This window comes from Sphingobium fluminis (genome assembly GCF_037723805.1).
Lineage (GTDB): Bacteria > Pseudomonadota > Alphaproteobacteria > Sphingomonadales > Sphingomonadaceae > Sphingobium.
Genome location: NZ_JBBJUK010000008.1, coordinates 1 through 115,343, shown reverse-complemented (window position 1 = coordinate 115,343; position 115,343 = coordinate 1). Strand labels below are relative to the sequence as shown.

The window sequence follows — 115,343 nt, the reverse complement described above, 5'->3', positions numbered from 1 at the left end:
CATGTCGATGATCGTGTTCTCAGTAAAGAGAGCCTCGAAGCGCGCCCAGTCTTTCGTATCCAACGCATACCAGTAGGTCGCCTTGACTTTGCGAATAGATTCGACTGCGACAAGTTTCGATAGATCGTCCATTTCACACTCCTCAAACAATAACAAATTATGTTAGCCGCGTTAAAAGCGGAGGATAGAGTCCTAGCGAATCCTTGCCTGCGCTTGATTGGGTCCTCGACCGGCTTGTTCGTCAATGCTTATATTTTCCGAAAGTGACACTTCCGGCTTTAGTACATCGTCTCTGATTTGAGCTCTCGGAAGAGCCATGGGGTTGCATTCCGAGCATCAGATCCGACCTGCAATGCTACTATTGCTGATCCAGTGCGCATCCGCCAGCCAACGGGTTGCCTGTTCTTGCACTGGTTCGAGCGTCCGGCTGCACTCGACGCAGCCGGGAAGAAGCTGATCGGAAACTGCGGTAAGTCATTCATTCTGCTTTGGTATCACAAAGTCCAGTGTGCCACGCTCCTCAAGTTCGGCCAAACTGAGCGGAGGGCGACGTTCCCGGTTTGCGATTCCCAGCGTGCGCTGATCGATCTTCGACGGCGCCCTGGCTCTGGAAACAAATGCGAAGGCTGCGACTAGCGGGCAGGGGCGTCGTTGTTGCGTTTGCGATGATGCGGCATGATCGCCTGCATTTCTTTGGCCAGCAACAGTGCCGCATCCAGATGCTTGCTTTCGACATTGGCAGGCTGGTTCACCTGCCGCATCTTGTCGAACTGACGATAGGGCAGGACATCGCCCTAATGCTCGATCTCCAATCGACCGTCGGGATATTCACAGACCGTCACCCGCTTGCGCGCCAGATTCAGGCGGACATCGCTCGGCTCCAGGATGAACATCGCCTTGTTGTAATGCAGTGTCAGCGCCGCCGTCACCGTCCGCTGTTCACGCCAGACCATGATCGAGCGCAGATCGTCGTGCGGCGCGAGGGGGCGGTGCAGATTGCGGGCATCGAAGGGGGGCGGGCGAACCTCGCATTGTGCCTGGCCATATAACTGGCGAGGAAGGCGTTGGCCTCCGCGATGGAACAGATACCTTCCAGCCGCAGCGCCTTGACCAGCCGGTCCTGCAAGGTGCCGTTGGCGCGCTCGACCCGGCCCTTGGCCTGCGGCGAGTTGGCGCAGATGATCTCGATGTTGAGCGCATCCAATGCCCGCCCGAAATGGGTCATGCCATCGCCACGCGCCGCGCTGGCACGGGAGTTGCGGAAGACGCTGTGCTGATCGGAGTAGAAGGCCACCGGCTTGCCATGCCGCTCGATATACTCGCGTGTCGTGTCCATATAGGCGAAGGTGCTCTCGCCCTCGACCATCTTGAGGTGCATCAGTTCGCTGGTCGCATCGTCGATATAGACGAGCATGGTGCATTGCGGACCACGGTCCTCGAACCACCAATGCTTCGACCCGTCGATCTGGATCAGCTCGCCCCGGCAATCCCGCCGATAGCGCGGCTGATAAGGGCGAGGGCGGCGGGCCACGCGATCCCGCCAGATGCCAGCCTCGATCATCAACTTGCGCAGTGTCTCTCGGGAAACACGGATATCGTGCCGCTCGGCCAGATACTCGGCGGCCAGCGTCAGACCAAAGTCGTGATAATGCTCCCGGACAAGCGCGACGATCCGGAGCCGGATCGCATCGTCCATGCGCCGGTTACTGGGCCGACCACGGCGGCGCGAGATGAGGCCGGAAGAACCATCGCCCATGAACCGGATCAGCAGACGATGCGCGTGGCGTCGTGTGATACCCATGATCCGGGTAGCTTCCGTGACCGTTAGTCGGCCAGAAGCCACCTGAACCAGTGTCTCAACTCGTGAAAGCTCGCCATGGCTAATGCCAATCACCGTCATAAGCGCACCTCCTGAATCAGGAGGTGACCATGCCACCGATGACCCACGCACCGACGTCGAGAGTGACATCTCTATCTAGCGGAGGGGTGTCATTTCTATTTAGCGCTTACATGCACTCCGTTCGATAATAATGGTTATGTTAAATTTGGCCAATTCTGGGGCGGTCAGAACGCCAGTTCTGCCTGTCTCGGAACGGCCCTTGGCTGTTCTTGTCGGCCGCGAATCAAGCCGCGCGCGCACCCTGCCAAAACATAGACGGCTTGGCGCTGCGCACCGCGATTGTGATGATCGACACAATAGCCCTGATAGTGCCGCTTGAGCAAGCCAGCGCGTACGAGTTCGGATACCGCCCGGCTCACATTCGTTTTACCCGACGCCCGCACTTGCTCACGGATGGCGTCGTCCACGATCACCGTGGCCTGATCGGCTTCTGCCGGCAATGCGCCTGATATTTCCAGATCGCTGCGTATCCGCTCTTCCAGGGCAACACGGCGGGGGTCACGCTGGCCCATTGGGGTCAGCGCATCGCAAAGCCAGTCACGCAACGGAATGAGGCCGCCGCCTTTGGCTACCAACGGCCCGGCGCTGCCGTCGGAACGGGAAACCTGTGCTATCAGGTTGAGCACCATGAAGGCGTAGCGCGGCCGAGACGAGGACCGCGCAAGCATCTCCAGCAAGGACGGCATATCCAGCTGCGGGCGGCCGTCGCCGATGATCGGAGCGTGCAACATAACAGGATTGAATCAAGCACATATAGGGGGTGAAGTGAATCCCCTTTGCCGTAGATTTTATCATTTTGTCGGCTGTGACACTTTGCCCGACGGTAAAGTGTCACGCGCGCCCTTTTATTATGCCACCGGAAACTCCCACCAAAGACGGCCTGTGTATTTCCTGCCGGGAGTCGCGCGTCGGATGCAGCCGGTCTTGTTTTTCAATGGCTTTGCCGAACGGTGACTGGACGAATCCGCCATCGAAATGCGAGTCGTTCGCACTATGGGTAGTCTCGAAGATGCCGGTCGCCTCGGTGACATCACTGCGTTTGAAGCTGAATGCCGGCAGGCGACGACACTCGAACAACTCAAATCCTTGCTCGATGCGATTGTGCACCAGTTCGGATTCCGCTGGTTCGCATTGGTTCACAATGTTGACCTGAAACGGACCACCCGCAAAGCGCTGCTGATAACCACCTATCCAGTGCGCTGGGTTGAGGAGGTAATAGACGCGCGCCTCCATCTTGAGGATCCGGTCCATGCCGCCTGCGCAAAGACCGTCTCCGGGCTCACCTGGGATCAGATCGGGGACTACATCGCGCCCAATGCTCGCCAGCGTTCGATCCTTGAACGGGGTCGCGCACATGGACTGGCATCCGGGTTCACCATGCCGATCAGGATGCGCGACGAGCCCGACGCGATGTTCACCATAGCGCGTCAAAGCGATGACAAGATTTCGAGCCCGGACCTTCTCTCTGCCCGATTGATTGGCACGGTCGCGTTCGACCAGGCTCGAACCCTTCTCGGTCCCGATGAACTGGCACACGTGCCGATAGCGCTCAGCCCACGCCAGATCGACTGCATTGATCTGGTGGCACAGGGCAAAAGCGACTGGGAAATCGGACAGATTCTTGGTCTGAGCCGCGACACTGTGCATGAATATGTCGAAGGCGCGCGCCGTCGTTATGGCGTCCGCCGTCGGACCCAACTCGTGCTTCGCGCTGTCCGCGACGGACATCTCAATATTGAGGCTCTCGTGTAGCAAGTAGATCGGCGGCTTATGATCACCCTTGCCGAAGTGCAGGCATTCTGCACTGTGGCCCGCGCCGCTTCGAGCTCTCACGCCCTCCTGCAGGCTGTCGAAGAAATCACGGCGGCGATGGGTTTTAGCTATTTCGCGCTCGTGCATCACATCGACCTGCTGAACCCGGGGAGCACAGCCGTCCGCCTTATCAACTATCCAAGAAATTGGGTTGATATGTTCGAGGAGGGCCGACTGTACGCTGCTGACCCGATCCATCGTGCAAGCCATACGACGACCATAGGTTTCGCCTGGTCGAAGGTGGAAGCTATGATCTCACTCCACCCGCGGGACCACGCGGTATTGGCAGCGGCTCGCTCCGCGGGCCTTGGAGATGGATTCACGATCCCTGCGCACGTCCCCGGCGAGGTGAATGGTTCCTGTTCTTTTGCCATGCGCAATGGGGAGGAACTCGATGAAGAGCAACTGCCGCTCGTCCAGCTTGTCGGCAGCTTCGCGTTCGAAGCCGCCCGCAAGATAGCACGCGCCACGATCGACCCCATCGCGGCCGCGCCACAACTCACCGATCGTCAAATCGAATGCGTCGCGCTGGTCGCACGGGGTAAGACCGATTGGGAAATCGCTAAAATTCTCGGAGTCGGCGTCGAAACCGTAACACAGCATCTCAAGGATGCACGCGATCGCTACGGAGTAACCAAACGCACGATGCTCGCCATTCGCGCGCTCTTCGACGGCGCCATTAGCTTCACCGATATCCTGCGCTGACGATCCCTCCCCAGTTCTGGGGATAACGCAGATCATGACAAGCTGATCGAATGATCGCCTCACATATGGAGGTGATCATGGTTGTTACAGGAAATGGCATCGAACAGGCGCTGAGTGGCCGTGTATTCAGATCGATGTTTGAAGAGCGCAAGCGCGTGTTCGTCGATCTACTTGGCTGGGACATCCCCGTTCTGGCCCGTCGCTACGAAATAGATCAGTTCGATGATGATGAAGCTGTCTATATCGTCATCACCGATGAAACCGGCGAGCATGCCGGCTCCGCTCGTCTGCTCCAGACTGACCGGCCGCACATCCTTGATACCATCTTCCCCAATCTGTGCGATGGCGTACCGCCCACCGGCCCGACAGTTCGCGAAATAACCCGCTTCTGCCTCGCGCGCCGACTGAAGGCTCGCGAGCGGCTCGCCACGCGCAATCGCCTCGTCTCTGCCTTGGTCGAATACGCCCTCAGCAATGGCATCATGACCTATACCGGCGTGGCCGCATGGGCATGGTTCCAACAGATCCTCGCGTTCGGATGGGAATGTCTTCCGCTTGGATTGCCGGACAACAACGATCCCCGCGGCCTCTCGGCCATGCGGATCAATATTGCCCCGGATACCCCGCACCTGCTGCGTCAATCCGGCATCTTCGCGCAGATTCATCTGATGGATCTTGATCGCACCGCGGCATGAAATCCGGGAGACATCGCATGGCTACCAGACTGCTGCCTGCATCTGAGATCGAGGCCCACGGGTCAATTTACGAAACACTGATGCGCGAGGGCTTGTGCGTGCTTCAAGACATCATGCCCCCCACTATTGTCCAGCTGCTGGCGAGAGATCTGGCTCCGCACTTCGAGGCAACGCCATTTTGCGAAGGTGGGTTCTACGGCAGCCGCACCAAGAGATTCGGCGGTCTGCTCAAACGATCGAACCATGCGCCGGCGTTCATCCAGCATCCTCAGATCATGGCGATCGCGCAAGCCGTGCTCGGGCCTTGGTGCGACACCATTCAGCTCAATCTCGCTCAAGCTCTCGAACTGCATCCCGGCGCGCTGCCGCAATTTCCCCACCGCGATCAGGATATGTGGCGGGGCCAAACTGGCGAGGTCGAATATCTCCTCAACGTGATGTGGCCGTTCACCGGATCAACAAGCCGGAGGCCTCCTCTCCTCTCTTCAGTGAGCGTGTGTCTGGATCACGGTGCGAGGAACAGCGTTGCGGGCAAGCCGATCGCGAAGCGCGTCGTTCCAGTCGTCATGCTCGGATGGGAGCCACTCCTCGACCCTTCGCCCGTTGGCGCTGAGATGTTCCCCTGCCCTCTTCAGGCAGATCTTGGCCGCCTTGTTGCGCTGACCGAAAACTATGACGCGCTTCACATGGGACGGTATGCCGACATGGGCGTAGCGCTCGGCACCAAGCACGGCCCAAACCGGCAACTGGAACCAGTCGATGGCGGACAGGGCATCTTCGATCCCTTCGGCGATACCCAGAACGTCATCCGGCTCACCAAACCGCACGCTGCCCGAACCGAGCAGGCCCAGCGCCAGCTTGGGCTTGCGGAAGGGGCGCCGCAAAATGTCGGTGGGATCAAGAAAAGTCCGGTGGACCGCGACCAGACCCAGCTCATTTCTCACTGCGGCGATCATTGCCGGAAGGCTGCGCCGATCCGTCCCCTTCCCTATGATCGTTTGCGGATTGAAGCGAAGGTCAGGCGTCGGCGTGTAAAGACCCCGAGCATGAAGATAGGCTTCAGCCGGTGTGCCTGCGATGGGGATGCTGTGCTGCCATAATGACCTGGCCAAACCGCTCAGATCGCGTGACGGCGCGCGCGGTTCGACCTGGACCGGCTCCCGATCGTGCAAACCCTGACGATCCAGTGCCTTGAGGATATCGGTCGATGTGCATCCCGCAAAGCATTTGAACAGGATCGCCTTGGTGCCGAGGCGGACCGAAAGACTAGGCGAATGATCGTCATGCGCGGGGCAGCGGCACTCGCCGCGCGATCCAGACCAGCGTCCGCCCAGGCTCTCGACGATCTGCTTGGCGCGAACCGCTGCGTCGATGGTGGCTGGCATAAGCGAAACTCCTATCGAAAATTTAGGTTCGCTCCGCGCATGCCCCCTCCCCTCTTGCCCGATCGGCGCTGCCTCCTACGACCTATGCCGCCTTTGCCGCGAGCACACCGAACTCTTCGACGATCCGGTCGGTCGTGTAGTGGGTGGTGCCATCGCGCTCGTAGGAGGTGTCACGGAGCCGTCCGGCAATCCGCACGAGATCGCCAACCTGCGCCTTCTCATCGATATATTTCCGCTGGCCCTCGCTGAAAATCACGACGCGGTTCCAGTAGCTATCCTCGATCCACTGGTCGTCTTCTGCGCGGCGGCGATAGTTCGCGCATATCGAGATGTTCGTGACCTTGGACTTGGCGTCGATCTCACCGATCCGTCCGATAATTTCGAATTTGGCAAAATTGATCATACGACCTCTTCACTGCGTCTGCCCGGCGGCGACGAGCGGTGGTTCAGCTGCTGTCGGGTCGCCGAGGATCTCGTCGCTGGGCGCATCTGCCAAGGATCGAGACCGGGATGCTATCTTGGAACACCGGTCTGACGGTATCCCCCCAGTTAGGGGGAAATGGGTTATGCCGTCCGACCTGAAGGATCAGCGAATCGGGTGCTTGGTCTTTTAGAATCATTTTAAAACAACGCCGCTGCTCGCAGCGGAAGGATTCATGATTCTAAGTGATTCAGATTCAGTGCCGAAAAGGTATGCAATTTCAGTGGTTTGTCGCGTTTATCCTGACCGCACGGGGGACTTTGCCTGACCCGGCGGGGGCATCAACCTGACCGGTCGGGGGCAGATAGCTGACCTATTGGGGCTATCCTGACCGATTGGGGGCAATGGCCTTTGGCGCCCCCACGCTTTGGAATGGTGTCATTCTGCCCCGTTTATCGAGCGTGAGCGAGCCGAAAACGGGCAGAACGTGAATCGCATTGCGACTCGGCAGTATCTAAGGACTTTTGCGGAAATGCTACACGGTTCTAACCTGACCGTATGGGGGCGACAGAAAGTGTTTCAGCCTGCCCTGACTTGACGAGCGAGGACAGGTCAGGCAGCAATTAGGTGAATCTGACCAATATGCGTTCGGCCTATATGACATGGAACATGCGGACAATTTAAGCGCCGATGCAGCGCAAGAGGCCCAAGCCGATTCGGCGCCTGGCCGCGCTATGCGTGTCGCAGCGGCTCTGCAGGCGAAGGGAGGCGAAGAATTCGCCAAACCCGGCAGCATCGTTGAGATCAAATTCGTCAAAGGCCAGTCGCTCAGCCTGACGGCGTCGCGATTGCTCGCGTTGATGATCCTGACCGCAGGCGGCGATGCCTGGCAAGATCGGCCGCATCGCATGCGCAAGGCTGATATTCGTCGCGGTCATAAGGGTAATGAACGTATCTCCGACATGTTGGAGGAACTTCACCGGACCTTGTTTGCGATCGACGACCGGTCCTGGCGCGGCAAGAAAGCGACGCTGCGCTTTTCCCTGATCTCGTCGTCTCGCGAAGAGGCGGAAGATACCGACGGCGCGGATGCGGGTTGGATCGAATGGGAGTTTACGCCTGATGCGCGCAAGCTCATCCAGGAATCCGAGAGCTATGCTGTCCTGAATAGACAGGCGGTGCTGGGCTTCCGATCGAGCTATGCGCTCAAGCTCTATGAGATTGGATCGCTGCGGCTCCATCGTCGCCAGTCGACCTGGAAGGGCGACATGGCAGCGCTGCGCGCAGCGCTTGGCATATCGCCGGACGTTTATAAGGATTTCGCGCAACTCCGTCGCAAGGTGCTCGAGAAGGCGAAGGCCGAAATTGATCAGCTGGCTCACTTCCGCGTCGAGTGGAAGGAGATACGGCAAGGCCGAACGGTAACAGAAATAGAGTTCCGCTTCGAGCCAAAGGATGCGCCCGCGCAGATCGCAACCGTCGATGAGATTGAGAGGCATGCGACTGGACGAAAGGCGCGGCGCGAGGGCGCAGTGGAGACGGTCGCCGAGATGGTGGAGGTCGGATCATTCGTGAAAGCGGCGATCAGCGGGCTGATCGCACCTGAGAAGAGCTCTGAGATCGTCTTCCCCCAAGGAACGATCCGGTTCAATACAGAGACCCTGGCTGCGGTTGCCCGATCACATGGGGGCGGTTGGGATATCGATCTCATAGCTGACGCCTATCGCCAGCAGATGGGCGACCGTCTGGCAAAGCTCAAGGGCGCCAAATTACTCAGCTCGTGGACCGGATTTTGCGAGAGTTTCGTTGCTCGAAGGGGGCGGCCATAGAGGGAATTGCACCGGTGGAATTTTTACGCGCCCCCACCGAGTCAGGATAGGTCGCTTTTGAGGGCCGTTGATCGCCCCCAACGTCCCCGTCCGCCTCTGCCGCGAGGTGTCACTTTCGAAATAACGCTTATGTTTGACGAAAAAGCGCAAGTAGCGCTATTATACCCCTGGTTTCAAAAAGGGGCGCCCTGTGGCAGCATCACTAGACATCGACGACACTCACGATCTTCTGTCGGTGGCGACGCTTGCCCAGCGAACATCATCGGTGCTGGAGCGCCTACGCGATTCTGCGCGCAGCGCCCGAGCGGATGATCGTCGGGAGCCGACCTTTCCGATTGGCAAGGCCGCCGATTTGGTCGGGCGAACGCCAGCTGCAATCCGCGACGCAGAAAAAGATGGCCGTCTTCCGCCTCCCCCGCGAACCGAGAATAATCGTAGAGTGGGTTACACGCTTGCCCAACTCAATGATATGCGCGGCCTGTTTGGCACGCGACCCTGGAGGGCGCCCGAAGATCCCTGTTGTGTCGTGGCTGTCCAGAATTTCAAGGGAGGCGTAGGCAAATCAACCTTGTCGGTCCATCTTGCCCAATATCTCGCGATCCAGGGCTACCGCGTTGCCCTTATCGACTGCGACAGCCAAGCCTCCGCGACGACGCTGTTCGGCTATGTTCCGGATCTCGATCTGACTGAGGACGACACGCTTTATCCATTTCTTCGCCAAGAGGAGATGACGTCACTGGACTATGCGTTGCGCAAGACGCACTTTGATGGCCTCGAACTCATTCCTGCCAATTTGCGGTTGTTCCAGTCGGAATATGAGATCGCGGCCCGAATGGCACGAGGGCAGGGGGGGCTTATCGATCGTCTTTCCCAAGGCATTGCCAGCATTGCCGACCGGTTCGATGTCATCGTCCTCGATCCGCCGCCGGCCCTTGGTGCCATATCCTTGTCGGTTTTGCGCGCAGCGAATGCTCTCGTCGTGCCGGTGCCTCCCACCGTCATGGACTTTTCTTCGACCGCGGCGTTTCTGGCGATGCTTGATGAGACGATCGAGACGCTGGCCGAACGCGGCTTTGCGCCAACTCTAAAATTCCTGCGTTTTGTTGCCTCGAAGGTCGATGAGAACAAGTCGATGCAGAAGGAACTGCTCAATCTGATGCGGACGTTGTTCGGTCACGCGATGGTGCGCACGCCGCTCAAGGATTCTGCTGAGATCGACAATGCGACGGCTCGTCTTATGACGGTTTATGAACTCGACGGCCCCGTGACGAGCAGTGCGGTGCGCAATCGCTGTCTCACTTATCTCGATGGCGTCAACGCTGAACTGGAGTTGGATATTCGCGCCATGTGGCCCAGCCATTTAGGCCGTTTGCGCAAGGAAGGTCTGGCATGAGATGGAAAAATTGCACCGGTGCAATTCCGGGTAAAGGGGCGGCATTATGAGCAGAAAGAATGCGAGTTTCGCGGCTGACTTGGCGGCAGGGATAAATCTGCCCGAAGATGGCGCGCCCGCCCCGCGTCGCCCCGGCCTTGGTTCTAATGTACTGACCGGAAGAGAGAACCGCTTGGCCGAACTGGCAGCGGGATCGGTCGTCAGTCGCACGCATGAATTGGTGGATCCCGCTCGATGCCGAATGTGGGCGGGACACAACCGAGAATATGCGCTCCTTAACGAGGAACGATGCGCCGATCTCATCGAGAGTATAAAGGCGCAGGGACGCCAGGAAATGCCGGCAATTGTGCGGCGTGTGCGTGGCGAACCCGACCATGATTTTGAGGTGATCTGCGGCGCGCGGCGTCATTGGTCGATCAGCTGGTTGCGCGGCCACAATTACCCCGATTTCCGCTTCCTGATCGACATTCGCGAATTGTCGGACGAGGAAGCATTTCGCGTAGCGGACATCGAAAACAGAGCCCGCGAAGACCTGAGTGATCTGGAGCGCGCCCGTGATTATCTCCGCGCGCTCGAAGCCTATTACGAGGGCAGGCAAAAGATCATGGCGGAGCGGATCAACGTCACGGAAAGCTGGTTGAGCCGCTATCTTGATCTCGCGCGTCTCCCGGTGGAATTGATGGTCGCCTTTCCAAATCCTCAGGATTTGCGAATCAAGCACGTCACAACGATCAAGCCGTTGCTGAAGCCGGAGGATCGTCGCCAACGCGTATTTGCCGAAGCGGCCGCGCTCAGTGCTCGATCGGGAGGGGAGGGCGCTCCCATGGCTGTGCCGGAGATCGTCCGTGCATTGGCGCTGGCGGCCGATCCCCCCAAAAGGTCAGGATCCCCCAAGAAGTCAGGAATGGCGCAGATTGTATCGAGCGAGACCGGGAAAGCTGTGCTTCGCATCGAGGGCACCGATCGCAAGGGAATTCGCCTGACACTTCTCAATAGGGGTGGGGCCTCTCGGGAGGATGCCGAGAAGGCCATTCGCGAGGTGCTTGACGCGCACTGGGCCTGAAGTGGGTCGACGCAAGAACGGGAGGCGTGACATCGAGCGGTCACGCCTCGCTACAACTCAATCAGTGGTGGTGAGCCGAGACATCGATACCGAGGCCAGCTAGCATCGAATCGAGTTCGGCCATTTCACGATCAAACTCTGCGAGCGCGGGTACAAAATCTGGGAGCGCCTGGGGCGGGGCAGGGGGTCGCTCTACCGGACGGATACCAAACCCGAAGGCGATAGCCAGATCGCGCGTCATATAGGTCCGCCAGGCCTGACGACCGCTCACCTCCACTAGAAGGTCCAGATCTGCCGCGCGAGAAAGCAGCTTGCCGGCACCAGAGATCGTCACGTCTAATCGCCGGGCGAGCATCCGAGGACTGACGACGGGGACAAACTGAACAAGGCTGAGCAACTCCAGGAGCTTGCCAGGACGGTGCGCGCCATGGAGGGCTGCGGCGGCGCGTAAGCGGTCTTCCTCGATCGCCTGGAGCCTCACCAGCCCCTCTTCCGCCCGATCGGTGAGCAACCGGAGGTTACGCAGGACGATGGCCTGCGTGTCGCGCGGCGAGAGGCGAAGCGCCTTGTCGCCAATGGTCAGGCACGGCAGCGCGGCCTGGGTGATCTTCATCGATCGCAGGAGCCCGGGGACGGCAAGCCACGGCGTGATCGTGCTGTCTGCGCGGGAGCGCCGGGCCGTAATCTCAAGCGCGCGGAGGAGGGCTGGCCGCTGGCTCCAATCTTCTGGGACGTCCGTTGAGATCGCGAGCTCGTCTCGCCAATAACGGGATTCGCGCTGGGCCAATTGCCGCTGCCAAATCGGAAGCGCATCATGATCGTCCAGATTGGTCGGCATCGGCCGGCGACCGGGCAGATTGACGGCGCATTCCCGTCCGAAAATATCAATCTCGTCAATATCGGCGCCCTGCACCCGCAGCGCCGTGGTATAGCCGGTCCAGGTAGCGCGTCGCTGCCACGGCGCTGCGGCAGGACTGGCAGAAACACGGGCATCGAGGCGGCCTATCGCCGCTGCCGCCCGTTCCAGACGGGCGACGAGCCTAGAGGTCCAGATTGGCTCTGAGAGGTCTGGGATGGCAACAGGCATGGCATAAGAATATCCTCAAAGTAGCCATAGCGTCTACCATGCTGTCGCTCTTCAAAGGTTGACCTATGATAATTGCAGTTATCACGTGTCCATATTTGACCTTTCATAATTAGTGAGCTACATATCACGCTGATGGATCACCCCGCGCATCTTGATGACAAAGCCCTGATTGCGGGGGAAACGGCGCCAGCGCCCATGACGTCCGTCGACGATCTCTCCTGGGCCGTGGTGAAGATGCGCGCGGTCGAACGCATCGTCGTCAACGAGCCGCTGATCGCCGCGTACCAGGCGGCGTCTTCGCCGCACAGCGTCCGTGCGCTCAAGTCCGACTTGGAGGCGTTCGACCTCTGGTGCCGGCTTCACGACCGCACATCGCTGCCGGCATCCCCGGAAACTGTGGCGGACTATCTCGATGCGCGCGCGGAGAAGGGGAGCAAGCCAGCGTCGCTCGGCCGCTACAAGGCGTCAATCGCCAAGATTCACCTGCTGCTCGACCTCAAGGATCCGACGCCGGCCTCGCTGGTGAAGCTGCGCCTGCAGGCGATCCGTCGCCGTCTTGGCACGTCGCAGAAACAGGCGCGGCCATTGCGGTTCAAAGGGCTAGTGCGCAATGTCGAGCGCGACGAGCCCCGCGGCCTGAATGTGAGGGCGCTGCTCGAAAGCTGTTCGGAGGATCTGCCGGGCCTGCGCGATCGGGCGCTGCTCTCGGCTGGCTACGATACCGGCCTTCGTGCCTCGGAGCTGGTCGCGATCGAGGTCGAGCACATTATCGAGGCGATCGATCCCGATGCGCGGCTGCTTAGCATCCCGCGCAGCAAGGGTGATCAGGAGGGGGAGGGGGCCACCGCGTTTCTGAGCCCTCGCACCGTTCGGGCGATTGCCGCATGGATCGAGGCGGCCGATATTGCCGCTGGGCCGGTGTTCCGGCGGGTAAATGTGCGGCGCTACAAGGCGAAGGCGGCGGCGAAGGGGCGACGCATTGAGAGCATTTCCGGACGCGAGGCCTGGGACCTCCGCAAGACCCTCTCGAAGCCTGCGGTGCCGGCGCGGGTCGAGTATGACGTGGGGGAGGGGGCACTCCACCCTGCGTCCGTCGGCTCGATCTACCGATCGATGATCCAGCGGGCGTTTGAACGCGGCGCTCTTGCCGATCTCACGGCCGATGATCTGGCTCGGTTGCTCAAGGGAATCAGCGCGCATTCGACGCGGGTGGGCCTCAACCAGGACCTGTTCACAAGCGGCGAGGATTTAGCCGGCATCATGGATGCACTGCGCTGGAAAAGTCCCCGCATGCCGCTCGCCTACAACCGTAATTTGGCAGCCGAAGCCGGTGCCGTCGGTCGCCTCATGGGAAGGTTGGAATGACGTCACCAGGTATCGATAGCTGCTCGTTGGTCCCTCTCTACGTCGAGGCATTTTTCGGAGATCAGATCCTTGGGGGGAGCAACCGCGTTCTTATGGCTACGGTTCGACCGTCGGCTCTCGCTCGTGACGAACTGGCACGTCGTCTCCGGCCGCAACAACGAAACCAATCAACCCACGCACAAGCAGGGCGGGATCCCCGATCATCTTCGCATCTACGTCCCCCTCAGTGACCGCAGAGCGCCGCCCCTCATTGTGAAAGTGCCGACATCGACGCCGATTGCGGGCCTCTCTGGGTCGAGCATCCGGAGCATGGGCGCGCGGTCGACATCGCGTCGTTGAAAATTGAGCTGCCCCCGCCAGATGAAGCGACATTAACGCCTATGAACGCGATCCCAACGGTCACGCTCAAACAACGCATTGGGATTCCAGTGTTCATCCTGGGCTTCCCTTTCGGACGGCTTGGAGTCGGCATGCCGGTCTGGAAGCAGGGCGCGCTCGCAAGCGAGCCGTTCCTCGCGCCGCTCCTGGATCACCGATTGCTGATCGTTGATACCGCCTCGCGGCCGGGCATGTCCGGGTCTCCCGTCATCCAGAGGGTTCACGGGCAAGTCGAACTGGCAGGAGGATACGGTCGGAACGCGAGCGGTGACGGCGCGTGCAACTTCATCGGAATCTATTCGGGCCGCTTTCACACCAACGATGGGTCGGACGCCCAACTCGGGCGTGTGTGGCCTGCAATCTTGGTGGAAGAAGGCGCGGACCGAGCGTGGCCTATGAACGTCCATCTTCTCTATCGCACTGACATCCCTTCGGTTATCTTCGATCGTCTTCCGCTCCCATCCACATTCGATCGGACTGCGTTCGTTCTGCCCACGCGTTTGTCAGACGACGGCGAGACTGGCGGATTGCTTGGCTTCAGATTCGACTTACCTAAATTTGATCGGGGCAAGGGGAGTCTGCCAATTGCCCAGGTCATTTTTCCCCGAAGATATGTGGTCGATCGACGTATTATCGTGATTGCCGCATGCGTCCGCGCCGCTACCGACATATAGGAAGCTTTTATGGTTCTATGCGAATGGGCTAGAACTGTATAAACGGCCTAGAATGGATCCACGCCGTAACCCCTTCGCGCCTGGTGCAGGCAGCCGACCGCCCGAGCTTGCCGGCCGGGAAGACGTCCTCGAGACGGTCGCCGTCGCGCTCGATCGCATTCGAAACGGCCGTCATGCGCAAAGTATGATCCTGCTTGGTCTGCGGGGGGTGGGGAAAACCGTTCTGCTCAATGCGATGCGCAGGGCAGCAGAAGGCGAGGGTATCTTGAGTGTGCCGATCGAGGCTCCCGAGGGCCAGTCATTGCCCGCTATGTTAGTCCCGGCGCTTCGGACTGCCATGCTGAAGCTCGATCGCGGCCAGGCTGCGATGACGCTGGCGAAACGCGGCCTGGGAGCGCTTGCGCGGTTCGTGAAAGCGTTCAAGTTGAGCTATGGCGAGCTTGAGGCTTCGCTCGATCTTGGAGAAATAGGGGTGGCCGATAATGGCGACCTCGAAGCCGACCTGATCGATCTCATTGACTTGGCCGGAGCCGCAGCGGCTGAGCGTGGGACAGCGCTGGTGCTGTTCATCGACGAGCTGCAATATGTGCCAGAACGCGAGCTGGCGGCCCTGATCACGGCGCTCCACCGCGCTCGGCAAAACGATCGTCCGATCACGCTGGTGGCCGCCGGGCTCCCGCAGCTGGCCGGACAGATGGGCAAGGCCAAATCCTACGCCGAACGGTTGTTTCTGTTCACCAGCATCGGCCCGCTCGGCAGCGAGGCGGCGAGTGCAGCCATTGTCCATCCGATCGAGGCCGAGGATTGTGCGATCGAGGCTGATGCTGTCACACAGATTATCGCGGTGACCGAGGGCTATCCCTATTTCCTGCAGGAATGGGGTAAGCAATGCTGGGATGCGGCAGACGCCTGTCCGATTACGGCGGCCGACGTCGAACTCGCGCATCCGACAGCGATCGCCGCGCTCGACGACAGTTTCTTCCGCGTCCGCTTTGACCGGCTAACGCCCTCGGAAAAGCGCTATCTGCGCGGCATGGCGGATCTGGGGGAGGGGCCCTTTGCCTCGACTGTCATCGCCGACCATATCGGTCGGAAGCCTTCCAGCTTCGGGCCGGTCCGCGCATCGCTGATCGCAAAGGGCATGATCTTCACGCCGGGCTATGGGGAGACGGCATTCACCGTGCCGATGTTCGGCGCGTTCATGCGTAGGGCTATGCCGGTCAGCGATATGAGGGCGGGGCAGGATTAATCATGAAGCTCATCCACACCGCCGACTGGCAGCTCGGTAAACCCTATGGGCGTTTCGAGCCCGACGTGCGCGCCGCACCGTCCGAGACCCGCTTCGACGCGATCGATGCCATCGGCACGACCGCGAGTTTGCACGGCGCCGATCACGTGCTGGTCGCCGGCGACGTGTTCGATACCGAAGGCCCCGAAGACCGCACGATCATGCAGGCGATCTCGCGGATGGAGCGGCATCCGGGCCGCTGGTGGCTCCTTCCCGGCAACCATGATTTCGCGCGAAATGGCGGTCTCTGGGATCGGGTGCGTCTGCGCGCGGGCGAAAGCATCACGATCCTGTCGGAGCCGCAGCCGCACGAGATCGAGGAAGGTGTCTGGCTGTTGCCGGCGCCGCTGATGCATCGACACCATCTCGAGGACCCGACCGAATTGTTCGACGCCATGGAGACGTCCGGCGCGCGCCTGCGCATCGGTGTCGCCCATGGTTCGATCCGCGATTTCGGCTCGCAGGGAGAAACTAAAAACCAGATCGCCCCCGACCGGCGCGGCGATTGTCTCTCGACTATTTAGCGCTAGGAGACTGGTATGGCGCTTTGAAAGTTGATGCGCGTAGCTGGTACGCAGGCACGCCGGAAACCGATCGTTTCCAGCGCGACGAGCCTGGGCACGCCCTCCTGGTTGATGTGGATGAAGGGCGAGAACCGATCGTCACGCCGGTCCGCACCGGCCGATTCCAATGGATCAACGCAGCTGGACTGTGAACGATCAGGCTGGCTTCGTAATATCCCACGCGCATGATGGCGAGGTGACCCCCAAGAATATGCCGACCGCGTCGGGGCTCACCGCCAAACCGTCTATGGATGGCTTCGCCGCGGCCGGATCAAGGGACGACTGGCCAAGGTCGGTTCCCAACGCATCTGGCTCGTCAACGCCGCAAATACCTCAACAGGAATCTGAACTGCAGGGTCATCATGAACACACGATCGAAAATGCCTTCTCGAAGTTGAAGGCCATCCTCCGGAAGGCCGCTGCACGAACCATCCCCGAACTCTGGGATCCCATCCGCGACGCTCTGCCGCGCTTTCCACCGCAAGAGTGCGCCAATTACTTCACCGCCACCGGATATGAACCAGATTGATCCGGTTCTGCTCTAGGTGTATTTGTTGCCCCATCTTATATCATTTTTGTAAGCGCCGGATAGCGTCGTGACGGTGACGTCGATGACCCCGTTAATCCCTATCAGTTCCTCGTTCTTGATCCGTTTAATCGCGCCGAGGTCTGCGCCATGCATGATGCCTTTGATCGGCGCAGGCCCTGTCGTCACGAAAATCTGCGGCAGCCAGGGCCGCCCTCTCAGGCTGGCCACGACATCGACCAGGCAATTTGCCCTTGGCTCTATCTCCACCAGTGCAAAGACCTGGATGCCCAGCGCCTGCGGATCCATCACGGTGATGAAACGCATAAGGCCCCGGCTCTCCAGACTGCGGACGCGGTAGCGAATGGTGCTGGCGTTGATCTGATATTTGCGGGCGATCATATTGATCGACTGCCGGGCGTTGCCGAGCAATTCGGTAATGATCTGACAATCAAGTTCGTCGACCTGCCCGGCAAAGACCTCTGCTACCTCGCGCATCGTCGCCGCGAAATCGGCCTTGGGTTCCGGCGAAGAGTCGAACAATACATAGTGCGCCTGGAAGGAGGGGATATCGAGGACGGTCGAAACCGTGAAGCGATATATCCCTGCGATCGTGCAGATGCGTTTTGTCATGAGGGCATGCAGTGCATCGAGCGTGCCGAAGCGGATCATCAGCAGCAGATCGTGGTGGCCATCGACCAAAGTGCTGATCAGCATGACTTCGGCAATGGCTCCGATATCCGCTGCGACGGACTGAAGGGCGCGGCCTCTGATCTCGACCGACACGAAGCAGATCTGCTCTCCTGCAGCCGCGAGATCGAGCACTGCGAGAACATGGGACACCCCGCGGCGATCAAGGGCGCGCATGCGTCCCGTGACCTGTGCCGCCGGCGCGCCCAACGTTTCAGCGACAGCGCGGGCGCTAGCCAGGGGGTCGGCGGTAAGCGCGTTCAGGATAGCGCGATCCAGGTCCGTCAACACGAGATTTTGCACGCTTTTGCCGACCATTTTCTCTCCTTTGAAGGCTATCCGATAGCGCGTTGTAGGCCGCGTGCAAACAAAGCGCTCATTAGATACAACGAGCAACATATAGCAGCACATATTGCTACTTTCATATTATATTGGCCAGTTTTCTACCAAAAAGACAATTCATAAGTTGACGAAACTGATGGGTGAGGCTAATGAACAATGAAGACGGACTAATCCGTCGGAATGAGGATGGTCGGCCTAACATGGGTCGCATGGGCATAATGGAAAACAGTGTCATGAACCTGGACACGCGTCGCCTGATTGATGCTCTAGCAAAATCCCTCGATCGCATGGCGAGTCGTTTTGATATTCCGCTTTCGGATATGGATCATATGGCGGCCGCGACGATCACAGGCGAACTGCTTCGCCGCGAGGACCCGGTTAAGATTGCCCATTTCTACGCGACCGGCCACGTGCTGGCTCAGCGCCTTGCGGAAGTGGTCGATGCCGACGCGGACGAAGCGGGGCAACTGCGATGCTTGCCTTCCAGCGGGAAAGATTATGCTGCGGCCCAGGCTGGTCTAGTCGCGCTAAAAAAGAGCCTGTCCTCGCTCGTGGCCCGGTCTGGTTATCCGGCGGACCCGACCGGTGCGCTCCAGCCTGTCATCGCAGAACTTTGCGTATGGGAATGCGACCTGCTCAAGCTTCCGTCTCCGGCAGAAGCCCCGGCAAGCGGTGGCAGCGATTTCCGGCGGAGGCTGGAAGAGTCCGCCCAGGCGCAGGGCGGGGCTTTTGAGAATGCCGAGATCGTCGCATTCACCCCGCTCATCGGAGGCTTTTCAAACGAGACCACTCTGTTCACCCTCGCCGGCGCCAGCGGCGAGCGGTGGGACCTGGTCTCGCGCCTCAGCACTGGCTTGCCCCTCGGCATCGAGGGGCGCGATATCGACGGTGAATATTTCCTCCTGCGCTATCTGCATCGGCATGGCGCCGCCGTAGCCGAGCCACTCTGGCTTGAACGCGACGTTGAAAAATATGGCGCGCAGTTCCTCGTCACCCGCAAGCTGGAGGGCAGCAATTTCGGCACGGTCGTTTCGGCGGAGCGGCTCAGCCCGGCGCGGCTTCGCGCCTTGGCGATTCAGCTGGCCAGCATCCATTCCCTTCCGCTCGACGCAGCCGATGCCGATCTGCAGCAAAGCCTGATAGATGCCGATCTCGTCGGAGTTTCGACCCGCGATGCGGTGAGCGCTTATCTGGACCGCTGGATCAAGCTGTGGCGCTCCACCGGCCTCGCTTCGCCGACGGTCGAGGCGACCTTGCACTGGCTGCGCGCCAATCTGCCGCAAAATGATGAGCCACCCGTCCTCGTCCATGGCGATTATGCGCTGCACAATATCATGATGCAGGGTGACCAGATCAGCGGCGTGCTTGATTGGGAGCTTTCGCATCTGGGCGATCGTGCCGAAGATCTCATGGGGCTTCTCGCGTCGCTTTCAAGCGAGGAAGAAGCAGAGATATTCATGCGCCATTATATTGACGCCGGCGGGAAAGCGCCGACGCAATTCCAGCTCGAATACTGCAACGTCTTCCGATTTTTCATCATGTACACCGTCATGCAGGAGTCAGAATTTCGCTTCTACTCACTGCCTGGCGTCCATCCCGAATTGCTGGTGCTGGGTTCCTTCGTCCAGACCCCGGCCGCGCGCATGGCGCAGGCGATCGAAAAGGCGGAAGCCGCCCAGCTTCGGGCATAGCAGCATGACGGGCCGTCGCGCCTTCGGAAATAGTCTTGAAATAGGAAAAGATTTAGGATGGCACTGACGCAATGGGATGATTATTTCATCCACCAGACCGGCGACACACTCGATACCGTCGCCATCAAGAGCGAGAGCTTCATGGACCGCACCTGGTTCGGATGCCATGGGCAAGACGGTCGCACTTATATCGCCGCCGGCCTCGGCACCTATCCCAATGTCAGCGGCCGTGGTGTGATCGACGGCTCCTTCTGCGTGATCCGCGACGGGATGCAGTATAATTTCCGCGCGTCGAGGCATATCTCGCACGAGGGTGATGCCACGGATCGCAACAACAGCCATGTCGGCCCGCTCAAGATCGAGACGATCGAGCCGATGAAGCGGCACCGCTTTTCGCTGGGCGACAATCCCCACGGCATCACCGGCTCCATCGATGTCAGCGCCAGGGCGCAGCCATTTCTCTACAATAAGCTCGACGTACCCAGCAATCCAATGACCCATTTCACCCAGATGGCCTATTTCGACGGGGCGATCACGATCGAGGGCGAAACCATCGCTCTGGACAATTATGTCGGCGTGCGCGATCGCACCTGGGGCGTGCGCGGGAAGGGGCTGATGCGCCATGTCGAAGCCTATTTCTGGATCATGGGGCATTTCGACGATTGCAGCCTGAACTTCACCTTCTTCCACGTGCCGGTAGAGGGCAATAACTACCTGCTGGAAGACGGCGCGGTCATGCATGACGATGGCCGCGTGACACGGCTGGTCAAGGCGAGACATAATTTCCATTTCGACGAGGATACCACCGCGCTTGGCAGCACGCGCCTGTGGAGCCGCGCGGAATGGGAGTTCACCGACGAGCATGGCAAGATCTGGAGGCTGGAGGCCAAGGGCATCCAGCAGCCCTTCTACAATGCCGGCCAGGGTTATGACGACCGCCATGGCCTCGACCGCGGCCCGCTGCTGATCGAGGGCGAAACCTGGGACTTCAACAAAAATTCTACCCTGGCGTCGCTTCGCGCTGACCGCAGCGGCGACGATGATCGATGGCATTTCGACATTCAGGACCGCCTGGTGGAATTGACGTTGAATGGCGCACAGGGCGTGGGTCTGGTCAACAATGTCTGCGGCCCGCGTGAAGGATGGGTTTATAATCCGACACTGCAGGATTGATGATCACAGGAAGACAATATTTCGAAAATACTGTACTCCTGCTAGAATCCTAACCGTTGAACAAAGATCATGATGAAAAATATAGATCACCGCGCGATTAAGTCTGTTGTTTATGGCAATAATTGTTGATTCTAATGTAAAATAACATGGGCGAAAGCCTATATTATAAAACATTGATTAAAATTCATCTAAAATTATTTGTTCTTAAAACCGTTCTATTGACAGGCAGCGCCTGCGCAAAGAAGTCGATGATTGAAAACACGGATGACCGCGGCTGCGGCGTGATCGAGCACAGCATGCTCCCGCCCCGGCCGCGGTGGCGCATGCAGGTCGAAGGGAGAGAGACATGTCCACGGATACGCAGCAGCAAGTTTTCTGGGAACAGCAGAACCGATCGTTCAGCAAACCCACGCCCGCCTGCGACCTGCTGCACCCGGAGGCGCGCGAGGGCCAGACCGACCCGGCGCTCACGGAGACGCAATATTTCGGATTCAGCGTCCCCGAGGAGCATATTCACGGCCTGACATATCTCTGGCACCACCCGAACCTCGGCGTCGTCAGCGGTGGCGTCTTTGCATGGCGCGGCGTCAAGCGTGGACCCCTGGAGGCGGAGCTGTTCGACATGGTAACCTTCGCCTCCGACGACTGCCTGGCCGGAGACCTTTACGACTACAAGCTGCCCAACGGCTATCATGTCACGACGCAGGAGCCGATGCGCAGGCACCGGCTGCGCTACGCGGACCCCGGTCGGGGGAACGCGCTCGACATCTCCTTCGAGGCGGTGATGCCGGCAATGGTGCTCGCTAACGGCCACCACCTCGAGCAAGCGATGCGCACCACGGGCGAGCTAACGCTGGGAGGCGAGACCTACCCCGTCGAGGGGTTCAACGTCCGCGACCGCACCTGGTCAGAGCTGCGGCGAGACACGTTGCAGCCGGGGGGCATGCCGCCGATCGACTGGATGACGGGCGCCTTTGGCGACGACTTCAGCTTCGGCTGCACTGCGCAGGACAACCTGGACTCCGACCCGGACTGGAAGGGCGTTATCGAGGCGTCGCCCGGCGATCCGCTCAAGCTCGGCTGGGTGTGGCGCGACGGCGAGCTGACCCCGCTGGTCTCCTCACGCAAGCGCAGCCGGCGTACGGCGGGCACCCTCTTCCCCGAATTCGTCGAGATGGAGCTGACGGACGCCTGCGGGCGGACCTACGAGATGAAGGGCACGATCCTTGCGGCCTGTCCCTGGTACCCGTGGCCCACCCTTGAGGCGGTCATCTGCTCGGTGCGCTGGGAGTGCGAGGGCCGCACGGCCTATGGCGAACTGCAGCGCGGACTGCGCCCAGATTACATCCGCGCCTTCCGGGGCCGGGTGTGAATACCGTGATGATCCGAGGTCAACATCAGCGGATCATTCAAGTGTTTAGTCCCGGCATTTGATGGTGTAATATTCAGCCAACAATGCAAGGACGCACTATGGGACAGATTTTGCACGGGAGCGCACGCACGACAGCGGCAGTCCGTCGAGCAATACAACATAGTCAAGAGAGCCTGATCGTCCTGTCCAAGCGTTACGGGATCAACCCCAAGACGGTGGCTAAGTGGAAGCGACGCACGTCGGTCAGCGATCTTCCTGCTGGTCCTAAGGATGCGCATTCAACAGTGCTGAGCATCGAGCACGAGGCGATCATCGTCGCTTTCCGCAAGCACACGCTGCTTCCGCTGGACGACTGCCTCTACGCCTTGCAGGCCACACGATCCCGCACCTGACACGCTCGTCTGTCAACGGCGGTCGGATTCCAGGCCAGCGTGGCGGAGTAAAAGCAGGCCAGTGATGGTGTAACGCTACGATATGAAGAGGGCCCCGATCGGGGCCCTCTTCATATCTTCGGCATTTTTGTGATCAGGTAATCTCGTCGGTGTCCGGGTCGATGCTCTCGGTGGCCTGGTTTTGCTCCGCCCTGCCGGCGGAGCGGCGGCGGTGGGCGGATTGCTTGAGACGGTAGCTGTCGCCGTTCATCGTCAGGATGCTGACGTGATGGGTGAGCCGGTCGAGCAGCGCACCGGTGAGCCGCTCCGACCCCAGCACCTGCGTCCAGTCTTCGAATGGCAGGTTGGAAGTGACAATGGTGGAGCCGCGCTCGTACCGCTGGCAGAATACCTCGAACAGCAGCTCCGCCCCCGTCTGCGACAGCAGCACGTAGCCAAGTTCGTCGACGATGAGCAGCTTTACCGCCGCGAGGTCGCGCTGGAGCTTGAGCAGGCGGCGTTCGTCACGCGCTTCCATGAGCTGGTTGACCAGCGACGCAGCGGTAGTGAACGTAACCGTCAGCCCTTTCTGGCAGGCAGCCAGGCCGAGCGCGAGCGCGACATGGGTCTTGCCGGTTCCGCTGTTGCCGAGTGCGATGACGTTCTCGCGGCGCAGGGCGTACTCGCAGCGAGCAAGCTCCAGAACGAGCATCTTGTTGAGACCCGGAATAGCGGCGAAGTCGAACGTGTCGAAGCTCTTCACCGCCGGGAACCGCGCCGCCCGGATGCGCCGCTCGATCGTCCGGCGCTCGCGGTCGATCAGCCGCAGCAGATAACGGGGATGGTCGATGCCGTCGCGGGCGCACTCGCGTGCTACCTTGTCATACTCGCGCAGCACCGTCGGCAGCTTGAGCTGCTTGAGGTGATGGGCGACAGGACCTGCGGCGCAGTGCTCATGGTGCCCGTTGGCATCGTGTCGTCGGCGGTCCTGCTCATGCCGCCAGCACCGCATAATCGGCGGCCAACGTCGTCTTCACGTCCATCTTCGGCAGATGGGGATAGGCGTCGAGATCGAGCCGGGCGGGACGCCGTTCGATCCGCGCCAATGCGATCAGCTTGACCGCATCGAAGCCGGGCGCGCCGATGTGGATCGCCTGGGTCACCGCGGCGGTGACGATATCCAGCGGCAGCGCCTCCAGCAGCCGCAGGACCTGGATAAACTCGCGCTTGCCGCGGTTCCCCATCCGAGCCTCCAGCAGGTGGTGTAGATGCTGGAACACCTCGGGCAGGTTCCAGCCCTGTAGCGCGGCGGCCTGATCCAGAGCATTGGGCTTGGTCTCGATCAGTGCGAGGTAATGGAGCGGATCGGCGACGAACGCACCCTCGCCATAGCAGCGTGGATGCCGGGCGACCTCCTTGCCGCCGCACAGGATCAAGACTTCGTCGACGAAGCCCTTCACCACGACGTCCTGGAAGCCGTAGGCCGTCGGCACCGAGTAGTCGTTCGTCCGGTAGCGCACGAGTGCCATCGACGAGACTCGCGCCGCCCGCTTCTCGCACGGCTCCAGCGGTACCGCCGACAACTCCCGTAGCGCGGCGCTATCGGCCACCAGCCGTTCGCCGATGGTCTCGCTATGTCGGCCAGCACGCTCGGCCTCGCGAGCCCGGCAGCGGCCGGCGAGCATTGCGTTCAACTCGTCAAAGCTCGCTGCGACCGGGATCGGCACCATGAAGTTGGCACGCGAGAACTTCACCAGTCCCTCGACCTTCCCCTTGTCGTTACCCTTGCCAGGCCGACCGAAGCGGTCGCGGAACAGATAATGGCTGCACAGCTCGGTAAAAGCTCGGGTGCGCTCGCGCTTCCCGTCGCCGCAGATCTTCGCCACCGCGATCGTCGTATTGTCGTACAGGATCGATAGCGGTACGCCGCCGAAGAAGGCGAACGCCGATACATGGCCATCAAGGAACGCCTCGGTCGTCTCGCGCGGATATGCCTTCACGAAGCAGGCGTCCGACTGCGGCAGATCCATGCACAGGAAGTGGATCTTCTGGCGCACACCGCCGATCACCCCGACCGCCTCGCCAAAATCGACCTGCGCATGGCCCGGCGGATGCGACAGCGGCACGAACGTCTCGCGGCCCCGCGCCCGGCAGATCCGGACATAATCCTTCACCACCGTGTAGCCGCCGGCGAAGCCGTGCTCGTCGCGCAGCCGCTCGAAGATCCGCTTGGCGGCGTGCCGCTGCTTTGCCGGCGCCGTCCGATCCGCTTCCAGAATGGCATCGATGACCGGCAGCAGCGGACCCAGCTTCGGCTTCTCCGCCGGCTTGGTCCGCGTGTAACCCGGCGGCAGCGAAAAACGGCACATCTTGGCGACCGTCTCGCGGTTCAGCCCGAACACCCGTGCCGCTTCGCGACGACTGTGACCCTCAACGAACACGAAGCGCCGAACGGCGGCATAGCTCTCCACGGCAAACATCCCTGGCCGACCCCAAAGGAATCAGCCTACCCACTGGCCGGATTTTACTCCGCCACGCTCAGCACAACGCCGGCGTTCCTGTGGCTGGTTTTGTCACCGCCCTGCACAACCCCGTGCGCCTGAAAAACATGCTTGGCGATATCCAACCCGATTATGCTAACTTCCGACAGGGACGCCTCCCCCAAGTGGTGTTCAACACCTCCACTGTGGCACATCGATGCCGTCGGGGGGCGTCCACCCCATCACTAACAGACAAACCGGCCCGCGTGGTGGAAGCGGATCAGCGTGGCACAGAATTAGAACGAGTGCGATTCTCGTACCTCTCTACGCAGAATGACGCCTCCGAATTGCTTCATCCGCCAGGACCGATCTTAGCAGATGAAGGCTGCAAGCAGACATTACGCCGGGATGTGAGACAGGGGGATTTCCCACGTCTCAAGACCATTCCGCCAGAGACCGATCACGCGTAAACGAATAACAATTACTTGACAGATATCAATTAAAACTGCGATGCTCAGGAGCGCACGGACTGAGCATTCGGGCGCTTGCAGTCCGGTTGATGGTGACAAATGAGCGCATCAAATTGTTCTGCACGCAATTTGTAGCTTCGGCAGTAGTGCCCTCGGTTCTGCTCAGTCCGGAGGGCCGTCTTTTTTTTTCAATTCTGGCACCAGGCACCATATTTTTCTGCGGGGTGACCCGCGCGTTAAAGGACGAAATAATGTCTTTTGAAACCCTCGATCTCACGAAATTCAGCGACCCTGTGACTTCGGATCCCAGCATCCTGGATCCGGAGTTTCCTCCTGAACAATTCGTTACCCATTTTATCAGCCAAGGTTCGGTCGTCCACGCCACCGTGTGGATAGCGCGGGGTAGCGAGCTGAAAGGAACGGTGATCCTAAGCCCGCAATGGTTTGGTGGCGATCGGCTGGAAAGCGTAATCATTCCGCTCCAGGTCGCCGGGATCAATGTGATGACGTTCCACCCCCGTGGCATGTGGGACAACCAGCATATATACACACTGGCGACGGCCGCCGACGATCTGTTGGCGGCCGCAGCCTATGTGAGGTCAACGTCGACTGGCGATGCCAAAACAGGTCAGGGCAAGCTATGGCGCACTGATCCCCAGCGGATCGCCGTTATGGGCTTGAGCGGCGGCGGTGCCAATGTAAGCATATTTGCTTGTGCGACGGACCCGCTTATTCAGTCGGTCATCGCCGTTGCCGCGAACAGCATGGCTGTTGCCCAATCGCCTGAAAAGATTTCGGGCACGCCTTTTCATGACCGGGTGAAAGAGTTGACTGCGGGCCGAGTTGATGTGTTGAAGACCCTGGCGTCCATGAATCCAGCTGAACTGGATCGCGTGCGACCGATTGTCCAGGCACCGCGGCTCGTCGACAAGAACGTCCTTTTGATCGGAGCGCTGAACGACAGAGTCGCGACCATCGAAACCTGCCACAAGCCGATCGCTCAGGCGTTCCGCGATGCGGGAGTCCGGGTATTCGATGACGTGATCCTGGATACCGATCATAGCTTTCTCACCAAGCGCATCGCTCTGGCCCGGCTCATCATCGGGTGGTTGCGGCAAAGATGCGATTTTTAGTCAGACGGTCGTCGTGGCTTGAACATAGCCTATAGGCAAATGGGCCTCGGGTAAGGCCGACATCGCCCAGCTTTTTGGGGTTTATCGACTTGAGACCAAAGGCTTTGGCCGGCGAAGACATGCTTGACCCGAAAGCGCGCCGGCTGTCGGTCGTTCTACAGAACTTGCACGCTTTCGCGCGGCACCAGCTTTCGCCGCGCCAGCTTTGAGGAGCGGGTCGTCCGCGGGCGCGGACGAGCCAGACCATGGCGTCGTCAACGCCAGGCGGCTTGGTGCCAGGCCAGCTTTACTGCCATATCCATCAATAATGGTAGTGACGCCATGCGCCAGAAGGGTTTTTACGATCCCCAGCCTCGTTGTTTGATCTAGCTCAAAAATCTCACGCCGCCGCAGCCTTTGCCTCATTTTCAGCAAGCTGCGGATAGCGTCCGAGCGTCATTAAAAGAGGCCCGCCCAAGAGGAACAGCCCTGCGGTCATGGTAAAGCTTGCCTGATAACTTCCGGTGAATTCGCGGATCCAGGAAAATAATAGCGGGCCGACACCGCCACCGACCGAAATCATGGCACTCATGTAAGAAAATATGCGGGCGAAAGGCCTTAGCCCGAAATAGCGGGATATCAGCAAGGCCAGAAGGTCAAGTTCCGCTCCCGCTGCCATTCCGATCATCGCTGCCGCGCAAATGGCGGCAATCAATGAGGGGTCGGACATCAGGATAAGGCAGCCGATGGCCGGCGGCGTGAGGAAGATCGCGCCGACCGCAGGCGCCCAGAATCTGTCGACCAGCAGTCCGACCAGAAGGCGCCCCGCCAAAATCGCAGCCGCGAGGCTTCCTTGCGCGATAGCAGCATTCGCTGCGGAAAAACCGCCATCTGTAAGGGCAGGGATCAGATTGGAAAGGACCCCCGTGACCGCGAAATAGACGCAGACGACCGACATCAGCAGGACCCAGAACCGATAGGAGCGAAACAGCTCCTTGTTACTGAGGCTATTGGCAGCCAGTGCTTTGGCGCCGGCGCCGTGGCTACGCTCCGGCCAGAACAGAAAGAGGACCAACGGCAAGGATATCAGGGCAGGAAAGGCGGCGAGCGCGACATAGCCCGTCCGCCAGCCATATTCCGAAATCACCCAAACCAAAATCGATGGAAGCGCAATTCCGGATATTCCGGTGCCCGAGAGAGCTATCGCCAGGGCAAGGCCCCGATGCGTGTCGAAGGAGCCCGTGATCGCCCTCGACCAGGCAATGTTGCCAGCGCCAGCGCCTACGAAGGCAGCAATGACGTAAGCCAAATAGTAAAAAGGCAAAGACTTTGCCTGGGAGGCCAACAAGAGCCCGATCACTGTGCCGGTGAGCCCGGCAATAGCGATGCTTCGAAGCGGGAAACGACTGATCAATATGCCAGCGCAGATGACGCCCGTTGCCGCCGCGAGTTGAGATAACAGCAACGCGCTTTGGACTTGCGTTCGAGTCCAGTTCATATCCTCTGACAGCGGCTTGACAAAGGGTCCGATTGAATGTTGCGAAATCGCGCTCATGCAGAATCCGCAGCCTGCCGCGCAGGCTATAATCAGCTTCCAGTTGCGTTGGAACTCCCCGGGTGGGGGATTATGATTCGCCGATCCTTCAATTTCGCTGCTCATCCTCTTCCCTTTATTTTCTACCGCCGACTGGCTGATTTCGCCGACTGATCATGCCAGACTGGCTATTCAACTCATGTCGAGCGGACCGCTTTCGCTTGGGGGCTTTGGTCAGGATGAGTGGTCGCCCAACCTTGCACACCAACGTGACAACATTGGTCCAGAAGGTGGGCAATTTTCGTATAGGATGTCAAGCTTTATGCTTGATGACCTTCAAGTATTCTGCACCTCCAGAAGTTCGCAAAAAAGGCTGCCGCGCGGGCTGGGTGATGATGGCTCGGGGAGCTGATCGCGCAAAGCGGACTTGCGTCGTCATGATTGTCGGAAGCTCCCGGCGGGCCAAGCTGATGGTGAGAGGAGACCCTGAAATGCTGGTCGCTCAATCCAATCCCCTTGACGGTCATCAAGTTAATGTGCAGGAGAAAGCCTATTGGAGCAGGCAAAATGTCTTATAATACCGAACGTAGAGTCGGATCGGATGACCGATCGAGTCCCGTCGAGCGAGCGAGGATGCTGCAGCCCCTGCTTGCGGAACACAGGCAGGCAGCAGAGCGGGACGCTTGCATGGCGCCCGCTGTCGCGCAGGCGCTCAAGTTGACCGGACTCTATCGCATTACTTCGCCCAAACGCATGGCCGGCGAAGGGGAAACGGTGCGCGTGTTCGTCGATACGGTGTCCGAACTCGCGAAAACATGCCCCGGTTCGGCGTGGGCCTACGGCATTGTGACGGCAAGTACGGCCATGGCGGCTTCCTTGCCGCGTGCGAAGGCAGAACAATTATTCAAGCGGGGCGACGAACTAACCTGTTTCGTCGGCTCCAAGACGGGAACAGCAACGCCCTGCGATGGTGGCTTTCTGATATCTGGACAATGGCCCTATGCATCCGGATGTTTGCAAGTGGACTGGGCCTGGTGCGGCGTCGTCATTCATGACGTAAATGGCTCCCCTGTCGATATGGGAAATGCCTTCATCGACCTGTCTGCCGAAGGCGCAGAGATTGTCAGGGACTGGAAGGTTGCCGGTCTGTCTGCCTCAGGAAGTCATCGCGTGGTGGCGCAAGCCCACTTCGTTCCGTCCGAGCTTCTCATCCGCGACAGCGAGTTGGCGAACCGGGCTAATTTTGTGACGAAGGACGTCGCCGAACCGCGCGACGTGTGGCCGGCTGAACCCCAGTTCGCATTGACGGTGGTGCCGGCCATGCTCGGAGCGGCGGTGGGCATGCTCGAAGCCGTGCGCCACAAGATCAACGATCGGCCGATCATCGGCTGGCAATATGATCGTCAGGCAGATTCCCATCTATTGCTGGCGATGCTGGGAGAGGCTGCGATTAAGATCGATTCTGCCTTCCTGCACATCTATCGCGTCTGTGACATCATGGACCTGGTGTCACAGGATCGAACCGTTACGACGTTCGAAAAGGTGCAGTGCCAAACGGATTGCGGCTATGCGATGCGCTTGCTGCGGGAGGCTGCCGACACGTTATTGAACGTCGCTGGTCCCAATGCCTTTGCACTGACTAGCGATATTCAAAGCTACTGGCGTGATCTGAGCATCGGATCGCGCCACAATGCATTAAACTCAGGACTCTCCACCGAGTTGCTGGGTAGAGCGCTCACGAAGGGTAAGTCGAATATACGGAACATACCCGAGTTCTAAGACAGCATATGTCGGAATGGGCATTGTGTTTTGGTTTGGTAGAGCGCTACCACCGGTAGATCCCTGGATTTTTGACGTCATCCAGGGAGTTGATGATCAAATTATATAATCGCAGAATCTCAACGGGCGCATTTGCATTATGCCGGACGACGAGCGCAACTTCGCCTAAGGACATGCCCGGCCAGTTGATCTGGGGAATGGCCGGGTAGAAGAAGTTGGACGTCCGGCATGTCAGCGCCAGGCCGCTTTCTACCGCCGCACGCAGCACGGAAATGCCGGGCGTTTCCAGCACCATCCGGTAGTGCAGTCCGGCTCGCTCCAGCCCGCGGATCGCGGCGTCGCGAAATGGACAAGGTGCGTCCATCACGGCCAGTGGAATCTCCGGCAGCCTGCTCAAGCGTTCATCGCCGAGCCACTCAACGCTATATCTCCGGGCGACGTGCGGTTCATCCGGAGCGCCCAGGACCAAAATAATGTCGAGCAATCCCGCATCGAATTCGGCGTGCAAGTTGGGCGTGTTACCGACACGAATACGGATGTTGGCGTCCGGCCACATCTTCATGAACCGCGCAAAAACGCTCGATACCAGCGGCGCGGCCAGATCCTGAACGATCCCGATCCGGACCGACACCGGCTGGTTGCGCGCATTTATGTCGGCAACCGCCCGATCATTTATGTCCAGCATGGCGCGCGCATACAGCGCCAATTTCTCCCCTGCCGGAGTAAGAATGCTGGCATTGCCGCTGCGGGCGAACAGGGAATGTCCCAGTATCTCGGTCAGCCTTTTCATTTGCAGGCTCAGCGCGGATTGGGTGACGTTCAACTCTTTGGACGCGCGCGTCATCGATCCCGCTTCGACGATAGCGAGATAGCTGCGGAGATTTGAAATCGGCAGGTTTTCGAATTTGCTCATGGCACTTTACAGATAACGGGTGATCATCAGGCCTTTTATAGCAGGTTCTCGTTTGATGATATGAGAAAAGCTTATAGCCAGTCGTAAAGCTCGTTTGTCCTAATGCCAAACCGCGTCTTACACAAAGTCAGCAGATCGGCGGGTTCAGGCATGTTGCTTTAACCCCGGACCGGTGCCTGACGAGGTGTACCAAGCCATGCGTACTGAACAGATGATATTGGGCTGGCTCATGAATCCGAGCGGGTCGCACAGAGCGGGCTGGATGAAGTTTCTCGACAAGCCCGATCCCTTGACCGACATCTCGGTCTGGACGGAACTGGCCCGCGAAGCGGAACGCGCCAAGCTCGATTTCATTTTTCATGCGGACTGGCCCTCGGTCCGGCCGGGCGCGCATGCGATGATCGCCCGCAACACCAGCTACAACAATCACCTCGAACCGCTGACCGTCATGTCGGCGCTGTCCAGCGTCACATCCGGGATCGGCCTCGTCGCGACGGGTTCCACCAGCCACAATGAGCCTTATAATCTGGCGCGCCAGTTCGCGGCGCTGGATCATGTCAGCCATGGCCGCGCGGGCTGGAACATCGTCACCAGCCGATCGCCGATCGCCGCGCTCAATTATGGACATGAACGCGAGATACCGCATGCGGAACGCTATCGTCGCGGCGAAGAGTTCGTCGATGTGGTGATGAAGCTGTGGGACAGTTACGAAGACGACGCGTTCGTGCGCGATACCGAAAGCGGCTATTATTTCGATCCCAAGAAGTTGCATGTTCAAGACCATGTCGGGGAATATTATAGGGTAAGAGGGCCCTTGAATATTGCTCGTCCACCCCAGGGATATCCCGTCCGGTTCCAGGCGGGTGCATCGGATGTAGGACGGCAGCTGGGGGCAAGAGTAGCCGACGTGTTATTCTGCACCTATGGTGATCTCGACGTCATGCTCGACTATTATCGGGAAACAAAGAATTTGACCTCGACCTTCGGTCGCAGGCCGGGTGACGTGAAGGTGTGCTGCGGGTTCGAACCGATTGTCGCCCAGAGCGAAGCCGAAGCCGAGGACAAGCTGGAGGAACTTAATGCCCTGTTGCACCCCGACACAATCAGGGAGGTGGTGTCCAACGACATAGAGGCTGACATTTCGCATCTCCAACTCGATGATTATGTTACCGTCGCTGATCTGCCGAGGGATGCCAACTCCAGCAAGTCAGCCGACAAGCTCCTCCGTTCGTGGCTGAACGAGCGCTCGATGACTGTCCGGGAAATTTTCAGCAAGTTCAGTTCGGCGAGGTCCGCGCTGTCCGTCCACGGGACGCCACAGCAGATTGCGGACAAGATGGAGGAATGGTTCACGGCCGGCGCGGTCGACGGGTTCATGCTGATTTTCACCCTGCCCACGGGAATGCGCGATTTCGGACGACTCGTCGTGCCGGAGCTACAGCGGCGGGGGCTGTTCAAGACCGAATATGCGGGCAAGACTTTGCGCGAAAATCTGGGACTTCGCCGGCCCGCTTTTGGTGAGTTTGAACCACAGCGGGACTCAGTCACAGGGATTAAGGTCTAAAAGGCCTTCATCCGATACCGGGTCAGACATCCCGATCGCGGGTCAAAGGATCACGTCATTCACGCCTTTTAACCCCGGAAAATGCTACGATCCGGCTCTTCGCTAAACGGGTATGCCCGATCGTCCAGGGTTGCGACATTTTACTTGCTAAACCACAAGTATATAATTGACGAACGTCAAGGATAATGCGAATGTGACCCAACCCGTGACGGCGCTGCAGTAATCAGCGACCTGGATGCGGTCAGGAGAGGGAGGCTCATGAAATGCCTAATTTGACTAAGACGATCCTGCTCGCCGCTGCGAGCAGCCTGTCGCTCGCCATCGGGCCTGTCGTCGCGTTCGCACAGACTGCGCCGGCCGGAGTGGCAACAGATGATAACCGGGACTCAAGGATCCAGGATATCGTCGTCACCGCCCAGAAGCGGTCCGAAAATGTTCAGGATGTTCCGGCGACCGTCATCGCGCTTAACGAAGAAGCGCTGGACTTGCGCCAGATCGACAGCGCGGCAGATCTGCAGGGGCAGGTTCCTTCGCTCGTGATCGGATCGATCTTTGGCACCAACCTGGTCACGCTTCGCGGGATCAGCAGCGGGCTCAGTTCGGGGACGGATGACCCGTCGGTCGCAACGCACATCGATGGCGCCTACCAGCCCCGGTCACGCAGCATCGATATCGCGATGCTGGATCTGGAGCGGGTCGAAGTCCTGGCGGGGCCTCAAGGCACGCTCTATGGACGCAATGCCACCGGCGGTGCCATCAACTATGTGCTGCGCGGACCGAGCGAGAAATTTGAAGGCGAGGTTAGTGGCCGGGTTGGCAATTACGGGCGGTATGGCCTGAGTGGGAGTGTTTCAGGGCCGCTCAGCGATAAGGTCGGCATTCGCGTGTCGGGTTTGTACGATAATCAGTCGAAGGGCTATACGCGAGTGCTTAATGCCGACTCACCCAGGGATCGTCTCGACGATTACCGTGCGGTGGGCGGACGCGTCGTGGTGGATGTCAAACCCACCGATACGTTCAAGCTGTCGGTCGAAGCTATAGGCCTGAAGTCGTGGGGATCGACGTCATATTATGCGTTCGCTCCGTCGCTGAACGCGGCGATCAACGCAGCGAGTCAGCCCCAGACCTATCGTCCTTGGGAAACCTATACGGACGAAGACGCCAAGCTGAATAGCAAATATTTTCAGGCGGTTGCGACGGCGACGTGGGATCTGACCGACGACCTTTCGTTGAAATCCATTACCAGTTATCAAAAATACCGTCAGTACATGGTGATCGATTCCGATGCGAGTGCTACAGCGCCCTTTCGCGGACCGACGACGCAACGCACACGATCGCGGACGCTCACTCAAGAGTTTAACTTGAATGCCAATCTATTCGACGATAGACTGAAATCTATTCTCGGCTTCTTCTACTTCAACGACAATGTCGATCTTTCGACTGATCTGACCATTTTCGCGTCCGGCCGGAATGATTTTCACACATTCCAAAAAGCGCGATCTTATGCCGTGTTCACAGACCACACTTTTTCGATTACGGACAATATCCGCCTGATTGCCGGTCTGCGCTACAATCATGACGAGAAGGCCGTAAACCAATCCTTTTTCCTGACGCGCAACAATGGGACTGTTGCAAACATTCTACCGGAAACCAATGCCAAGGTTTCGTTCAATTCCTGGACGCCGCGCGTTGGCTTTCAGATCGACGTGACTTCTGACATCATGGTTTACGGAACCTATTCCAAGGGCTTTAAGTCTGGTGGGTTTGCATCGAATGTAACGGCAGTGAATTCCTATGATCCCGAAACGATTCAGGGAGGAGAGATTGGCATCAAGAGCGACCTCGCGGACGGCCGGATCAGGGTCAATCTCGCAGGATATTATTACGACTATAAAAACCTTCAGGTAACCAGCGCCGCGTTGGTGAACAACCTGTCGGTGTTCAGCGTGCGTAACGCAGCAAGTTCGAGGATATACGGCGTAGAAGCCCAGATTCAGGCTGTCCTTACCGATAACCTGAAGTTGGATATCGCTGGCATGGCCCAAAGCGCCAAATATAAGGACTTCTCTACCTGCAATAATACGGCGTTCCTTGGCGCTTGTGGATCGCCGGCCACGACAACCTTCGTCAATGTCAAAGGTAATTGGCTAAACCGTGCTCCCAATTACAGCGTCAATGTAGGTCTGGAGTATAGCGCCGATATAGCATCGGCCGGCAAGCTCACGGTGAGAGGCGAGACATTCTTCAGCGGAAGGGTATTTTATGATCAATTCGCTACGCCTTTGATCACCCAGAAGCCTTACGATATACAGAATCTCTTTGTCTCGTTTACCCCAAATAGTGACAGATTTACGCTTAAGGCATTCGTCAAGAATATTGGCAACACGGCCTATCATCTGTCGGGCTTTTTCCAGACATCTGCATTCCAGCAGGTCGGTAACTGGAGCCCGCCGCGCACGTATGGCGCGGACCTAACCGTCCGGTTCTAATACAGACCGTCGTTGTGATCCATGCTGCTCGATTGGCGGGAACGGGTACTGGTTGATTGCACCTGTTCCGGCAATGAACTGGGTCACGCGCTGGCGCGTGTGACCCAGTTCGATAGTAACTGGCGACGTTCGAAGGCAATTTTCAAGCCGCATAGCCTGCTTCGGCGGCGCAATAGCTGATGATCGGTCGAACAACGGATCGCGGCGGCCCCGTGTTCTGCCCCGCCGGCCCCCAATCCCGAGCCGCACACCCTTACCTTAAGATGCAGGATGGCGGTATGTCGCTTGGCAGCCGGCTTTACCGCCGTACATGTGCGCAACGCGACGGTCCGTCACTCGGCATCTGCGATGTCGAGGCTCGAAACATATCACGGCTAGACCCGACCCGTCACCGGAATATTTGCGCCCGTAATTGCCGAGGCGGCGTCGGACAGCAGGAAGGCGATAACCTGGGCGAGTTCGCAGGGCGCTACCCATTTGGCCGCATCGGTCTCCCCCATGTCCGCCCGATTGGCCGGCGTGTCGATGATCGAAGGAAGGACGGCGTTGACCCGCACCCCCTCGTCCTTGAGTTCCTCCGCCAGCGCCTCGGTAAGCCGTGCCACACCCGATTTGCTCGCCGTATAGGCGCCCATGCCCGAGCCAGCCTTCAGCGTCGCTGCCGCACCGACATTGACGATGGCGCCTTTGGCGAGGACGAGCGAGGCGAGGAGGGATCGGCTCATATGAAGGGCCGTCATCACATTAATCCTGTGCAGAAATTCCCAACTCTCCGGGCTGCCGTCCGCAATCGTTTCCCACCGGAAACCGCCCGCGATGTTGACCAGGCCATCGACCTGTCCGTTCGCAAGGATTTTCCGGGCGGCGCTCGCCGCGCCCTCAGCGGTGGTCAGATCAACCGAGCCGATGAAGGTCCCCGCAAAGTCGTTGGTCTGGCCTGCAAGATCGACACCGGTTACATCATGGCCTTGCTCGATCAGGAAATGTGCAACGGCGTTGCCGAGTACGCCGGCCGCGCCGGTCACTACGATATGGCTCACGAGATTTCTCCTATAATGATCGTGTCGTCCGCACGGACGAACTATCGGCCAGTTCGGCCTGACGCCATGCCAGCGCAAACAACTCGGGCAACACCGCGACGCGCTTCGTCGCCTGTGCGTTTGCCGCCGTTCCGCGCAAGACCCGGCCTTTTATGCCGTGGAAGATCGCTGCCAGCCGGAAGAAGTTGAAAGCCATGTAGAAGCCGTAGTTGGGCATGGCTTCGCGTCCGGTTCGCGCGCAATAGGCCGCGACATAATCCTGCTCGGTCGGAATGCCCAGGGCGGCGATGTCGGCACCACCCAGACCCGCCACGATGTGCGGCGGCATCCGGTACATCATGGCGTTATAGGCGAAGTCCGCGCCGGGATGCCCCAGCGTCGACAATTCCCAGTCCAGCACCGCCAGAACCTTTGGCTCTGCCGGGTGGAAGATCATATTGTCGATCCGAAAGTCACCGTGGATTACGCTGGTCTCGTCGTCATCGGCCGGCATATTCTCGCGAAGCCAGACGATGAGCCGATCCATGTTCGGATCGCGCCCCGCGTCGGTGTCTTCCTCATATTGCTTCGACCAGCGGCCGATCTGCCGATCAAAATAATTGCCGGCACGGCCATAATCGCCAAGGCCGACGGCATCATAATCGACCCGGTGCAACTGCGCCATGGCATCGTTCATCGCATCGAAGATCGCCGCCCGCTCGGCCTTGTCCACGCCGGGGATGGACGCATCCCAGAAAATGCGACCTTCCACCATGTCCATCACATAGAACCATGTGCCGATGATGCTGTCGTCGGTGCAGACCGCGTGGACATGCGCGACGGGGTAGGCGGCCTTGGCCAGGCCGATCAGAACTTTCGCCTCGCGCTCCACGGCATGGGCGCCCTTGAGCAATTGGCCGGGCGGCTTGCGACGCAGCACATAGGCGCGAGCAGGCGTAAGCAGCTTATAGGTCGGATTGGACTGGCCGCCGCGGAATTGCTCCACCCGCATCGGGCCGGCGAAGCCGGCGACGTTTGCCGCCATCCAACGCTCCAGCGCCGCTTCGTCGAACGCATAGCCTTCGCGAACGGCGGTCGTGCCGAGATTGTCGTCGCCAGTGCTCATGCGTCTTTCGCCTTGAGGAAGTCGCGCTTGATCTTTTTTGCGAGCGACCATTTATGCACTTCGGTCGGCCCGTCATAAATACGGAAGGCGCGGATTTCGCGAAAAACCTGCTCGACGATGGTGTCTCCGGACACGCCCGTGCCGCCCATCACCTGCACGCAGCGGTCGGCGACGCGCATCAGCGCCTCGGACACGGCGACTTTTGCCATCGAACTTTCCGCCGTGCCGAGCGAACCGCCGTCCAGCACGTCGGCGCACCAGTCGATCATCAGTTCGGCCTGCTGCAAGTCAATGAGGTTCTCCGCCAGCATGAAGCCGACGCCTTCATGATCCACGAGCAGCTTCCCGAATGCTTCACGCTTGCAGGCATAGGCGGTCGCGATTTCCTGCGCCCGCGTCGCCGCACCATGCCAGCGCATGCAGTGCGAGAGGCGCGCGGGGCTGAGGCGAACCTGCGCATATGCGAATCCTTCGCCACTGGCACCGAGCATCTGGTCTGCCGGCACCCGCAAATTGTCGATGGTGACGACGGCGTGGCCGCCGGGCATGGAACTGTCGATCGTGTCGAGCAGCCGCTCGATGCGAATAGCGGGGTCTGGCAGGTCAACCAAGAACAGGCAGGCGCCCTCTTGCGCCTTGGCCATGATGATGCCGACTTTCGCGCCCTGCGCGCCGGTGATAAACGCCTTGCGACCGTTGATGACCCAATGATCGCCATCGGGATGGCACAGGGTCTGCATCATCGACGGATCGGCCCCTGCGCCACCTTCGGCCGCCGGTTCGGTCATGAAGAAGGCTGACCGGGCCTCCCCCGACACCAGCGGGGCAAGGAAGCGGGTCTTCTGGTCCGGCGTTCCGACCTTGCCCAGCAGGTACATATTGCCCTCGTCGGGCGCCATCGTGTTGACCGCGACCGGTCCCAGTGGCGACAGGCCCGACCGCTTGAGAATGATTGCGGTTTCACGCTGGGTGAGATGGGAGCCATCGTCAAGAATGTGCGGGGTCATGACGCCCGCCGCCCGTGCCTCGGCCCGTAGTTCCGCGACCAGATCCTCGGGCGGTCCATGACCGTGGACTTCGATACGCGGGTCCTTTTCATAAGGAACCACGATGTTGCGGACGAACGCCTCTACGCGATCCGCTATGGCTATGGCGCGATCAGTCATCTCATTGTTCCCTGTTTTCAAAGCGTGCTGACCAGATGACCACCGTCCACCTCGATCACCGATCCGGTCATGTAAGCGGAGAGATCGGACGCGAGCAGCAGCAGCGGCCCTTCCAGGTCGTCGAGTTGCCCCAGGCGGCGCTGCGGGATGCGTTTGATCATCGCCTTGCCGGCATCGCTGCGCCAGAAATCGTCGTTGAGTTCAGTCGCCAGATAACCGGGCGCCAGCGCGTTCACGCGAATATTGTAGCGCGCCAGTTCGAGCGCCAGAGTCTTGGTCATCTGGATGGCACCCGATTTGGACACGGCATAGGGCAGGACTCCGCCTGCCTGGCGCAGACCCAGAATGGATGCGATGTTGATGATGGACCCGCCTGTGCGGCGTTCCCGCATCGCCCTGCCGACCGCCTGCGACATCAGGAACATGCCCTTGAGATTGGTGTCGATGACAGTGTCCCAGTCGCCCTCCGATTGATCGAGGGCACCGCCGTCTCGCACCAGTCCGGCATTGTTTACGAGAATATCCACCCGCTCCAGCAACGGCGCGATTGTGGCGATGGAGTCAGCGCGCGTGACGTCGAGGCTTACGGTTTCACAAACGCCCCCGATTGCCGTGATCTCGGCCGCCACGCTTGCAAGTGAGTCCTGCCGACGCGCCCCGATGATGACGGAGGCTCCCGTCGACGCCAGTATTTTTGCGAAATAGGCGCCAAGGCCGCCCGAAGCGCCCGTGACGAACGCCACTTTGCCGTCCAGTCGCCAGCGTCGCATTGACTTGTCCATCTCCATGTTCTGCCCGTTATGCAGGATAGAAGGGTTGATAGCGCGACGATCCTTTTTTCAGCGACTCCGCCACGGCGAAGAACGGGCCGAAGTGATCGCGATGCCGTTCGAGACCATCGATGATGCTGCCGATGCCAGTCTGTGTCGCCCACCAGAGCGGTCCACCTGTCCAGCGAGGCCAACCGAAGCCCAGCATCCAAACCGTATCGATGTCGGAAGCGCGCTGAGCGATGCCTTCCTCCAGAATGAGCGCCGCCTCGTTGATCATGATATAGACGGTGCGGACCATTATCTCGTCGTCCGATATGGCCCGTGGCACAATGCCCGCGTCAGCTCGGAACTGCTGCACGATCGCATCCACTTCCGGCGATGACACGGGTCTGCGCCGTTCGTCATAGTCATAATAGCCGCTGCCGCTCTTCTGGCCCAGCCGCCCCTTGGCGCACAGCGCATCGTTGAGATTGTCGATCCGCGTTGGGTCGCGATGCCAACCGATATCCACGCCGGCGAGATCGATCATCTGCAAAGGCCCGATGGGCAGGCCAAGGCGCGTGCTGACCGCATCGATCTGCGCAATGGTAGCGCCTTCGAGCAGCAACTGTCTCGCCTGGTCGAGCCTGGGCAGCAACATGCGGTTGCCGATGAATCCGTAGCATACGCCGGAGAGGACGGGGGCCTTGCCGATCCGCTTGGCCAGACCCATGCAGGTCGCCAGCACATCCTGGCCCGTTCGCGCGCCCTGAATAACTTCGACCAGCTTCATGATGTTCGCCGGGGAGAAGAAATGCAGGCCGACCACATCTTCGGGCCGCTTCGTAACGCCAGCCATCTCGTTGATGTCAAGGAACGACGTGTTGGACGCAAGGATCGCGCCAGGCTTTGCGATCCGGTCGAGGGTGCTGAAAATCTCTTTCTTGATGGTCATGTCCTCAAACACGGCCTCGATGATCAGGTCGGACCCGCTCAGGTCATCAAACGCAATTGTCGGCGCGAGCAGGCTATTGGCCCGTTGCTCCTGATCTGCCGTCATCTTGCCCTTCGCGACACCGGAGGCAAAAGTCCTGGCGATCGTATCGACACCGCGTTGCAGCGCGCTGGCTCCCTTTTCAACAAGCGTGACGGGCAAGCCCGCGAGCAGGAAATTCACGGCGATGCCGGTGCCCATGGTGCCCGCTCCGATCACGCCGATCTGCGCGATGGGGCGCTTGGCCGTGTCCCTGGGCAGGTCCGCGATCGTAGCCGCGCGGCGTTCGGCGAAGAACGCATGCTGCAATGCGCGCGCCTGGTCACTCTTGACGAGTTTCTCAAAGAGCGACTTTTCAAGGGCAAGACCCTGCGCAAAAAGCTGACAGGTCGCAGCCTTGACCGCTTCTATGCAGGCCTTGTGCGCTTCCAGCCCGCCAAATTTCCTGGCGTTGGCGGCGACATGCGCATCGACCTCGTCGGCCGTGGTCACCACGGGAAGATCGCGAGTCCGGCGTGGAGCGACGAGCGTTCGCGCATAGTCCAGCGCGGCTGCGGCAAATTCCGCATCATCGACCAGCCGGTCGATCAGTCCTGACGCTTGTGCCTCCTGCGCGGTAATCGCCGCGCCGGTCGCGATCATGTTAACGGCCGCAGCGGCCCCGACGAGGCGGGGCAGCCGCTGGGTGCCGCCAGCGCCGGGCAGCAGGCCCAGCGTGACTTCGGGCAAGGCGAGCCGCGTGCTGCTCGCCGCGATGCGGAAGTGACATCCCATCGCCACCTCCAGCCCGCCGCCCAGACATTGGCCGTGCAGAACGGCGACTACCGGCTTGGCGCAATCCTCGATACGATCCACCAAGGTTGAGAGGCCCGGTTCCTCCTCTGGCCGATCGAATTCGCTGATATCGGCGCCTGCCGAAAACAGCTTTCCCCCGCCACGGATCAGGAGGACCCGCACCAGGGCATCCTTTTCGGCCTGATCGATCGCGTCGAAAAGGGCGCGGCGCACGGATGCGCCGAGCGCGTTCACTGGCGGGTTTTCGATGACGATTTCGAGGATGTCCTCGATGCGGCTGTGGCGGAGCATCATGCTTCTCATTCTGTTTGGCTTGACTGTCGGGGGAGGCGGAAGGCGTTGACCTGCTGTGCGACCCTTTACAATACTTCGAACAGTCCGGCCGCGCCCATGCCGCCACCGATGCACATCGTCACCACGACATGCCTTGCGCCGCGCCGCTTTCCTTCTATCAGCGCATGGCCCACCATCCGCGCACCGCTCATGCCATAGGGATGGCCGATCGAGATCGCGCCGCCGTTGACGTTCAGCAGTTCGTCGGGAATGCCCAGCGTGTCGCGGCAATAGAGAAGCTGCACCGCGAACGCTTCATTCAGTTCCCACAGGCCGATGTCATTGATCGAGAGGCCGAAGCGCTCAAGCAGCTTAGGCACAGCAAATACGGGGCCAATGCCCATTTCGTCGGGCCGGGTACCAGCGACAGCCATCCCGACATAGCGACCAAGCGGGGCCAGGCCGCGGCGCTCGGCCAGCTTTTCTTCCATGAGCACGCACGCCGACGAACCGTCGGAGAGTTGGCTGGCATTGCCTGCGGTCACGATTCCGTCTGCGATGACTGGTTTCAGCGATTGGAGCGTGTCGAGCGTCGTTTCCGGGCGGTTGCCCTCGTCCTTGCTCAGCGTGACCTGGACTTCGGAAACTGCCTTAGTCGCCTTGTCGACCTGCTGCATGGTCGCTGTCACGGCTATGATTTCGTCGTCGAACTTGCCGGCTGCCTGAGCCGCGGCAGTACGTTGCTGGGATTGAAGCGCATAGTCGTCGCAGGCGTCGCGACCGACCCCATAGCGGGCACCGACCACTTCGGCCGTCTGGAGCATCGGCATATAGACGTCGGGATGGCGCGCTTCCAGTGCCGGGTCCACCGCCGCCCGCATTTCCGGAGTCTGGATCAGGCTGATCGACTCCAGCCCTCCACCGATCGTCACGTCCATCCTGTCTGTTATGATCTGCTTGGCGGCTGTGGCGATCGCCATCAGGCCGGACGCGCATTGCCGGTCCAGCGACACGCCGGACACGCCATCGGGCAATCCGGCGGCAAGCAGCGCCATTCGGGCGACGTTGAAAGCGGCGTGGCCCTGTTGCAGCGCGCAGCCCATAACGACATCATCCACTTCGCCGGGATCGATACCCGCACGCTCGACGGCGGCCCTGATAGCGTGCGATCCAAGGGTCGGCGCGGGCAGGGCGTTGAAAGCACCGCGATAGGCGCGGCCGATGGGGGTGCGGGCGGTGGAAACGATAACGGCGGAACGCATGGGCGGAACTCCAATGGGAATGCGGTGAACAGGCTGCCTTGTCAGGCCAGCAGGCCATTGTCGGGGACATCATAGAATAGTGCCGCGCCGGCTTGTGCGGCGGCGCGCAATCCGAGGGCTTCGGGAACGATGCAGTTGAGATAAAAGCGTGCCGCTGCCCGCTTGCCGGCGGCAAAATAAGATGCGACTGCATCGCCCTCGAGCAGTCGCATCTGACGCGCCATCAACCAGCCGCCGGTCAGAACCGCGACCATCGTCATGAACGGATAGCTACCCGCCAGCCGATCGTTGATCGGCGCTGCGATCATCCACTGTGCGACCTGTTCGACAGCGTCGGCCAGGGCGATGATCGTGGGAACATCGGCAGCGTCGCGCCGGACATCGGCTAGCAGACTCGCCAGCCCCGCGCCCCCGTCACCCACAAGCTTTCGCCCGACGAGATCGGCGGCCTGGATGCCGTTGGTCCCTTCGTAGATCGGCATGATGCGGGCGTCGCGATAATGTTGCGCCGCGCCTGTTTCCTCGATGAAACCCATCCCGCCATGGACCTGCACGCCCAGTGCTGCCACTTCGCAGCCTATGTCGGAACCATAGGATTTGACGAGCGGGGTCATCAGGTCAGCACGAACCTGGGCCTGTGCATCGCCAAGATGTGCACGGTCGAGTTGGCCTGAAGCATAATAGAGCATTGCGCGCGCCGCCTGGGTCAGGGCGTTCATCCGCAACACCATACGTCGCACATCGGGATGACCGATGATCGCCACCGGCTCCATCCCAGAGCTGCGATCCGCGCGGGGCGACTGGATGCGATCGCGGGCGTAGGCGACGGCGAGTTGGCGCGCACGCTCGGCGACCTGTATCCCCTGATTGCCGACGTTGATCCGGGCGTTGTTCATCATTGTGAACATCGCGCGAAGCCCGCCATTTTCCCCACCAAGCAGTTCGCCGAGGCAATCGGCATGGTCGCCATAGGTCATGACGCAGGTGGGCGAGGCGTGGAGGCCCAGCTTATGTTCGATCGAGGCACAATGCACATCATTGGCGCCGACTGGATTACCATCTGCATCCAGCCGCTGGCGCGGCACGATGAACAGGGAAAGGCCCTTAGATCCGGCCGGGGCATCAGGAAGCCGGGCGAGCACGAGATGGACGATGTTTTCGACCAGATCATGCTCGCCGAACGAAATGAAGATTTTCTGGCCCCGGATCCGATACAGGCCGTTCCCGTCCGGCTCCGCCACTGTCCGCAACGCGCCAAGGTCCGACCCTGCCTGCGGTTCGGTGAGGTTCATCGTGCCCGACCATTGGCCGGTTATGAGTTTCGGGAGCCAGCGCGCCTTCTGCTCGGCCGAACCATGCGCCTCGATCGCCTCGATCGCCCCTGCCGTTAGGGTCGGACAGGCGGCGAAACCCAGATTGGCGGCACTCAGATTTTCCAGCACCAATGTGGCGAGGCTGAACGGCAGCCCCTGACCGCCGAATTCCGACGGCGCCGCGATCGTGCCCCAACCGCTTTCCACGAACCTGGCATAAGCTTCACGAAACCCGACGGGCATCGTGACCCTGCCATCTGACCATCGGGGGCCGGGATCGTCCCCGGTCCGGAGCAGTGGGGCGAACTCGCCCTCCGCAAAGGCGGCGCTGCCATGGATGACGGCCACGATCACGTCGTCGTCAAGGGCGCCGAAAGGCTCGCGCCCGATCAAATCGTGCACCCCCGCTATATGCCGCAGGAGGAATCGTTGTTCGGCGACCGGACAGGCGAAAGTCATGACTGTCTGCTCCTGTCGGCGCTATTTGCGCGTGCCGAGCAGGCCGCGCGCGATCACCCACTTATGGACTTCGGTAGGCCCGTCATAAACGCGCATCGTCCGCAGCTTTGCCTGCATCAGCTGGAGCGGCACTTCCTTCGTCATGCCCATGCCGCCGAAGGCCTGCATGGCCTGATCCACCACAGTATAGGCCATTTCCGTGGCATACCATTTGATCATGCTGATTTCGGAGCGGACGTCGTGGCCATTGTCGAGCTTCCAGGCGCAATCATAAGCCATCAGCCGCGCGGCGTGGATCTTGGTTGCGGATTCGGCCACCCAGAACTGGATAGCCTGCCGTTCCGACAACGGTGCGCCGAACGTCTCCCGCTGCGGCGCATAGTCTACCAGCATGTCGAGCGCACGCTGCGCCATACCAATCGACCAGGCCGCCATCTGGATGCGCCGCGTAGCGAGCCGGGTTTGCATGGGGGCAAAGCCCTGTCCCTCGACGCCCAGCAGCTTCCAGCCTTCGACGCGGCAGTCCTCCAAAGCGATTTCATAGGTGGACTGACCGCCCAGCATCGGGATGCGGCGCAGGATGTTGAAGCCGGGCGTATGCCGGTCGACCAGAAACGCGCTCATCCCGCCGCGCGCACCCTTTTCAGGGTCCGTCACTGCCATCACGATGGTGAAGTCGGCCTCGTCGGCATAGGTAATCCAGATCTTGCGACCGTTGAGGATCCAGTCCTCGCCGTCGCGCACGGCGCGCGTCTTCATCATTGCGGGGTCCGACCCGGCGCCAGGCTCGGAAATGCCGATGGCCGATCTCGTCTTTCCGGCAGCCAGCGGGACCAGATAGGCCTCTCGCTGACGATCATCGACCGTGGCGATGAGCATGCGAAGATTAGGCGAATCCGGCGGCAGTACATAGGGCGTCACGGTGTAGCCGATCGCTTCCTCGACTCCGACCATGGCGACCATGGGCAGATCGGCACCGCCGACGTCCAGCGGCGCATCCAGGCCGAACAGCCCCAACTCGTTCGCCTTGGCGTCGAGAAAAGCCTGCTCCTCCTTGGTGACGTACATTTCCTTGCCTGCGGCTTCCCGCTCCATCACGGCGGATTCCAGGGGCATCATGAAGTCGCGGGCGAACTTCGTGACAAGCTCCTTGATCATCTGATGTTCTTCGCTCAGCTCGAAATGCACAGCCCATCCTTCCCGCGTCTTGTTTGAACTCCCGCTAATGCCTGTGCGGCGATTCGTGGCGTGGAGCTTTCCCGCCAAACAGCAATATATTTGATGATCGTCAAGTTAATGCTTGACAATTTTGCGTCGGATTACGCTTATTCCTTCTCGCAGGCGCGCGCCCGACAACGAAAAGCAGCGTGTTTTGGGTGTCGACACTGCCCAGAAGCAGGAGAGAATGTGCGAAGCGAGGATCGCCAATGTTGCCGGACGCCGCGCCGCGCATCGAGCCGGCAAGACTGTCATCAAGATTTTCAAGAGGTGGCTGATCGCAGTCGTGGCTTTGCCCGTCCAACAGGCGCGACGCATGCGGACGCTGCGCATTTGTCCGAGAATTTGGGAGAGGATCGATCGTGAGCAGCAGCAATCTGGACAAGACGGTGCACACCTTCTGCCGGGTGTGCGAACCGATGTGCGCATTGGTTGCCACTGTAAGGGACGGTCGCTTGACGTCCGTGATCGGCGACAAGAACAGTCCCTATTCGCACGGCCATTTCTGCAAGAAAGCCACGGGCGCCGTGGAGGTCATGTATGATGAGGATCGCGTTACGCAGCCGCTAAAGCGGATCGGTGGTCCGGGAGAATTTGCGCCGGTTTCCTGGTCGGAGGCGATGTCGGTTATCGCCGACAGGCTTAAGAAGATCAGGCATCGGCACGGAGCCAGCGCCTTTGCGACGTTCCTGGGCCAGCCGCCGACGAACGGTTTCGCTACGGCGGTCTGGTTTTCAGCCTTCAAGCGGGTTTTCGGGACGCGCTGGAATTATAGCGTCAATGCCGAGGATGCGGCGTCCCTTCTGATGGCGAGCGAGTTGCTTTTCGGGTCCGCGCTGCTGTATCCACGCCCTGATCTGTGGCGCACGGATTTTGCGATCATCATAGGCGCCAATCCCATGGTTTCGCATGGTTCGGTCTGCACCGAGCCGCTGATGCGCGACGCCTTGCATAGCGTGATCAAGCGCGGCGGGCGGGTCTTGGTCATTGACCCGCGCCGCAGCGAGACGGCTCAGTCTTTCGAACATGTGCAGGTCAATGCCGGGACCGATGCATGGCTCATGATGGCGATGCTCCATGAAATTATCGCCAACGACTGGATGGATGCCGACTTCGTCGATGAACATTGCAACGGGCTGGAAGAACTGGTGGAGCAGGTTCGACCATTCACGCCCGAACGCGCTGCTGCGGAATGTGGCGTGTCGGCTCAGCTCATTCGCGAACTGGCCCGCGATTTTGCCCAGGCCCGCTCGGCCACCATCTATGGGCGGACGGGGACATGCACCCAGCGCTTTGGCACCCTGAACAATGTTTTGCAGAGCCTTCTTTGCATTGTGACGGGCAATCTCGATCGACCGGGCGGGGCGCTTTTTACCTGGTCCAGTCTTACTAAGAACAGATTTCCGGCGACCCGGGAAACGACGGTGCGCAGTCGCGTGAGCGGCCTTCCCGCACTTGGTGGCATGTTGCCGTCACGATGCCTGGTCGAGGATGTCGAAACGCCAGGCGAAGGGCAGGTCCGCGCCTTGCTCATGCTCGGCGGCAACCCGGTTCATTCCAGCGGTGCGGGCGGCGAAGGCTTCGCTGCGGCGCTTGAAAAGCTGGAGCTTCACTTTTCCCTCGACATTTATATCAACGAAACCAACCGCCACGCCCATTATATTCTGCCAGTGGCGACGATGTTCGAACATGCTGATATCCCCTACAAATATCTATCGAACATGTTGAGGCCGGCGCTGTTCGCCACCGACGCCGTGGTCGAGCCGAGGGGCGAGGTTCGTGAGGAATGGGAGATACTGAACGAGCTTTGTCGTCGGTCAGGTCTGGGGGGCTGCTATGATAATCGCTGGCTTCGCAGACTGTCAGCCATGGGTTTCGCTTTGAGTCCGAAGCGGTTGATGGACTGGATGGTGCGGATGAGCGCAAGCGGGGACCGTTTCGGGCTGCGCCGCAACGGCTTGTCGCTGCGCAAGCTGCTTGGTCGGTTTCCCCATGGCAAAAGCCTGGACGCCGAGTTGCCCAGCGGCGTTCTGTCCGATGTGATTGCCACGCCAGACCGGAAAATTGCGCTCGCGTTTCCGGAGCTGAAGATTGAACTGCAACGATTGCGCGAATTTGAGCATTCCGCCGAATTTCCCTTCCGATTGACCGGCATGCGTGAAATGCTGTCGATGAATACCTGGCTCCACAATGTGCCGTCCTGCATGACGGCCAAGCGACGGCATCATTTGCACATCAGTCCAGTCGATGCGGAGCGTCTTGCCATTGCCGATGGCCAGGAGGTCACCGTCAGGTCCCGCGCAGGAACGCTTCGCGTACCGGCAAAAATCTCCGACAGGATGAAGGAAGGCAATGTCGCGCTGCCGCACGGCTGGGGGCATAATGGCGGATGGCAAAGGGCGAACGCGGTTCCCGGCGTCAATTCCAACATCCTTGCCGCAAAAAGCCCTGACGACATCGAATCCCTGGCGGGAATGTCGATCCTGAACGGTATTCCGGTCAGTCTTACCTAATGTTATCAAAGCGGTGCGCCGATGGAAGCCATTGTGTGAAGCATGTCGCCGCGCGATAAAGGCAATTTATGTTTGACGGTCATCAAGTTAATGCTTGACAGTTTCCACCCGTGATCCGCTAAATCCTTTAGCGATGGCTGCGTGTGTGTGGCCGCGAAACGACATGGCCTGCTTGCCAGTCAGGCCCAGGAGCAGGACATAATGCAGGAAGCATGGATCATTGACAGTTGCCGGACCCCGCGCGGTATCGGCAAGATCGGCAAGGGTGCGCTGACAGACATCCATCCGCAACAGGTCGGCGCGGCCGTGTTAAAGGCGCTGGCCGATCGCAACGGCATCGACACGGCGGATGTCGAGGACATCATCTGGGGCAACGGGCAACAGGCCGGCAAGCAGGGCAACGACCTTGGCCGCATGACCGCGCTGGACGCAGGATATGATCCGCGTGCGAGCGGCGTCACCATTCACCGCTTCTGCGGATCGAGCCTGACTGCCGTCAGCCTGGCCGCCGCCAAGATCATGGCGGGGATGGAGGACCTCAATGTCGCCGGCGGCGCTGAGCTGATGTCCTACCGCAAATTGCTGCCGCGCGATCCGGCGGTGCCCGCGCTTCCGGATGCTGGCAATCGACGGTTGCGGGCGCGCCATCCGCAGACCAGTCAGGGTCTTTGCGCCGACGCGATCGCTACCCTGGAAGGGATCGACCGCGAGGTGGTCGACGAACTGGCCTATGAGAGTCAGCGCCGCGCCGCACGGGCCATTGCCGAAGGCCGGTTCGACCGCTCGTTGATCCCCGTCTATCACGAGGATGGCAGACTTGCGCTTGATCATGACGAATTTCCCCGGCCGCAGACTACGCGCGAAGGGCTGGCGGCGCTGACGCCATCCTTCGTCGGAACCGCGGATACGGCTTTCGACGCCGACGGCACGACCTTCGGTGACCTCATTCGCCAGGTCTATCCTGACCTGAAATTCAATCATGTCCACCATGCCGGCAATTCGTCGGGCGTGGTCGACGGGGCGGGGGCCTTGCTGCTCGCCTCCCCCGACTATGCGCGCAAGCATGGCCTCGTGCCCCGCGCGCGTATGGTCGCGATGGCGGAACTGGGCGATAGCCCGACACTGATGCTCAACGCTCCCGTACCCGCGACGCGCAAGGTTCTCGCGAAGGCCGGACTGACACTGAACGACATCGATCTATGGGAGGTGAACGAGGCCTTCGCGGTCGTGCCCGAAAAATTCATTCGCGACCTTTCGCTCGACCGGGAAAAGGTCAACGTCAACGGCGGCGCGATCGCGCTCGGTCACCCGATCGGTGCGACCGGGGTCATGTTGGTCGGCACGTTGCTCGATGAACTTGAGCGGCAGGATCTCAAGCGGGGTTTGGTGACGATGTGCGCGGCGGGCGGAATGGCGCCGGCGGTGATCATAGAGCGGATGTGAAGCTAAAGGCCGTCCGGCATAGCAGGCGTTCCAGCCCGCTATGTCGGACGGTCGGCGTTACACAGCGGCTATCAAATCCGCAGGCCGTTCGAGCGCGCCCTCATCGACCAGTCTGGCAATGGACGCCTCGTCCAGGCCAAGCAGTTCGCGCGCCAACTCCACTGTATGCTCGCCCTGCATCGGTGCAGGCAGCTGCGGCGGACGGGGCAGGAACCGGGATTCCACCACCAGATTCTCGGCGAAAAATGGCTCCTCGATCCGGGGATGTGAAACGAGACGCAGAAATGCGCGCTCGCGATAATAGGGATGGGCAGGCAGGTCGGCCACGCGCAGCATCGCCGCAGCGGGGACACCCGCGGCCTGAAGCGCGCGTGCGGCTTCGTCCGGGTTCTTACCGGCAAGCCAGTCCGTCAGCGTGCGATCTATGCTTTCATGAGCCGAAAGTCGCCCGGCGGGGTCGGCGACAGCCTGAATATCCGCCATATCGTCCAGGCCGATGACGCGGCACAGCGCAACCAGGTCGGCATCGTCACGAACGGTCACGACGCACCAATCATCCTCTCCCGCGCAGGCGAACACGCCCCACGGTGCGCGCCAATGAGGCAACGCTTCCACTTCGTGGCCGCGTGCTTCGGCAGACATAAGCGCGATATCAGCCGCCATATGTCCCAGCATCACTTCGGCCTGCGCTATGCTCACTGTGCCGCCCCGGCCCGTGCGCAGCCGACGAAGCAGCAACGCGATGACCCCGGCTGCGCCGATGCGTCCGCAGACATGGTCAGGATAGACGGTGAGTGCGTCGCTGAAGCTCGTGATATCGTCCGGATAGCGCCATTGCAGGCTCAGGCCGGCGGCTGCGCGCACCAGCGGACCATAGCCCATGCGCCGGCTCTCAGGGCCGGTAGAGCCGAAAGCGGAACTGTCGACGATGATAAGCCGAGGATTGCTGGCAAGCAGTGAGTCGGGTGCCAGGCCGAGCGATTCCAGCGTGCCCGGCTTGAAGTTGGACAGGATAACATCGGCTTTGGCGGCAAGGCCGCGAAACAGCGTTTTGCCTTCCTCCGAGCGCAGGTTGAGGCCCAGACTGCGCTGATTGCGGTGGCCGACTGCAAAGCTGACGCTGATCGACTCGCCACGGGTCTGGCGACTGCCGTCAGGGAAGCTCGCATTCTCCACCTTGATTACATCTGCACCCAGATCCGCGAGCAGCCGTCCGGTTTCCGCGCCAACGACGATCACCCCCAGATCAAGAACGCGCAGTCCTTTGAGGGGAAGCGCGCCGGCCTCACCGGGCGGGACCGAGGCAGTGGCAACGCGATCCGGCCAGCCGGTCTTGAGCATATTCTGTCCGCTGCCCAGTCCGGGTGGTGGTCCGGCCTGCCCGGCCCGGACGCCATCGAACTCGACGATCCCGTTTGGTGCCGCGATAGCGATATCAGCGGCAAGTTGGACATCGGAAAAGGCGTTCCGGCTGGTAAATTGGGGCGACACCGGCGCCTGGTCCAGAGCGAGTACGGACGAAAGCGGCAGACCGCGCCGCTGCGCTTCGCTTTCCAGCTCGGCACTGCTTTTGTCTGCGAACAGCGCGGCGATACGCGGAATCAGGGTTTTCGACTTGTATCGCGCGCGCAGGGTGTTGAACGAGGAATCGGCAAACTCTTCAGGTCGCCCAAGCCAGTCGAACATCGCCTGCCACTGGCGCGGCGCCAACATGCAGATGCGGACATAGCCGTCGGCGCAGGCGATGATCGGATATTGAAAGCGGGCTTCCGGCCGGCCCCTGGGCAATTTGCTCGCAGGCACGCCCTGGGCGGCGCTGCCCGAACTGCCATAGCCCGGATCAAGCGCCGCGGTGGCGCCATCCAGCAGCGACATGTCGAGCCAGTCGCCACTGCCGCCCGTCACACTGGCATAACGCGCCGCTATAGCAGCCAGCAAGGCCTGGCCGGCAGCACAGTGGAGGGCAAGTTCGCCGGGCGGCAAAAGCGGCTCCCGTTCGGGCAGGCCAGACCGGGAGAGTTCGCCGCTCATGGCATGAAGTACCGGGTCCGTTGCTTGCCAGCTGCTAAAGCTCGTATTGGCGCCAAAGCCGCTGAGCGAGAGCACCACCAGTGCGGGATTGGCGCGGCGTAGCGCCGCGATGTCGATGGAGCCTGCGGCTCCCCGGCGCATCCGCGAATCTTCGATCACAATGTCGGAGGTGCTCGCCAGCGTGTCGAACGCGGCGCGGTCTGCGGCCAGATCGAGATCCAGGGCAATCGATGCCTTGCCGAAATTGGATATCGCAAAGCCCAGGGCGACGTTGCCGACCCTGGCTCCGGCCTGGCGATCCGCGCCGCCAGCACGTGGCTCCACCCGGACAACCGTCGCGCCCCATTCCGCAAGCGTCCGCCCGATCTCTCCCAATGTGCCTTCCACGAGTTCAAGAACACGAAGCCCCGCGAGCGGAAGCCCGTCATTGTTGTTCGTCATGACGTTGGACCCCATGTTAAAACGTCGCCGCTTCGAGCGGCTGCCAGCAGGCGTCGCCGTCGGCCAAATGCATGATGGTTCCGGCCAGGCCGACAGGCGTACTGTCCCAGGATTGCAGAAGAGCCATGGTCTTTTCATCGCGCGCAGGCACGCGGGCCATGGTTCGTTCGCCCGCAGGCGTGCGGAGCACGACTATTCCCTCAAGCGGTTGGCCGTCCCGAGCATAGCGCACGGTAAAGGCCTCCAGCGTCGCAGGCCCGTCATAATCTTCGCGGACGGGCGGCGCGGGGCCGCGCAACGCGTCGGCGGTGTCTTGCACAGACCAGTTGTCCGGCAGAGCCTCTTGCGGCGCATGGGTCCCAAGCAGCAGCGCATGATGCTTCGTGACATAGCCGCCCTGGCCATAGAGCAGGCCGCAAGCCTCTGTCCGCAAGCGGAGCGCACGGACCATCGCGCAAATCGCATGGCCCATATAATTGTGCAGTGGGCCGCCAAAGAAGGTGAGGCCGCCGGTTACGCTGGGCATCGTTACATCCGGATCGAGGCCCAGGAAACGAAGCGCCATTTTCGGCACGACCGGGAAGCAGCTGTAAAGCTCCATCAGCGAAAGCAAATCGACGCCGCCCGCCTGTCGAACGACCGCGCCCAGAACCGCCTCCTGCGCCGTGCTACGGTCATAGCGATCGCGGTGGAGGAAATCGGCTGGCTCATTGGCTGCCGCCCCACCCAAGACATAGACTAGCATCCCGGGGGCAATGCCGGACGCACGGGCTTCCGCCAGGGTGGTGACGATAAACGCGGATGCCTGGTTGACCGACGGGTTGGCGACCATGAGCTTGGGGTAAGGCCAGTTTATCAGGCGGTTGTCGGGACTGATCCTGGCTATGGTCCCGGCATCGGGAGCGCTGTCGATCCAGGCAAAGGGGTTGGTGCCTGCCGCCTTGGCATATCGCGCCCACAAGCGTGCCGACTCGTCATGTGCCTGCGCCGGACTCTGCCCCCACGCGGCTTGGCTGGCCGTTTCGTACAAGGGGTAGATGCTCGCCGGATCGAGCATGTTATAGCGTTCCGCCAACGGGCTGCGGACTGTCGAGAGGCCGGCGAAGTGCGCCGTTTCGTCGGGTGCCGCCAGCGGCGTCCACGGCAGCTTGAAGCCGGACGATCGAGCGCGCGCGCGCGCGCTGGTCGCTTCTCCGCCGACGATTGCGCAGGCTTTGTGTTCGCCACGGATGACCTTGAGCGCCGCCTCATGCAACAGGCGCACAGGGGTCTCTCCGCCGCGCCGGGTGTTCGCCGCATGAGCGGGGGTGATAGCGAGTCGGGCGCAAATGTCTCCGACCGGATCCTTGTAACGCCAGCTCGTGAGTGCCACCAGATCGATCGAATCGAGTTTTCCGAGCCAGCCGCCACCAGCATCGGCATCGGCCTTGGTAAGGGCCTGGGCAATTAACGCTGTCGGCTCGGCGACCATGGCGGGATCACGCGAGCGATCGACGACTTCGCCAATTCCAACCACCACCGCAATGCGCTCGGCAGGCACTTTCAACTTACATCCTCCACGCGGTACGCCGGCAAGGCCCAGCCTTCCGATATTTGACAAGATATTGAACCGATCGACCAGTGTGAATGGCTCTTGCTTATCCCGTCCCACGCTTGCATTTTAGTTGATGAGTGTCAAGTATATATGGCGCCTCGGGCGCAGGCATCAGAATCGGAAGGGGGGTGGCGCAAGGAAGCATTGGCGAGGCTCCGCGCGTGCTTTTTCCGATCCCAGACCGCCACTGCACCGGTAAAATCCGCCCGGATCCGCAGAAATCAGCTGCTCCAAGTTCTTTGATAACCATCAAGTATATGCTTGACGATAAGAGAATATGATGGCAGCTTCCGTTTCGCACCGCCGATCACGGCGGCCACATAATAGGTGACGCTGCGAAGTTGCAGACGGGCAATGTGGGGGAGGTGAAGAGGTGATAAGGGTGAACAGGAAATTTGGTTTCCTCGCTGCGGCCAGCAGCATGGCGGTCGTCGCGCTTCCTGCTGCTGCGCATGCGCAAGAGAATTCGGGTTCCGGTATCGAGGATATCGTAGTCACCGCGCAAAAGCGGGCAGAGAATGTGCAGGACGTGCCTGCATCTGTGACCGCGATTGGCCAGGAAGCGTTGGACCTCCGGCAGATCAGCAGCGTGTCCGATCTTCAATCACAGGTCCCCTCGCTGGTGGTCGGCAATCTGTTCGGCACCAATCTCATCACGTTGCGCGGGATCAGCACGGGTCTCACATCTGGCACCGATGACCCTTCCGTTGCGACGCATATCGATGGTGCCTATCAGCCGCGCTCACGCAGCATTGACGTCGCAATGGTGGACCTAGAACGCGTGGAGGTTCTGGCAGGCCCGCAAGGCACGCTCTATGGCCGCAACGCGACCGGCGGCGCCGTCAACTATGTTCTACGTGGCCCAAGCAAGGAATTTGAGGGCGAAGTGACCGGGCGCGTCGGCAATTACGACCGCTATGGCGTGTCCGGCAGCATCTCTGGACCAATCGGCGACAAGGTCGGCGTACGCGTGACGGGTCTTTACGATAATCAGTCCAAGGGTTTCACCAAGGTTCTGAATGCCAACGCCCCCCGGGACAGCCTTGAGCAAAATCGGGTGATCGGCGGCCGTGCGATCGTTGAGTTCAAGCCCACTGAGCGGCTCACCATCGCCGTGCAGGGTATCGGTCTTGATTCCAAGTCCTCGACGGCCTTTTTCCCGTTCGCCCCCTCGCTTGATGCAGGGATCAATGCTGCAAGCCGGCCGCAATCTTATAAAGCGCATGAAGTCTATACCGATGTCGATGCCAAGCTGAACAGTCGCTATTATCAGGGGATCGGCACGATCAATTTCGAGTTGACGGACAATGTTTCAGTCAAATCGATCAGCGCCTATCAGGATTATCATCAGCTGATGGTGATCGACTCGGATGGCAGCGCTACAGCGCCTTTCCGCGGCCCGACGACATCGATCACCAATTCCAAGACGTTCACACAGGAATTTAACCTCAATGCCAGCCTGTTTGACGACAGGTTGAAATCGATCCTCGGCTTCTTCTACTTCAACGATAAGGTTGACATAGACACTAGCCTGACGATTTTTTCGACTGGCAGGTTGCGTTTCGACACGTTGCAGAAGTCGAAGTCGTACGCGTTTTTTACCGATCATACATTTTCGGTGACACCGTCGGTTCGTTTGATGGCGGGCATTCGTTTCAATCACGACAAAAAATCGGCGCTGCAATCCTTTTTCATCGATCGTTTCAATGGCACGACGATAACCGGGCTGGCGCCGACCACGACCCAGGTATCCTTCAATTCCTGGACGCCGCGCGTCGGCATCCAAGTCGATCTGGCCGATAAGATCATGGCCTATGCGCAATATTCAAAAGGTTTCAAGTCGGGCGGATTTGCGTCGAATGTCACGGCGGTCAACACCTATGATCCCGAAAAGATCAAGGGCGGCGAAGTCGGCATCAAGAGCGATCTTGCCGACGGGCGTGTGCGCCTGAACGTCGCCGGATTTTACTATGATTATAGCGATCTTCAGGTCCAGAGCGCGGCGCTTGTCAGCGGCGTTTCGGTTTTTCGTGTTCGCAACGCTGCTGCTTCGCGAATTTACGGCGTTGAAGCGCAGCTGCAAGCCGTCCTGGCGGACGGCCTCAAGCTGGACATGTCCGGGGCCCTGCAGAGCGCGAAATATACAAGCTTCCTGACCTGCAACAATACGGCCTTCCTGGGCGCCTGCGGCAGCGCCGCGACATCGACCCTCGTCGATGTAAAAGGCAACTGGTTGAACCGGGCGCCAAATTACACGGCAAATGTCGGACTTGAGTATGAAACGGAAATCGGCTCGGCAGGGAAAATAACCCTGCGTGGCGAATCCTATTTCAGTGGAGGCGTCTATTATGACGAATTTGCAACGCCTCTTCTGAAGCAGGACCCGTACAGTCTGCAGAACATATTTGTCTCATTCACGCCTGCAAGCGATCGTTTCACCATTCGCGCATTCGTCAAAAACATCGCGAATGTTGATTACAAGTCTTCGGCCTTCTTCCAGACCTCCGCGTTTCAGCAAACCGGAACCTGGGGGCCGCCGCGTACCTTTGGCGCCGAAGTCACTGCGCGTTTCTGAAACAATCGGTGCAGTCCCATTCGGACGGAACTGAATAGAAAGTTACGGAACAATCCTATGATCGATCCCATCGTCCTTGAAGTCCTTCGGTGCAAATTTGAAGCGATCGCTGGTGACGGCGCCCGTACGATCATTCGCAACGCAATTAGCCCCGTTGTTGCGGAATCGAAGGACTGTTCCTGCGCTATCTACAGTGCGGAAGGCGAACTCATTGTCGGTGGCGGCAAGGTGCAGATCGCTTTCCACATTGGCGGCAATGGCATTCGCGCAATACGGGGACTGCACGGGGATACGATCGCCGATGGCGATGTGTTTCTCGTCAACGATCCCTATAATGGCGGCGGGCTGCACGCTCAGGATGTGATCGTTCATATCCCAGTGTTCGTCGATGGCCGGATTGTCGCCTGGGTCGGGGCGTCGGCGCATATGATGGACATGGGGGGGATGGTGCCCGGCTCCTTCTCCACGTCGGCGACCGAAGTCTATCAGGAAGCATTCCGCCTTCCTCCGGTTCACCTGTTCCGCGAGGGCGTGGAGCAGAAGGATATATGGGCGATTTTGCGTAACAATATTCGTCTCCCCGATGTCGTGGAGATGGATCTTCGTTCATTGATTGCAGGCGCGTCGGTCGTTTGTGGTCAGATTTTGCGCGTTGTCGCCGATTATGGTGACAATGTTTTCCAGGATGTCATCAAGACGCTCTCCGACCTTACCGAGGCGGAGGTGCGTCGTCGAATCGCGGAACTGGAACCGGGCGTTTACACCACCCGGAGCTGGACCGAATGGACGGATGAATTCTACCATATTCCATGCGAACTGCGGATCGAGCATAATCATCTCATCTTCGACTATCGCGGAGCATCGCCACAGACCAAACATTATTTCAACTCCAAGCCGGACGTTATCAAAAGCCTGCTGGGTGTCGGCATCGCCGCCTATATTGCCCGCGGCCTGCCCTTCAACGAAGGGCTGTTTCGCGCCTTCGATGTCGTTTGCGATCGAGGCTCCATTCTCGATGCGCAACCGCCCGCGCCGATCGGCGGGCCGCATCTGGAAGTGGGGCAGAACGCGATGGAGGTGGGCGTTCGCGCTCTTAATCTTGCGCTCGCAGCGTCTCCCGATGCGCGTGGGCGAACGCACCTGTCTGGCCCGCCCTCCAGCTCTGGTTCGGCATTGCATACGCTTTCGGGAATCGGCCTGGAGGGAGAATCCCAGGGCTGGATCATGCTTGAGGGCGCCTTGGGCGGCGCATCGGCGGCGCATAGTCGCGACGGAATAGAATTTTCGCGGGAACTGGTCGGCAACGGTCAGTTGATCGACCTGGTTGATGTCGAGATACTGGAATCCTGGTATCCCATCATGTTTGATTGGCGCAACCTGCGGTCTGGGACCGGCGGAGGCGGCGAATTTACGGCAGGGAGGCCGATTTCGCTCGCCTATTCCGTTGTAGGCACGAAGGCATTGAGCCTGACCATCATGGGTAATCGCGAGCGGTTGCCCATAGCGGGGACGGCCGGTGGCCTCCCGGGCAGCATCACGCACTTCAACGTCCGTAGAGCAGTCGATGCCAGGGTCGAGCCGCTGGCCTGTCATCAGGACGGCATTCCCCTGGCCGAGGGCGACATGCTGATGCTGGAGGTGAGCAACGGCGGCGGCTGGGGAGATCCCTTGCTGCGCGACGTCGATGTGGTCGAACGAGAGGTGGCACGCGGGCTGATATCGTCGGAGGAGGCCGCGCGGGTCTACGGCGTGATCCTTGGCGACCGCGATGCTACCGATGCCCATCGGGGCGAGATCCTCCGCCAGCGCCTGACGAAGGCCGAGCCGGCGCCTGCTCCGCTGGTGTGGAACCAGAATTTGCAGCGGGCGTCAGAGGGTGTTTCCGGGCCGCTGGCGGCTGGAATCGATCAGCGTGGTTCGGTTGCGGTGAGTGTGATGTCGGGCGCGCCGCTGGCGATCAGCCCAAACCATTGGACAGGTGGATGTCCGCGCATCCGGAATTTCATCGAGACTCACCCGGATGTGGAGATCAGCGCCTATCTCGACCCTGAAACCGGGCATCTGCTCCTGGTAGACGTGGTCCCTGCAGGGAATGAATGCAGTTGGACGTCGGTTCCGAAGCGATGGGCAGACGCTGAGCAAGGTTCCGAGGCGGCAGAGAAGGCGCAATATATAGGCTAGTCCCGGTGCCGCCTGCGATCGGGTGACAGTCTTGTCATCTGGCTTTCAAATGAGCGCAGGCCGGCGGGGTTTCAGACTTGTGTGGCAGGCCGATTGTTCGCGCTGCCGCGGTTCGTAAAGTGGGCGCAGGATGAAGTTGCGCCGGGATTTGGGAGTGATGCTTGTGAGCGAGAATGCCAACATAGTTGCGGGCAACCAAGCGCGAACTGAATCCGGCTACGTCATCGGCATCGATGTCGGCGGCACGTTCACCGATGCTGTGTGTAGCGATGGGCAGACCAGTTGGAGGGCTAAATCCCCCACCAATCCTGCGCGTTTCAGCGAGGGAGTGATAGGTGCGTGCGCGCTGCTCGCACAGGCGGCGGGCTTGACGCCGGCGGGCTTGATGGAACGCGTGACACGCTTTGGCCTTGGCACAACGGCCGTGACCAACGTGCTGGCGACGCGTCGCGGACGCACGGTCGGGCTTCTGACCACGAAAGGTTTTGAAAACCACTTGCACGCCATGCGCAATCATCGCGATGTCCGCGATGGATGGATCGAAAAATTCTGGATGCCGATCGAACCCGAGGCCGTCCGCGGCATCAACGAAAGGGTCGATCGCAACGGCGACATCATCCGGCCCCTGGTGGCCGCAGAAGTGATCGAGGCCGCGCGGGACATGATCGAGCGTAACGGCGTGAACGCCATTGCCGTGTCGTTCCTCTGGTCGTTCCGAAATCCAGCCCATGAACAGCAGGTTGTCGCCCTTCTCAAGGAAAATTTCCCTGACGTACCCGTCTATAGCGGCGTCGACCTGCATCCCATCATGCGCGAATATGAGCGCACCACATTAGCGGTGCTTAACGCGTTCGCCGCCGATGCGCTGGATGGCGTCGAAGAGCTGGAAGATTATCTCAGAGGACTAGGTCTTAAATGCCCGATGCTTCTGCTGCATTCGGGTGGGGGGGCAATCAGCGCTCAGGAAGCGCGGCAAACGCCGCTGGCACTCGCCTCGTCAGGACCTGCGGCCGGGTCGGTCGCTGCCGGCGAAGTGGCGATGACGGCCGGTTTGCCGGACGCCATATGTTGCGACATGGGCGGCACCAGCATCGACGTGGCGGTGGTGACCGATGGCATTCCCGAGCGCCGCCATACGGCAGATCTTGGCGGGATCGTGATCGGCCAGTCGGCGATCGATGTCGAATCGGTCGGTGCCGGCGGCGGATCGATCGCCTGGATCGATGATCGCGGACTCCTGCGCGTCGGACCGCAGTCCGCGCGCGCAACACCGGGACCTGTCTGTTACGGCCGGGGCGGCACCGAGCCCACAGTGACTGACGCGATGGTGTTGCTTGGCTATATTGACCCGGCCTCATTCAATCGCGGCGGGATGCAGCTCGATGTCGAGGCCGCGCGGGCCGCCTGCGCGCGGTTGGGCGAGCGGCTCGGCATGGATGCGATGGGCATCGCTTATGGCATTCGCGAGATTGCGCTTGCGGAAATGAGCAAGGCGATGCGCGCGCGTATCTCGTCGGGCGGGCTCGATACACGGCGCTACGGCGTGATCGCCTTTGGCGGCTCGGGGTCGCTGTTCGCGACGGCGATGGCGAAGGAACTGGATTTGCCATGGGTGCTTACGCCCGCGCTGGCGTCGGTGCTGTCGGCCTATGGGGCGGCGACCGCGGATATCCGGCGCGAACGATCGCGGGCAGTCGATCAATTCCTGCCCCTTGTGAATGGACATGCCGGGGAAAGTTTGCGCGAACTGATTGAGCGAGCCGAAGACGATCTTGCCGCGCAGGATGTCGAGCCGGCCAACCGCTCCGTTCACTGCGAAGCGGAAGTCCGTTTTCATCGGCAAAATGCTTCGCTGACCTTGACGATCGAGGATGAAATGCTGGATTCTACGCTGCTGCTGGAGACGTTCAGGGACAGCTATACCAGGCAATTTGGCGCCAGCAGCATCACGGCCAAAACGCCGATCGAACTGTCTACCCTGCGCGTGACCGGGATCGGCAAGACCATCCGTGCCGTCTTGCCTCAGTCGCAGGCCGAGGGCGCCAGCCAGCCGCTCGTGCCGATCAGCCAGCGGGATGTGTATCTGACAGCGCGCGCGCCAACGCCGGTGCCGGTGTTCGCTGCAGCCGATTTCCGGATCGGTCATAGCCTGCATGGACCCGCGCTCGTCGATGTCGGGGACACGACATTGTGGGCACCGGAAGGATCGGTGGTCGAACTGATCGCCGGCGGTACGCTCAAGACCACGATCGGCTGACCGATGGTGAGCGTATCAAGATGGGAGAAGGCGGGCATGGTGACCATTCCGCTGCGCGACATTCCCCGGCATAACGCTGCGCGACTGGGCAAGGATGCCACTGCCGTTCGGGTCGGAGAAAAGTCCCTAAATTGGGGCGAGCTTGAGGAAAGATCCACGCTCCGCGCGAAATCGCTGCAGGCGCGAGGGGTTCGGCCTGGCGACCTTGTGACGATAGCGCTCAACAATGATGTGCATTTTTTCGAATGGACGTTTGCAATCTGGAAGCTGGGTGCCGTTCCTCACGCCGCCTCGTGGCGCAGTTCGGCCAGCGAACTCGCCGCGATGCTCGAACTGGCTCGCCCGACTGCCGTGATAGCCAGCGAGCATGAGCGTCTGGTGAATGTTGGTGCGTTACCCGCTGATTGGGGACTGACCGGCGCAGACGCACGTCTGCCGGACGCGATCTCTCCCTATTGGAAGGCGATGTCTTCCGGCGGTTCCACCGGGCGACCGAAGATCATCGTCGATCACAAGCCTGCTTTGTACGACAGCGAAACAACCTACCTCGGCGTTGCCCAGGGCGAGGCGGTGCTCAATCCCGGGCCTCTCTATCACAACGCACCATTTTCCATGGCCCATAACGCCTTGTTCAAGGGCAATCCGCTTATAAATCTGGCAAAGTTCGATGCGGAGGAAACGCTCCGGCGCATCGATCTCCATAATGTCGCCAGCGTCAATTTCGTACCGACCATGATGCTGCGTATCTGGCGCCTGCCCGATGATGTGAAGGCCAAATACGACGTTTCTTCGCTGCGCAATGTCTGGCATATGGCCGCGCCCATGCCCCGCTGGCTGAAGCGGGCGTGGATCGACTGGATTGGCGCCGAGAAAATCAACGAGGCCTATGCGGGCACTGAATCGGTTGGCGCGACCACGATCAATGGCGTGGACTGGCTCGCGCACGAAGGGTCCGTGGGCAAGCCACGCAATTGTGAGGTCAGTGTCCGGGACGAGGACGGGGCCGAGGTGCCGATGGGCTCCATCGGCGAAGTCTGGCTCAGATCGATGGCACCGGAAAAGGCCTATCATTATATTGGCGCGGCTCAGCCAGCCAACGATAGCGGGTTTGAATCCTTGGGCGATCATGGTTGGGTCGATGCCGATGGATTTCTGTATCTGGCGGATCGTCGCACCGACCTTATCATTTCCGGCGGATCGAACATCTATCCTGCGGAAATCGAAAACGCCCTGATGGAGCACCCAGGCGTCGAGGTCGCTGTCGTAGTCGGTTTGCCGAGCGAGGATCTTGGTGCGTCCGCGCATGCTATCGTCAAGCTGAACGTCGAACATGGCGACGGTCTGACAGGTCCCGATCTGATCGAATTCCTCCGCGGTCGGCTCGTCAGTTATAAATTGCCGCGCAGTTTCGAGTTCACAGCGGCCGAGTTGCGCGACGATGCCGGCAAGGTGCGCCGGTCTCAGCTTCGCGAAGAGCGTATCGCGCTATTGGAAAGTGAACGGCCTGCGGCCCGGGGAACGGTATGAAATTAGGTTCGGACATTGCCGCCGTCATCACAGGCGGCGCCAGCGGGCTTGGAGAGGCGACGGCGCGGCGCCTGGCCGGGCACGGCGTCAAGGTCGCACTTTTCGACCTCAACGAAGAGCGCGGTGAATCTGTCGCGGCGGAACTTGGCGGTGTTTACTGTTCGGTGGACGTTGCCTCCGCGCTTTCGATCGAGGCAGGCTTTACCAAGGCGCGGACCGCGATCGGCCAGGAACGCATCCTGATCAATTGCGCCGGCGTGGGGAGCGGCAAGGCCCGCACGGCCTCGCGCGATCGGGAGAGCGGCGAGATATCCGAACATTCCCTGGAAAGCTTTGCGCGCATCATTCAGGTGAACCTGATCGGCACCTTTTGCTGCATCACGAAGAGCGCGGCGGGCATGTTGACGCTCGATCCGCTGGCTGACGGCGACCGCGGCGTCATCGTCAACACAGCGTCAGTGGCCGCCGAAGACGGGCAAATCGGGCAGGTGGGCTATTCTGCATCTAAGGCCGGTGTAGTCGGTATGACATTGCCGATAGCGCGCGATCTTGCGCGGGAAGCCATCCGAATCAACACCATTCTCCCTGGCCTGTTCAGCACCCCCATGTTCGCGCGCGCCAGTGAAGAATTTAAGGCCAAGTTGTGCGCCACCGTGCCCTTCCCTTCGCGATTGGGTATGGCCGATGAATTCGCCCAACTGGCCGAAACCATGATCACCTGCGGCTATTTCAACGGCGAGGATGTCAGGCTTGACGGCGCCATAAGGATGGCACCGCGCTGACCTGCCTGCCGCACTATCGATGGTTCGGCGTCTGTTGCTCGATCAGATGTGGAATATCTATCCAATCCCGGAGTTAGCGATGACGTTTGACGACAGCTTCACACTCACGATAGCGGGCGAAGCCGTGATTAGTTCCTCGCAAGTGGACGTGATCAATCCCGCCACAGGCAAAGTCTTTGCCACCGCCCCGGCGGCCGACGCGGCGCTGCTCGATCGCGCCGTTGCCGCTGCCCGGAATGTCTTTCCGCAGTGGCGCGACACGCCGCTGGAAGATCGCCGACAGGCGTTGCTGATGCTGGCCGATGCGATCGAGGGCAAGGCGGGCGAATTTGGCGCTTTGTTCACCCGCGAACAGGGTCGACCGCTTGCCCTTGCCACCCGCGAGATCATCGCTGGCGCCACCTGGCTTCGCGCGGTCGCGCGTCAGGATGTCGCTATCGATGTCGTCGAGGATAGCGCTGCCCGCCGCGTCGAGGTGCATCATGTGCCCCTCGGCGTCGTGGCGGCCATCGTTCCCTGGAACTTTCCGTTCCTCCTGACGATCTGGAAAATAGCGCCTGCGCTGCTGACCGGGAATACGGTCGTGCTCAAACCGTCTCCCTACACGCCGCTTTGCGCCCTGAAGCTCGGGGAACTGGCCAGCACGATCTTGCCTGGCGGCGTCCTGAACGTCCTTTCGGGCGACGATAGCCTGGGACCGTTGATGTCTTTGCATCCGGGTTTTGCGAAAATCTCCTTCACCGGGTCCACTGCCACGGGGAAGCGGGTGATGGAAGCGGCGGCGAAGGATCTTAAACGCATCACCCTGGAACTGGGGGGTAACGATGCAGCGATCGTGCTACCTGATGCCGACCCGGAGGCGGTGGCCGATGCGATGTTCGCAGGCGCATTCTTCAACAGCGCGCAGGTATGCATCGCGACGAAGCGGCTTTATGTCCATTCCGATATTTACGAAGCCGTGCGCGACAAGCTGCACGAACGTCTGCTGGCTGGGGTGGTCGGCGATGGCGCGATCGCTGGCGTCACCCACGGCCCGGTACAGAATCTGGCGCAGTATCACCGGGTGAACAAGCTTATCGACGATGCGCAAGCGGCTGGCTTGACCCTGTTGCGTGGCAGCGCTGTTCCCAAGGGGGAGGGCTATTTCATCCCACTTACCCTGGTCGACAATCCGCCCGAAGATGCCGCGGTCGTATGCGAGGAGGCATTCGGTCCGGTGCTGCCGATAATGCGGTTTACCGACATTGATGACGTGATCGTCCGGGCGAACGACAGCGAATATGGCTTGGCTGGTTCGATCTGGTCCAAGGATATCGATCAGGCAGTGGCCATTGCCAAGCGCCTCGACACCGGGTCGATCTGGATCAACCAGAACCGGCAGGTGGCGCCGCATGTGCCATTTTCGGGGTTTAAGCAGTCGGGCTTTGGCGTGGAGAATGGCCGGGAAGGCATGCTCGAATTTACCCAGACCAAGTCCATCTACATCCCGAAATAGAGGTTTATTGGCACCGCCGGCGAAGGCGAAGCCGCGGGCTGGATAGGACGACAATCCGGAAAATAGAGGAAGTTGAGATGGCCGACGACCAGACGTTGGAAACTTTGCTGGATAAGCAGGCGATCCAGGAAAATCTCATGCGATATTGCCGTGGCGTTGACCGCATGGATCTTGCGCTCATGAAGTCGACCTATTGGGCCGATGGTACGGACGATCATGGCCGCTTCGTTGGGAACGCCCATGATTGGTGTGATGAAGCCGTTAGGGCCAAGGGAAAGCTGATCAGCAGCAACCATCATGTTTCCAACGTCTATACCGAAGTGGACGGCGACTTCGCGAGACGTGAGAGCATGTTTCTGGTCGTTACGATATATAAGCAGCATGGATCGGCGATGTTTCTTGGCGGGCGATACCGCGACCTTTGCGAAAAACGGGATGGCAGTTGGAAAGTCCTGCATCGCGTATGCGTGTGGGACTGGAACCGGGAGATAAAGGCCGACGCCGGGTGGCACCTGATGAGTGCGCCCGAACTGTCCAACTGGGGGCAATTTTCCCCGAACGACCCCATCCACCAGGATTGGCACTCGAGTCCCCGGACAAATGCGGCTGCGTCAGGGCGCCTCGATTTATCCGTCGCCGGCGCGGATGCCCCATAACAATAGGAGTAGAATATGAGTGTTGAAGTTTGGGCGTCGCTCGTATCGGATGGCAGCAGTCAGGAGCCGAGGGGCATTGCCCGTCGTGCGCAGCGTCTTGAGGCGGACGGATGGGATGGCGGTGTTCTCGCTGACTCGCAGACTCTGGCTGCCGATGCCTATACGGTACTGACATGGTGTGCCGCCGCGACGAAGACGCTGAAACTGGGAACGGGGACGAGCAACCCGGCGACACGGCATCCATCCGTGCTTGCGAGCGCTGCGGCTTCCATCCAGGTGGCGTCCGAAGGCCGCATGACGCTCAGCATCGGTCGCGGCGATTCGTCCCTGGCCTATATCGGCGCCCCCCCGGTGCCGCTGGGGTATTTCGAACGCGCCCTTGCAACCGTCCAGGCCTATCTTCTGGGGGAAGAGGTTCCCAGGGAAGATGCCGCCAGTTTCCTTGGTGGCCTGGCTACCAGTTTCGACAATCTGGCCATCGGCTCCGCGCCTGAAACGAGCCGCCTCAAATGGCTGCCTGCGGATTTCATCAAGCCTGAACTGGAAGTGGTCGCCACCGGTCCCAAGGTGATCGCCATTGCCGCCCGGCATGCTGACCGTATCGCCCTTGCCGTCGGTGGCGATGTCGAGCGCCTTGCCTGGGGTATGGCGTCGGCAAGGGAGGAGATGGAGAAGGCGGGTCGCGACCCGGCTTCCGTGAAATTTGCCGCGATCGTTCCCTTCTACCCCCATACGGACGTCGATTTTGCCCGGCAATTGGCGCAGGGCATGGTGGCGTCGATGAGCCGATTTTCGATCATGAACAAGAAAGTGGTCGGCCCCGTATCGGAGAATGAGCGGGCCAATCTGGAGCGGGTTGCCAACTCATACGATATGAAAAACCATGGCGCGAACGTCAGCAAACAGACCCAGGCCCTCGATCCGGAATTCATCGACAAGTTCGGCCTGGTGGGCGACCCGCAGCGATGTGTCGAACGACTGCTGGAAATATCGGAACTCGGGATCGACAAACTGATCCTGTGGACAGCGGATTCCAATGGGCGGCCAAGGGAAAGCTATAAATTCGCGGTCGAGGATGTCCTTCCCAAAATCCGGTGATCCATAAACGACTGGGTGCGAGCGGGGTTGGCTATGAAAGGTCCGAATGAAAATGGTCGACACGCCGGACCACTCCAGGATACAGCCCGAGCTAGGCATGCGGGGGTGAGCCGCGGCAGCATCGCCACTTGCTGCATGTCAATTTTTCCTCGATACCGGCGTTGCAGGCCGCTCTGCTCATTTGCGTTCGATCTGCGCTCAAAGGATGGTAATGACATCAGTCTTTTGTCCAATGTCTCCGGGGATTCAACGGGCTATATGGAGCCGGCGTTCCTTGAAGGCAAAATCCGCAGTTTGAATTACAATGAGTGAAACTAAATAAATGACATTGAAACGGCCAAGGCGATCACAAGCCCAGCGACGGGAAGAATCGCGTGCGCGTATCCTAGATGCCGCCATGGAGCTTGTCATCGAGAATGGTTTTGACCGCTTCTCTCTGCAAGACATCGGCAAGAAGGCGAATTGTAGCCATGAGTTGGTAAACTTCTACTTTGTTAACAAAGATGGCCTGCTAAATGCTCTTGCTACACATATTATTGGCTCAATTTCGACCGAATTAGAGTCGCTTGATGGCAAATTCAGCGGCTTTGAGAATTTCGCGCGGCGAATTCGCTATATCGCTACCGTAGCCGATCGTGGCGGCGCGACCTTTACGGCCTATATGCGGATCGCGGGCGATGCCGCCTTTCGTGAACCAGTGGCACAATTATTTCGGGATCGCCGGAGTCAGACGGTAGGCATATTTCGCGCGTCTATTCTGGCGGGTCAGGCCAGCGGTGATATTAGACGCGGGGTGGATGCCGATCAAATCGCGGAGGTGGCCTATGACTTTGTAAGGGGTCATGTCGACCGGCAGGTCCTCGACCGGGATAATATATCTCGTACGGATTTCCGTTTCGTCGTCGAAGGCTTCATCGAGTTGCTTCGCGCCCAGCTTGCCGTTCGAAAGCGGGTCACCAAGCAGGTGGCGTCCCCCGAGCATAGTGAGTGATCCAGAGAGGGCGCTTCGGCTGAAGCTTATACTCTCAAAAGCAGAGCTGGTCGGCCCATTTGGCAGCGGCGTAAGGTGACCTAGCGGGCGGTGAAATCGCCAGGTCGTCGCTGGGCAACGGCACGTAGGCCTTCTTGATAATCGGCAGTCAGGAACAGCTTCTCCTGCTCCTTGGCTTCATGCGCCATGCGATCGGTAACTGAGGCGGCCAGTCCGGCCCGAAGCGTCGCCCGCGTCGCGATGACGGCGAGTGGAGCGTTTTCAGCAAGTTCTCTTGCCAGTGCGAGTGCACGATCGCGTAGTTCCTCCGGTCCGACCAGACTGTCGATCAGGCCGATGCGGAAAGCCTCCTCTGCCCCTATGCGTCGACCGGTGTATAGCAATATTGCGGCATGCTGTTTACCGACAACAAGCGGGAGCGTGTGCGTCAGGCCAAAGCCCGGATGGATACCAAGTTTGACAAAATTCGCCGAGAAGCGTGCGTCCGCAGTAGCGATACGAAAATCGGCAAGCAGCGCCAAACCGAGCCCCGCGCCAATCGCCGCGCCCTGAATCGCGGCAACGACTGGCTTGCGTCCGGCGAACAAACGTGATGCTGCGGCATAAAAGCGCCTTGCGGTGTCGCCGCTGCCTTCGTCGCGGGAAAAATCGGCGCCAGCGCAGAAGGACTTTCCCTGACTGGCCAATATGATGCAACGGACCTCGGGTTCGGCGTCCAGCCGCCCGATGCAATCGGCCAATTCCGTCAATATTGTCGCGTCGACGAAATTATGCGGGGGCCTGAACAACTCCACCACCGCAACGTGGCCGTCCAATGTGACTGAAATTTCCTGCGTCATGCTGGACATAGCTAAACTCTCCTACTTTCCGGCTCGATTGCGCCGGAATGCTCTCGACCGACGGCCAGCATATCGACGCGCACAGTGCAGCGATTCTCATTATATCAAAAGTCGTTGCCGCTTTCGAATTAAGCTGATAAAACTTGCTGAGTGTCAAGTTATTTTGAGTCGAGCGCGCGGATGAGCGGGCCGGTGATGAGAGGAGTTTTCATGTTTGATCTGCTTATTCGCAATGCGACGATCATCGACGGCACGGGCGCGCCGGGCTTCGGCGGAAATGTCGGGGTCAGGGATGGGAAAATCGCCTATATCGGGCCGCAAGAAGAGGAAGCGACGAGCGTCATCGACGCTGGCGGGCGGCTCCTCACGCCAGGCTTTATCGACACCCACACGCATTATGACGCGCAGATTACCTGGGACCCTTGGCTCCGGCCCCATACGCGTCACGGTGTTACCACCTTCATCTGCGGTAATTGCGGCTTCGCGCTCTCGCCCTTGTCGGAAGGATCGTTGGACTATCTTGTCCCGATGCTCGCCAAGGTGGAGGGCATTCCGCATGATACGCTGGTTCATGGTGCCAAGATCGACTGGTCCAGCACGGGCGAGATGCTCAAGGGTTTCGAGGGTCAGGTAGGCGTCAATGTCGGCTTTATGACCGGTCATTCGACCCTGCGCGTCAATGTAATGAAGGATCGCGCGCATGACGAGCAGGCGACGCGCGAAGATATCGAAGCGATGAAAAGCCAGTTGCGCCAGTCGCTCAGCGATGGCGCGATGGGCTTTTCGTCGAGCCACATCGAAACCCATGTCGACCATGAGGGCGAAGACGTGCCGTCGCTTCATTCACCGCATGAGGAACTGCTGGAACTCATGTCCGTCGTGAAGGACTATGAGGGCACAATGGTGGGCTATGTGCTGACCGGCTACAAACCAGACGAGACAGCGATGCGCAAGATGGCGGAGGTGAGCCTGGCGGCGAACCGGCCTTATGCATGGCCGCTGCTCGTGCCCGGCCTTCATGCGGAAGACATGATGGACGCCAAAATGGCGGCGACCGACGCCGCGCGCAACATGGGTGCCGAACTGCGCGTTCAGGCGCCTTCATGCCCTGTTGGTGTCTACATCAATTTTAAGAACGGCCTTGGCTTTGACATGTTTCCAGGCGTCTGGAAGGATGTCTACCGCAAGGATCATGCGGGCCGGGTCGCCGCCTTCGCAGATCCAAACATGCGCAAGCAACTGGAAGAGGACGCGGGCAAGCTGCCCCCGGGCGCGAATGGCCAGTATCGCGCGAAGTTCGAAAATTATGAGGTGCAGGGCGTCAGGTCCGCGCAATATCAGGCGTATGTCGGCCGCAGCATGGGCGATATTGCCAAGGAAGAAGGGCGCAGCGCCTTCCAGATAATCCTCGACATGGTCGTCGCCGATGACCTTGAAACGGTATTTGTGCCGCGCGATCCGGCGGTCGATGAACTGGCTATCTGGAAGGATATCGTGCGGTGCATGCGCGACAGTCGCACGCTGTGGGGTGGCGATGATGGCGGCGCGCATCTCGACGTCTTGGAGGCCTATTCGCACAGCACGCGCTTCATCGAGTCCGCCGTCAAGCAATATGGGCTGATGTCGATCGAGGAAGCGGTCCATAATTTCACCCAGGTGCCTGCGCTGTTCATAGGCCTTCGTGATCGCGGAACCATCGCCGTTGGCAACCATGCGGATCTGGTGCTGATGAATCTCGACAAGGTCCAGATCACCCCGGTTGAATTCCGCGCGGACTTCCCCGCCAATGGTGAGCGACTCTATACGGGCGCCGAGGGCATTGATTATGTCATCGTCAACGGCACGCCGATCATCGCCGAGGGCGAATATACCTGGGCCAAGCCGGGCCAGGTGCTGCGCGCAGGTAAGGACAGCTACACCGTCGATATTCGGCAGGGCGCCAAGATTACGCAAGCGCCCCTTCTCGCGGCGGCGGGCTGAGCGAACGGCAGTTTCTGCGCGACCACATGGAAAGACAATTGATGAAAGCTATTCGCGTCACCAAGCCGGGCCGGTATGAAGACCTGGAACTGATCGAGGAGCCGACGCCCGAGCTTGGGCGGCGCGATGTGTTGATCCGTGTCCGCGCGGCGTCCCTCAATTATCGCGATACGATCATCGCGAAGGGCAGCTACCCTGGGCCGCTCGCCCATCGCGTGGTGCCGGTTTCGGACGGTGCCGGCGATGTGGCCGCGGTGGGCGCCGACGTTACGCGCGTCAAGGTTGGGGACCGCGTCACCGCAAACTGCATCTGTGACTGGATCGGCGGTCCCAACATCGCCGAATATCGTGGCAATAGCATCGGCACCACGATTGACGGGATGCTTGCGGAATATGCCCGGGTGGAAGAGCGGGCCGTCATCCTCCTTCCTGATAGCCTGACGTATCAAGAGGCGGCCTCGCTGCCTTGCGCGGCTGTTTCGGCCTGGTCCGCTCTTCATATCGCCGCACCGCTTGCACCGGGGCAGACTGTCCTGATCCAGGGGACCGGCGGAGTCGCGCTGTTTGGCCTTCAGATCGCGCGCATGTTCAACGCGCGCGTGATCGCGCTGACCTCGTCTGAAGAAAAAGCGGAAAAGCTGAAGGCGATGGGTGCCGCTGCCGTCATCAACTATCGCGAGACGCCCGATTGGGAGCATCCCGTACTCGACCTCACCGACGGCAAGGGTGTCGACAAGGTCATCGAAATCGGCGGTTCGGGAACGATCAATCATTCGGTGGCTTGCACCCGCGCCGGCGGCGAGATTGGGCTGGTGGGCTATGTCACGGGCACAGAAGGCGGCGTGTCGCCGATTGCGATGCAGATACGATCGGTCAATATCAAGCCGGTGTCGATCGGTCCGCGTCTCTCGTTCGAAGCCTTGCTTGCCGCGATGCACGCGACTGGCACGCGCCCGGTGATCGATTCCGTTTTCCCCTTCCTCGAATTCCGGGATGCGCTTCGTCACCTTGAAAGCGGCGCGCAGGTCGGCAAGGTCGTTATCGACGTGTCGCAATCATAAGATAACCGGGAAAGTTATTTCCGGGCACGAAAGAGGATCACCCATATGACCATGACGGACGGGGCGACACTGCATCCGGGCTATACCGTGCCGGATGCTTATGGCTACCTCACGCCGCGCGCGGGGTTTGAAGTCGATCCTAATAGCCTCGGCGATTTGCCGGTTCCCGAACGCAATGCCATCGCGATCCTCTCATCCTATGAACCGGACGGACGGGGGAGGCTGGGCGCTTATGTAATGCCGATATTTTTCGACCCCGCTTATGGCCGCCTTACCCTCGCCGAGCGGGAATTCATCGGCGTCGTCGTTTCGGCGGTCAACCACTGCATCACCTGCCTGATCGTCCACACGCATCTGTTGGGCCGGTATATCGGCGATCACGGGCGCGCACGACGGATCGGCATCAATTACCGCCAGGTTACGCTGTCTGCGCGCGAGCGGGCAATCGCCGATTTCTGCGTAAAGTTAACCAGCCATCCCGGTCACCAGGAGCAGGCGGACATGCGACTGCTGCGTGATGCCGGGCTGGACGATGAGACGATCTATTATGTCGTCGAGCTTGCCGGACTGTTTAACCTGACGAACCGGACGACAGCTGCTTACGGGATGCGGCCTGACGATGATTTCGTGCGCGAAATCGCGCCGAGGCGCGAGTGATGGAAGAGCCGCAGACCCCGGTTCTCGTTGAACGACAGGAACATATTCTGATCGTTACGATCAATCGACCCGACGCCCGCAATGCGGTCAATGCGGCGGTGCACACGGGCCTCGGCAAGGCACTGGAACTTGCGGAAAATGATCCCGACATACGTGTCGTCGTGCTGACGGGCGCGGGGGACAAGGCGTTCTGCGCCGGTACGGATCTCAAGGCCATGGCGCGGGGCGAAAGCAACTGGCCGGAAGATCGCGAACAGAGAAGCTGGGGCTGGGCCGGCGTCGTCCGTCATCCGATAGGCAAGCCAATCATCGCGGCGGTCAACGGTTTCGCGCTGGGCGGCGGCACCGAACTGACACTGGCCTGTGACCTGGTGATCGCCGCAGACCATGCCGAGTTCGGCCTGCCCGAAGTCAAGCGCGGCATCTTCGCCGCCGCAGGCGGTGCATTCCGGTTGGTGCAGCAACTGCCGCCGAAGCTTGCTATGGAATTGCTCCTGACCGGCGACAGCTTTACGGCGGCGCGCGCGCTGGAACTGGGCTTCGCGAACCATGTCGTGCCGCTGGCAGACCTCATGCCCACCGCGTTGAAGATGGCGCGAAAGATTGCCGCCAATGCGCCGCTGGCGGTCCAGGCGAGCAAACGGATCGCCAAGGCTATCGTGGAGGGGAAGATCGCCTCCGACGCCGATTTCTGGGCCGCAAACAAGCGGGAAGGATCGATAGTCATGCGATCGGCCGACGCTCGCGAAGGCCCCCGGGCCTTCGCCGAAAAAAGGCGACCAAGCTGGCAAGGGCAGTAAACCGGGCAATCTATAGTAAAAGGGTGGATCGGGCGCGGCGGCTGAACGGATCGAGGCGGGGGTTCTCGTGACGGCGGTGCAAAAAGTGCCGCTAAGCAAGTTATCGAAACATAGCGATAAAAGCCGCGAGAAAATTACGACCCATTGATATCGTTGACCGGTGAGGTTTCTCGACCTTCAGCCAGCGGAGTGTAGGCTCGTTCCTGGGAGGGCCGAGTCGTGGATGCGCCCTTTCGACAATATCTTGGTTGCGAACGGTTTCCGGAGAATTAGCCGAACCCGAAGTCGCGCATTTCTTCTCGCTTTCCGATGACGACGGCGAGCCGTCCGCCGCCGACGACGACCGCTAAACCGGTTGGGTGTGGCGATACCGTTGCACGACGCCGTGCAACGGCGGAGTTGGCGCGACACCTGGCAGTGCGTTTGCGCTGCTACGATATCCTCGCCGACGAGCCCGCTGCGAGGTCGGGTACATTGCCGCTCTTCCCTGAAGCATGACGCACGCCACCTTCCGGGTTGAGCGCTGATGCTGGCTATATTTCTGCTTGCCGTCGCGGTCGTGCAGGGCGGCCAGTCCTTCGCCTGCACACCCGTCAGGGTCTGGGACGGCGATGGCCCGATCTGGTGTCGCGAGGGCCCACGGATCCGGCTCGCTGGGATAGCGGCGCGGGAGATTGATGGCTCGTGCCGCACGGGACACCCCTGCCCGCGGGATTGTCGCGCGCGACACGCTGGTGCGGTTGCTGGGTGGCGCGAATGGGCGGAGCGCCACAGGCCATATCCTTGTCAAAGGTCCGACACTCCAATGCCGATCGACTGGTAATGCGAAAGGGAATCGCACCGGTGCCTGGTGCGCCGCGCGAGCGATCGGCGATGTCAGCTGCGCCATGATTGCGAGCGGCACGGTGCTGCGATGGAGGCGCTACGCGGCGGACCACTGCCGCTGAGAGGACACGGAGGGCAATATCCTCGTTGAATGGCGCACAGGGCGCGGGTCTGCGGCGCATGGCCGGCTACGTGTCCGGCACGTTCCCATGTCAAATCTCGGGCGGCTCAGGCCATGCTCGAGGATGCGAAATGGCGACGGGTCAGCTGGCGGCGGGGAACGAAGGTAAGGCTGAGCGCCCGCTTCGTCGCCATGCGCGTGCGCGTGCGCATCGCCGATCGTCCGCTCCAGCGGATCGGCTCTGCAGGAGCCCAGCATATGCCCGGCGAAGACGCCTGGCTGGTGCGCGAGCATCGTTCGAACGGCGAGCGCAAATACTACCTCTCCAATCCGCCTCCAGAGACCGAGATCCGCGAGCTGGCAGGTGCGATCAAGGGCCGCTGGATTTACGAACAAGCCCACCAGCAACTCAAGAAAGAGCTTGGCCTCGATCATTTCGAGGGAAGGTCATGGACGGGGCTGCATCGACACGCGCCCCTGACGATGATGGCCTGCGCGTTCTTGCAAACAAGAAGGCCCGCTCAGGCGGGCCGGCAAAAAGAGTCTCCGCGCCGCCACCTCAACCCAGCCTGCCCAGCAGTCCGCCAAGCCATCCTTGATCGCCTGGCGCGCTCGCCGCCAAGCCATTGCCCTCACTGCAGAGGCCGTCTGCTGAACCAACCCAAACTTTACCAAAGTAGTGCTAGCAGTTCGCGCCGCACCTTACGCCGGAATAATCCGCCGTGAGCGCAAAGGGACACATTTGGGTCAGGGCCCATTTGCCAAGTAACACGCTAAAATGGGCCTTTCGTCATTGGGCCGGCGCCTAACTAAAAATCTTGGACCTTACGGCGGACGATCTCCGATTGAGCGAATTGCGGCGCCCACGAACGTTTGAATCGTGGACCATGCAGGTGCTTTAACAGCGGCCGCTCTTGATAAAGAGTGCCGCTTAGGCTTCGCACGCATCATCCGCTACCCCTCCATTTGCTATAAATCCACAACGTATTGTTTCGGGAAAATCATAGGAGGGGACCCCAATGCGGTCATTTCGCGTGCGATCGATCAGAATCGTTTTGTTAATCTCAGCGTTAACGCCGGGCACGACTTGGGCGCATCAAGCAACGCAGCCCGAGCCAGCCGCTGGTCCGGATGGCCAAGCCATGTCGCCCCAGACGGCGGTCGGGTCAATAGGTGACATTATAGTTACCGCCCAGCGCCGTTCTGAGCGATTGCAGGATGTTCCGATCGCGATCCAAGCGTTTGATTCTGCTGCACTCGAACAATCGGGGATCGCTCGGCCGGATGACCTTCCAATGATAGTTCCTGCCATGACCTTCAACCGCTCAGCCGGGGGCTCGGTGCCGTATATCCGCGGCATCGGCGGCAACGATGCGACCGCTGGCCAAGAAGCACCTGTATCCACTTACGTGGACGGTGTGTACATCCAAAGCCTTTATTCAAATAATCTCGCACTTAAAAACATTGCGCGAGTTGAGGTGCTCAAGGGGCCACAAGGAACACTATTTGGCCGGAATGCAACAGGCGGTTTGATCCACATCATCACCAAAGATCCATCATCGACTCCATCGGGTGAGTTCGAAGTCAGCGCTGGAGACCACCAAACATACACGACCAGCGGATATGCCACGAGCGGGATTACCGCTAATCTCGCTGCCGACGTTTCCTACTATGTGCGAAGGCAAGAAAAGGGTTATGGAATAAATTTAACCACAGGAACCGACACCAATTTCAACAACGAGTATCTAATCCGTTCGAAGTGGAAATATACAGGAGATTCGACGTCGCTAACGCTAATCGGCGATTATACTCGTATCGAGTCTGCGCAGGGTTTGAACAGAAATCTATTGCCAGGCGTAATCGGCGCGGCAGGAAACCGATCTTCAGGTAGATATTACGATACTAATAACAATTTGGACTTCGTACGCAACACAAAAGCTTATGGGGGATCACTACAGATCGACCACGATTTTGGCGATGCCAATCTAGTCTATATCGGGTCTATCCGCAGAGATCGATCGTCGATCGTAGCGGACACTGATGTTGGTCCTGCAGTCGTTGCCTATTTTAGAAGCAATTTCTTTACAAACACCATGAGCCATGAGGTAAGACTCAGTTCAGATACGAGTGGGCGCAGCAGCTGGATCGGCGGCCTGTATTATTTGAACTCAAAGGGTGGACCGCACCTCAGAGTATTCGCTGGTCCTGCGGCATTGCTTGTTAGCAACCTTGTTGGCCAAGTCAAAACCGATTCCTACTCGATATTTGGTGAATACGCTCTCAAGCTCTTTGGTCAAGGCCGTCTGACTATAGGTGGGCGCTACACAATCGACAAAAGAGAAGCGTCAGGATCATCCAACGGCGTGACCACAATGCGTCCAGATCTAGAAAAAACATTTAAGGAACCTACGTATAGAGTGGTTTACGATCACCATATTAATGACGATGTGATGGTGTTTGCCAGCTATAATCGTGGCTTCAAAAGTGGGAATTACAACCTTCAGCCAATATCCGCTCCTTTTGATCCAGAAACGCTCGATTCTTATGAAGTTGGTACTAAAACCAGCTTCATGAACGGTAAGTTAAGATTTAACGCCTCTGCCTTTCACTATAAGTATAAAAACCTGCAGGTTCGCATCACTCGGGGATTTACAACTTCGACTTTTAATGCTGCAGCTGCTGAGGTAAATGGGATGGAGGGCGACCTTTCTTTTAGTCCTTTCGCGGGGCTAACATTCAATGCCGCGGCGGCCTATGTCGATTCGAAATATGTATCGTTCCGAAGTGCGCAGTCATTTGTCCCTGTCAGCAGTATTCTTGCGCCAGGGCAACGTTGCCCTGGTGTCACGACCGGGGCTGCACCGACCGGCGGCAATTGCATCGTGCCCGCAGACGCCACTGGTAAGCCGCTTATCAGATCGCCAAAGTTCAGCGGTAATCTAGGCGTGACTTGGGAACAACCGCTCGCGAGTGGAAATCTCACGTCCACGGTGCGGATCTCCTATCGTGACGGATTCAATTGGGAGCCTGATGGGCGCGTTCCAGAGCATAACAACACGCTCATAAACGGTAGCATCGTTTGGAAGACCGCCGACGAAGGCTTGGGCATTGGCATTCGGGCCGAAAACCTTCTTGCCTCGAGATATCAGATCCTCGGTGGATCGGTAGAAGCAGGAGATTATTATTCTGCCGGAAGTCCGAGGACGTACAGCGTATTTGCCGAATTCAAGTTCTAGAGCCAATAAGGCCCTAGCCCGTTAAGTCGTATTATCATAACAATAATATTTAACTGTGACATGGCTGCGGTTGGTATATTAAATGCGCGGAAATAGTGAGCGGTTTTGCTATCCGGAGACGATTTGTCCGCCGATCGGGATCACTGGATATTGTGATTCTGCCGGCTTTCACTGGTAACTGGATAGTAAGCTCAGCTCGCAAGCGTGAATCGTTAGCGATCGATCAAAATGCCGCTTCGGGTGCTGTAAGATGACTGTGGTCGAGAGAAGCGAGGAAACAGACTTGGCAAACGGGTAATCTTAGCTTGGGAGTAACACGTAGTGATCGTTAACGGGAAATCTGTGAACCTCGATACAGATGCAGACGCTCCGCTCCTTTATGCTTTACGCAACGAACTGGGATTGCGGGGAAGCCGTTTCGGCTGTGGCGAAGGAAACTGTGGCGCCTGCGCCGTTCTCATCAACGGACTTGATGAGCAATCGTGCCAAGTAACCGTTCGCCAGGCAGCAAATCGCTGCATCACTACGATTGAAGGCTTGATCGACGACGCAGGAATTCCGGGCCGCGTACAGCAGGCTTTGATCCATCATCGTGCGGGACAATGTGGCTATTGCTTGTCTGGCATTGTCATGCGAATCGAAGCCGCCCTGATGGTGGGCGCAACTCGCGGGGGCATTGTTAAACGCCTGAACGGGAATCTTTGCCGCTGCGGTTCCCATGTGCGTATACTTCGCGCGGTCGACAGCCTGCTCGAAGAGCAAGTTTCATGACCAAATTAGGTCTAGTTACGCACCCGCTAATCGATAATTGGGTGTCTTTCAAGCTGCCTGGGCAAGTTCAGTTGCGCATCGGCAAGGTTGAGTTCGGCCAGGGCATCGGGACGGCTATCGCGCGGATCGCGGCGGAGGAGTTGGATGTCGATCCAGTCAGAATAGATATCATAGCCGGTGACACCCATCTGACCCCCAACGAGGGGTTCACTGCGGGAAGCATGTCGATCGAGCTATGCGGTGCCAGCATACGCGGGGCGGCGTCTGCCGCGCGCCGGCTGCTCGCTGGCGCGGCGACTGTGCCACCCGAAGCCATCGTAGATGGCTCCTTCATGATTGGCGGGACGTGCACCGGTGAAACATATTGGACGATTGCACCGAAGGTTGATTTGCGCCTCCCGATTGCCGATTGGGCAAGTCCGAAATCTGCAAACCATTATCGGCTGATCGGCGCGGATGGAGGTGGTATCGACTTGCGTGCCGCCCTTATGGGCGCGGCATATATTCATGACATGATGTGGCCAGGCCTGCTTCACGCCCGCGTGGTTCGAAACGCCGATTTCACTGCGCGCTTAGGAAAGATTGGGCACCTCGTGTTGCCGCCCGGCGTGCAGCTTGTTCATGATGGTGCATTCGTCGGCATCATAGCGCCTCGCGAGGATCAGGCGGTCCTTTTCGCTCAGCGAATTGCTGAAAGGATAGTGTGGTTGGTGGCTGATGATACGCGTCCAGATCCACTTCGCCAGATAGCCCAGGCAGCGGCGCTCCACCAGATGGACAATGTCGAGGAGGTTGGTGGCAGCGGGTGCCAACTGACGGTCGTCGCCAGCAGAGATTTTATTGCGCACGCGTCGATCAGCCCAAGCTGCTCGATCGCACTATGGGAGGATGACCATCTCACGGTATGGTCGCACAGTCAGGGCGTATTCTCCCTGCGAGGGGCACTGGCCGCACTGTTCGCAATCGAAGAGACCCGCATTCGAGTCATTCATGCGCGGTCCTCAGGCTGCTACGGCCATAATGGCGCCGACGATGCGGCTGCAGATGCCGCGATGTTGGCGCGCACAGTTCCGGGACAACCCGTTCGACTGTTATGGACGCGTGCCCAAGAACTGACCTGTCCGCCGCTCGGTCCGGCAATGCGGACTCGCATCGTAGCGCATCTTGATGATGCCGGAATGATGAAATCTATGCACGCACAGATCGTCAGCGGATCGCACGGGCGCCGCCCCGGCAGCGCAGGCATCAACTTGCTCGCGGGCTATCTGCGCGAAGATCGCGTCACCCAAGACATAGTCACCGATCCCCCGTCGGCGGTAGGCGGCGGCGCCGATCGCAACGCGCTCACAGGTTATGCAATCGAGAATATTTCCGCGGCGAAGGAGATTGTTACCGCGCCGCAGCTGCGGACATCTTCACTTCGTTCCCTGGGCGCGCATGTCAACATTACGGCAATTGAATCGATGATGGATGAAGCTGCGGCTGTGGCCGACATGGATCCAATCGCCTATCGGCTCTTGCATCTAACGGACCCCCGTTGTCGGGCGGTCATCGAGCGCGTGGCAAAGATGGCGTCGTGGCCGCGCGCGAATTGCGGCATCGGCTATGCGCAATATAAGAACAAGGCGGCCTATTGCGCGGTGATCGCCCAAATCGAACTGGCTGTGCAGGTTCAGGTAACGCAAGTTTGGTGCGCCGTCGATGCCGGGCTCGCGATTGATCCAGACGGCATAATTAACCAGATTGAAGGCGGCATTATCCAATCAATCAGCTGGACCTTGAAAGAATCAGCGCCGCTTGCAAATGGCGTGCCGGTGGCGGAGAATTGGGATGACTATCCCATACTTTGCTTCGATGAGATCCCGGAAGTGTCTGTAGAACTCATCGATTGCCCGGACGAGCCAAGTCTGGGTGTGGGGGAAGCGTCAGTCGGGCCTGCCGCGGCGGCCGTGACCAATGCGATCGCGGCGACTGTGGGGGTTCGTGTCGCATCAATGCCGATCACACGAGACAAAATTGTCGGGGCTCTCATCGGAGAAGGATAAAAGGTTGATAGACGTCCACACCCATGTTCTTCCCCGGCGATACATGGCCTTCCTGGCGAAACAAGGAATATCGAGGCCGCAAAGATTACCGCCACCCTCCGACGCACCGCCAGGAAATCGGATGACGCCATGGAGTGATTCTGCGGAAGACGTTGACATGCGGATCAATCTCATGGATCACGCGGGAGTTCGCCAGCATATACTTTCGCCGACATTCGCGCCCTATCTCGAAGACAAAGCAGCTGCTGCCACTGCGGCCCGCCTCGTCAATCGTGAGATTGCCGCCCTCGTCGTGAAAAAGCCGGATCGGTTCCGCAGTTTTGCGTCGCTGCCCTTGCCGCATATCGATGAAGCGCTCGCCGAGATCGATTACGCATTTGATGTGTTCGGCATGGATGGAGCTACGATACAATGTTTCGTGGGTAACCGCTCGGCCACCGATCCCCTTTTTGAGCCTGTGTATGCCGAGCTGAACCGCCGGGGGGCGGTGCTATTCCTGCATCCTTGCGTCAATGGTTTGTGCTCCAAATTCGTGAATGATCCAAGCCTAGAGCTGTCGCTCGGCCCACCGCTCGAGGACACTGTGATTGCGGTCCACTACATGATCTCCACGATTCCGAATCGCTATCGAAACTTGAAAATCATTATCCCACATCTTGCTGGCGGTCTGGCAATGCTGCTGCGCCGTCTCGACAATCAGCTTCCACTCGTAGCGTCACTAGCCGAGCCACCCAGCATTACCGCCAGGAGAATGTGGTATGATAGCTGCTGTCACGGCTCTTCGGCAGCAATGAATGCCGCAATTGAGGCTTTCGGTGCCGATAGGATTGTCCTGGGAAGCGATTATCCCTTTCTAACGCCGCACGAGACTTATGGCGAGACAATTGGGTTTCTTGCACGGCTCGGCCTTTCGGATTCAGCCCTCGAACTTGTTTTGCGCGGCAACGCGGAGGCGTTGTTGAGACAGGAGCGTCGGCCTAGTGCGGAACCGGCCTGCTTCAGAGCAGCACCGTAGCGCGGACAGATCGGGTCGCGTTGCTGATGAAAAACAGTTGAAGGTGACGGCATTCGTCAGAACATACCCTGACCGTCTCGGCGGAGACATAATGGCAGAGGTTCATCCGCAGCTTCGATTCCAGTCAAGCGTTGGATGAATGATAGCCCTTCGATCTAGCAGGATGGCATCACCGGTGGGCCAGCAAAGTGGTTTCGTTCGAGGAGACCGTCGGATTGGGTGTGGCCGATGATCGGCTCGATGGCGTTGCGGCGCCGCAGCTCGGGTGATCGTGGGCGACGTGATGCCGCGGGTGTGGGCGATGTAGACCTTTGCCTTGCCGCCGTGCTTGTGGCCAAGATAGTCGCAATCGACGTAGGCTCGTTCGACAGCGGTGCCGGTCAGGCGCTCGATCTAGTCGATCTGCCCTGCCAGGGTGTGACCATCTAGGGGCTGCTCGGTAGCGCTTGCATGCCGATGATGAACTGCCCGCCGGCCGTGCGCGCGTTGGTGACCGTAATCGAGATCTTCATCCCGAACTCGTAGCTGGCCTGGCCTTGCCCATGGCGATGCATTCCACCTGGGGGCGTGGAGGGTATAGAGTTTGGCGGAATCGTCGGGCTTCTGGACGAGGATGCTTGCGACCCGCTGGCGGGCGACCGCAAAGGCGGCTTCAAGCGCTTCGTCCCGCGATCTTGCGGCCAATGTCGCGGTCGAGCCGCCCCAGCCAGGTCCGCAGCTTCCGCAGCCAGCGCACCGCCTGTTTGTGGCCCCGGCCATTGATCAGCCGGGACACGTCGCGGCGCGCCCGCCGACCCACGCGCAGAAACCATTGGCGCAGCTTGATGCCGTGTTTCCTGGCAAGGCGATTACCCTCCAGCGTAAAAATGCCCTGTTCACAGGTCATGAACCGGCGAAATGAGAGATCGAGACGCCATCCATCCGGCGTGATCGAGGGCAGGGATAAGAGGGGCAGCGTTCCGCCTGTCAGCGCATCCCGGGCCAGCATTTGACTTGCCCTGTTTGGCAACCTGAATCGCGGCATCGCGGTCGAAAGGCTGATGGTCATGTTCGCAAGCGAGGCGGCGAGACGGTAGCCCGCCCCGCAGCAGTCGCAGATATCAGCACCGCTCTCTCACATGCCTGCAAGCAGCGTTAGCACAGAGGGCTGGCACGCATCGTGTCATGGCTCAATGATTAATTACAACCACAGCCTAGGCAGCGCCCGCATCGGGGTCGAACTGAAGCGCTACTCGCTCGAGCGTCGCGCGGGCACTTTCAGCCGACCGTCGGGCCTGTTCAGGTGAATGACCAAACATGTTCATGGCGAATTCCTCCAGACTAGCGCCGGCTTCCTCATCTTCGCGCAGTCGCTGGTAGCCTCTTTGGGTCGCGGGGCGTGCCATGACCGCCGCAGACCAACGCGCGATGTTTGGATATTCGTCGATTGAGTCGAGGCCGGCACACACTCGCGGGCGCTCCTCGGTCCAGGGATAGCAAGCGATATCAGCGATGGAATATTCGCTCCCACCTACAAACTCATGCGATGCCAGCCGCTGATCGAGAACGCTATAGAGGCGCCGGGCTTCGCGGGAGTAGCGGGCATGTGCATAGGTGGTCTCGGGTGAAAACATATTGAAATGCGCGCACTGGCCCATCATCGGCCCGAAACTGGCTGCCTGCCAGAAAAGCCACTTTAGCACTTCAGCGCGTCTGTGCGCATCATGCGGAATCATCACATCGAGCTTCTCCGCCAAATAAAGCAGGATCGCACCCGATTCAAACACGAGAATCGGTTCGCCCCCGCCGAGCGGCTCGGGGTCGCGAATTACCGGAACTTTGCTGTTGGGCGAAATCGCGACAAACTCCGGCGTGAATTGCTCGCCCGCACCCACATGGACGACGTGCGTTCGATACTGAACGCCAGCTTCCTCAAAAAACATCGATATTTTATAGGTGTTCGGCGATTTGTGAAAATAGAGATCGTACATGATAGTAAGTTCCGTCTTTCGGATGGTTGGTTGTCATGCGGAGCGCGGGTTCTTCGTCAGCGCTGGAATTACGGGCAGAATCGCGGCAGGCTCGTCATTCATTTCCGTTGGAGACTATGCGGTCGGCGGCCTCGAGGCACGGATGGGCGCTTTACGGTCGCAACAACCTGTTCAAAATGTAAGCGGAGCCTCGGCCCCACCTTGTGTTTGCGCGTGCGGACTGGCTTGATCCCGTTGATCTTCATCAAGCGCCCGACCCGGCGCTCGCCAACATCGAGCCCAATCTCTTTTAACTCCATTGTCATGCGAGGACGACCCCTTCGACTGCCCGCCTACGGCAGGCGCTCTGGATAAACTACGCAGCCAAGGCTGAGGCGGTATTGCTCCCGAATATGCGCCAGCACTTTTATGTCCGTGCGCGCACGTTGGCTGATCGGTCGCGAGCGCCAGGATCGATAGCCGCGCTCGCTGACAAGCATGACACGGCAGAGCAGTTCAACAGGCCAACGATGACGCCAGCTATGCACGAACGCGAACTTCACGGCCTTTGGCTCGCGAAGAACTGCGTGGCCCCTTCGACAGGCTCAGCAACCGTATTGGGTGTCAAGCGATATTGGCCCATGGTTTATCCTGCTGGACGATGGCGTTTGCAATGATGAGGAGTCTTCGCATGGCGGCGGTGATCGCGACCTTTGAGGCTTTCCCTTCAGCGCGGAGGTGCTGATAGAAGGCACGGATGATTGGATTGAAGCGGATGGCGGGCAATGTTGCCATATAGAGCGCGCATCTGACCGAGAGTCGTCCGCCGGTAATATGCGCCTGACCGCCACTGGCCGCTGTCACGGTTCATAGGAGCGACGCCGGCAAGGGCTGCGATCTGCTTTTTGTCAGTGATACCAAGTTCGGGGAGTTCGGCGATCAGCACAGCCGCTGTCGTGGTGCTAATGCCTGGAATGGACTCCTGCAGCATAGCTTTGCGCGCGAGCGTGGCATCGGCCGCGATTTCACCCCTTATGCGCGCACTTCCCACTCCTCCCGCAGCACACGGTTCTCTAGGCGAAGGCGTTCATTCTCACGCGCCAAATCTGCTTGCGGCGCTGCGACCAGGTCAGATGGCCGATACCGTGACACCCATGCCCAGCGTCGACTTCCCTATCCCCAAATCCGATGCAATCCGGTCCCGGGGCAACCCGCTGGTCAGTGCAATCCGCACCGCCTTATGCTTGAACTCCTCTGTATGCTTGATCATCTCGTCGAGCAGCGCGGCAGCACCGGTATAATCGCTGTGCTGGCCAGCGGTCATGAAGAAGCTGAGCGGACGACCGTTTGCATCGGGGACAGCATGAAGCTTCGTGTTCATACCTCCTTTGTCCGGCCAATTAGCCGTTCAAGCCCCCTTGAGCATCTTGTGCGGACCATAGTCCTTCGGCGCATCCCGCCATCTGACCCGTTGTGATTGACGAAAATGATCCCCCTCAACACCCGCCGATCATCGACCCGCGACCTGCCGTGGCTCTTGGGAAATACGGTTAAAGCCGCGCCATTTGCTCGTCCGTCAACCAATACGGGTCGCTCATGCTCAGTCTCCTGACGGACCCTGAATCAGGCCGTGCCTCTCAGATCAATTGGTCCTGACCCTAGCCATAGCGCGCGCCGTCTTGCTCTTACGAAGGCAGAGTACTGAGCCATAATTCGATTTTATTTGCTTCACCCCGGGTAACAATGGCGAGCAGGATAAGAGCAACCCCAAGAATGATCTCTCCTCTCATGGTGGTGAAATCGAGTTCACACCGACACCATTCGATTGTACCCTCTGCCAGCTGTGTAGAAAGAAGCGCGGCGACCGTCTCATTGCTAAGAGCAGTCTGTTTAATTTGACCATTACGCGCCATGATATCGAGCCATGAACAGAAAATATCATTAATTCTGGACGTCAATTTTAATTTTCGCTCGCGTCCGGATTTTGTATCGAATAAATTCTTCATCACTTGTTTATAATAACGCGGATATATCTCCATCGCACGAGAAAGAACATCAACATAAGCCAATATAGGCAATATGCCTTCCGTTTCAGACTTTTGGAGTGCAAGCCGCCATTTCGCATCTATGCCTTCTTCGATCGCATAGTGTAAAACATACTGCCGTCTACCGATCAAATTATAGATTGTCGGAGGAGTAACGCCCGCGCGGCGCGCTAGAGGGCGAACGTTTACATTGTCGAAGCCCCGTTCTTCAACCATAGAGCGGGTCGCCGCTAATATTCTTGCGCGCCGCCAGTCTTTTGTCGAGCCATATTGGCTGCCGTCGTTGCCGGCGCAACTCGGCAAAAAAACAGCACAAGGGTTCAGCATAGATGAATCCGGCGCAACCGCCTGTCCATCGTGCGAGAATATAAAAGGTATGGGGGAGGGCGCTTCGTTCCGGGTAACCATAATCATTCCTCGCCAATACAAGTATATCGTTTTATCATTCTGATACTAAATCAATACGTTATATAATTTCTCACTAGCTATTAACATTTTCATTCATAAGGTTGTTATTGTGTCATCCAGATCTCGATCTGCGCTCTTTCAGAATCGTCCATTAGCCCCATAAGCACGGTGCCCATGCCTACTGCGAGGTTATTTTTTAATAGCTCGATAGTAATTTCTCCCTCGCTCCAAGGTGCAACTACTGTGAGAATGGTACGGCTGATAAGAACCGCGACGGTCTTTAGGCATACCCTTCTGCCTATGCGCCCGTCACGTTCGAGTTGAGCAAGCCAGGACAGCATCGCCGTCCTAGATCGCTGTGTTATAAGCCGAGATAATTCGCTGTCCGCCTTTTCATGAACGATGGCATGTATCGAGTGGCGGGAATAATCTTGAGAGCGCGAAAGCCCGTTCAGGATGGTATCTGCATAAGCCAATATGGGGTTTATTCCGGTTTTTCGGGACAACATCGATGCGAAGGCGACCTTCATTTGCTGGCCTTCCGCGATCGCCTCGCGGAGCACGGCGGCCCTATTTCCGATCAGATTGTAAATCGTTGGGGGTGTTATACCGCTCCGCTCGGCCAAATCCCGCATTGACACGCCGCTGTAGCCCCTATCTGCAATCATCTGGCGCGCGTTGGCAAAAATGCATGCACGCGACCGCATTTGCCTTATATGCTCGCTGCCCGCGCCCGGCGTACCGTCTCGATCCTGCCTGTTGAGCAAGACGGCTCCAGGCGATAGCAATGCGAAGTCCAGATGGTCGCATCCCGGGTTCAGCGTAATTCCTGCGAGGGCCGGAGCGCCTTTTATGGGTGCATACTCCAAATTCACAATGATTTTATCCCCTCTTCGTCAATACACCGCAAGTCCTTCCGCTCTGCGAGTCACGCTGGCTTATTCGCTCCTCGCCCGATGGACAGGCAACTTTGCCGGCTCCGTAGCACCAATGGGCGGGCTGCCGGCCGATGAGCCAACACTTGGCTTGTCTCGCCTTTCGCCCCAATAAATTTTATCAGGGCTCGCGATCACAGCATGGAACTAGGCAGATATCTTCATTCAATTTGCATCGACAATTGCACAGTCTCGGTCGGCCTCGCCTTTTGCACCATCCTCTGTGCTGCAAGCTCTCTTGTCTCGCGATGTAGCCAAATGAGCAGATGGGACGGTACGGTACGGGGCTAGGCTGCAAGAAGCGGCGAAGACGGGAAAGGTCGAACTGCATCTTACTCGTTCGGGTCATGGGAGGGAGGACCAGTTCGTGCAGCGGCCATCTCTCGCAATCGCCGCGCGGGAGCAGAAATTTAACAGGTCATCGCGACGCTAAAACGAAAGGGGACGACGCCGACCCCGGCGCGCCATAACATGCATTTAAGACGCATCGGTCTAATCTGCCGGTAATGAAATATAGGCGGATTTTGAGCGCATCTCCTTTGCCAGCGATTTCTCAAATTTGCGGTCAAGGTACCGAGCGTCGATGCAAAAATAGAGGATAAGACGTTGATGCAAGATGAGGTGGAAAGGTTGGTCGCGGTTCAGGCAATCCAACAGGTGATTTACCAATATTGCCGCGCGATGGATCGTATCGATCATCAACTGGGATATTCAGTTTGGCATAGTGATGGCATTGCCGACTACGGAGCCATTTTTCAAGGCACAGGGGTAGAATTCATAGATTGGGTTTGTGAATATCATAGGAAGCTACAGGCACAGTTCCATCGAGTTTCAAATATAACCATAAATATAAATGGGAGAAAAGCTTGTAGCGAGACCTATGTGAAATCGACCCTGTACTTCGTCGAGGGCGAAGAGAACGTGCTGCGCACGGGCCACGGCCGCTACCTAGATACATGGTCCTGCCGGGATGGGCGGTGGGCTATTGATGTTCGCTCGTTTGTTCTGGACTTTGTCGTCACGGAGGTACCGAAGGCAGTAAAGCTCGGCTCGTCGACGCGCGACGTGGGAGACCCCTCATACGCAGTTCTCAGCGAGGCCTCGGACGTGCGATAGGTGTCGAGCTGCGCTGTCATCCCAATGAGTACAGGCGAGCATGGATCACGCCAGAGCATCCCGATATGGCCTCGGTGAGGAGCAAATCTCATTTGGTTTAAACTGATTACGATAGCTATTGAAATGCGCTATCTAGTCCTATGGCGCAATCAGAGTTGTTTCAGTTTGTTTAATAGGCGTTGGCTCGCTTCATTACATAATGGACATGGCGCGGAGCGCCTACTTTTAGGCCTGTTAGCGCCGATATACGGAGTGTCTCTATGACGGAAAACAGCGACAAGGGCGTTACGATTCTAGCAGATGGATTGTGTTTCCCCGAGGGGCCAGTCTGGATGAACGACGGTACCGTCATCGTGACCGAAGTTGGCGCCGGGAAGCTGACGCGCATATGCCCTGACGGGCGCAAAGAAACGGTCGCGCTATGCAACGGTGGCCCCAATGGCGCGGCCATCGGACCCGACGGAATGCTTTACGTTTGCAATAATGGAGGCATGATCTGCTACGAGGCTGATGGAATCCTGTGGACGAAGGGTGAGCCTCTTCCGGACTATGACGGCGGATGGATCGATCGCATCGACCCGACCACAGGGAAGGTGGACCGTTTATATGACAAAGTGGAAGGTCGGCGCCTGGCGGGGCCAAACGATATTGTGTTCGACGCGGCTGGCGGCTTCTGGTTCACCGATTTTGGTAAACACAGCGGCCATTTTACGGAAAATGGCGGCATCTATTATGCCCTGCCCGATGGATCCTCGATAACGCGCATCATAGATGGACCGCGCTTCAATGGCATCGGTCTCTCGCCAGATGGAAGAACTTTGTACGCTGCGCTTTCATTTGAATCCCTGCTGGTGGGCTTTGACGTAACCGCGCCTGGCGTGCTGGATTTGAGCGGCGGTCCAGCTGGTCGGGCGGTGGGCCAGTTCAAGCCGCAACAGCATCCCGATTCTCTGGCGGTGGATGCCTTGGGCAATATTTGCGCAGGCTTGTGCATGGTTGACCCAGGGGTGGGCTCGGTTGATCCAAGGACTGGAAAGATTGTAGATCATGATTTTAATGACAAGCTTACAACGAATATCTGTTTCGGGGGTGACGACATGCAGGATGCCTGGGTCACGTTGTCGACCACAGGCTGTCTTGCGAAACTGCGTTGGAATACGCCGGGCCTGAAACTAGCATATTATGCGTAACCGGATGCTGGACTGGAATGCAATCGACCACGGGTTGCAGGCCGCCAGCGTAAATGAGCATGCTTTGACTGCGGAGGATATGGCGCTCCATCGCAACGCTGGCATGCTGACCGCGCCACTCGGCTTGACCCGCGACGTCGGGACATGATTGTCGCCGGGTTGGGCGCGGCGCGATGCATGGGGCGCTCATCTTGTCGATCTTACCGAAGTAGCGGTTTAGTCGACGGGCAGCTATATATGGACAGGTTCCGACGGCCGACGTGGAAGGGGCGCTATTGGAAGCAAGTGTTAGTCCGGCCTACGTGATCAAGAATAGAGACAAAGCCGCTTAGATTTACTGGCTGAAGGCGCGCGCCGCCGCCATAGCCAACACCGCGGGCAGTAGAGGTTGGCGATGCCGGTCGCGACCGCTAGGCGCTCGGTGTTGGCTAGGTTGAGAACCCATAAAGATGATTGATATGATATGATAAATATCCCGTTTCTGTAGGTTTGAGCAGGAGTGGGTATGTCGCGGCATTTGTTTTGGCTTTCGGATGAGGCGTGGGATGCGATCGAGCCGCACCTTCCGCATGGTAAGCCGGGGAAGCCGAGGGTGGATGACCGCACGGTGATCTCTGGTATTCTGCATGTGCTGAAGACGGGATGCCGCTGGCGCGATGTCCAGGCCGCCTATAGTCCACCGGCGACGATCTATAACCGCTACAATCGCTGGTCCCAGAGGCGCATCTGGCAGCGCCTGTTCGAGAAGGTTGCTGCGGCGGGGCCGGTCCCGAAAGAACTGTCGATCGATAGCAGCCATGCCAAAGCCCATCGCTCAGCAGCCGACTCAAAAAGGGGGAGAAGAAGCGATCGGCCGCTCACGCGCGGGCAGGACATGCAAGATCCACTGCTGGCCGGCGATCGCGGCAGACCGGTCGCCATGACTCTGACACCAGGCAATATCGCCGACATCAGCATAGCCATACCGTTGCTCGGTACGGTCACTCCGCCCAGGCGCCTGCTCGCCGACAAGGCCTATGATGCCGACAGCCTGCGCTCGTGGCTTGCTGCCCGAAACGTCAAAGCCGTCATACCGTCCACCGCGACCCGCCGGACACCGTACCCACTCGATCGCCGCATCTATCGACGGAGAAACGTGATCGAGCGCCTCTTCGGCCGCCTCAAAAACTGGCGGCGTACAGCCACTCGCTATGACCGGCACGCCGACAACTATCTTGCCACCATCGCTCTCGTCGCCATAGTCTCAGAATTGACCAAATGAGTCCCCAACCTAGTCTAGATCGCGCCGTGGGCGCCGATGATGACCGCGAGGACTATCGTAAGCGTGGACTGAGAACCGCGGTTCAGGCGGCTTCGGCGATTACATAATTATCTGGATGCCAGTTCCATGAGGCTACCGCCCCGGCGCCCCGAACTCAACCCGGTCGAAAACTTATGGCAGTTCATGCGCGACAACTGGCTGTCGAACCGCATCTTCAAATCCTACGACGATATCGTCGACCGCTGCTGCTACGCCTGGAACAAGCTCGCCGACCAGCCCTGGCACATCACGTCCCTCGGACTACGCCAACGGGCACATTGGCTCTGATCAATGCGCGTTGGTATTAGCGGCACTTTTCGCACCGCCGGCACGAAACCCTAAAGAGTGTCCCGGAACACTGTTCCGGGACACTCTTTAGCCTATTATAGGGATGTTCTAAAAGCGATACTCTGCCCTCAAGCCGTAGGTTCTCGGCCTGCCCGCCTGATAATAAACGCCGTGAGGCTGCGCCGTAGCACGATAGACTGCATATTTTTTGGCAAATGCATTATCGATATAGAAGCCGAGACGAAGATTGTTGCCTGGAGGGCTTACGTAACCAGAGAAATTGGCAATGGTATAAGCACTTTGCCGATCATAATTGAGTGGGCCGCCTGCATTGGGCGCGAAATCGAACGAGGTCCGATATTGGGCGACCCCGGCGAGGTTAGCGCTCCACGTGCCGATCGGAAACTCATAGCTCGCATTCAAGGACGCCTGGAAACGCGGTGCATGAACCGCGCGAACGCCGTTCAGATTGGTGATGGCCCCGGGAGAGCAGTTGATGAGTACTGCGCCCGGCGCCGTTGGATTGCCCGTGCCCGAATAATCGACGCAAATCTGCGCCGCATTTTCATAGTTGAAGAATTCGGTGTGCAGATAGCTTAGCGTTCCTCCCACAGTCAGGCCCTCGGTCGGACGAATGTTCGCCTCGAATTCTGCGCCATAGCCCTTCACGCCCCCGGCATTTTCATAGCGGGAGCCGCCGGAGGTTGGGTCTATGATCTGGGTCTGCAAATCCTTGTTCTTGTAATAGAACAGAGACAATGAGGTATTCAGCGCGCCGTCAAGCGCCTTGTTCTTCACGCCGATTTCATGGCTGAAAATCTTTTCCGGCCGCAACGCTTCGGCTGTCGAGGTGGCAGGCGAGCTCAGGCCACCTGCTTTGAAACCCCGCGTGAAGCTGTAATAAATGTTCGTCGGTCCGTTGTCCCATGCCAGAACGAAACGCGGCGTGAACGCTCTGAACGAGCCACCGAATGTGAACGATGCAGGCAGGCCGAAAGCCTGGAAACCCGCATTATTTTCTCCGTCGATCGATCGCTTGTCGTACGTATAGCGGCCACCGAAGGTAACCTTCAATTCTTGGGTAAGCTTGTAATTACCCTCTACGAAAGCCGACACAGACTCCGTCTTGACGTCATTGTTCACACCGGGGCCATCGCCTGTGAATGCGAGAAAGGCATATTGGTCACCGGTAAGGCCAATGTTAAAAAATGCCTTGTCATGCAGATAGTTAACGCCAAAGAGATAGTTGAAAGGACCTTCGAGGTTCGATGCGACCTGGAATTCCTGCGAGAAGGTCTTGCCCCCTACGGCGCGACCCTCGAATACGAAAAACGGCTGCGGCGTAAAATCATTGTCGGCGAACTGACGACTGCGATCCGACAAAAAGCTCGTCAAACTGGTCAGGTCGAAATCACCGACAGTGAAGGAGGCACGCAGATAGGTCCGAAACACCCGGTTGCGCCACACGTTGAGTTCGTTCTGGTTTGTTTCATAAAATCCATTTGCCGGCTTGTCACCGCTCGTCTGGCATACCCAGCACAGCGGCGCACCCGCTCCAAGCTGGTCGATATCCTTGTTAAAACGGCTTTTTTGATATTCCGCGCCCACTACGATATCGGTGCTGTCATTCGGCTGCCATCGCAGCGTGCCGCGCATCGTATAGCTGTGCCCGCCACCCAGATCATTACCCGTAGCGATATTGCGGATATAGCCGTTTTCATCGAGATAGCGTCCGGCGAAGCGCACACTCAATGTTTCGCTGATCGGCAGATTGATCATGCCGTCGAACTGCTTATGGTCGAACCGACCATATTCGGCAGCGGCGCGCCCTTCGAATTTCGACGTCGGCAGCGCGGAACTGAGTCGGATGACTCCGCCCGTTGCGTTACGCCCGTAAAGCGTGCCTTGGGGTCCGCGCAGCACCTCCATTGTCCCCGGGTCTACAATATCCAGCAGCGCGTTATAACCCGCGGTCCTTTGCAGATAGGCTCCATCAAGATAGACCGATACTGGCGCTTCCACGCCGGGCGTCGCGAAGGCCTGGCCAATGCCGCGAATATAGAGTTGCGCGAAACCGGTGCCTTCCGAGAAGTCCGCGCCTGGCACGACCAGTTTGATATCACGCAGATTTCTCAGACCCAGCTGCTGTGCCGCTTCGGGGCTGACGGCTGTGACGGCTACCGGGACGTCCTGAAGCCGCTCCGAACGGCGTTGAGCGGTGACGATGATCTCGCCCAGTGTCGGTGGAGCGTCGGTTACGGTGTCCGCCGGTAAAGCTGCCGGAGCCTGCGCAGAACTATCGCTTGTTGTAGACTGTGCCTGTGCCGCATAAGAACAAAATGCGCCGCCGGTAAGTAGAGCGCATAGCACAAAATTGGATCGTAATGACATTTCAACCCCCTCATCAATTTATAAGCTTACTGAAAGCTTTTCATTACTATTAAGCTAAATATGTGACGTTACCCGCCTCTTTTTGTTCGATCCGATCTGCAATCCAAAACGGTCCGCGCTATCAGGGAACGATCCGGAAATGCGAGCGTCGCCCTTGTGCATGATGGGGCCCGCTGTTTGGTGGGTCCATATCTACAGGGGTGGTCAAGTTTGCCTGAACAGCGAATAGGCAACACGCATGGGGAATCGCCTGAGGGTTGAGTTGAGTTCCCCATAGCGCTTGCCAGCATCATGCAGCACGCGCCCCTCCCAGGCCGGTGATGGCGATTTCCCCATGAGTAGCACGCTCGTTAAAGCCATGGCCATGGCAGGCCTGGTCCATGTTGAAAATCGCTGCAATCGTAATCTTTGTCGCCGGCCTGCCACCCCGGCATTGCGCGCCGTCAGCCAGGTGATGCCGAAAGAGCGCCTGCCGAGCATCTATCTGATCGGGGGTCAATAGAGACGATCAAGCCGGGCAGGGTCGAACTGATCCGGAATCTGCCGTTTTGCTATGCGATTTGCCCAGGCGGGATCGCCTAGAATAGCACGGCCGACAGCGATCAGGTCGAATTCGTTGCGCTCGAACCGGGCGAGCAGCAGTTCGACATTGTCGGTGGCCGCAACGCCCTGACTACTCTCGTACATCCCCTTGTTGATGCCGATGCCTCCCACTGCCACAGACATCTTGCCCGTAACCTTTTTCGCCCAGCCGGCCAGGTTCATTGCCGATCCGTCATAAGCGGCCTTGTCGAAATAACGCACGCTGGCATCAAAAACGTCAACCCCTGCCTCGGCCAGTGGGCACAGAACCTCGGCCAGCTCGCCGGGATTGTTGGCCAGTCGAGCGCGGAAATCCTGCTGTTTCCAGTCTGAAAACCGGAAGAATATGGGAAGGTTCGGGCCAATCGCCGCTCGAATGCGACGTACCAATTCGGCCGGGAAGGCACTGCGGCGTTTTCGGTCGCCACCCCAGCGATCATCGCGTTGGTTGGTCTCTTCCCACAAGAAATTGTCGACCAGATAGCCATGGCCACCATGTATCGCGATACCGTCGAAGCCAACGGCGACGGCGTTGACCGCGCTATGGACAAAGGCATTGAGAACAGCCTCGATATCTGCTTCCGTCATCGGCGCGCCAAGGGCGGGGTCAGCGGGAATTTTGTTGGGGGTGATCGAGGTCATCCGCCCCAACGGCCCCCATATACCTGAAGGCGTCATGACCGGAGCATCAGGAAAGGGACCGGTGCCCGGGAGACGCATTGCGCCTTGATGCCACAACTGGGGCACGATCTTGCCGCCATGGTGATGGACGCGATCGACCACCGCTTTCCAGCCAGCCAGCGCCGCGTCGCCGTGCAGGACAGGAATATTGTCCTCGCCGAGGCCAGCATCGCCCAGTGCTCCCGGATGATCCACGCCCACCGCTTCGGTAATGATGAGACCGCAGCCGCCCTGCGCGCGCCGTTCATAATAATCCAGGACTTGCGCTGTCGGAACGCCGTTCGGGCTGAAGCCGCGGGTCATCGGCGACATGACGATCCTGTTGGGCACGACGACCCCCCGTATCGTAAGCGGATCAAAGAGACGATCTCTCACCATATTCTCCTTTTGTGACGTCATCCGAACGCGGGTCCGGTCAAATATGCCAAATTCCATAGACCGCGCCTGCGCGATGGGTCCTATATCTTACTCGCCGAGCAGGTGCGCTTTCACCGTAAGAAGATGGCTGAGCGAAACGTCGTGCGCTCGCACGGGATCTCGATCACATAGCGCCTCAACCAAATCGCGGTGGTTACTGTGATACACTTCGCGATTTTCTGGAATGGCGACTCTGCTATTGATCTTTTTCCATGCTTCCTGATGACGAACCTGATTCACGATCTGATACAATCCGGTCAGCAATTCATTCTTGGCAGCCTCGACGATGGCGGCGTGAAAATGCTCGTCGAAGGCACCAAACCCCGGCAGATCGATCGCTGCTTCCGCCTTGCGCGCATATTCGCAAATACTATCCAGATCGGAAAGGCTCGCCCGTGTGGCGGCGAGCGACGACGCCCAAGGCTCTATTCGCAATCGTACTTCGATGACTTCCAATGGTCCCGCGCCCAGAATGCGATTCATCGGCTCCACGTGATCATGCACCGCTTCAATGGCGTCCGCCACGAAAGTGCCCCGGCCGATATGCCGTGTGATCAGACCCTGTCGTTCGAGTTCCTTTAAACATTTGCGAACGGCGTTCCGGGAAACGCCTAAACTATTTTCCAGCTCACGTTCGGTGGGCAACTGGTAGCCGGGCTTCCATTGGCCATTTTTTATACAGTCGTGAAATGTCGACATTAATTCGGAAGCACGCACGGCTTTTTCCCTTGGGATTTCCAGCATCTGACCACCTTCTGCTACAGGCCCGCCTCGTAATCCGGGGGTACCCGGGTCACTCGTCGTGCACAGCCTTCTCCGGCTTTGGCTTTCCATAGTTTTGCTTCATCGCTTCCAGCGGGTTGAAGAATTCGTTCCAATGCGTGATGCGGCCATCCTTGCACTGAATCACGAAAATATAGTGATTCCGGTAATCGGGGCGACCGCTTTTGTAAGTGCCATGAGAACGGCCTTCGACGACGATCACCTCGCCATTGTCGTAAAGGTTGACGGCTTCCAGGCTAAAAGTCTGAAAAGCTTTTTCCACGCTGAACTGCTTGATCATCTCTTCCACGCCATGGTGTGTTTCCGCGCCGTTGGGGTGAAAGGGGAAGCTTAACACGACATCTGGCGCGCAAACGTCGCGGAACCCATCAAGTTCGCGCGTACTGGCGATTTCGATCGCCCGCAAAGCAAGCCTGGAATTGGGTGAATGCCCCTGCACAGCCATTTCACGAACCCTTCTGCTACCCGAAAATGATGCCATCGGCATCGATTTTGCACAGCCTTCAATTGACTGTGCTTGCGATTTTTTCGCTAAACGGATGGTCAGCCGACGCAACTGCGATATCGTTCGCGGCGATGAACCCGAACGTCATTGCCGGCCCGATCGTTCCGCCAGCACCCGGATAGCATATGCCAAATGGAGAGCCTGCTGCGTTCCCAGCAGCATAGAGGCCGGGAATAGGCATGCCCTGGCCGTCCAGAACGCGCGCGCGGCCATCAGCCTTCAGACCGCCCTTGGTCCCCATGTCACCCAATATGATGGGCACCGCGTAATAGGGCGGCTTGTCGATCGACGCGAGGCAGTTGTTAGGCTTGATCCGTGCATCACCCAGAAAACGGTCATAGTCGTCGTTACCGCGGCCGAACTCTGTATCGACGCCTGTGCGCGCATATTCGTTCATCCGCGCGACAGTTTCCGCTAGCGCCGTGGGATCGACTTCGATCTTGCGAGCGAGTTCATCGATGCTTTCTGCACGATAGACATAATGGTCCCACCAGTGGGGCGGTACCTTTCCATCCGGCATGATCGCATTCAGCATGAACCCCCCGGCGCTGTATTTCTCGCGGAACTGGCTATCAAACACCAGCCAGCTGATAATGTTGGCACCGCTCTTCTCATTGTCCTCGATCATTGCCAGCCCGAACCGGTCATAGGCGATCGTTTCCTTGACGAAGCGGACGCCGTTGCGGTTGACGCACACGCTGTGTGGACGCCCGTGATCGAACGACATCTGGTGCGTCATTTCGGTGTTGGGAACACCGATGGTAGGCATCAGCATGCTGGGAATGAACCAGCCGGTTTCCATGAACTCGACGTCGGCGCCGATCGCCTGCGCCGCAAGCGTGGCGCGGCCGTCGTTCGCGCGCTCGGGCGAACTGCTCCAGTGGGCAGGTGTAGGAACGGTGAAATAGCGATCACGCATTTCCTGATTCCATTCGAATCCGCCCGCGGCGATGATAACACCCTTGCACGCTTCCACCTGGAATTGCCGGCCATGGCGCTTCAGCGTGACCCCGCTGACCCGGCCGTCCTCAATTTCAAGTCCTTCGATACTTGTACCGAGCCACAGCTCGCCGCCTAGCTGGTTGAAGGCCTTGCGCATGCCGCCGATCAGCCCGTTACCCATAGTCAGCCGCCGGTCGCGCGTCGTCTTTTTGCGCCACCCGCGATCAAGCCAATAGCGCATGAAGATCTTGACGATGACTTTCTGCCAGCCCCGCGCACGGGTCGCGAGCGCAAATGCTTCATCGAGGCCGAATGCATAGCGATTGAACAATTTGCCCCGCACTGGCGCTTCGCGCATGGTGTGAACACTTTCGCCGACCTCCATCGCGTCGATCTCATAAGGGAAAAGGGATCGGCCGATATGCGCGCCGGGGGCATCTGGGAAATAGTCAGGATAGCCGTCCAGAACATGTAGCCGGACTCCGTTTTCCTGAAGGAAAGCCACCATTTTCCCGCCATTGTCGATAAACGCCTCAAGCCGTTCCTGCCTTACGGCCCCGCAGGACACCGCCGTCAGATATGTCAGCGCCTTTTCGCGGCTGTCGCCATTGGCGGCGATGCCATGGTTGGGAATCCAGACGCCTCCGCCCGAAGAAGCGGACGTCCCGCCCCACTGATGCTCCTTTTCGACCATCAGCACACTCATGCCCAGGCTCAGCGCGCGCGTGGCGGCTGCAAAGCCGGCGGCACCGGAGCCTGCGACGACAACATCAAAGCTCTTTTCCATATCTGACATCCTAAGGCCGGATTGAAGCGCCGCCGTCTACATATAGTTCGGCGCCGGTCGTGAATGCGGATGCGTCGGAAGCGAAATAAAGCGCTGCCTCGGCCACTTCTTCAGCGGTGCCAAAACGCCCGAGCGGGTGAGTCTGTCGCCATAACGCGTAAGCGTCTTCCTCCGGCATGTCCATTTCCCTGACGAACCGGTCGAGCATGTCGGTCTTGATGCCGCCGGGATGGACAATATTGACGCGGATTCCCGATCCGATATTCGCGCAATGGAGCGCGATCGACTTGCTCATCGCTACCATCGCCGCCTTTGAAGCAGCGTAGGCCAGCATCCCGCCCGTCGGCTTGGCCTGAATGATCGATCCGATATTGACGATGCTGCCCTTTCCGCTTTTGCCAAGCAGGGGGAGTGCGGCCCGACAGCCGAAGAATACGCCTTCTGTATTAACGGCCATATGCTGACGGAAATCGGTTGTAGACGTATCCTCTACGCTGCCGGCTTCGCATTGACCCATGGCGTTTACAAGGATGTCGAGCACCCCCGCCTGTCGCTCGACATCGGCCATCGCGGCGGCCCACGCCGCTTCGTCAACGACATCGAGCACGATCGGCCGGGCGCTGCAATCCTGCGCCGCTGCACGGGTCTTTTCGGAGTTGCGCCCCGTAAGGTAAACGGTCGCGCCCTTGTCCACGAACTTGCGGGCGATCGCCAGCCCGATCCCACCACTACCGCCGGCGACGAGCGCGACCTTGTTATTCAGTTCAGGCATATTCCTCCACCTCCGCTTCCTGCTTTTTCGAGCGACCTTCATATTCCGTGAGCAAATCAGCTTCTCGGAGTCGATAGTCTTCGAGGTTGCGCTCTTTCACGTGGCCGAAGCCGCGTACTTTATCGGCGGCGCCCAAAATGCCGACCGCTAGGGAGATATTGTCCGGGGTGAGGGTGGCAACGACGCGATTGGCCAACTGTTCATAATGGTCGATCAGCGCGCGTTCGCTTCTCCGTTCGGCTGTATAGCCGAAGATGTCGAGCGAGGTGCCGCGCAGCCTCTTGAGTGGCGCGAGCAGCCGGAAGGCGACGCGCACCCAGGGCCCGAACTCCCGTTTCTGCAACTCGCCCGTTCGAGCATCACGCCTGGAAAAGATCGGCGGCGCGAGATTATAGCGTAGCTTGGCTCCGCCTTCGAAGGCGCGTTCGAGATCGAGTGCGAAATCGGCGCTCAAATGCAAGCGCGCAACTTCATATTCGTCCTTGTAGCTCATAAGCTTCGCGAAGGTCCGGGCGACGGTATTCGCCAGCCGCTCGCTGCCAGGGCGGACCTTTTGCTCCGCCTGCGCGACCATGTCGACCACACGCGCATAGCGATCGGCCCATTCCGCATTCTGGTAGTCCGTGAGCAGCCCGATGCGATGCGCGCGAATGTCGGTGAAAGCGGTGAGGCGCACTGGACGTACATCAACATCCCGGTCTACGGATTTCATGATGGCGTCGGGATTGACGGCATAGAAGCGACCAAGGCCAAAAGCCTGCTTGTTGAACGGAACCGCAACCCCGTTCAACTCGATCGCCCGTTCGATCGATGCCACCGATACCGGCAGCTTTCCCTTCTGCGCGGTATAGCCCAGCATGAATAGGTTGGCGGCAATGGCATCTCCCAGCAAGGCTTCGCCCAGGCTGGTCGCATCCACGACATCCAGTTCAAGACCGCGTTGTTTGAGGTCACGGATGGCCCCGCCGCTGTCGAGCGCCAGATCAGGATTGCGCTGGAAGGCGGCGACAGGGATGAGATAGGAATTAGCGACGATCCGCGTGCGATCCGGCGAATAGGTGACGGCGGGTTCGCTGGACAAACCCGCCACGGTGTCAAAGGCAAGCGCTAGGTCTGCTTCCGCAACACCGAGTTTTGGAGAGCCGAGTTCGGCGTTAGCATTGCCGATCCGCAGATGGCTGTACACCGCGCCATTCTTCACGCTGAGGCCGGTCATGTCGAAGATGGAGCAGCTACGCTGTTCGAGATGTGCCGCCATTCCCAGCAGCGCGCCGATCGTCACGACACCGGTCCCGCCGATGCCGGAAATTATGAGGTTAAATGCCTTGTCTTCAACATCGACGATGGCAGGGGAGGGCAGCTCCGCCATGTCGATCCCGGCGAGATCGGCAGCTGCAGGCTTGCGCGGCTGCGCGTCGAGCACCGTAACGAAACTTGGACAAAAGCCTTTAACGCAACTATAGTCCTTGTTGCAATTGGACTGGTCGATCTGGCGCTTGCGTCCCAGTTCGCTCTCCTTGGGCCAGACGCTTACGCAGTCCGACTTCACCGAACAATCGCCGCATCCTTCGCAAACTGCGCTGTTAATGAACATGCGTTTGGCCGGATCGGGGAAATTGCCGCGCTTGCGGCGGCGGCGCTTCTCGGCCGCGCAGGTCTGCTCATAGATGATCGCGGTGACGCCTGGTTCCTTGGCTATCTCGCGTTGAATCTCATCATAATTGTCGCGGTGGTGAACCGCTACGCCGTCCGCGAGGGTGTTATTCTCGTACAGGTCGGGACGATCCGTCACCAGCACGCATTTGCGAACGCCTTCGGCCAGCAGTTGTCGGCTGATGTCTCCCGGACTTAACGGGCCATCCACCGGCTGTCCGCCAGTCATTGCCACGGCATCATTGTACAAAATCTTGAAGGTCATGTTGACCTTTGCCGCAATGGCGCCGCGGATTGCCAGCAGTCCCGAATGATAATAGGTGCCGTCGCCCATATTCTGGAAAATGTGCGGAACATCCGAAAAGTGCCCGACACTGTACCAGTGGCCGCCTTCACCGCCCATGTGCGTCGTCGTCAGCATCTCTGGGCCGCTATACATGGCCATGGCGTGGCAGCCGATGCCGCCGGCCGCTAGGCTGCCTTCGGGAAAGCGCGTGCCGGTGCTGTGCGGGCAGCCGGAGCAAAAATAGGGTGCGCGCACTAGATCGGAAGTCTTGAGCAGCTTGCTGGATATGGCCTGCCGTTCCAGCATGTCTGCGCGTGAAAGCATCGCGTTGTCTGCAAGGCCGAGCGCTTTTAATCTTCCGACGATCGTCACGGCCAGCCGGATTGGTTCCAACTGAATATCTGAGGGAATCAGAGGTGCCCCGTCGGGGTCCGCTTTCCCGACAATGCGGGGCATGCCGGATCTGCCATACAACAAGGTCTTGGCTTGGTCCTCGATTACCGGGTTTTTTTCTTCGACAACGAGCATTTCTTCGACGCTGCCTGCAAAATGGGCAAGCCCACGCGGCTCAAGCGGGAATATGCACCCCAGCTTATGTACGGTTATGCCCAGCGCTGCTGCGTTATCATTATCCAGTTCCAGCAGACGCAGTGCTTGAACGACATCATGATAGGCCTTTCCTCCGGTGAGGATGCCAAACCGCGGCTGCGAAGACACAAGTACAGTTCGGTCCAGACCATTGGCTTGGACAAATTTTGCAATCAGCGGTGTTCGGTAGCGCTTGACCACTATTTCGGACTGCATGCGATCCCGATCACTCGGGTTATTGTAGATACCGACTGCCGGCAACTCACCCTTGTCAGGAAGAGATGGCAGCGCATCGAGATCAGGCAGTTCCACGGTCGACGTTTGCTCAACCAGTTCGTTGCAAACCTTGAAACCCGTATAAAGGCCGGTATAGCGGGACATGGCGATGCCGAGCAGCCCATATTCCAGCATTTCCTGAATGCTCGACGGTGCCAGGACGGGTATTCCCGCATGGATGAAAGCGGTTTCGCTCTGATGCGCGATACTGGACGACTTGCCCGCATGATCGTCGCCCGCCACGAGGAGCACGCCGCCGTTGGGAAGAGTTCCTCCTATATTACCGTGACGGATCGGGTCGAGCGATCGATCCACACCGGGCCCCTTGCCGTACCAGATGGCGAACACACCATCTTTGTTAGGGCGGTGGAGGGAGTTTAGCGTCTGCGTCCCCCAGACTGCTGTCGCTGCGAGGTCCTCGTTCACACCCGGCTGGAATAGAATATCATTCGCCTCCAGATGCTTTTTGGCTTTCCACAACTCCAAATCATAGCCTCCCAGAGGCGAGCCGCGATAGCCCGAGATGAAGCCGGCCGTATTCAGACCTGCGGCACGATCCCGCTCCCGCTGCAACATGGGTAACCGGACCAGCGCCTGGATGCCCGTCATCATGACCCGGCCGCGCGCCTGTCGATATTTGTCGTCAATGGATACCGGCCTCAGCGGCGGGAACTGTATCGTCATTCTGTCCTCACATCTCTACAGTGTCCGGGTCTTGCCGGCCCATCAGCTTTGCTGCTTGTCAGCCTCGTTGATTGAACCAATTCCTCCCAATTGATACCAATTGCGTTTCAAAGCAAGGCTCCAATTCCTCCAACTTGTCCCAAGCCGCACTTATGTGGCGACGTTACGGCAAGATTTCTAGAGAGGCCCGGCTTCCGTTGTCTTGCTAATTGGTTGCAATTGGTTGCAGGAGACGGGCCGCGCGCGGCCGGTGAGGCTGAATTCGTCCTATCCTGCCGCCGCGAAGTCGGCCCCGATATGATTCTTCACCGGCTTTCCGGCACGCAGGATGAGCGGGATATTGCTCGTGGGATTCTGAAGAAGGGTCATGTCCAATGCCGGATCTCCCGCCACCAGGATAAGGTCGGCCGCTTTTCCGGGTTCGATAGTGCCGGTAACCTGGCCTACCAAGGCCATGTCGGCACCGTTGCCCGTGGCCCAGCCGATCACTCTTTCGGGCGAAATGCCGAATTCCTCGACATAAAGGACGAGTTCGCGCGCATAAGCGCCTAGCCCATGGGCCATGCCCTGCGCCCCATAGTCATCGCCCGGCACGATTCGCACGCCGGCATCGTCCGCCTTGCGCAGCATCGCGACCAAATTCAGCCAGGAGCGATCCGTAGGATCTTCGGGATTAAGTGGCAGTCCGCGTGCGGCACTACTGGCCAGTTTACCGAACAATGGGCTTGGCACGAACCACGTACCGGCCTTTGCCATCGCCTCAATGCACTCCTCATCGATATAGTCACAATGGTCAAGAATATCGACGCCCAGCGCCACACAGCGCAGAATGGATTCCTTGTTGGTGACATGAACGCGGACCCTCTTTCCCCGCTCATGCGCGGCCCTCACCAAGGCCGCGAACTCCTCGGGCAACAGCGATCGATACGCGCTCGTCCATTCAAGCCCGTGGCCGCCATCGAGATAGGTCTTGATGATGTCGGCACCGCGCAGAATTTCCTGGCGCACGGCCTTTTGCACCGCGCTCGGCCCGTCCACGAATATATTGCCGCCGATCCGCCGCAAGCCATCCCCATAGTCATTGGCCCACCAATGCCCGCGATCTTCCTGATCGCCGGTCGTGAGCACGTGCCGGCTGCATGGCGTAATGTCGGCCCCCTCGATCAGGCCGTCCGCCAGCGCCAGCTTCAACTGCGCGTCGATGTCGTTGGAGCAGGACGCCGAGATGACCCGAAGAACGCCGGAATGCAGCGCGTAGCGCAGCGCATTCGCGGCCTGGAGCGCCAGAACGATCGGAGGCTTTTCCGTTCCAATAAACGTTCCTGCGCGGCCATAGCTGAACAAGGGCGGGCCAATGTCGGCAAACTCGCCATGCCAGTGTCCGACCGTCATGCCGGGCATCATCGCCATGCCGTTGACACGGACCTGTTGGCCCGGCCCGACATCCCCTTGTTCTATGACGGCGGAAATCATTCTGTTTTCAACAACGACCGCAACATCGTGCCGGGCGCGGCCGCCATGCCCGTCATAGAGATGTACCCCGGTAAAGATCATGCGGGATTGCATTTGTGCCATTCCTCGATATCCGACCGCTCTAGATCTTTGTTTTAACCTGATTTCCCAGTCGCTCCAACTGCTCCTAGGAGACCTTCGCCAAGGTCTGCCCGACCTGGTCGGCGGGCCCGCCCCCGACGTGAGCCAGCAGGGCAGCACCAAGCCATGGTCAATCAAGCTTCGTAAGAACGGATTGCGTAAAGGGTTCCAGCTTGTCCAGTGCACCCGCCCGTATCTTGGCCGGCCAGTCCGGATTTGCGAGCAGCGATCGACCCACCGCGACAAGGTCGAAATCGCCGCGTTCAAACATGTCGAGCAACTTCTCCAGATTGGGCGCGGCTTGGTTGGCGTCGCCCTTCAGATTGGCCATCAGATCGTGCTGCAATGTCACGGAGCCGACGGTTATCGAGGGCTTGCCCGACAGTTCGCGCACCCAAGCGGCCAGATTGCGATCACTGCCAAATTCGCCTTCCCAGAAACGACGCTGGGAACAATGAAACATGTCGACGCCCGCGTCGGTCAGCGGTGCCAGGAACCGCGCCAGTTCGTCCGGCGAGTGTACCAGCCGCTCGCGATAGTCATGCAGCTTCCATTGAGAAATCCGCATGACGATAGGGAAGTCTGGAGATGTGGCGCGGCGGATCTCGCGAACGACATCGACGGCAAAGCGGGTCCGCTGGGCGATGTCGCCGCCATAAATGTCGTCGCGCTTGTTCGTCGCGTTCCAGAAGAACTGATCGAACAAATATCCGTGGGCAGCGTGCAGTTCGACGCCATCAAAACCCAGCTCATAGGCCGACCTTGCCGCATGTGCATAAGCTGCTGTCACCTCATCAATTTCCTGCTGGGTGGCGGGTTCGTCGGCAAGGCGGGGCAGCACGCCTATTCCACCGACATAACCGGACGGGCCAACCTGTCGCGAAACGCCGGTGTCCTCGTCGTTATATACGCCCTCGACGATGGTTTTGACGGTCTGGCCCACATGCCATAACTGGGGCATCATCTTGCCGCCGGCAGCATGCACGCCATCGACGACACGTTTCCACCCGGCTAGTGCATCCTCGCCGTAAAAGCGCGGCGCGTCGGGCTCATTTGACGCGCTGGGATGAGGGATCCATGTCCCCTCGGTGATGATCAGGCCCACGCCCCCTTCGGCCCTGCGACGATAGTAGCGGGCGACATCTTCCCCCGGAACGCCGTCTGGCGAAAAGCATCGCGTCATAGGCGCCATGACGATCCGGTTCTCAAGATGGAGCGAGCCGTGGTCAAACGGCCTGAACAGGCCCTCTATGCGGGCCGCCATGTCGATCGTCTTGTCCAAAATCATCATACCTTTCATTAGCGGCATCGGCCCAAATCGCCTTCACAAATACATTCGCAGCGTCGCGATAGCGATGATCCTTCGCGCAATGTTATTTGCTGGGACAACCAAGATTTTGCGCTTGTAAACGCTTTCTGGATCGCCACAGTCAAAGACCCGGAGCGGGACCTACCCGTTTTTGATGCAACGCATTCTACGTGCCAGCAGGCGGAGGCTTTGCGATGGCGGTCCACTCGCTTGAAAAGTTCTAGCGCCGTCTGCGCACGATGATGCCAGCCGCGTCGCGGTCCCAGGTGGTCCCGGTCACGCCTTCTTCCCGCAGCTTGTATTTGAGCACGCGGCCGGTAGGATTTTTCCACAGTTCTGCCCGGAACTCATAAAAGCGCGGTACAGCGAAATGGGGAAGGGCATCGATCGCCCAATAGCAAAGCTCATCCTCGGCCAGTTTTGCTCCTTCCCTAAGGACGATGGTCGCCTTGATCTCATCCTCGGCGTCCTGCGCGCCGATGGCATGGATCGCGACTTCGGCAATCGCGGGATGCGCTGAAAAAGTCTTTTCCAGTTCGAAGCTGGAGATGTTTTCGCCACGGCAACGGAGATAATCCTTTTGCCGATCGGTGAAGAACAGATAGCCATTCTCAATTCGACCGAGATCCCCGGTATGCATCCACAGGTTGCGCCAAACCTTGGCGGTATCTTCGGGGCGGCGCCAATAGCCTTCGAACATGACGTGAGGAAAGCGCGGACGGAACACGATCTCGCCAACCTCCCCGTCGGGGAGTGGCTGATCATTTTTGTCAAAGATCAGCATTTCGAACTCGTCTGCCGCCCGGCCTACGCACGTTTCGGGTGGCACTTCGTCAGGTAAAGTCATGGTGAGCCGCGCACCCTCGGTCTGTCCGTAGGCCCATGAGGAAACGCTCTGAACGCCGAACCTTTCCTCCCATATTTTCCTGATTGGGGGTGTGACCGGCTGGCCGGTGATCATCTTCAACTGACCATAGCAGCGTTTCATGGCTTCATTGTCGGGCGCATTCGCAACAAGCGAGAAGATGGAGGCCATCAGTGTCGCATTGGCCGCGCCCGACGTTTCGATGTCGGACCAGAAGCTCGTGACGGAAAAGCGCGGCCAGACCGCGACGCGATGGCCCGCGACCAGCGCACCCAGCACCACGTTGACCGCGGAGGAGTGGAATAGGGGAAGGCACGTCCAACTCCATTCATCGTCTGCCTCGGGCACCGCCCGCCGCTGTTGCCGACCTTGCATGCACATATAATTGTGGCTGATCATGCAGGCCTTGGAAGTTCCGGTGGTGCCCGATGTATAGATCAGGCAAGCCAGATCGCGTGGAGCAACCGTGATCGGGATCGGCGTTTCGTCCGTGCCGCGATAATCGTCGAAACGCTGGATGGGCGTGGCGCAATCAGGGAAAGGCCCATTGTCCCGGCACAGGACCAGTTTGGCGGCGGGAAGCTGGTCGGCGATCTCGATGACCCGATTTAGATAAGCCAAGTCGCAGATTACGATAGCCGCATCGGCGTCGGAGACCTGATGCCGGAGGAATTCATGGCGATAGGCGGTGTTGATCGGCACCCAGATGGCGCCCAACTTGTTGATCGCGAACCAGATTGCTATCACATCGGCGCTCGTGTCCAGGATCGTGACGACGGTATCGCCCTTGGCGACGCCAAGGTTCGAAAAGGCGTGGGCCATGCGCGTAGCCCGGCGGTCGATTTCCCGGTACGTGACCTGGTCACCGGCGATATCAAGGAATATCTTGTCGCCCACGGACGCCACGGCTCGTTCCAGCGCATGAAGCACCGTATCCATCTGGCCAGCCCTGAAACGATCGTCGTCCACCGATGGGAAGGGAAAGGGCGATAGCCCCTCTGCGGCATTCGACATCAATGTCTCCTGATTATGCATAGGATTATTCGACGGACATACACTGTGCAATGGCCGTCGGCATGATCCGGGGCGGCATCAAGGATTGTCCTAGATAGCAGCGCGAGCTTGGCGAACCCCTTGTGCGATGGCAAAACGGTCTGCTCTCGCCACACGATATCCGGCCCAGCGTTACGCTGGCCGGAACTGGGGTAGGGCTATTCCATCGCGGTCTTCATATATCACATGGACAGGCATGCCGATGCGGACATCCTTCGGCTCGCACTCCACGATGTTGGCCATCATGCGCACGCCCTCCTTCAGGTCGATCAGCGCTAGGACATAGGGCAACCTGTCCTCGAACGCGGCGAAGGGCGCGATGTGCAGAACAGAATAGGTGGCGACGACGCCTTCACCGCTAGCCACTGTCCAGCCGGGATCGGCTGTCCAGCAGGATGGGCACCAGGGATGGGTGAAGCGAAAATTGGCGCCACAGGCATCGCAATGCTGTATCCGCAGTTCGCCCTTTGCCGTGCCCTCCCAAAAGGGCACATTGAGACTGGTGATATCAGGTTTTGGTTTCGCGTTCATGCGTCCCTCGCCAGGATCAGGGTCGTGTGATCGTACATCATGCCGCCATAGCAATGGGCAAGCACCCTGCTGGCCTTTTCCACCTGGTTGGGACCCGCCTGCCCCATTGTCTGGCGCGCCGCCTCGATGAGCACCGACATGCCCGATGAATCGCCTGTATGGCCAAAGGACAACAGGCCTCCATTGGTGTTCATAGGTAGTATCCCGCCCGGATCGGTCGCGCCCGACTGAACGAAGGCACCGGAATCCCCCGGCGCGCAGAAGCCGAGATTCTCCAACAGGATCAGCGGGGTCGCGGAAAAGGCGTCATAGAGTTGTACGACATCGATGTCCGCAGGCGTCATGCCCGCCTGCCGGAAGGCTGCCGGCCCGGACACGGTCGCGCCGGTTTCTATGAGGTTGCCCGCATTGCTCATCGTTCCGCGCAAATGGCATTCGCCGTAACCGCGTACATAGGCTGGCTGGGCGGCGATGTCGCGAGCCATGTCGGCGTGTGTCACCAGGACCGCGCCGCCACCGTCGGTCGGAATGGAGCAGTCGAGAAAATGGAACGGCTCCGCGATTGCGCGCGACGCGATGACGTCAGCCACCTCGATCGGCCCTTTGGCGTGCATCAGCGCGCGCGGGTTGAGCAGCGCCCATTTGCGCGCGGACACGGCATAACGCGCAATATCCTCTCGCGTAATACCGCGTTCGTGCATGAACTGTTGCGCGATCATCGCGTAAAGTGCGGGGATGAACGTGCCATAGGGCACCTCGAAGTCGCACTCGCTAATGACCCTCGCCATCATCTCGGCCCCGCCGTCGCCCGGTTTCATAAATTTGCCCGCGCCGATGCACAGCACCGCCTTCGCCTGTCCCGCCTCGATGGCGAGTTGAGCGCGATTGATCATGGCGACAAAGGTCGCGCCGCCCAGGCACATCGTCTCGGCAAAGCGCGGATAAATTGCCAGCTCGGACACCAGCTTGTCATGCACATAGGTATCGGTGGCCCCGGCCGATTGACCGGCGGGAGAGGTCAGCAGCCCGTCCACATCCTTTGGCCCGATCCCCCAACTGCCAAGGGCACCCTTAAGCACTGCCCGGAACATGTCGAACGGGTCCAGTTCGGGATATCGGCCCGGCACCATTTCATATGTGGCGGCTATCGCGACGGCCATATTGTTCATTCTTCCCTTAACTTGTCCGTCAGCATGCTTTCTCGGAAGGCTTCGGCATAGCGGCGATCGTGCGGATGCAGGCAGGGAGACTTGGCAAATCCGCTGCAAGCAAGTTTTCGCCGATGCGGATCAGAAGGCCAGCGCGACCTTGCCGAAATAGGTCTTGCCCGCCTGATAGGTGAACGCCGCGCTGATTTCCTCCAGCGTGAAGACGCGGTCCACCACCGGCTTGAGGCCATTGGTTTCGATGGCGCGGACCATGTCCTCCTGATCGGCTCGACTCGCAACGGTAAGGCCTGATACGGAACGGTTGCCCACGATCGCCATCATAGACGTATAGGCGATCGGCTGGCGGCTGAGCGCCCCTATCAGCGCCGTCTTGCCACCCAGCTTCTGTGCGGTCATGGTCTGATTCAGATCGCCGCCGACAACCTCTATGGCTAGATCGACGCCTGTCCCGCCGGTCAGATCGCGGACGGCCTTACCCCATTCGGGCTCGTCTTTATAATTGACTACATGGGCGGCTCCCAATGCTTTCAGCCGCTCCAGCTTCTCCGTGGTGGAGGAGAGGGCAATCACCTCGGCCCCGGCCATGCGGGCGAACTGCAGTGCGAAGATGGAAACGCCACCGGTGCCTTCGACAAGCACCCGGTCGCCCGGTTTGACCGATGCTTCGACGAACAGCGCGCGCCAGGCTGTGAGAGCCGCGCAGGGCAGGGTGGCGGCTTCAACATCGGACAGGCCCGTCGGCGCGCGGGTCAGGCTATCCGCATGGATGGCGACATATTCTGATGCAAAGCCGTCCATATGTTCCCCGCGCGACGCACGCACTTTTTCGGGCGTCGCGGGGCCATCGATCCAATAGGGGTAAAACACTCCCATAACACGATCGCCCACGGCAAAGCGAGTCACGCCCTCGCCTGTCTCGACAACCTCACCCACGCCGTCCGACAGGGGAACCGTGCCCGCCCTGGCAGGCAGGATGCCGCTGACGACCAGATAGTCATGGAAGTTGACTGAACTCGCCCGCACGCGAATCAGCACTTCGCTGGCGCGGGGCTTTGGGATGTCCCGCTCAACGAGATGGAGCGTATCGATGGTGGATGGCTCGGAAACCTCTACGCGCTTCATCTCTCATGCCTCTCGCAACGATTTTCATTCCATCCTGCATTGACGCATCGGTATACCCGGTCAAGGATGCTGGTTACGACAGTCAAATCCCTGGTCATTCGAGGTCATCGCTGCATGAAAGACGATCGCCTGGAACGGCCAGCCAAACGCAGCCTTGAAGGACCATCACCTCGTCCGCCAGTTCCCTTTTCGGATATTGAGTGCTTGCATGCGCGCGAATTTCAGCTCGTTCTTGCCATGACGGGTTTTGCCCTCAGGTCCAGCGAAACGGCCAGGAACAGGCCGCAACAGATCGCCACAAGTCCGGTGGTCAGTGCGAAGGGCAAGACATAGCTCCCACTCATTTCAAACACGAGAGCCGCTCCTACCGCGAAGGAAAAAGTAAAGGGAAGCTTGATCGCGTAGCTTAGACCCATGGCGCGGCTGATACTGGAAACCGGGATCAGGCGGCCAAGCGCGGCGCCGTGCAGCGTCGACATCGGCACCTGCATTACGCCCATAAGCGCGGATAGTATGAACAAAGATCGCGTGTCTGCGACAAGCAGTGCGGACCACAGCACCATCTGAAAAAAGCTGGTCGATACAAAAGCGTTTACAGGTCCGATCCAGTCGGCGACACGTCCGTACAGGAGAACGCCAAGCAAGCCTGCCCCGGCATATAAAGAAAGAAGCTTCGAGGCGGTCTGGATATCCATGCCGTTTCCAAGGCCGAACGGGACGATGTGCACGACAAAAATCGTTCCCGTACCTGCCATCAGTCCCATTGCGAGCGAAACGAGCCAGAAAGGCCGTGATGAGAGTATATCACGCGCGCTTAATGTGGGTTCGTGCGGTGAACCGTCAGCCCTATTGTCGCGACTGCGCGACAATAGGGCTGACGTTTGGGGGTGGTCGCGAAGTAGAAGGAACACGGCCGCGAGAACTATAAATATGGCTGCAGCGGCGGCCAGAATAGCCGAGCGGCCGTAATCAGGGAGTGTTGCGCCGACGATATAAGGTGTCAACAGCAACGCAACCGGCAGGTTGACGATAGAGAGGGCGGTAGCGCGCCCGGTCGGGAACCAGCGGCTGATCAGCGTCAATGGCCCTATAACGCCACACAGCGATACGCCTGCGCCCACAAGCACGAACATCGCGAGTGAGAGGGGATAGTAGGTCAGCATGGATAGGCCGAGATAGCCGACTGCGCTGATAAGGGCTCCGGCAGACATCGTGTAGCGTATGGGAAACTTCTGCACCAAACCGCCCAGCAGCGGAGCCAGGCCGCCCAGTGCGAGATTGAGGACGCTCATACCCATAGTGGCTGCTGACCGACTGATGCCGAACTGGGCCTCGGTGCTTACAAGAAGCGGTCCAAAAGAGCCGAAGGTGAAGCCTATCGCCATATTTTGTGAAAGGAAACAAAGCCCGACCACCATCCAGCGGGAAAAGGGTGGGTCTGTCCGCATTATTTTCCTCTCGGTTCTGCTCGCTCCGGCGGTTGGCGCTCGGGCTGGCAGCAACTCTTTTATCATCTGGTCAGTAAGGGGCTACAACTGCACAGGCAGCGCGCAATGTCTGTAAGAGCGGGTGGCCGGGCCGAACTCGTCGGGGCCGATCGTGCGCAGCCTCGACTACTTCGTCCGCTCTAAACTCGCACATCTGCCGGAAATGACGGATCCAGAGCGATGTGCGATCCGGTTGCATCGGATCAACCGCTCTAGATTCTTGTTGTAACGAGATTTCTGGGTCATCAGATGATTCCATCGGACGGAAAATCGCTAATTCGACGGTGCGCCCAGATTCTGTTTCATGGCCTCGAGTGGATTGAAGAACTCGCGCCACCGCGTCAGCCTGCCTTCGCGAAAGGAGAGGGCGAACAGATAATGGTTTCGGTAGTCCGGACGGCCACTCTTATATGTACCGTGAGAGCGGCCCTCCACGATCACCGTATCCGCTCCGGTATCGAATATATCGACGATATCTATTTTGAACGTCTGGAAAACCCGTATCACGCTCATCTGGTCGATCATCGCGTCGACACCTACAAATTGTTTGGCGCCCGTCGGCCAATAAGGAAAATCAAGCTCGACGTCGGGATGGGAGATGGTGCGTAGGGCATCGAAGTCCCTATCACCTTGATACAGGACTGCCTGTTTCGCAAGTGCAGCGTTGCTCAGCATTTCGTTACTCGTCATCCTGGCCCTCATGATGTTAATATATTGGCATTTTTGGGGCTATAGACACCGGGGCGCAATGAATTGCATGTTCAGGCAACGGCGACCCGATACATGGCCTTGCTAAACAAGCGCGCGCTTGCCCATGCCTTAAGGGCAATCAGATCGCGTCCTATTTGTTCGACTGTTTCGACACTATGTTGCCCTTTGAACATGACGGCTGACAAACCGTACCGAATAACAGAAAGTTCGTCGAGGATTGTTACGCCGACGGTATTTACCCCTGGCGAAAAGTTACCTTCATCATATCCATATCCCCTCACCTTCGCTAACTGGACTTCTTCAGCATAGCTCTCAAATGAGATGGGAACCTGCCAGTGTAGCGCCCTGAAACCGTTCTCCAATTCTTTCTGGGACAGGTCCATATCCGCTGCGACCGCCCGTCCGACGGCGCCGATCAGCACAGGCAGGCGCTTTCCGACCGACATATGGATGCGCATCTGATTAGTGCCTTCGGCAAAGCCAGCAAGCACCATACGAGAGCGCGGAATCATCCGCCACATCCCGATTGCTATGGAATAGGCCTGCGCCATCTCATCCACCCTACCCCTGATTGTCGTGAATGCGCGGGCAGGGTCCAGCGCGCGGCGTGCGACTATGATGGCGGCAGTGCCGAGCGAATATCCCTTGGTAAACGGGTCGATTTCGACAAATTCCTCTGCGACAAGCGATTTGAGGATTTTGAAACAGGTGCTTGGAGCGAGCGAAAGTTCCCGCGCGATCGCGTTGACGCCGAGCGCATGCTCGCGTTCAGCAAGAAGGCGCAAGATCGACATCGCGTAAGTAACCGTGCTGGCCTTCTCTCGGCGCGCTACTTCCATTTCTGGTGCGTTAAGGGCAGGTTTATCCAAAAAATCCTCATAGTGACATGTATTTAAAGGCTGCCGGCGCTTCAAGCCCATATTGCAGTCAGATACGTCATCAGATCACGATTTAGAAGTCAAACTGTCGCCCGCCTGGTTCAACTCCAGTCAATTGCGATTGCGGCGCTGAACCAAGAGCGTTTTCGGAGGACCTACGGTTTCTCCCCGTTCGATCGCGGCTGCAACGCGGGATACGCGAAACGAAGGTCACTACACTGCATCCTGGGACAGATTCGCATTCCTATTGACCTATCATTCCTGATGAGGAATAGTCATTCCCGATAGAATGCCGATGGGTTATCGATTCGGGCTGGACCCACCTCGGCGCGGCGATACGGCAAGGGCAGCGGCACAGATCGCCCACCGCTATGGAGAGTATGTCATGCAAACGCTTTTTTCCGCAAATGGGAATGCCACTTCGGAAGTTTGGGCAAAGTGGGCCACTTTGTCGGCCAGGGAGTTTTATGACGGCGAGTTCGTCGCTGACCATGTGGATAAACTTCAGTTCTGTTTCGAGAAGGCCCTCGCATTTCCGGCGTCGCTTACTTACTTGGCTTTGAATTGCGGCACGTCCTATCGCCGAACATGGCAGCACATTCGCAGCAACAAGGTCGGCTTCAAAGTTATCTGGTTCATCAGCAAGGGCACATTGTCCATTTCCCGTTCGAATGGGTCGTCAATCATCGAAAAGGGGCAAATGGGCATTCTCGATTCCGACGCGCCTTTCCATTGCAAGATGACGCCAGGCGTCGACGGAATGTTCGAATCTTATCAGCTTGCTGTTCCTGCTTATTTGTTCCTCGCCCATTTGGAGGGAGCAGAGCAGGTCAATAACGTGTTCAGTCTCGAAACGCCTCAGGGCAAGGTTGTGCAGCGAATGCTGCATCTGCTAGTAAAGGAGGGTGAGAATCTTAGCAGGCGAACAGCTAAACCACTGACGGAGAGCCTGCTAGAGGCCTTGGCCGACTGCATCGATCTTAAGGGGCTGGATATTTCCCGACGGCAGAGCCTGGTCGACAAGCGGCTCGCCGACATTGAGAATTATATTTTGATGAATCTATCCGATCCCGATCTTTGTTACAATCGGGTAGCGTCCAACTGCGGTATTTCACCGCGATATCTGTGCTACGTACTCAAAGCGAACAACACGTCCTTTTCTGATCTGCTTTGGAAAAACAGGCTGCCGCGTGCCCGCGATCTGCTGGTTGCGCCGGGGACGCGCGGTTACCCAATCCATGAGATTGCATTCATGTCCGGTTTCAAGAGCGCTGCACATTTCAGCCGCATGTTTAAGGCCGCTTATGGCTGTCCTCCACGCGAATTCCGAAACGCTATCGAGGGGTCTGTTTCGCCAACGACCGTGTGCGAAGACGATCGTGGTGAGCAGATCTTGCGCGCTGCCTGACGAAGGCGATCGCCGCTTTCGCGGGAGACGATTTGTAGTGGAGTGGGAACAACCTGAAGCACGTATTCAGTTACTGTTTTCACTTCATTTGGCAGATTGCCTGAGATTTTCTCCATCGTGCAGTTGGACATGCGGGGCAGTGCCCGACCAGTCAATCATTCGCCTAGTTTTACGGGCGCCGACCCCGTAATGGCTCAAGAATGAGCTGGACTTTGGAGAGCCTCGGAATGGTCATGCCGCAATATGCGTGTTTTGCATTGAATCTGACAGACGGCATCGCGGAAATCCGCTTTGCGCGGCCGGACCTGCTCAACCGGCTAGATGCGCCCGCGCATGAGGAATTTGTCGCGGCATTGCGCTTTCTCTCGGCGATCGGCGAGAAATTGCGCGTTCTCGTGCTTTCAGCTGACGGTCGCGCCTTTTCTGCTGGCGGAGATTTCAATGAGATGCTGGAAGCCAACCGCTCGGCGGACATTCGGGCGCAAATGATGCGCGACGCGCGTAACGTGCTAAACGGCCTTATCGATTTTCCTGTGCCGATAATCTCCGCCATTCAGGGGCCCGCCATTGGCCTGGGCGCAACAGTCGCGGTAATGGCGGACATCGTCGTGGCCTGGAAAGGTGCGAAGATTGCGGACACCCATGTCAATATTGGTCTTGTAGCTGGCGATGGAGGCGTGCTCGCATGGTCTCAGGCGATCGGCATCACACGTGCGAAGCGCTACCTCCTGACCGGCGACATTCTGACGGGTAAAGAAGCCTTCGCACTGGGTTTGGTAACCGATCTTGCCGACAGCCCTGAAGACGTTTTGCCGGCCGCGCTGGCGCTGGCGCAGCGGATATGCACCCTGCCGCCCGAGGGCGTCAATGGCACACGCCGCACGTTTGCGGCACTGACACGTGCTCGCATGGCCGAATCATTCGAACTCGGCGTCTCGCTGGAGATGGAATCGATGGCAGGCGAAGGGTTACGCCAGGCGGTGGAAGCTTTGCGCAAACGCTGACCCAAGTCCGCGCAGGCTCCACCTCTTAATTGGCAAGGGCGCTCACATCTTCCATCCTGTAGACTCGCGCTGCCGTGCCCGCGAACAGGGCGTGGCGGTCGTCTGCGGACAGGTCGGCGGTCATCCGCTTGAAAGCATTCCATAAGAGCGTGTAGGAAATAGCATGCATGTCAACAGGGAAATTACTCTCGAACATGCAGCGTTCCGGCCCGAACAGGTCGATAGCCGTCAATATATGGTCGCGCTGAATTCGGGCCGTTTCCTCCGAACTATGCGGCTGTTGCTCTTTGGTAGCGTCCATTCCCGTCTGGGTCATGTTGAGTGCGCCCAGCTTGACCGAGACGTTGGGGCATTGGGCGAGGCGCGCCATGTCGCGCTTCCACTGAGCAAAAGCCTCACCGCGTCGTCCGGCAAAGCGTCCGATCGCAAGCGGCCCGCCGGTATGATCGAGAATGATATTAGCGTCTGGAACTACGCGCGCCAGGTCTAACAACTCGGGTAATTGTGGCTGGAACATCCATGTATCGAGGCTCAGCCCGCGTTTTACCAGTTCGGCGACGCCTTCCCGGAAAATCGGGCGGTTCATTATCTCCGCTTCAGTCGCACCATAGACAGGCGGGAGGTCGGGATCGATAGCCGTCATGTAACGAATGCCTTTGAATCGTTGGGAGGCAGCCATATGGGCATCCAGAACATCGCCCACAGCGGCACCCAGCAACAGGTCCGCATGCGTAACGATAGCGGCGCACAGTCCCGATGCCGCGCTACCACGCGCCTGCGCCGCATCCGCCACGCTGTTGGCATATTCGGTTTCACCTACGACGCGCATGGCTTGCGGGCCATCTGTCCGGTAATGGGCGTGGGAATCGGTATAGACGGTGGCCAAGATAGTATGGCCGCAATTTTCCATATCGGCCGTTATTGCGTCTACCTTGTACGCTTCCCACGGTTCCAGGGGTGGCGTGAGCCAGATGTGATGATGCGCATCGATAATCGGTAGGTCAGGCTCCAAGGCCATTTCGTTGACCTGATCCCGCCATTGCTTGCGCGTCGTCATCTGTCCGTCTCCTTGATCGCGCCGGGTCGACCTGGGTTGTAACCGCGCGGGCCGGATGTCGATAGCTCGTCGGAAGCGATTGAACATTGCTTGAATGGCGCCCTGCACCCTGGGACAAACGCTCCTGCCAATCGAGGAAAGGAAGCCTGATCGCTTCAATGGTTGTTATGCCTCAGCGATCATGAGTATCTGTTAATTTATCC

The 115,343-nt window shown here is 59.1% G+C and carries 89 protein-coding genes and 7 pseudogenes (1 of these 96 running past the window's edge); 49 read left to right on the top strand and 47 right to left on the bottom strand.

Translation table 11 applies throughout. From position 1 onward, the window contains the following. From WG907_RS17310 to WG907_RS17295, 3 genes and pseudogenes are all read right to left on the bottom strand, one after another. Positions 1 to 132, bottom strand: the start of a protein-coding gene (locus WG907_RS17310; RefSeq protein WP_340234770.1) for a nuclear transport factor 2 family protein. It extends 396 nt beyond the left edge of the window; only the first 132 of its 528 coding nucleotides appear in the window; it begins with the start codon at positions 130 to 132; its stop codon lies off the left edge, out of view. 500 nt (positions 133 to 632) lie between these two features. Further along, positions 633 to 1,900: pseudogene (locus WG907_RS17300) on the bottom strand (ISNCY family transposase). A gap of 164 nt (positions 1,901 to 2,064) precedes the next feature. Beyond that, positions 2,065 to 2,631 carry a hypothetical protein gene (locus WG907_RS17295; protein ID WP_340234766.1) on the bottom strand — a complete coding sequence of 189 codons (567 nt, stop codon included), beginning with the start codon at positions 2,629 to 2,631 and terminating at the stop codon, positions 2,065 to 2,067. A gap of 244 nt (positions 2,632 to 2,875) precedes the next feature. Here WG907_RS17295 and WG907_RS17290 point away from each other — a divergent pair, with 244 nt between their 5' ends. The 3 genes from WG907_RS17290 to WG907_RS17280 all read left to right on the top strand — a co-directional run bounded on the left by WG907_RS17290 (position 2,876) and on the right by WG907_RS17280 (position 5,112). Next, entirely contained in the window at positions 2,876 to 3,652 is a 777-nt protein-coding gene (locus WG907_RS17290; protein WP_340234765.1) for an autoinducer binding domain-containing protein, read from the top strand. Between the two features lie 18 nt (positions 3,653 to 3,670). Further along, on the top strand, positions 3,671 to 4,417 hold the full coding sequence (locus WG907_RS17285) for a LuxR family transcriptional regulator (RefSeq protein ID WP_340234763.1): 747 nt from the start codon (positions 3,671 to 3,673) through the stop codon (positions 4,415 to 4,417). A gap of 65 nt (positions 4,418 to 4,482) precedes the next feature. Further along, positions 4,483 to 5,112, top strand: coding sequence for an acyl-homoserine-lactone synthase (locus WG907_RS17280; RefSeq protein WP_340234761.1), 630 nt, complete (start codon positions 4,483 to 4,485; stop codon positions 5,110 to 5,112). 485 nt (positions 5,113 to 5,597) lie between these two features. On the opposite strand, the gene WG907_RS18280 is transcribed toward WG907_RS17280, so the two are convergent. Both WG907_RS18280 and WG907_RS17270 read right to left on the bottom strand, forming a co-directional pair. Beyond that, the gene (locus WG907_RS18280; protein ID WP_445326836.1) at positions 5,598 to 6,497 is read right to left on the bottom strand and encodes a DUF7146 domain-containing protein; all 900 of its coding nucleotides are present in this window, start codon (positions 6,495 to 6,497) and stop codon (positions 5,598 to 5,600) included. Between the two features lie 82 nt (positions 6,498 to 6,579). Beyond that, a complete protein-coding gene (locus WG907_RS17270) occupies positions 6,580 to 6,900 on the bottom strand; it encodes a single-stranded DNA-binding protein (protein WP_340234759.1) in 321 nt (106 codons plus the stop codon). A gap of 752 nt (positions 6,901 to 7,652) precedes the next feature. Between WG907_RS17270 and WG907_RS17265 the strand changes: the two genes are divergently transcribed. From WG907_RS17265 to WG907_RS17255, 3 genes are all read left to right on the top strand, one after another. After that, positions 7,653 to 8,747 (top strand): replication initiation protein, encoded by a 1,095-nt coding sequence (locus tag WG907_RS17265; RefSeq protein ID WP_340234757.1) that lies wholly within the window; start codon positions 7,653 to 7,655, stop codon positions 8,745 to 8,747. Positions 8,748 to 8,937: 190 nt separating this feature from the next. Then, positions 8,938 to 10,140, top strand: a complete 1,203-nt coding sequence (locus tag WG907_RS17260; RefSeq protein WP_340234755.1) for an AAA family ATPase — start codon at positions 8,938 to 8,940, stop codon at positions 10,138 to 10,140. Between the two features lie 46 nt (positions 10,141 to 10,186). Further along, a complete protein-coding gene (locus tag WG907_RS17255; RefSeq protein ID WP_340234753.1) occupies positions 10,187 to 11,203 on the top strand; it encodes a ParB/RepB/Spo0J family partition protein in 1,017 nt (338 codons plus the stop codon). 61 nt (positions 11,204 to 11,264) lie between these two features. On the opposite strand, the gene WG907_RS17250 is transcribed toward WG907_RS17255, so the two are convergent. Further along, a complete protein-coding gene (locus WG907_RS17250) occupies positions 11,265 to 12,290 on the bottom strand; it encodes a hypothetical protein (protein ID WP_340234751.1) in 1,026 nt (341 codons plus the stop codon). A gap of 195 nt (positions 12,291 to 12,485) precedes the next feature. Between WG907_RS17250 and WG907_RS17245 the strand changes: the two genes are divergently transcribed. The 6 genes and pseudogenes from WG907_RS17245 to WG907_RS17220 form a co-directional block, all read left to right on the top strand. Then, positions 12,486 to 13,655 carry a site-specific integrase gene (locus WG907_RS17245; protein ID WP_340234750.1) on the top strand — a complete coding sequence of 390 codons (1,170 nt, stop codon included), beginning with the start codon at positions 12,486 to 12,488 and terminating at the stop codon, positions 13,653 to 13,655. 380 nt (positions 13,656 to 14,035) lie between these two features. Then, entirely contained in the window at positions 14,036 to 14,707 is a 672-nt protein-coding gene (locus WG907_RS17240; RefSeq protein WP_340234748.1) for a S1 family serine peptidase, read from the top strand. A 52-nt stretch (positions 14,708 to 14,759) separates the two neighbouring features. Next, the gene (locus tag WG907_RS17235; protein ID WP_340234746.1) at positions 14,760 to 15,956 is read left to right on the top strand and encodes an ATP-binding protein; all 1,197 of its coding nucleotides are present in this window, start codon (positions 14,760 to 14,762) and stop codon (positions 15,954 to 15,956) included. A 2-nt stretch (positions 15,957 to 15,958) separates the two neighbouring features. Next, the gene (locus WG907_RS17230; RefSeq protein ID WP_340234744.1) at positions 15,959 to 16,519 is read left to right on the top strand and encodes a metallophosphoesterase family protein; all 561 of its coding nucleotides are present in this window, start codon (positions 15,959 to 15,961) and stop codon (positions 16,517 to 16,519) included. Next, complete coding sequence (locus WG907_RS17225; RefSeq protein ID WP_340234742.1) at positions 16,501 to 16,710, top strand: hypothetical protein; 210 nt, start codon at positions 16,501 to 16,503, stop codon at positions 16,708 to 16,710. Before WG907_RS17230 ends, WG907_RS17225 begins: the two co-directional genes overlap by 19 nt. Before the next feature lie 221 nt (positions 16,711 to 16,931). Beyond that, positions 16,932 to 17,087: pseudogene (locus WG907_RS17220) on the top strand (IS630 family transposase); the annotation flags it as partial. A gap of 12 nt (positions 17,088 to 17,099) precedes the next feature. Here the strand turns inward: WG907_RS17220 and WG907_RS17215 are convergent. Then, the gene (locus tag WG907_RS17215) at positions 17,100 to 18,092 is read right to left on the bottom strand and encodes an Lrp/AsnC family transcriptional regulator (RefSeq protein ID WP_340234741.1); all 993 of its coding nucleotides are present in this window, start codon (positions 18,090 to 18,092) and stop codon (positions 17,100 to 17,102) included. A 257-nt stretch (positions 18,093 to 18,349) separates the two neighbouring features. Between WG907_RS17215 and WG907_RS17210 the strand changes: the two genes are divergently transcribed. The 4 genes and pseudogenes from WG907_RS17210 to WG907_RS17195 form a co-directional block, all read left to right on the top strand. Then, positions 18,350 to 19,807: a phosphotransferase family protein gene (locus WG907_RS17210; RefSeq protein WP_340234739.1), complete on the top strand. Its 1,458-nt coding sequence runs from the start codon at positions 18,350 to 18,352 to the stop codon at positions 19,805 to 19,807. A 57-nt stretch (positions 19,808 to 19,864) separates the two neighbouring features. Then, complete coding sequence (locus WG907_RS17205) at positions 19,865 to 20,980, top strand: Rv3169 family protein (protein ID WP_340234738.1); 1,116 nt, start codon at positions 19,865 to 19,867, stop codon at positions 20,978 to 20,980. Positions 20,981 to 21,326: 346 nt separating this feature from the next. Beyond that, the gene (locus WG907_RS17200) at positions 21,327 to 22,352 is read left to right on the top strand and encodes a DUF7064 domain-containing protein (RefSeq protein WP_340234737.1); all 1,026 of its coding nucleotides are present in this window, start codon (positions 21,327 to 21,329) and stop codon (positions 22,350 to 22,352) included. 98 nt (positions 22,353 to 22,450) lie between these two features. Then, a pseudogene (locus tag WG907_RS17195) lies at positions 22,451 to 22,761 on the top strand (IS481 family transposase); the annotation flags it as partial. Positions 22,762 to 22,877: 116 nt separating this feature from the next. Here WG907_RS17195 and istB read toward each other — a convergent pair. Both istB and istA read right to left on the bottom strand, forming a co-directional pair. Beyond that, positions 22,878 to 23,735: an IS21-like element helper ATPase IstB gene (istB, locus tag WG907_RS17190; protein ID WP_340234735.1), complete on the bottom strand. Its 858-nt coding sequence runs from the start codon at positions 23,733 to 23,735 to the stop codon at positions 22,878 to 22,880. After that, positions 23,716 to 25,203: an IS21 family transposase gene (gene istA / locus WG907_RS17185; protein WP_340234733.1), complete on the bottom strand. Its 1,488-nt coding sequence runs from the start codon at positions 25,201 to 25,203 to the stop codon at positions 23,716 to 23,718. The genes istB and istA overlap by 20 nt, the downstream gene beginning before the upstream one ends. Before the next feature lie 721 nt (positions 25,204 to 25,924). Between istA and WG907_RS17180 the strand changes: the two genes are divergently transcribed. Beyond that, positions 25,925 to 26,806, top strand: coding sequence for an alpha/beta hydrolase family protein (locus WG907_RS17180; protein WP_340234731.1), 882 nt, complete (start codon positions 25,925 to 25,927; stop codon positions 26,804 to 26,806). A gap of 379 nt (positions 26,807 to 27,185) precedes the next feature. On the opposite strand, the gene WG907_RS17175 is transcribed toward WG907_RS17180, so the two are convergent. After that, positions 27,186 to 28,445: an MFS transporter gene (locus WG907_RS17175; protein ID WP_340234729.1), complete on the bottom strand. Its 1,260-nt coding sequence runs from the start codon at positions 28,443 to 28,445 to the stop codon at positions 27,186 to 27,188. 561 nt (positions 28,446 to 29,006) lie between these two features. Between WG907_RS17175 and WG907_RS17170 the strand changes: the two genes are divergently transcribed. Further along, the gene (locus tag WG907_RS17170; RefSeq protein WP_340234727.1) at positions 29,007 to 30,098 is read left to right on the top strand and encodes an acyl-CoA dehydrogenase family protein; all 1,092 of its coding nucleotides are present in this window, start codon (positions 29,007 to 29,009) and stop codon (positions 30,096 to 30,098) included. A 46-nt stretch (positions 30,099 to 30,144) separates the two neighbouring features. On the opposite strand, the gene WG907_RS17165 is transcribed toward WG907_RS17170, so the two are convergent. Beyond that, entirely contained in the window at positions 30,145 to 31,011 is an 867-nt protein-coding gene (locus WG907_RS17165) for a LysR family transcriptional regulator (protein ID WP_340234725.1), read from the bottom strand. Positions 31,012 to 31,207: 196 nt separating this feature from the next. Here WG907_RS17165 and WG907_RS17160 point away from each other — a divergent pair, with 196 nt between their 5' ends. After that, positions 31,208 to 32,575, top strand: coding sequence for an LLM class flavin-dependent oxidoreductase (locus WG907_RS17160; protein ID WP_340234723.1), 1,368 nt, complete (start codon positions 31,208 to 31,210; stop codon positions 32,573 to 32,575). Between the two features lie 263 nt (positions 32,576 to 32,838). After that, positions 32,839 to 35,064, top strand: a complete 2,226-nt coding sequence (locus WG907_RS17155) for a TonB-dependent receptor (protein WP_340234721.1) — start codon at positions 32,839 to 32,841, stop codon at positions 35,062 to 35,064. Positions 35,065 to 35,438: 374 nt separating this feature from the next. Here WG907_RS17155 and WG907_RS17150 read toward each other — a convergent pair whose 3' ends face one another. The 8 genes from WG907_RS17150 to WG907_RS17115 all read right to left on the bottom strand — a co-directional run bounded on the left by WG907_RS17150 (position 35,439) and on the right by WG907_RS17115 (position 45,411). Next, positions 35,439 to 36,104 (bottom strand): SDR family oxidoreductase, encoded by a 666-nt coding sequence (locus WG907_RS17150; RefSeq protein ID WP_340234720.1) that lies wholly within the window; start codon positions 36,102 to 36,104, stop codon positions 35,439 to 35,441. 10 nt (positions 36,105 to 36,114) lie between these two features. Beyond that, positions 36,115 to 37,209, bottom strand: a complete 1,095-nt coding sequence (locus WG907_RS17145) for a phosphotransferase (RefSeq protein WP_340234719.1) — start codon at positions 37,207 to 37,209, stop codon at positions 36,115 to 36,117. After that, a complete protein-coding gene (locus WG907_RS17140; protein WP_340234718.1) occupies positions 37,206 to 38,375 on the bottom strand; it encodes an acyl-CoA dehydrogenase family protein in 1,170 nt (389 codons plus the stop codon). The genes WG907_RS17145 and WG907_RS17140 overlap by 4 nt, the downstream gene beginning before the upstream one ends. A gap of 17 nt (positions 38,376 to 38,392) precedes the next feature. Then, positions 38,393 to 39,145, bottom strand: a complete 753-nt coding sequence (locus tag WG907_RS17135) for an SDR family NAD(P)-dependent oxidoreductase (RefSeq protein WP_340234717.1) — start codon at positions 39,143 to 39,145, stop codon at positions 38,393 to 38,395. Between the two features lie 28 nt (positions 39,146 to 39,173). Then, positions 39,174 to 41,207, bottom strand: coding sequence for a 3-hydroxyacyl-CoA dehydrogenase NAD-binding domain-containing protein (locus WG907_RS17130; protein ID WP_340234716.1), 2,034 nt, complete (start codon positions 41,205 to 41,207; stop codon positions 39,174 to 39,176). 68 nt (positions 41,208 to 41,275) lie between these two features. Beyond that, on the bottom strand, positions 41,276 to 42,451 hold the full coding sequence (locus tag WG907_RS17125) for an acetyl-CoA C-acyltransferase (RefSeq protein ID WP_340234715.1): 1,176 nt from the start codon (positions 42,449 to 42,451) through the stop codon (positions 41,276 to 41,278). 41 nt (positions 42,452 to 42,492) lie between these two features. Beyond that, positions 42,493 to 44,223: an acyl-CoA dehydrogenase family protein gene (locus tag WG907_RS17120; protein WP_340234714.1), complete on the bottom strand. Its 1,731-nt coding sequence runs from the start codon at positions 44,221 to 44,223 to the stop codon at positions 42,493 to 42,495. A 21-nt stretch (positions 44,224 to 44,244) separates the two neighbouring features. Beyond that, positions 44,245 to 45,411: an acyl-CoA dehydrogenase family protein gene (locus WG907_RS17115; protein ID WP_340234713.1), complete on the bottom strand. Its 1,167-nt coding sequence runs from the start codon at positions 45,409 to 45,411 to the stop codon at positions 44,245 to 44,247. A 392-nt stretch (positions 45,412 to 45,803) separates the two neighbouring features. Here WG907_RS17115 and WG907_RS17110 point away from each other — a divergent pair, with 392 nt between their 5' ends. Together WG907_RS17110 and WG907_RS17105 are read left to right on the top strand one after the other, a co-directional pair. Beyond that, positions 45,804 to 47,954: a molybdopterin-containing oxidoreductase family protein gene (locus WG907_RS17110; protein WP_340234712.1), complete on the top strand. Its 2,151-nt coding sequence runs from the start codon at positions 45,804 to 45,806 to the stop codon at positions 47,952 to 47,954. 201 nt (positions 47,955 to 48,155) lie between these two features. Then, on the top strand, positions 48,156 to 49,397 hold the full coding sequence (locus WG907_RS17105; protein WP_340234711.1) for an acetyl-CoA C-acetyltransferase: 1,242 nt from the start codon (positions 48,156 to 48,158) through the stop codon (positions 49,395 to 49,397). Between the two features lie 57 nt (positions 49,398 to 49,454). On the opposite strand, the gene WG907_RS17100 is transcribed toward WG907_RS17105, so the two are convergent. Beyond that, complete coding sequence (locus WG907_RS17100; protein ID WP_340234710.1) at positions 49,455 to 51,869, bottom strand: CaiB/BaiF CoA-transferase family protein; 2,415 nt, start codon at positions 51,867 to 51,869, stop codon at positions 49,455 to 49,457. 16 nt (positions 51,870 to 51,885) lie between these two features. After that, complete coding sequence (locus WG907_RS17095; RefSeq protein WP_340234832.1) at positions 51,886 to 53,409, bottom strand: TLP1 C-terminal extension domain-containing protein; 1,524 nt, start codon at positions 53,407 to 53,409, stop codon at positions 51,886 to 51,888. A gap of 475 nt (positions 53,410 to 53,884) precedes the next feature. Between WG907_RS17095 and WG907_RS17090 the strand changes: the two genes are divergently transcribed. The 9 genes from WG907_RS17090 to WG907_RS17050 all read left to right on the top strand — a co-directional run bounded on the left by WG907_RS17090 (position 53,885) and on the right by WG907_RS17050 (position 67,025). Beyond that, a complete protein-coding gene (locus WG907_RS17090) occupies positions 53,885 to 56,038 on the top strand; it encodes a TonB-dependent receptor (RefSeq protein WP_340234709.1) in 2,154 nt (717 codons plus the stop codon). Between the two features lie 57 nt (positions 56,039 to 56,095). Continuing rightward, positions 56,096 to 58,219, top strand: a complete 2,124-nt coding sequence (locus WG907_RS17085) for a hydantoinase B/oxoprolinase family protein (RefSeq protein WP_340234707.1) — start codon at positions 56,096 to 56,098, stop codon at positions 58,217 to 58,219. A 163-nt stretch (positions 58,220 to 58,382) separates the two neighbouring features. Beyond that, positions 58,383 to 60,476 (top strand): hydantoinase/oxoprolinase family protein, encoded by a 2,094-nt coding sequence (locus WG907_RS17080; RefSeq protein ID WP_340234705.1) that lies wholly within the window; start codon positions 58,383 to 58,385, stop codon positions 60,474 to 60,476. A 36-nt stretch (positions 60,477 to 60,512) separates the two neighbouring features. Beyond that, on the top strand, positions 60,513 to 62,003 hold the full coding sequence (locus WG907_RS17075; protein WP_340234703.1) for an AMP-binding protein: 1,491 nt from the start codon (positions 60,513 to 60,515) through the stop codon (positions 62,001 to 62,003). Next, positions 62,000 to 62,785 (top strand): SDR family NAD(P)-dependent oxidoreductase, encoded by a 786-nt coding sequence (locus WG907_RS17070; protein ID WP_340234701.1) that lies wholly within the window; start codon positions 62,000 to 62,002, stop codon positions 62,783 to 62,785. Before WG907_RS17075 ends, WG907_RS17070 begins: the two co-directional genes overlap by 4 nt. Positions 62,786 to 62,864: 79 nt before the next feature. Next, the gene (locus WG907_RS17065; protein WP_340234699.1) at positions 62,865 to 64,280 is read left to right on the top strand and encodes an aldehyde dehydrogenase family protein; all 1,416 of its coding nucleotides are present in this window, start codon (positions 62,865 to 62,867) and stop codon (positions 64,278 to 64,280) included. Between the two features lie 77 nt (positions 64,281 to 64,357). Continuing rightward, the gene (locus tag WG907_RS17060) at positions 64,358 to 64,936 is read left to right on the top strand and encodes a nuclear transport factor 2 family protein (protein ID WP_340234697.1); all 579 of its coding nucleotides are present in this window, start codon (positions 64,358 to 64,360) and stop codon (positions 64,934 to 64,936) included. Between the two features lie 15 nt (positions 64,937 to 64,951). Continuing rightward, positions 64,952 to 66,034: an LLM class flavin-dependent oxidoreductase gene (locus WG907_RS17055; protein WP_340234695.1), complete on the top strand. Its 1,083-nt coding sequence runs from the start codon at positions 64,952 to 64,954 to the stop codon at positions 66,032 to 66,034. A 322-nt stretch (positions 66,035 to 66,356) separates the two neighbouring features. Next, on the top strand, positions 66,357 to 67,025 hold the full coding sequence (locus WG907_RS17050) for a TetR/AcrR family transcriptional regulator (RefSeq protein ID WP_340234693.1): 669 nt from the start codon (positions 66,357 to 66,359) through the stop codon (positions 67,023 to 67,025). An 80-nt stretch (positions 67,026 to 67,105) separates the two neighbouring features. Here the strand turns inward: WG907_RS17050 and WG907_RS17045 are convergent, their stop codons facing one another. After that, the gene (locus tag WG907_RS17045) at positions 67,106 to 67,864 is read right to left on the bottom strand and encodes an enoyl-CoA hydratase/isomerase family protein (protein WP_340234831.1); all 759 of its coding nucleotides are present in this window, start codon (positions 67,862 to 67,864) and stop codon (positions 67,106 to 67,108) included. Positions 67,865 to 68,074: 210 nt separating this feature from the next. Between WG907_RS17045 and WG907_RS17040 the strand changes: the two genes are divergently transcribed. From WG907_RS17040 to WG907_RS16990, 11 genes and pseudogenes are all read left to right on the top strand, one after another. Next, positions 68,075 to 69,844 carry an N-acyl-D-amino-acid deacylase family protein gene (locus WG907_RS17040; protein WP_340234691.1) on the top strand — a complete coding sequence of 590 codons (1,770 nt, stop codon included), beginning with the start codon at positions 68,075 to 68,077 and terminating at the stop codon, positions 69,842 to 69,844. 41 nt (positions 69,845 to 69,885) lie between these two features. Further along, a complete protein-coding gene (locus WG907_RS17035) occupies positions 69,886 to 70,905 on the top strand; it encodes a zinc-dependent alcohol dehydrogenase family protein (RefSeq protein WP_340234689.1) in 1,020 nt (339 codons plus the stop codon). A gap of 45 nt (positions 70,906 to 70,950) precedes the next feature. After that, positions 70,951 to 71,562, top strand: a complete 612-nt coding sequence (locus tag WG907_RS17030; protein ID WP_340234688.1) for a peroxidase-related enzyme — start codon at positions 70,951 to 70,953, stop codon at positions 71,560 to 71,562. Then, the gene (locus WG907_RS17025) at positions 71,562 to 72,362 is read left to right on the top strand and encodes a crotonase/enoyl-CoA hydratase family protein (protein WP_340234687.1); all 801 of its coding nucleotides are present in this window, start codon (positions 71,562 to 71,564) and stop codon (positions 72,360 to 72,362) included. The genes WG907_RS17030 and WG907_RS17025 overlap by 1 nt, the downstream gene beginning before the upstream one ends. Positions 72,363 to 72,888: 526 nt before the next feature. Beyond that, a pseudogene (locus WG907_RS17020) lies at positions 72,889 to 73,309 on the top strand (hypothetical protein). A gap of 51 nt (positions 73,310 to 73,360) precedes the next feature. Beyond that, positions 73,361 to 74,034 (top strand): annotated as a pseudogene (locus WG907_RS17015) (transposase family protein); the annotation flags it as partial. A gap of 416 nt (positions 74,035 to 74,450) precedes the next feature. After that, entirely contained in the window at positions 74,451 to 76,544 is a 2,094-nt protein-coding gene (locus WG907_RS17010; protein WP_340234686.1) for a TonB-dependent receptor, read from the top strand. A 321-nt stretch (positions 76,545 to 76,865) separates the two neighbouring features. Beyond that, positions 76,866 to 77,315 (top strand): (2Fe-2S)-binding protein, encoded by a 450-nt coding sequence (locus tag WG907_RS17005; protein ID WP_340234685.1) that lies wholly within the window; start codon positions 76,866 to 76,868, stop codon positions 77,313 to 77,315. Beyond that, on the top strand, positions 77,312 to 79,360 hold the full coding sequence (locus WG907_RS17000) for a molybdopterin cofactor-binding domain-containing protein (protein ID WP_340234683.1): 2,049 nt from the start codon (positions 77,312 to 77,314) through the stop codon (positions 79,358 to 79,360). Before WG907_RS17005 ends, WG907_RS17000 begins: the two co-directional genes overlap by 4 nt. Beyond that, the gene (locus WG907_RS16995; RefSeq protein ID WP_340234681.1) at positions 79,272 to 80,375 is read left to right on the top strand and encodes an amidohydrolase family protein; all 1,104 of its coding nucleotides are present in this window, start codon (positions 79,272 to 79,274) and stop codon (positions 80,373 to 80,375) included. Before WG907_RS17000 ends, WG907_RS16995 begins: the two co-directional genes overlap by 89 nt. A 240-nt stretch (positions 80,376 to 80,615) precedes the next feature. Then, positions 80,616 to 80,804, top strand: coding sequence for a hypothetical protein (locus tag WG907_RS16990; protein ID WP_340234679.1), 189 nt, complete (start codon positions 80,616 to 80,618; stop codon positions 80,802 to 80,804). 223 nt (positions 80,805 to 81,027) lie between these two features. Here WG907_RS16990 and WG907_RS16985 read toward each other — a convergent pair whose 3' ends face one another. From WG907_RS16985 to WG907_RS16955, 8 genes and pseudogenes are all read right to left on the bottom strand, one after another. After that, positions 81,028 to 81,363: a hypothetical protein gene (locus tag WG907_RS16985; protein ID WP_340234677.1), complete on the bottom strand. Its 336-nt coding sequence runs from the start codon at positions 81,361 to 81,363 to the stop codon at positions 81,028 to 81,030. 205 nt (positions 81,364 to 81,568) lie between these two features. Further along, positions 81,569 to 82,345, bottom strand: a complete 777-nt coding sequence (locus WG907_RS16980; RefSeq protein WP_340234676.1) for a glutathione binding-like protein — start codon at positions 82,343 to 82,345, stop codon at positions 81,569 to 81,571. 197 nt (positions 82,346 to 82,542) lie between these two features. After that, a pseudogene (locus WG907_RS16975) lies at positions 82,543 to 82,923 on the bottom strand (IS3 family transposase); the annotation flags it as partial. A gap of 25 nt (positions 82,924 to 82,948) precedes the next feature. After that, entirely contained in the window at positions 82,949 to 83,119 is a 171-nt protein-coding gene (locus tag WG907_RS18275) for a hypothetical protein (protein ID WP_445326839.1), read from the bottom strand. After that, positions 83,052 to 83,315, bottom strand: a complete 264-nt coding sequence (locus WG907_RS18270; protein WP_445326838.1) for a transposase — start codon at positions 83,313 to 83,315, stop codon at positions 83,052 to 83,054. The genes WG907_RS18275 and WG907_RS18270 overlap by 68 nt, the downstream gene beginning before the upstream one ends. A 270-nt stretch (positions 83,316 to 83,585) precedes the next feature. Further along, positions 83,586 to 83,922, bottom strand: a pseudogene (locus WG907_RS16965) (transposase); the annotation flags it as partial. Between the two features lie 87 nt (positions 83,923 to 84,009). Continuing rightward, a complete protein-coding gene (locus tag WG907_RS16960; protein ID WP_340234675.1) occupies positions 84,010 to 84,777 on the bottom strand; it encodes a TetR/AcrR family transcriptional regulator in 768 nt (255 codons plus the stop codon). A gap of 104 nt (positions 84,778 to 84,881) precedes the next feature. After that, positions 84,882 to 85,544 carry a TetR/AcrR family transcriptional regulator gene (locus WG907_RS16955; RefSeq protein WP_340234673.1) on the bottom strand — a complete coding sequence of 221 codons (663 nt, stop codon included), beginning with the start codon at positions 85,542 to 85,544 and terminating at the stop codon, positions 84,882 to 84,884. Positions 85,545 to 86,321: 777 nt separating this feature from the next. On the opposite strand from WG907_RS16955, the gene WG907_RS16950 reads away from it, so the two are divergent. The 4 genes from WG907_RS16950 (at position 86,322) to WG907_RS16935 (ending at position 89,606) form a co-directional block, all read left to right on the top strand. Next, on the top strand, positions 86,322 to 86,828 hold the full coding sequence (locus tag WG907_RS16950; protein WP_340234830.1) for a nuclear transport factor 2 family protein: 507 nt from the start codon (positions 86,322 to 86,324) through the stop codon (positions 86,826 to 86,828). Between the two features lie 260 nt (positions 86,829 to 87,088). After that, a complete protein-coding gene (locus WG907_RS16945; protein ID WP_340234672.1) occupies positions 87,089 to 88,018 on the top strand; it encodes an SMP-30/gluconolactonase/LRE family protein in 930 nt (309 codons plus the stop codon). Between the two features lie 505 nt (positions 88,019 to 88,523). After that, the gene (locus tag WG907_RS16940) at positions 88,524 to 89,279 is read left to right on the top strand and encodes an IS5 family transposase (protein ID WP_340234671.1); all 756 of its coding nucleotides are present in this window, start codon (positions 88,524 to 88,526) and stop codon (positions 89,277 to 89,279) included. A gap of 111 nt (positions 89,280 to 89,390) precedes the next feature. Then, positions 89,391 to 89,606 carry a transposase gene (locus WG907_RS16935; protein ID WP_445326837.1) on the top strand — a complete coding sequence of 72 codons (216 nt, stop codon included), beginning with the start codon at positions 89,391 to 89,393 and terminating at the stop codon, positions 89,604 to 89,606. 108 nt (positions 89,607 to 89,714) lie between these two features. Here WG907_RS16935 and WG907_RS16930 read toward each other — a convergent pair whose 3' ends face one another. Continuing rightward, entirely contained in the window at positions 89,715 to 91,997 is a 2,283-nt protein-coding gene (locus WG907_RS16930) for a TonB-dependent receptor (RefSeq protein WP_340234670.1), read from the bottom strand. Between the two features lie 334 nt (positions 91,998 to 92,331). Here WG907_RS16930 and WG907_RS16925 point away from each other — a divergent pair, with 334 nt between their 5' ends. Then, entirely contained in the window at positions 92,332 to 92,499 is a 168-nt protein-coding gene (locus tag WG907_RS16925) for a hypothetical protein (protein WP_340234669.1), read from the top strand. On the opposite strand, the gene WG907_RS16920 is transcribed toward WG907_RS16925, so the two are convergent. The 15 genes from WG907_RS16920 to WG907_RS16850 form a co-directional block, all read right to left on the bottom strand. After that, positions 92,493 to 93,635: an NADH:flavin oxidoreductase gene (locus WG907_RS16920; protein WP_340234667.1), complete on the bottom strand. Its 1,143-nt coding sequence runs from the start codon at positions 93,633 to 93,635 to the stop codon at positions 92,493 to 92,495. The genes WG907_RS16925 and WG907_RS16920 overlap by 7 nt on opposite strands. 90 nt (positions 93,636 to 93,725) lie before the next feature. Further along, complete coding sequence (locus tag WG907_RS16915) at positions 93,726 to 94,421, bottom strand: FadR/GntR family transcriptional regulator (RefSeq protein WP_340234665.1); 696 nt, start codon at positions 94,419 to 94,421, stop codon at positions 93,726 to 93,728. A gap of 49 nt (positions 94,422 to 94,470) precedes the next feature. After that, a complete protein-coding gene (locus tag WG907_RS16910) occupies positions 94,471 to 94,905 on the bottom strand; it encodes a nuclear transport factor 2 family protein (protein WP_340234663.1) in 435 nt (144 codons plus the stop codon). A gap of 58 nt (positions 94,906 to 94,963) precedes the next feature. Continuing rightward, positions 94,964 to 96,694 (bottom strand): FAD-binding protein, encoded by a 1,731-nt coding sequence (locus WG907_RS16905; protein ID WP_340234661.1) that lies wholly within the window; start codon positions 96,692 to 96,694, stop codon positions 94,964 to 94,966. Between the two features lie 10 nt (positions 96,695 to 96,704). Next, positions 96,705 to 97,466, bottom strand: coding sequence for an SDR family NAD(P)-dependent oxidoreductase (locus WG907_RS16900; RefSeq protein ID WP_340234659.1), 762 nt, complete (start codon positions 97,464 to 97,466; stop codon positions 96,705 to 96,707). Next, positions 97,459 to 100,953, bottom strand: a complete 3,495-nt coding sequence (locus WG907_RS16895; RefSeq protein WP_340234658.1) for an indolepyruvate ferredoxin oxidoreductase family protein — start codon at positions 100,951 to 100,953, stop codon at positions 97,459 to 97,461. The genes WG907_RS16900 and WG907_RS16895 overlap by 8 nt, the downstream gene beginning before the upstream one ends. 267 nt (positions 100,954 to 101,220) lie before the next feature. Beyond that, on the bottom strand, positions 101,221 to 102,519 hold the full coding sequence (locus WG907_RS16890; RefSeq protein ID WP_340234657.1) for an amidohydrolase family protein: 1,299 nt from the start codon (positions 102,517 to 102,519) through the stop codon (positions 101,221 to 101,223). A gap of 157 nt (positions 102,520 to 102,676) precedes the next feature. Further along, entirely contained in the window at positions 102,677 to 103,834 is a 1,158-nt protein-coding gene (locus tag WG907_RS16885) for an NADH:flavin oxidoreductase (protein ID WP_340234656.1), read from the bottom strand. 241 nt (positions 103,835 to 104,075) lie between these two features. After that, positions 104,076 to 105,734, bottom strand: a complete 1,659-nt coding sequence (locus WG907_RS16880) for an AMP-binding protein (protein WP_340234654.1) — start codon at positions 105,732 to 105,734, stop codon at positions 104,076 to 104,078. A 171-nt stretch (positions 105,735 to 105,905) separates the two neighbouring features. Continuing rightward, complete coding sequence (locus WG907_RS16875; RefSeq protein WP_340234652.1) at positions 105,906 to 106,304, bottom strand: Zn-ribbon domain-containing OB-fold protein; 399 nt, start codon at positions 106,302 to 106,304, stop codon at positions 105,906 to 105,908. After that, positions 106,301 to 107,464, bottom strand: a complete 1,164-nt coding sequence (locus tag WG907_RS16870; RefSeq protein WP_340234650.1) for a thiolase C-terminal domain-containing protein — start codon at positions 107,462 to 107,464, stop codon at positions 106,301 to 106,303. Before WG907_RS16870 ends, WG907_RS16875 begins: the two co-directional genes overlap by 4 nt. 129 nt (positions 107,465 to 107,593) lie before the next feature. Then, a complete protein-coding gene (locus tag WG907_RS16865; protein WP_340234648.1) occupies positions 107,594 to 108,595 on the bottom strand; it encodes a zinc-dependent alcohol dehydrogenase family protein in 1,002 nt (333 codons plus the stop codon). A 221-nt stretch (positions 108,596 to 108,816) separates the two neighbouring features. Beyond that, positions 108,817 to 110,043 carry an MFS transporter gene (locus WG907_RS16860; protein ID WP_340234646.1) on the bottom strand — a complete coding sequence of 409 codons (1,227 nt, stop codon included), beginning with the start codon at positions 110,041 to 110,043 and terminating at the stop codon, positions 108,817 to 108,819. A gap of 312 nt (positions 110,044 to 110,355) precedes the next feature. Beyond that, positions 110,356 to 110,772: a nuclear transport factor 2 family protein gene (locus WG907_RS16855; RefSeq protein WP_340234644.1), complete on the bottom strand. Its 417-nt coding sequence runs from the start codon at positions 110,770 to 110,772 to the stop codon at positions 110,356 to 110,358. 71 nt (positions 110,773 to 110,843) lie between these two features. Further along, positions 110,844 to 111,713, bottom strand: coding sequence for an IclR family transcriptional regulator (locus tag WG907_RS16850; protein ID WP_340234642.1), 870 nt, complete (start codon positions 111,711 to 111,713; stop codon positions 110,844 to 110,846). A gap of 253 nt (positions 111,714 to 111,966) precedes the next feature. Between WG907_RS16850 and WG907_RS16845 the strand changes: the two genes are divergently transcribed. Next, positions 111,967 to 113,079, top strand: coding sequence for a helix-turn-helix domain-containing protein (locus WG907_RS16845; protein WP_340234640.1), 1,113 nt, complete (start codon positions 111,967 to 111,969; stop codon positions 113,077 to 113,079). Between the two features lie 200 nt (positions 113,080 to 113,279). Further along, the gene (locus WG907_RS16840; protein ID WP_340234638.1) at positions 113,280 to 114,083 is read left to right on the top strand and encodes an enoyl-CoA hydratase/isomerase family protein; all 804 of its coding nucleotides are present in this window, start codon (positions 113,280 to 113,282) and stop codon (positions 114,081 to 114,083) included. 25 nt (positions 114,084 to 114,108) lie between these two features. Here the strand turns inward: WG907_RS16840 and WG907_RS16835 are convergent, their stop codons facing one another. After that, a complete protein-coding gene (locus WG907_RS16835; RefSeq protein WP_340234636.1) occupies positions 114,109 to 115,299 on the bottom strand; it encodes an amidohydrolase family protein in 1,191 nt (396 codons plus the stop codon). Positions 115,300 to 115,343 lie beyond the last annotated feature (44 nt).

Coding starts and splice junctions, on each gene's coding strand:
- WG907_RS16980 (WP_340234676.1), bottom strand. CDS start 82,345: ATGTACGATCTCTATTTTCACAAATCGCCGAACACCTATAAAATATCG.
- WG907_RS18280 (WP_445326836.1), bottom strand. CDS start 6,497: ATGCCAGCCACCATCGACGCAGCGGTTCGCGCCAAGCAGATCGTCGAG.
- WG907_RS16930 (WP_340234670.1), bottom strand. CDS start 91,997: ATGTCATTACGATCCAATTTTGTGCTATGCGCTCTACTTACCGGCGGC.
- WG907_RS17125 (WP_340234715.1), bottom strand. CDS start 42,451: ATGCGTTCCGCCGTTATCGTTTCCACCGCCCGCACCCCCATCGGCCGC.
- WG907_RS16940 (WP_340234671.1), top strand. CDS start 88,524: ATGTCGCGGCATTTGTTTTGGCTTTCGGATGAGGCGTGGGATGCGATC.
- WG907_RS16880 (WP_340234654.1), bottom strand. CDS start 105,734: ATGTCGAATGCCGCAGAGGGGCTATCGCCCTTTCCCTTCCCATCGGTG.
- WG907_RS17295 (WP_340234766.1), bottom strand. CDS start 2,631: ATGTTGCACGCTCCGATCATCGGCGACGGCCGCCCGCAGCTGGATATG.
- WG907_RS17205 (WP_340234738.1), top strand. CDS start 19,865: ATGGCACTGACGCAATGGGATGATTATTTCATCCACCAGACCGGCGAC.
- WG907_RS16895 (WP_340234658.1), bottom strand. CDS start 100,953: ATGACGATACAGTTCCCGCCGCTGAGGCCGGTATCCATTGACGACAAA.
- WG907_RS17105 (WP_340234711.1), top strand. CDS start 48,156: ATGCAGGAAGCATGGATCATTGACAGTTGCCGGACCCCGCGCGGTATC.
- WG907_RS17175 (WP_340234729.1), bottom strand. CDS start 28,445: ATGAGCAGCGAAATTGAAGGATCGGCGAATCATAATCCCCCACCCGGG.
- WG907_RS16900 (WP_340234659.1), bottom strand. CDS start 97,466: ATGCCTGAACTGAATAACAAGGTCGCGCTCGTCGCCGGCGGTAGTGGT.
- WG907_RS17140 (WP_340234718.1), bottom strand. CDS start 38,375: ATGACTGATCGCGCCATAGCCATAGCGGATCGCGTAGAGGCGTTCGTC.
- WG907_RS16885 (WP_340234656.1), bottom strand. CDS start 103,834: ATGATTTTGGACAAGACGATCGACATGGCGGCCCGCATAGAGGGCCTG.
- WG907_RS17065 (WP_340234699.1), top strand. CDS start 62,865: ATGACGTTTGACGACAGCTTCACACTCACGATAGCGGGCGAAGCCGTG.
- WG907_RS16870 (WP_340234650.1), bottom strand. CDS start 107,464: ATGGCCGTCGCGATAGCCGCCACATATGAAATGGTGCCGGGCCGATAT.
- WG907_RS17280 (WP_340234761.1), top strand. CDS start 4,483: ATGGAGGTGATCATGGTTGTTACAGGAAATGGCATCGAACAGGCGCTG.
- WG907_RS16865 (WP_340234648.1), bottom strand. CDS start 108,595: ATGAAGCGCGTAGAGGTTTCCGAGCCATCCACCATCGATACGCTCCAT.
- WG907_RS16875 (WP_340234652.1), bottom strand. CDS start 106,304: ATGAACGCGAAACCAAAACCTGATATCACCAGTCTCAATGTGCCCTTT.
- WG907_RS17160 (WP_340234723.1), top strand. CDS start 31,208: ATGCGTACTGAACAGATGATATTGGGCTGGCTCATGAATCCGAGCGGG.
- WG907_RS16890 (WP_340234657.1), bottom strand. CDS start 102,519: ATGCAATCCCGCATGATCTTTACCGGGGTACATCTCTATGACGGGCAT.
- WG907_RS17000 (WP_340234683.1), top strand. CDS start 77,312: ATGACCAAATTAGGTCTAGTTACGCACCCGCTAATCGATAATTGGGTG.
- WG907_RS17135 (WP_340234717.1), bottom strand. CDS start 39,145: ATGCGACGCTGGCGACTGGACGGCAAAGTGGCGTTCGTCACGGGCGCT.
- WG907_RS17055 (WP_340234695.1), top strand. CDS start 64,952: ATGAGTGTTGAAGTTTGGGCGTCGCTCGTATCGGATGGCAGCAGTCAG.
- WG907_RS17085 (WP_340234707.1), top strand. CDS start 56,096: ATGATCGATCCCATCGTCCTTGAAGTCCTTCGGTGCAAATTTGAAGCG.
- WG907_RS16915 (WP_340234665.1), bottom strand. CDS start 94,421: ATGCTGGAAATCCCAAGGGAAAAAGCCGTGCGTGCTTCCGAATTAATG.
- WG907_RS17165 (WP_340234725.1), bottom strand. CDS start 31,011: ATGAGCAAATTCGAAAACCTGCCGATTTCAAATCTCCGCAGCTATCTC.
- WG907_RS17075 (WP_340234703.1), top strand. CDS start 60,513: ATGGTGACCATTCCGCTGCGCGACATTCCCCGGCATAACGCTGCGCGA.
- WG907_RS17045 (WP_340234831.1), bottom strand. CDS start 67,864: ATGACGCAGGAAATTTCAGTCACATTGGACGGCCACGTTGCGGTGGTG.
- WG907_RS16925 (WP_340234669.1), top strand. CDS start 92,332: ATGAGTAGCACGCTCGTTAAAGCCATGGCCATGGCAGGCCTGGTCCAT.
- WG907_RS17010 (WP_340234686.1), top strand. CDS start 74,451: ATGTCGCCCCAGACGGCGGTCGGGTCAATAGGTGACATTATAGTTACC.
- WG907_RS16860 (WP_340234646.1), bottom strand. CDS start 110,043: ATGCGGACAGACCCACCCTTTTCCCGCTGGATGGTGGTCGGGCTTTGT.
- WG907_RS17210 (WP_340234739.1), top strand. CDS start 18,350: ATGAACCTGGACACGCGTCGCCTGATTGATGCTCTAGCAAAATCCCTC.
- WG907_RS17035 (WP_340234689.1), top strand. CDS start 69,886: ATGAAAGCTATTCGCGTCACCAAGCCGGGCCGGTATGAAGACCTGGAA.
- WG907_RS17230 (WP_340234744.1), top strand. CDS start 15,959: ATGAAGCTCATCCACACCGCCGACTGGCAGCTCGGTAAACCCTATGGG.
- WG907_RS17090 (WP_340234709.1), top strand. CDS start 53,885: ATGGCGGTCGTCGCGCTTCCTGCTGCTGCGCATGCGCAAGAGAATTCG.
- WG907_RS16910 (WP_340234663.1), bottom strand. CDS start 94,905: ATGGCTGTGCAGGGGCATTCACCCAATTCCAGGCTTGCTTTGCGGGCG.
- WG907_RS17070 (WP_340234701.1), top strand. CDS start 62,000: ATGAAATTAGGTTCGGACATTGCCGCCGTCATCACAGGCGGCGCCAGC.
- WG907_RS17030 (WP_340234688.1), top strand. CDS start 70,951: ATGACCATGACGGACGGGGCGACACTGCATCCGGGCTATACCGTGCCG.
- WG907_RS17040 (WP_340234691.1), top strand. CDS start 68,075: ATGTTTGATCTGCTTATTCGCAATGCGACGATCATCGACGGCACGGGC.
- WG907_RS17245 (WP_340234750.1), top strand. CDS start 12,486: ATGACGTCCGTCGACGATCTCTCCTGGGCCGTGGTGAAGATGCGCGCG.
- WG907_RS16905 (WP_340234661.1), bottom strand. CDS start 96,694: ATGGAAAAGAGCTTTGATGTTGTCGTCGCAGGCTCCGGTGCCGCCGGC.
- WG907_RS16945 (WP_340234672.1), top strand. CDS start 87,089: ATGACGGAAAACAGCGACAAGGGCGTTACGATTCTAGCAGATGGATTG.
- WG907_RS17145 (WP_340234719.1), bottom strand. CDS start 37,209: ATGAGCACTGGCGACGACAATCTCGGCACGACCGCCGTTCGCGAAGGC.
- WG907_RS17285 (WP_340234763.1), top strand. CDS start 3,671: ATGATCACCCTTGCCGAAGTGCAGGCATTCTGCACTGTGGCCCGCGCC.
- WG907_RS16995 (WP_340234681.1), top strand. CDS start 79,272: ATGCGATCGCGGCGACTGTGGGGGTTCGTGTCGCATCAATGCCGATCA.
- WG907_RS18275 (WP_445326839.1), bottom strand. CDS start 83,119: ATGGCAACATTGCCCGCCATCCGCTTCAATCCAATCATCCGTGCCTTC.
- WG907_RS17265 (WP_340234757.1), top strand. CDS start 7,653: ATGCGTGTCGCAGCGGCTCTGCAGGCGAAGGGAGGCGAAGAATTCGCC.
- WG907_RS17180 (WP_340234731.1), top strand. CDS start 25,925: ATGTCTTTTGAAACCCTCGATCTCACGAAATTCAGCGACCCTGTGACT.
- WG907_RS17215 (WP_340234741.1), bottom strand. CDS start 18,092: ATGGTCGGCAAAAGCGTGCAAAATCTCGTGTTGACGGACCTGGATCGC.
- istB (WP_340234735.1), bottom strand. CDS start 23,735: ATGCGGTGCTGGCGGCATGAGCAGGACCGCCGACGACACGATGCCAAC.
- WG907_RS16960 (WP_340234675.1), bottom strand. CDS start 84,777: ATGGTTACCCGGAACGAAGCGCCCTCCCCCATACCTTTTATATTCTCG.
- WG907_RS17270 (WP_340234759.1), bottom strand. CDS start 6,900: ATGATCAATTTTGCCAAATTCGAAATTATCGGACGGATCGGTGAGATC.
- WG907_RS17255 (WP_340234753.1), top strand. CDS start 10,187: ATGAGCAGAAAGAATGCGAGTTTCGCGGCTGACTTGGCGGCAGGGATA.
- WG907_RS16850 (WP_340234642.1), bottom strand. CDS start 111,713: ATGGGCTTGAAGCGCCGGCAGCCTTTAAATACATGTCACTATGAGGAT.
- WG907_RS16855 (WP_340234644.1), bottom strand. CDS start 110,772: ATGACGAGTAACGAAATGCTGAGCAACGCTGCACTTGCGAAACAGGCA.
- WG907_RS17050 (WP_340234693.1), top strand. CDS start 66,357: ATGACATTGAAACGGCCAAGGCGATCACAAGCCCAGCGACGGGAAGAA.
- WG907_RS17155 (WP_340234721.1), top strand. CDS start 32,839: ATGCCTAATTTGACTAAGACGATCCTGCTCGCCGCTGCGAGCAGCCTG.
- WG907_RS17130 (WP_340234716.1), bottom strand. CDS start 41,207: ATGCTCCGCCACAGCCGCATCGAGGACATCCTCGAAATCGTCATCGAA.
- WG907_RS17240 (WP_340234748.1), top strand. CDS start 14,036: ATGAACGCGATCCCAACGGTCACGCTCAAACAACGCATTGGGATTCCA.
- WG907_RS17250 (WP_340234751.1), bottom strand. CDS start 12,290: ATGCCTGTTGCCATCCCAGACCTCTCAGAGCCAATCTGGACCTCTAGG.
- WG907_RS16985 (WP_340234677.1), bottom strand. CDS start 81,363: ATGCTGGCCCGGGATGCGCTGACAGGCGGAACGCTGCCCCTCTTATCC.
- WG907_RS16990 (WP_340234679.1), top strand. CDS start 80,616: ATGGCGTTGCGGCGCCGCAGCTCGGGTGATCGTGGGCGACGTGATGCC.
- WG907_RS16840 (WP_340234638.1), top strand. CDS start 113,280: ATGAGCTGGACTTTGGAGAGCCTCGGAATGGTCATGCCGCAATATGCG.
- WG907_RS17100 (WP_340234710.1), bottom strand. CDS start 51,869: ATGACGAACAACAATGACGGGCTTCCGCTCGCGGGGCTTCGTGTTCTT.
- WG907_RS16845 (WP_340234640.1), top strand. CDS start 111,967: ATGGGTTATCGATTCGGGCTGGACCCACCTCGGCGCGGCGATACGGCA.
- WG907_RS16950 (WP_340234830.1), top strand. CDS start 86,322: ATGCAAGATGAGGTGGAAAGGTTGGTCGCGGTTCAGGCAATCCAACAG.
- WG907_RS17025 (WP_340234687.1), top strand. CDS start 71,562: ATGGAAGAGCCGCAGACCCCGGTTCTCGTTGAACGACAGGAACATATT.
- WG907_RS17120 (WP_340234714.1), bottom strand. CDS start 44,223: ATGACTTTCGCCTGTCCGGTCGCCGAACAACGATTCCTCCTGCGGCAT.
- WG907_RS17060 (WP_340234697.1), top strand. CDS start 64,358: ATGGCCGACGACCAGACGTTGGAAACTTTGCTGGATAAGCAGGCGATC.
- WG907_RS17170 (WP_340234727.1), top strand. CDS start 29,007: ATGGCGCCCGCTGTCGCGCAGGCGCTCAAGTTGACCGGACTCTATCGC.
- WG907_RS17200 (WP_340234737.1), top strand. CDS start 21,327: ATGTCCACGGATACGCAGCAGCAAGTTTTCTGGGAACAGCAGAACCGA.
- istA (WP_340234733.1), bottom strand. CDS start 25,203: ATGTTTGCCGTGGAGAGCTATGCCGCCGTTCGGCGCTTCGTGTTCGTT.
- WG907_RS18270 (WP_445326838.1), bottom strand. CDS start 83,315: ATGCTGCAGGAGTCCATTCCAGGCATTAGCACCACGACAGCGGCTGTG.
- WG907_RS17235 (WP_340234746.1), top strand. CDS start 14,760: ATGGATCCACGCCGTAACCCCTTCGCGCCTGGTGCAGGCAGCCGACCG.
- WG907_RS17290 (WP_340234765.1), top strand. CDS start 2,876: ATGCGAGTCGTTCGCACTATGGGTAGTCTCGAAGATGCCGGTCGCCTC.